This window comes from Micromonospora sp. NPDC051300 (assembly GCF_044455315.1).
Lineage (GTDB): Bacteria > Actinomycetota > Actinomycetes > Mycobacteriales > Micromonosporaceae > Micromonospora > Micromonospora robiginosa.
Genome location: NZ_JBITEP010000020.1, coordinates 33,785 through 129,139 on the forward strand (window position 1 = coordinate 33,785; position 95,355 = coordinate 129,139).

A 95,355-nucleotide genomic window follows, 5' to 3' on the forward strand; every position below is an offset into this window, starting at 1 on the left:
CTTGTGGGGGGGGGGGGGGGGGGGGGGGGGGGGGGGGGGGGGGGGGGGGGGGGGGGGGCGGGGGGGGGGGGGGGGGGCCGGGGGGGGCCCCGCCGGGGTTGGCCGCTGCGTGGGTCAGCAGCGGGTGGGGGAGAGGGTGAAGTCCTCCACGGTGGGCGTGGTGGAGCTGATCTTCGTCTGGCGGGTCTGGGGCTTCCAGCCGTCCTTCGCGACGATCAACGTGAGCGGGTTGTTGCGCCGGTCCATCCAGTAGGCGTACCTGCCGTCGGCGTCCGTGGTGAACGTGTAGGAGTTCGCCCAGGAGTCGACCTGGACCGTCGCGCCCGGCAGCGGCGCGGTGCCGCCCTGGCAGCTCCGACCGGTGACCGTGCCGGACAGCTTGCCCCAGGTGGTCGGCGGCTGCGCGATCATGGTGACCGCCACCGGCGCCACCGTGTACGGGGTGTTCTCCTTGATGACGACCGACGCCGAGTAGGTGCCCGGCTGGTCCACGTTCGCGGTCATGCCGACCGTGACGGTGACCTTCTCACCGGGTGCCAGCGTGACCTTCGACTTGTCGACGGTCAGCCAGCTCACGTCGGCCGAACCTTCGGCGCACTCGCCGAAGCCGGGCAGGACCTCGCTGTCCTTGGTGGCGGTGAAGCCGCCCGACGAGCCGCCGACCTTGTAGAACCCGCAGGCCGCGCCGCCCCGGTAGCGGGGCGCGTTGGCGTTGGGCAGGTTGGCCCAGGAGTCGGTCGCCGGGTCGTACGCGAAGCCGGCGTTGGTGATGGCACCGCCCTGCGACCCGCCGACGACCAGGAGCTTGCCGTTGGCCACCGCGTACGAGGAGGCCCAGTTGTCGGCCGGCGCGTCCGGGATGGCGGTCCAGGCGTTGGCGGCCGGGTCGAAGGCGTAGCCGGCCTTCTGGGAGTTGGTGCCGTCGTTGCCGCCGGTGCAGTAGACGACGCCGTCGATCCCGCCGCAGGACAGGAACGCCACCGACTTCGGGTAGGCCGGGAGGGTCTCCCACGAGTCGGCGCCCGGGTCGTACCGGACCACGGTGTTGGACATCGGCAGGCAGTTGGCGGTGGTGCAGCCGCCGATCGCGTACAGCTTGCCGCCCGCGACCGCCTGACCGGCCGCCGCCCGGGGCGCCGGGTTGGCCGCCTTCGGCGTCCAGGTGTTCGCCGCCGGGTCGTACGACCAGGTGCCGGCGTCCGGGCCGGAGGCGCCCCAGCCGCCGGTGACGACGATCTTGCCGTCGATCACGCCGGCCGTCACGGCGTTACGGGCGCCGGGCAGGTCGGCGATGCCGGACCAGGACTGCGCGACCGGGTCGTACCGGTAGTTCTTCGCGCTGGACGTGGTGCCGTCGCCGCCGGCGATGGAGTAGACCTTGCCGTCGACGGTGACGACCCGGTTGTCCATCACGTTCGCCGGGTAGCCCGGGATGGCGGTCCACGGGTCCGCGGCCGGCGCGGGAGCCGCCACCGAGGTGGACGACTTGCCGGACGAGCGGGCCGCGAGCGACGTCGCCGCGGTCAGTCGCTGCGCCGGTGCGCCGGTCGAGCCGAGCAGCGCCTGCTCGGAGAGTTGCGAGCCGTCCGCGCGTTGCAGCACGAACCCGCCGTCCCGCTCGGAGAACTCGACGTCGACCGGGGCCCCGCCGGTGTTGGTCACCGTGAACGTCTTGCTGACCTTGCCGCTGGGCATCCGGGCCGTGCCGGTCAGCGACGTCGGCTGCACCGACAGTCGGCCGGCGGCCAGTTGGAAGGTGGCAGTGGTGGCCCAGTCGGTCTGGACGTCCACCTGCTTGGTCTGGCTCACGTAGTTGCCGGCGCTTGCGGTGAACGGGTGCGTGCCGGTCAGCGACGAGAACATCCAGTAGAAGCCGTCGGGCAGCTCGGTGTCGTCCGGGGTGGCGACCGTGGTGGCCTTCTCCGCCGGCCGGTCCTTGCTGGTCACGGTGGCGCCGTTGACGTAGCCGTTGTCGTTCTTGTCACGCACGTGGCCGAGGACCAGGCCCCCGTCGACCGGCTTGCAGACCAGCTTGCTGCCGATCAGCACGTTGTCGACCTCCCACCACCACTCCCAGCTCGCCTCGTAGTAGTGGAAGCGCACCCGCACCTGCGACTGGTTCGCCGCCTGCGGGATCGGCACCTCGGTCACCTTGGCGCGCACGTCGGCGGCCTGCCGGAGCACGTTGCTCCAGGTGGTGCCGCCGTCGAGGCTCAGGTCGACGTCCGCGCGGTCGCTGTTCAGCCAGTTGTAGTCCTGGTTGAACCGGATCACCGGGGCGCTCACCCCGGTCAGGTCGACCACCGGGCTGACCAGCGACGTGTCCTGCCGGCCGCCGCTGCCGTAGTTGTCGCTGTCGATGATGGCGAAGTTGCCGCTGCCGCCGGTCAGGTTGCCGCGCTCGCCCTTGTCGTCGAACTCCCAGACCTGACCGGTGCCGGCGTTGTCCACCACGGACCAGCCGTCCGGCACGCCGGTGCCGTCGAACGTCTCGTAGACGCCGTCGGAGCTGGTGGTGTAGCCGGGCGCGGTGGTGCACGCCTCCGGGTTCGCCGGCACCGCGACGTTCGCGGTCAGGTTGCCGGCGCCGACCGTGACCTCCTTCGTGACGGTCAGGTAGCCGGCGTACTGCGGCTCGACCGTGAGCCGGTAGGTCGCCCCGGCCGGCAGCTTCAGGCTGTAGCGGCCGGTGGCGGGCGTGGTGTAGTCGGAGATCGGCGTGCCCTCGACGCTCACCTTCGCGTACAGCGGCCAGCCGTGGCCGGAGCCGTCGGTGACCTGGCCGCCGACCGTGACGCTCGGCACCGCGGTGAGCGTGACGTCGAGCGTGGTGGTGGTGTTCTTGGTGACGGTCGCGGTGAGCGTCCGGGTCGCGTACCCGAAGGCGGAGACGACGACCTGGTAGTCGCCGGCGGGCAGCAGCGAGGAGTAGGTGCCGTCGGCGCCGGTGGTCAGCGTGCGGTCCGCCGCGCCGGTCAGGGTGACGGTCGCGCCGGCGATCGGTGCCCCGGACGCGTCGGTGACCTTGCCGGCCAGCGTGCCGTTGTCGCCGATCGGGGCGGCGGCGACAAGCGCGAGCGCGTCGAGCCGGCCCTCGCCGTAGACGTTGTTGTCGTCGGCGGTGCCGCCACACTGCGTGTCGGCCTTGTCCACCGCCGTGTCGTTCAGCAGCGCGCGGGTCGCCGTGACGTCGCCGACCAGGGTGGGCGCCGCCGACCAGAGCAGCGCGATCGCGCCGGCCAGGTGCGGCGCCGCCATCGAGGTGCCACTGATGCTGGCGTACGAGTTGTTCGGCACGCTGGAGCGCACGTTCACACCGGGCGCCGAGATGTTCGGCTTGATCTCGCCGTTCTGCCCGGTGCCCCGGGACGAGAAGCTGGCGATGTTGTTGTTGATGTCGTACGCGCCGGCCGAGTAGTTGCTGGCCAGGCTGCCCGGTGAGCCGCTGGTCTGGCAGGACGGGCCGTTGTTGCCGTTGGACCAGACGCCGAAGATGCCGGACGCGGTCCAGGCGTTGGTGACGTCCTCCATGAACGGCTCGTTGGACGGCTGGGTGGTGCCCCACGAGTTGTTGATGATGTTCGGCCGCTTGCTGGCGTCCGGGTTCTGCCCGTTCAGGTCGGTGGGCTCCAGCATCCACTGCCCGGAGGAGATCAGCGCGGCGTCGGTCGGGCAGCACCCGTTCGCGGCGATCCACTTGACCTCGGGGGCGACACCGATCTGGTTGGCGCCGTCCGAGCCGGCCATGGTGCCCATGGTGTGGGTGCCGTGCCCGTCGGAGTCGCACGGCGCGGTGGCGCAGTCGCCTGCCGCGTCGAACCAGTTGTAGTTGTGGTCGAACGTGCCGTCGCCGTTGTTGCCCCGGTAGGAGTTCACCAGCGCCGGGTGGTCGTACTGCACGCCGCTGTCGATGCTGGCCACGGTGATGCCGGCGCCCTTGACGCCGTACTGGGACCAGACGTCGTCGGCGTTGATGTTGGCGATGCCCCACTCCAGGGCGTTCGTCGACTTCTCGTTGGTGCCCGGGACGGTCTTCGGCAGCTCGTAGGCGACAGGCGCGTAGATGCCGTCGACCTCGGTGTGGGCGGCGAAGTTCTGCGCCATGGTCAGCGAACCGCCGGTGACCTTGATGGCGTTGGTGGCCCAGAACGTCTGGTACGTCGTACCCGAGCGGTCCAGCTCGGCGCGGATCTTCGCCTGGCTGTCGGCGGCGGTCTTCTTCAGCGTCGCGGCGACCGCGGCGCCCCGCTCGTTCCAGTCCTTGACGGCGGTGGCCTTGCCCAGGTCGGCCCGGTCGGCGAAGTGGATCCAGAAGTCGCCCTCGCTCTTGCCCTGGAGCTGGCGGGTGACCTCGGGACGGATCTTGTCGCCGGCCGACGCGCCGGCGCCGGTGCCGGCCTGTGCCGGCGCGCCGGTGGCGGCCAGCGCGGTCGCGGCGAGCACCAGGGCGGCGCCCGCGCTCACCAGCCGCCCGGCCGGACCCCTTCGGTGTGGACGTCTCAGCATCGGTGCTGCCTCCTCGAGGACGACCCGCGGATGATCGAGCCAGGCAAGAAGGGCCAGGAGACTGCGCTCCCGACTTGTCACACCGGTTTGAAACGAACCCCCCAGGCCCCCTAGGCGCCGTGCGGGTCTACGCCGGCCACCTGTGTGGACACTATGATCGACACCAATGGGCGATCAATGACCGTACGTGAGCAAATTGTCACCAACAGGTTTGGCGATCAAGGGCCCGGTTGACAGTCATTGTCACGGTGGGGGCGCGGTGGCGGACGACGACACGAATACCGCCTCTGCCGGCGGCACCGACCCGGCGGAGCATCCGTTCTCGCTGGTCATCGGCGTGACACCGTCGCCGGCCGAGCGGCTGCGGCTGACCGAGCTGCTGGACGGCGTGGCGCCGCTGCTGCTGGTCGCCGACCTGGACGAGCTGCGCGAACTGATCGACCCCGGGGAAAAGGCCCCGCCGGCCCCGCCGTCCGACGGCGCGCTGATGATCGACGCGGCTCGGTCCACCGCCCGCTGGGGGGACCGGGAGGTCGCCCTCACCCGGCTGGAACGCGACCTGCTCACCTGCCTGACCACCGAGCCGGTGCGGGTGTGGAGCTACGCCGAGTTGCACCACGCGGTCTGGCACGACGCGCCGACCCGGCGCCGCGCCGACGTGCAGTCCCTGGTCAAGCGGCTGCGCCGCAAGCTCGGCGAGCTGGGCACCGGGGTCACCGTCGTCGCGGTACGCGGCGTCGGGCTGCGGCTGACCGACCACCGTCGACCGAGCGTGCGCGGCGGTTGACGCCCGCCTCGGCAATTCCGTCAGGGGGGCGGGGGAAGATGGCGGACATGGCTCGGTGGCGATGGCTCCTGGCGGACCAGTTGGGTCCCCACTTCCTCGACGGCGACGCGCAACGCGTCCTGCTGGTGGAGACCCGGTCGCTGTTCGCCCACCGTCCGCTGCACCGGCAGAAGGCGCACCTGATCCTGTCCGCCTTGCGGCACCGGGCCGCGGAGCTGGGCGACCGCGCGCGGCTGGTCCGCGCCGACACCTTCCGCGAGGCGCTCACCGGCCTGGGCGAGCCGGTCGAGGTGGTGCACCCGACGTCGCGGGCGGCGCTCGCGTTCGCCCGCACCGTCGACGGGCTGACCGTGCTGCCACCGCGCGGCTTCGTCACCGACCGCGCCGACTTCTCGGCCTGGGCCGACCGGCGGCGCGGCCAGCTCCGGATGGCCGACTTCTACCGCTGGGCGCGGCACCGGCACGGCGTGCTGCGGGACCTGCCACCGCCCGGGCGCCGGCCCCGTCACCGGACGACGGCCGAGGTGCCGGCGCCGCCGCCGGTCGTCGAGGACGACATCGACGCCCAGGTGCGCCGCGACCTGGACCGCTGGCAGGCCGAGGGAATCCGGTTCGTGGGCCGGGACGCGCCGCGCCGCTACCCGGCCACGCACGCCGAGGCGCGGGCCCGGCTGACCCACTTCCTCGACCACCGGCTGCCCGCCCACGCCGACACCGAGGGCGTGCTCGGCGACGACGATCCGCGGCTCGCGCACAGCGTGTTGTCGTCCTCGTTCAACCTCGGCCTGCTCGACCCGGAGCCGGCGATTCGCGCTGCCGAGCGCGCCGGCCGCGACGGGACCGCGCCCCCGGCGGCGGTGCACCGGTTCGTGCGCGGCGTGTTCGGCTGGCGCGAGTTCCTGTGGCAGCTCTACTGGTATTTCGAGCCGCGCTACCGGGGCGTCGGCTGGCTCGGCGCGACCGGGCCGCTGCCCGAGTGGTTCGACCGGCTCGACGCGGACGCGGTGGAGGCGCGCTGTCTCGCCGACGTGCTGGCCGGCGTGCGGGACACCGGGTGGGCGCACCAGACCGCGCGGCTGACCGTGCTCGGCAACTACGGCCTGCAACGCGGCTGGCGTCCCGCCGACCTGGCCGACTGGTTCCGGCGCAGCTTCGTCGACGGCGCCGAGTGGGTCATGAACGCCACGGTCATCGGCATGAGCCAGTACGCCGACCTGGCCCGCATCGACACCCACCCGTGGGCGTTCGACGGCGCGCACCTGGATCGGTCCGGCGCGCCCTGCGGCGGCTGCCGGTACGCGCCGAAGGAGGTGCTCGGCGACGACGCCTGCCCGTACACCGGCGGGTTCGAGGCGTTCCTGCACCGCAACCGGGAGCGGCTCGCGGCCGACCCGCGCCTCGCCGCCGAGCTGGCCGAGCGCACCGACCCGCAGCGCCGCGACGCGGTGCTGGCCCAGGAGGAGAAGCGCGGCGACGAGGCGCCCTGACGGTCAGGCCGGCGCGCCCTCCAGCGCCGCCAGGAAGTCGGCCACCAGGTCGTCGGTGTCCTCGATGCCTGTGGACACCCGCACCAGGCCCTCGCCGATCCCGGCCGCGGCGAGCTGCTCGGCGTCCACGATCCCCGCCCACATCGAGCGCGGGTGCACCACGAGCGTGCTGACGCTGCCCAGGCTGGCCGCCCGCTTGGCCAGGCGCAGCCCGCCCAGCAGCGCCGCCGCGCCGGCCCGGCCGGCGGCCAGCTCGACGCCGAGCACCCCGCCGAACCCGGTCATCTGCCGCCGGGCCAGCGCGTGCTGGGGGTGCGAGGGCAGGCCGGGATAGCGGATCCGGGCCACCGCCGGATGATCCTCCAGCGCCCGGGCCAGGGCCAGCGCGTTGGCGTTGTGCCGCGCCACCCGCAGCGCCAGCGTCCGCAGGCCGCGCAGCAGCAGCCAGGCGTCCACCGGGCCGAGCGTGGCGCCGGTGACGATCGACGTACGCCACACCCGCTCGACCAGCTCCGCGCCGCCGACCACCACTCCCGCGGAGACGTCGGAGTGCCCGCCGAGGAACTTCGTGCCGCTGTGCCAGACCAGGTCCGCCCCGGCGGCCAGCGGACGTTGGTTGACAGGCGTGGCGAACGTGTTGTCCACCACCACCAGCGCGCCGGCCGCGTGCGCCGACGCCACCACCGCGGCCAGGTCGGTCAGCTCCAGCAGCGGGTTGCTCGGCGTCTCCACCAGCACCAGCCGGGTCTCCGGCCGCAGTGCCCGGACGAACGCGTCGGCGTCGGTCTGGTCGACCTGGGTGCAGGCCACCCCGAAGCGCGCCAGCAGCCCGGTGGCCAGCGAGGTGGTGCCGCCGTACGTGCTGCGCTGCACCACCACGTGGTCGCCGGCGGCGAGCAGCGCCAGCGCCACCGTGCTGATCGCGCCCATCCCGGACGCGGTGACCAGCCCGGTCTCCGCCCCCTCCAGCTCGGCGACCACGGCGGCAACCTGCGCGTGGTTCGGGTTGCCGTAGCGGGTGTAGAACGCGCTCCCCCGCGCCTCGGTGGCGATCTCGGTGAACCGCTCGTCGGACTCGGCGCTGAACGTGGCGCTCTGCACGATCGGCGGCGCGACCGCCCCGCCAGGCACCAGCCCGTCGTCGCCGTGCACCGCGGCGGTGCCGAACCCGGTCATCCGCGCGCCACCCGGTCCACAAGCGCCCGGTAGCTGCCCAGCGCGGTGAACTCCGGCAGCGTCAGGTCGCTGCCGTGGCGCTGGCGGAGCACGGTGACCAGCCGCAACGCGCGCAGCGAGTCACCGCCGGCGGCGAGGAAGCCGGTCTCCGGGTCACGTGGCGCGGTGCCCAGCACGTCCTGCCAGGCCGCCGCCACCCGGTCCGCCCACTGCTGCCGCGCGTTCCCGCCGCCCGCCGGCGACGGGGCGGCCACCGACGGCAGCGGCGCCGCCGGATCGGCGGCCAGCAACCGGCGGAAGCCGTCGGCCAGCGCGTCCACCCGGTCGGCCGGGACGTGCCGGTGGTCGTACTGGATCATCAGCCCGAGCCGCCCGGCGTCCAGCTCGGCGTCGACGGCGAGGCTGAACGCCACGTCCACGGTGACGCCCCGGCTGTCCACGATGCGGCTGCCGTCGCCGGCCGGACGCGGCGGGAAGTGGGTCCAGTTGAAGAAGTGGTCGAAGCGCGGGCCCGCGCCGCCGGCCCGGACGATCTCGGCGAGCGGGAAGCGGTGGCGCCCCATCAACTCCCGCTCGGCCCGCCACGCCTCGGCGGCCAGCTCGGCCACCGACCGGGTGCCCAGCGCGAGGCGCACCGGCAGCGTGTTGAGGAAGAGCCCGAGCGTGGTGGCGCTGCCCTCGCCCTCCGGCCGGCCGCCGACCACCAGGCCGCTGACCACGTCGTCCCGGCCGGCCAGCTCACCGAGCAGCCGCAGGTGCGCGCCGAACAGCCAGGACTTGACCGGCACCCCGGCGTCGCGGGCCGCCTCGGTGACCCGTTCCGTGGTGCCGGCGCGCAGCGGCACCCGCTGGGTGGTGGTGGTCCTCGGCCGCACGCCGCCGACCAGCAGCGGTGGCGCGGCCCCGGCGCCGTCCAACCAGAACCGGCGGATCGCCGGGTCGGCCACTGCCGCCCGCTCGGCCGCCACGTACTCGCGGAACGGCAGCCCGGCGTCGGCGTGCGCGGGCGTGCCGGCCCGCTCCCGGTCGTACCCGGCGAGCAGGTCGGCCAGGAGCAGGTGCAGGCTCCAGCCGTCGAGCACGGCGTGGTGCTCGGCCACCAGCAGCGTGAACCCGTCACCCCCGCCGCGGACCGCGTGCAGCCGCAGCAGCGGCGGCCGGGTGAGGTCGAACGGGCGGCGACGCTCCTCGGCGACGAGCGCGTCGACCCGGGCCCGCCGGGCCGCCGGGTCGAGGCCGGTCAGGTCCGTCACCGGCAGGTCGACAGGCACCCGCGCGTGCACGAGCTGCAACGGCTCGGCGTACGTGCCGAGCGCGAAGCCGGTCCGCAGCACCGGGTGGGCGTCCAGCAGGGCGGCCAGCGCGCGCCGCAGCGCCGCCGCGTCCAGCGGCGCGGCCACCTCGTGCGCGGTGACGTTGTGGTAGACGGCCGGGTCGCCGGTCAGCTCGCCGTGGTAGACCATGCCGAGCTGGAGCGCGGTCATCGGGTACGCGTCGGCCAGCCCGTCCGGCAGCCGCTCCCGGTCGGCGGCGTCGACCAGGGCGAACCGCCCCTGGTCCACGGCCGGTTCGGGCGCGACGCCGTCCAGCGTGATCCGGCCGTGCGCCACCAGCTCCCGGATCGTCTGGTGCGTGAAGATGTCGTTGAGCTGGAACGACAATCCGCGCTTCTGCGCCGCGACCTGCATCTGGATGCTGCGGATGGAGTCGCCGCCGAGCGCGAAGAAGCTGTCCGTCACGCCGAACGTGGCCACGCCGAGCACCTCGCGCCACGCCTCGACCAGGATCTCCTCGGCCCGGTTCGTCGGCGTCACCGCCGGGTCGCCGGCCGGTCGCTCCGGTGCGGGCGCGGGCAGCGCCGCCCGGTCGAGCTTGCCGTTGCGGGTCAACGGCAGCTCGTCCAGGACCACCACCGCGGCCGGCACCAGGTGGGCCGGCAGCCGTTCGGCGAGCCACTCCCGGGGCGGCGCGACGGATCCGGTCGCGGGGGCGGTGTCCGTCACCGCGTCCGAGGCGTCGGCGTACTCCGGGCGGACCGCGTGCAGGGTGTGCCGGTCGGTGCCGGTCAGCAGGTCGTCCTGCCGGGTGAGCACGGTGAAGCCACGCGCCTGGAACAGCGCCACCAGCTCGGCCAGCCGGCCGGCGGTGGCGGTGCCCGGCGCGTCGTGCACCTCCATGGCGACCTGCGCGACGAGCGGCCAGTGCCGGTCCGCCAGCCCGGCCAGCACGTCCGCCTCGGCCCGCTGCACGTCGATCTTCAGCAGGTCGATCCGCGCCGGGGCCAGCTCGTCCAGCACGGCCGACAGCGGCCGCACCGGCACGGTCAGCTCCCGGCCGGCGAAGCGCTCGGCGAGCAACTCGTCGGCGCGGTCGAGCAGCACGTCCCGCTGGTCGACGCCGGCGTCCCGCTCGTTCGCCAGGTAGCGCTTGATCACGCCGATCTCGGCGTCGGGGTCGGCGTACGCGGCGTGGCCGGACATCATCGAGTAGCCGGGGTAGTAGGTGAACGAGACCTCGCCCCGCTCCCGCGACAGCCCGTGCGGGTGCACGGTCGCCGGCACGCCGAACTCGGCGACGTTGCGGCGCAGCGCCTCCACCACGGCCGGCACCGGCTCGAACGCGTGGATCGTCGCGTCCGGACAGACCTGGTGCACGAAGAGCGAGAACATGCCGATGTTCGCGCCCACGTCGAAGACCGTCGCGCCGGGGCGCAGCACGATCCCGTCGCGCAGGTAGACGCGCTGCGTGAAGATCTCGTCGTGGAGGTAGCGGGTCTCGTGCGGGTTGATCCCGGTGACCCGGGTCAGGTCCAGCGACGCCCCGGCGCGGGGCAGGACGTAGGCGACCAGGCGGTCGCCGTACCCGTCGTCGTCGCGGGCGACCACGGCGGCGTCGGCCACCTCCGGGTGCCCGCGCAGCACGGCGGCGACCTCGCCCGGCTCCACCCGGAAGCCGTGGATCTTCACCTGGTCGTCGAGCCGGCCCAGGTAGCGCAGCCGTCGCCGGGCGTCGAAGCGGACCCGGTCGCCGGTGCGGTAGACCCGCTCGACGCCGCCGTCGGGCAGCGGCAGCTCCACGAACCGGCGGGCGGTCGCCGCCTCGTCGCCCAGGTAGCCGTCGGCGAGCTGCGGGCCGGCCACGCACAGCTCCCCGGCCACGCCCGGCGGCACCGGGCGCAGCCGTTCGTCGAGCACCCGCACCGCGACGCCGGGCAGCGGCCGGCCGATCGTCGGCGGGTCCTCGGCCCGGATCTCCGCCACTGTGGTGTCCACCGTGCACTCGGTCGGGCCGTACAGGTTGACCGCGCGCACGCCCGGCAACGCCGCCACCTCGGCCCACAGGTCCTCGCCGACCGCCTCGCCGCCGAGCAGCAGCAGCCCGGGCAGCCGGGCGTCACCCGCGCCGGCGAGCAGGATGCGTAGCTGCGACGGGGTCAGGTCGAGCACGTCCACCCGGTGCTCCGCGAGCGTGGCGGCGAGCGCGGCGCCGTCGCGGCGCACGTCCTCCGGCACCAGGAACAGGCTCCGCCCGTGGGCGAGCTGCACGAGCTGCTTCACCGAGGCGTCGAACGTCAGCGGCGCGTTCACTGCCACCCGCAGGCCGGCCGGGCAGTCCGCGTACACGGTCGCCTCCAGCGCGCCGGCCAGGTGCGCGGCGGCGGCGTGCGACACCCGCACCGGCCGGGGCGTGCCGGTCGAGCCGGAGGTGAAGATGACGTACGCCGGGTCGGTGGCGGCCGGTGGGGCCGGCGGCGGCCCGCCGGCCGCGACCAGCTCGTCCACCGACACGGTCGCCGGCCCGCCCGCGCCGACCACGCACTCCGCGCCGACCGCGCGGAGCTGCGCGGCCAGCCGTGGCGCCGGGGCGTCCGGGTCCAGCGGCACGAACACCGCGCCGGCCCGCAGCACGCCGAGGAACGCCACCACGGTGTCCCGGGACCGGGCCGCGAGCACACCCACCGGCGCGCCGGCCAGGCCGCGCGCGGCAAGCGCCGCGGCCACCCGCGCGGCCCGCCGGTCCAGCTCCTCGACCGGGTACGCGCCGTCCGCCGCCACCACCGCCGGGTCCTGCGCCGCCATCCCGGCCAGGCCCGCGTCGAGCAGGTCGACGAGGGTACGCGCCGGCGCGGTGGCCGCCGATCCGCCGGCCTCGGCCAGCCAGCCCGCCTCGCCGGCGCCGAGCACGGCCAGCGGCGCGTCCCCGGCCAGCGCGGCCGGCAGGCTGCGCAGCACCGCCACCAGCGAGTCGAGCAGCCACTGCCCGCCGCCGACCCGGAGCGTGACCTCGCCCTCGTCGCCGCCCGTGCCTTTGCCGGTTCCGGTGCCGGGGTCCGTGTCGGCGCCCGTGCCCGGGCCGGTGCCGGTGACGGGGGCCGTGTCGGCGCCCGTGCCGGTGCCGGAACCGGTGCCGTCGTCGGTGCCGGTGAGCACGGTGAGCCGGGGGCCGGTCGGCGGCGGCGGGACGGGCGCCTCGGCGGTCGTCGCGCCCAAGGCGGCGAGGGTGTCCGGGGCGACCACCGGCTGCACCGCGAACCCGGCGACCGCGCCGGTGCTCTCGTCGACCGGGTCGACCAGGTGGAACGTCTCCTCGGCGGTCGCCTCGGCGGCGCGTACCGCGGCCAGCAGCTCGGCCGGCGCGGCCGGCAGCGGCAGAGCCAGCCGCAGCGGGCCGTAGCCGCCCAGCGGGCCGACCACGCCGGCGGTGCCCTCGGCCCGGCGGCCGTCGTGCCAGCGGGCCAGCACCAGGTCCGACTCCTCGGCCCCGTCCGGCGTCTCGGCCCGGCGGGCGACCGCGAGCGCCCAGGCGGCCAGCAGCACCGTCTCGACGGCGCAGCCGGCGGCCTCGGCGACGGCGGCCAGGTCGGCGGTGGGCAGCGTGGCGGTGACCACCGCGCCCGGGTCGTCGCCGTGCGGCTCGACCAGCCGTGCGGCCGGGGCGACCGGCGCGGGCGCCGGGGCGGCCTCCCGCTCCTCCACCTGCCATTCGGTGACGTCGAGGAACTGCAACGCCTCCTCGTCGGCGGGCGGCAGGTCACCCGCGTACGCCCGGGCCAGGTCGGCCAGGACCAGCCGCAGGCTGGCCGGGTCGGCGACCAGCGGGGTGGCAGCCAGCTCCAGCGCGTCGTCGGTGAGCGTCACCGACAGCTCGCCCTGCGCGCCGACGGTGACCGTCCGGTCGTCGTCCACGTCCTGCAACGGCACCCGCAGGCCGGGGTGGTGCACCAGGGTCAGCCGCAGCGCCTCGTGCCGGGCCACCACCGCGTCCACGGCGGCCTGCAACCGGGCCCGGTCCAGCGGCCGGTCCAGCCGCACCCGGGCCCGGACCAGGTCCTGCTTGCCGGCCCAGGCCAGCCGCTGGACCGGGGACAGACGGTATCCGTTCACCACACACTCCGGTTGACGTAGAGATCGGACATGGCGACCAGGATCTGCCGGTCGCCGGTGAAGGGTTCCCGGCCGTGGGTGGCCAGGAAGTTGTCCACCACCAGCACGTCGCCGCGCCGCCAGGGCACGGAGATCGCGTGCTGCCGGTACAGCTCGCGGATGCCGCCGACGACCTCGTCCTCGATCGGCTCGCCGTCGCCGTAGTGGGCGTTGCGGGGCAGCCCCTCCGGGCCGTACTCGCGCAGCAGCGCGGCGGCGACCTCGGGCGGCATGTTCGACACGTGGAACAGGTGGGCGTGGTTGAACCACACCGTCTCGCCGGTACGCGGGTGGACGGCCGTCGCCTGCCGCCGGGCCACGGTCCGCAGCCCGTCGTCGCCCAGCCAGGTGAACTCCGTCGCCGACGCGGCGCAGTACGCCTCCACCTCCGCCCGGTCCGTGGTCTGGAACGCCTCCTGCCAGGGCAGGTCCAGGTGCGGGCCGTAGTTGCGCACGTAGCGGACGCCGTCGCGGGCGAACCGCTCCCGTACCTCCGCCGGGATCAACGGGGTGATCACCCGCTCGGCGGCCAGCGGGGTCGCACCGCCGTCGCCGGTGGCCGGCTGCGCGCAGTGGAAGTAGAGGTGCGTCGGCCAGTTGTGCGAGTACGACATCTCGTGGTGCAGCGGGATCCACTGGGCGGCGTTGAACTCGGTGGAGGTGAACACCTTGTCGGCCACCTCGTGCCGGGGCGCGGCCCGCTCCAGGTAGCCGAGCAGGTCCGGGCCGACCGCGCGGGCCGCCCGGCCGAAGTCGTCGGCGCTGCGCACGTCGAAGCCGCGGAAGAAGACCGCGGCGTGCCGGTCCAGGTCGGCCAGCAGCTCGGCCCGCCGCCCGGCGAGCCAGCCGGCCAGGTCGAGGTCCGGCACGGCGGCCTCGACAAGCAGCACGAAGTCGTCCGGGCCGAGGGTGCGGCGGGTCACCGGCGCGGTGACCGTGCCACCGGCGGCGCGGCGGCGGGGTCCGGGGGCGCTCATGCGGCACCACCGGACAGCTCCGGGGCGGCGACCAGGTCGGACATCGCGGTGAGGATCCGCCGGGGCGGGGTGAACGGCTCCCGGGCGTGCGCGGCGAGCATGTTCTCCACCAGCAGCACGTCGCCCTCGTGCCAGTCGAACGAGCGGGTCTCCGCGGCGTACGCGGCGCGCAGCTCGGCAAGCACGTCGTCTCCGATGGGCGTGCCGTCGCCGTACGCGGTCTGGTAGGGCAGGTCCTCCTCGGCCAGCGCCGCCCGCAGCCCGGCGCTCACGTCCGCCGGCAGCGAGGTGACGTGGAAGAACAACGCGTGGTTGAACCAGGTGCGTTCCCCGGTGACCGGGTGCCGCCGCACCGCCGGGCGCACCTGCCGGGTGCGCAACTGCGTATCGCTCACCCACTCCACGTCGATCAGCGCCCGCGCGCAGTACGCCTCGACCTCGGCGCGGGAGTCGGTCTGGAACGCGGTCTGCCAGGACAGGCTGATGCCGGGCAGGTAGTTGCGCCGGTAGAGCACGCCCCGCCGCTCGAACCCGTCGACCGTCTCCGGGCGCAGCCGGGCCAGCACCCGGCGGCTGTCCGCCAGCGGCGTACGCCCACCGGCGGCCGGCGCGACCTCGCAGTGGAACACGATGCGCAGCGGCCAGGTGACCGTGTAGGACTGCTCGTTGTGCAACACGATCGGCTGGTCGGCGGGGTGCTCGGTGGAGGTGTAGACGCCCTCGGTGACCCGGCTGCGCGGCGAGGACCGTTCGCCGTAGGCCAGCACGTCACCGGAGAGCGCGCCCATCACGGTACGGAAGTCGTCCGCGCCGGCCACCGCGAAGCCGCGGAACAGCACCGCACCGGCGCGCCGGGCCAGCTCGTCCACCTCGTCGCGGTGCCCGGCCAGCCAGCCGGCCAGGTCCACGTCGGGCACGGTGGCCCGCACCAGCGCCGGCAGCGGGCCGCCGGGCCAGTCCGGTCGTACGTCCACCAGGTTCCGTTCCCGGCCGCGGCGGGGGACGGGCCGCGCGACCCGGATCTGATCGGTCATCTCTCACTCCCAGCGGTGTCGGCGCAGTCGGCCAGACTGCGCCGGGGGTCCTCGGCGGCGGTACGCAGCAGCGCGGTGAGGCGGCGGTGCCACGCCGCCACCGTGTCGTGGTCGAACAGGTCGGTGCGGTAGGTCCAGAGCGCCTCCAGCCCGGCCCGGCGGTCGTCCAGCCAGAGCGTCAGGTCGAGGCGGGCCGCGTCCGGGGTCAGCTCGACGCCGGTGAACTCGCCGCCGGCGACGCTGCGGTGCCGGGCCGGCGGGGCGTTCTGCACCCCGAACGCGACCTGCACCAGCGGGTTGCGGTCCGGGCGGCGGTCCGGGCGCAGCCGCTCGACAAGCCTGTCGAACGGGACGTCCTGGCGGGCGGCGGCGAACAGGGTGGCCCGTCGCGCCTCGGCGAGCAGGTCGGCGAAACTGCGGTCCGGGGCCGGGCGCAGGCGCAGCGGCAGCGTGTTGACGTGGCAGCCGATGCCGCGTTCGGCGGCCACGCTGGTGCGCCCGGCGAACGCGACGCCGACCAGCAGGTCGTCCCGGCCGGTTTCCGCGCCGAGCAGCGCGGCGAACGCGGCCAGCCCGACCATGTGCAGGCTGGCGCGGCGTGTCCGAGCCAGCTCCCGCACCGCCGCCGCGGTCCTCGCGTCGACAGTGGTCCGCAGCGCGGCGCCCCGCCGGGCCGGGTTGTTAACAGAAGGCCCCTGCTCTACCGCAGGCGTTAACAGGGGGCCCTTCCTTACCTCCAGGAGGGTGGGGGCGTCGCGCAGCTCGTCCAGCAGCTCGTCGGTGGCGCGGCGGCCGGCCGGGCCGGCGAGCCAGGCGTGCTGCGCGGCGGCGAGGACGGCCGGCCCGGGCACCGGCTCGGCCGGCGCGTCCGGGTCGTCGTAGGACTCCGCCAGGTCGCGCACCAGCACCCCGAACGACCAGTCGTCGGCGACCGCGTGGTGCACGACAAGCAGCAGCGCCTCCGCCCGGCCCGCGTGGTCGGGCAGCAGGTACGCGCGCAGCAGCGGCCCCACGGCCAGGTCCATCGGGACGCCGGTGGCCTCGGCGGCCAGCCGGTCCAGCCGGGCGTCCAGCCGGACGCCCGGGTCGGCCGGCGCGACGACGAGGTCCGGGCGGGCGTCCGGGCGGACCACCTGCGCGGGCCCGTCCGGCCCGGCGGGGAAGACGGTGCGCAGCGCGGGATGCCTGTCGACCACCCGGTGCAGCGCCCGGGTCAGGCGGGCGGTCTCCAGCGGCGCGGCGAAGCGGACCGCGAACGCCAGCAGGTAGGAGGTGTCGGCGGGGTCGAGCCGGTGCAGGAACCAGAACCGCCGCTGCGCCGCGGACAGCGCCGCCGGCCCGTCCCCGGCCGGGGATCCGGCCGCTGCCGATCCCGGCGCGGTCGTCGCCGCCGGCGGCTCGGGGTCGCGCCGGTCCGCCGGCTCGTCCCCGGCCGGGGCGAGCGCGTCGAGGTGGGCGGCGAGCGCGGCGACCGTCGGGTGGGCGAACAGGTCACCGGGATCGACCCGGCGGCCGGTCACGTCGGCCAGTCGGGTGGCGCACCGGACGGCCAGCAGCGAGTCGCCGCCGAGCGCGAGGAAGTCGTCGTCCGGGCCGCCGGCCGCGACCCCGAGCAGGTCCCGCCAGACCGCCGCCACCAGGGCGGCGGTGCCGTCGAACGCGCCGGGGGAGGCGGTGGAGCCGAGGTCCGGCGCGGGCAGGGCGGCGCGGTCCACCTTGCCGTTGGGCAGCGTGGGCAGGCGGTCCAGCCAGACCACGGCGGCCGGCACCAGCGGCGCCGGGAGCGCCTCGGCCAGCCGGGCCCGGACGTCGTCGCGACGCTCGCCGACCAGGTAGCCGACCAGCAGGGGGTCGCCGCTCGGACCGGGCCGGACGGCGGCGGTCGCCTCGCGTACGCCGGGCAGGGCGGCGAGCCGGGCGGCCACCTCGCCCAGCTCGATCCGGTAGCCGCGCAGCTTCACCTGGTCGTCGAGCCGGCCCAGGTAGGCCAGTTGCCCGTCCGGGCGCAGCCGGACCCGGTCACCGGTGCGGTACATCCGCTCGCCGGGGCGGAACGGGTCCGGCCGGAACCGGGCCTCGGTCTCCGCCGGCCGGTCCAGGTAGCCGCGGGCCAGCCCGGCGCCGGCCAGGTACAGCTCGCCCGCCTCGCCCGGCGGCACCGGCCGGCCGTCCGGGTCGAGCACGTACGCCCGGGTGCCCGGCAGCGGCCGGCCGATCGGCGGGTCACCGCCGTCCGGCGGCACCTCGGCCCAGGTCGAGTACGTGGTGTCCTCGGACGGCCCGTACAGGTTGCACAGCCGGCGCACCTGCGGACGGGCCCACACCCGGGCGGCCAGCGCGGCGGTCAGCGGCTCACCGGCCAGGCAGACCGTGCGGACGGTCGGCGGCAGCGCCCCGGCGGTGAGCAGCTCACCCATCGCGGCCGGCACGGTGTTGACGAGCGTGACCGGCAGCCGGTGCGCGCCGGGCGCGGCGAGCGCCAGCACGTCGTCAACGAGCAGCACCCGGCCGCCCCAGGCCAGCGGCCCGAAGATCTCGAAGACGGACAGGTCGAAGCAGACCGAGGTGGCCGCGAGCATCCCGCCCAGCTCGGTGTCGTCGAACGTCTGCCGGACCCAGTGCAGCAGCACCGCCGCCGAGCGGTGCTCGATCGCCACGCCCTTGGGGCGGCCGGTGGAACCGGAGGTGTAGATGACGTACGCCAGGTCGTCCGGGGTCACCGGGACCGCCGGATCGGTGCCGTCGCCGGTCGGGTCGAGCCGGTCGGTGAGCACGGTCGGGCCCGGGAACCGGCCGGCCAGGTCGGCGGTGGTCAGCACCAGCCGCGCCCCGGAGTCGGCGGTCATGAACGCCACCCGGGCCGCCGGGTACGCCGGGTCCAGCGGCACGTACGCGGCACCGGCCCGGAGCACGGCGAGCAGCGCGACCACCAGTTCCGGCGTACGCGGCAGGCAGACGCCGACCCGGTCGCCGCGCCCGACGCCGCGCGCCAGCAGCACCCGGGCCAGCCGGTTCGCCGCCCGGTCGAGGTCCCGGTAGGACAGCGCGGTGTCGCCGTGCCGGACCGCCTCCGCGTCCGGCGTGCGGGCGGCCTGCGCGACGACCATCAGGTGCAGGCAGTCCACGGTGGCCGGGCCGGTCCCGGCGCGGCGGGCGGCGGCCCGGCGGGTCGGGCCGGCCGGCCGGGCGGGCCCGCTCACCGGGAGCCCCCGCCGGTCACGGCGGCGAGGCGGCGGTCCGCCTCCTCCTGGATGCGGTCCTTGTCGGCGAGCACGATCCGGCCCGGGTCGTTGTCCGGCAGCTCGTCCTCCAGCCGCCGGATCCGCCGGTACGCGATGCCGCCGGCGGCCAGCGCCAGCGCGCAGAGCCCGGCCAGGATCGCGGCCAGCGCCATGCCCCGCCCCGGCCCGGTGCCGACCAGCCCGGCGAGCGGACCGCCGGGGCGGGCCAGCGGGGCGAGCACGTGCTCGGCGAGCGGGCCGGCGCTGAGGAAGCCGGCCGGCACCATCAGCCAGGACAGCATCTGCGCCATGGCGAGCACCCGGCCCTGGAGTTCCAGGCCCACCTTGGCCTGCACGATGGCCAGCCAGTGCGTGTTCACCAGCGCGGTGGCCAGGCCCATGCCGAACAGGCCGAGCGCCGGGAACAGCGGGTCCGGCCGGAGCCCGACGGTGAGCAGTGAGACGCCGAGCAGCACGACGCTGGCCAGGATGCCCGTGGTGCGCCGGGCGGTGCCGCCCCAGACGCCCATCAGCACCGACCCGACGACCATGCCGACGCCGCTGGCGGCCAGCACCCGGCCGAGCACCGCCGGGTCGCCGAAGGAGAGCGTCAGCGGGGTGACCAGCACCTCGACCATGGCGAAGAAGTAGTTCAGCGACGCGACGAGGACGACCAGGGCGACCAGCCCGTGCCGCCGGACGATGAACCGCCAGCCGCCGAGCACCTCGCGCCGGAACGGCTCCTCCCGGCGCACGAAGAGCGTGTCCGGGAAGCGCACCGACAGCGTCACGGTGACCGCCACCACGAACGTGACCAGGTCGATCACCACGATTCCGCGCAGCCCGACCGCGAGCACCAGCGCGCCGCCGACAAGCGGGGCCAGCACGGTGCTGGTGGCGGTGCCGAGCGAGACGATGCCGTTGGCCCGCCCGTAGTAGCGCTTCGGCACGAGCTGGGTGACCGCCGCCTGGTAGGCGGGTTGCTGGAACGCGGTGGCCACGGCCGTGACGGTGATCGCGGTGAGGATGTGCCAGAGGTGGAGCTGGCCGAGCCAGAGCAGCAGCGCCAGGCTGACCGTGCCGGTGGCGGCCAGGCAGTCGGCGAGCACCATGATTCTTCGTCGGTCCCACCGGTCGGCCAGCGCGCCGGCGATCGGCGAGAGCACCACGGCCGGCAGCAGCGCGAGCACGGTGGCGGTGGCGAACAGCGACACCGAGCCGGTCCGCTGGTAGACCCACAGGCCCATGCCGAACGCGGTCAGCCCGCTGCCGATCAGCGACACGAGTTGGCCGATCGCGACCAGATAGAACACCGCCAGGCTGGGCGCCACCGTCCGCCGGGGCGCGACGTCCGCCGGGGACGCCGCCGCCGGAGCGGTCCGGGCCGTCCCGTCCGGCTGCGCCGACGCGGGTACGGCGGCGCGCCGGTCCGCCTCCGCCGGCTCCGGTGCGGCGGTGGAACCGTCCGGCTCGGCAGGCGCGGCGGCGCAGTGCGCCAGGATGATCGCGGCCAGCTCGGCCGGCTGGTGCTTGGCGAAGTAGTGCCCGGCGCCGTCGATCACCTCCAGCGACACCCGGTCGGCGAAGAACTCCCACTCCAGGTAGCGCTCCTGGTAGAGCTCGGTGGCCCGGTCACCGCCGCCGACCACGCAGACCAGCGGCGCGGACAGCTTCGCCGGCAGGCCGGCGGCGTAGACGTCGGTGTAGTAGTCCTCGCCCCGGGCCGAGTCGGCCAGGACGACCCGCATCACGAAGTCCTTCTCGGCCGCGTCGAAGACCTCGGTGAAGAAGCCCATCGCGCGAAGCGACTCCAGTGTGCGCCGCTTCGACGCCCAGCGCTCCACCGGGAACCAGCGGCGCAGCCAGCCGAACACCCGGCCGGGCAGCCGGGGCGCGGGGAAGTGCGCGCCGATCACCACGCCTGTCACCTCGACGCCGGCCGCCTCCAACCGGCGGGCCAGCTCCACCGCCTCGGCGCCGCCCACGCAGTGCCCGTACACCGCGACCGGGCCGGTGATCTGCCCGACCACCTCGGCCACGCAGCGGTCCACCAGCTCGTCCAGGTCGAGCATCGGCTCGTCCGGACGGTTCAGGTCGTGCCCGGGGCGTTCCAGGGCGTAGAGCGACACCCCGGCCGGCAGGGCGTCCGCGAGCGGCTGGAAGGTGATCGCGGAGCCGCCGCCGAACGGTACGCAGAGCAGCGTCAGCGTGGTCGTGGTGCCCGGCCGGGCCGGGGTCAGCTCGTGCAGCAGCTTCCCGGCCGAGCCGCCGGTGGCGTCCAGGTGCTCGGTCAGCGCCCGGATGGTCGGGTGGCGGAACAGGTCGAGCACGCTGATCGCCGGGTCGCTGCCGGCCAGCGCCTTGATCGCCCGGAACGAGTCGCCGCCCAGGTCGAAGAAGTCGTCGTCGATGCCGACCCGGTCGTACCCGAGCACCTCCGCCCAGCGGCGGGCCAGCGCCGCCCGCAGCGGGGTGTCCGGCTCGCCCGCGCCGGCGGCGGCCCGGTCCCGGCGGGGCGCGGGCAGGGCGGCCCGGTCGACCTTGCCGTTGGCGTTGAGCGGCATCCGGTTCAGCGGCACGAACGCCGACGGCACCATGTAGTCCGGCAGCCAGGTGCGCACGAACGCCCGCCACGGTGCCGGGTCGGCGGCGAAGTCGGCGGTCACCTCGCTCCCGGTGTCGGGCTCGGGGCCGCCGGCCAGCGTCAGGTAGGCCACCACGGCCTTCTCGCCGGCGTCCTCGCGGACCACCACGGCGGCGTCGCGGACCGCGTCGTGCCGGCGCAGCACCGCCTCGATCTCGCCCAGCTCGATCCGGAACCCGCGCACCTTCACCTGCGAGTCGCCCCGCCCGAGGAACTCGATCCGGCCGTCCGCCAGCCGGCGGCCGAGGTCGCCGGTGCGGTAGAGCCGGCCGTCGCCGTCCGGGTCGGGCACGAAGCGCGCGGCGGTCAGCGCCGGGTCGTCGTGGTAGTCGCGGGCCAGCCCCGGCCCGCCCAGGTGGATCTCGCCGGGCACGCCCACCGGGACCGGGTGCGACGCCGCGTCGAGCAGGTGCACCCGCATGTTGCCGATCGGCCTGCCGATCGTGGGCCGGGGCTCGTCCGGGGTGATCCGGTCCATGGTGGCCCAGACCGCGGCCTCGGTCGGGCCGTAGAGGTTCCACAGCGCGTCCACCCGGCCGGCCAGTTGCCGAGCCAGCGGCGCGGGCACCGCCTCGCCGCCGCACACCGCGGTGAGCCCCGGCGTGCCGGTCCACCCCGACTCGATCAGCAGCCGCCAGGTGGTCGGCGTGCCCTGGGCCAGCGTGACCCGTTCGGCGGCGAGCAGCGCGGCCAGCCGGGACGCGTCGTAGGCGACGTCCCGGTCCACCAGCAGCATCCGGGCGCCGACCACCAGCGGCAGGAACAGCTCCGGCACGGACATGTCGAAGGCGAAGCTGGCCATCGCCAGCATGGTGCCGTCGCGGGTCAGGCCGGGCCGCTCGCGCATCGCGGCGAGCGTGTTGACCACCGCGCTGTGGGTGACCCGCACGCCCTTGGGGCGGCCGGTCGAGCCGGAGGTGTAGATCAGGTAGGCCAGGTGGTCCGGTCCGGCCGTCGGCGGGGGCGCGGTGTCCGGCTCCCCGGCCGCGTCCGGCGTCACCACCGTGCCGGCGAACCCGAACCGGTCGGCCAGGCCCGGCTCGGTGACCAGCACCGGGGCGCCGCTGTGCGCCAGCACGTAGCGCTGCCGCTCCACCGGGTACTCCGGGTCCACCGGCACGTACGCGCCGCCGGCCTTGAGCACGCCGAGCAGCGCGACCGGCAGGTCGGCGGAGCGGGGTAGGCAGACCGCGACCGGCACGTCCGGCCCGACGCCGGCGCGGCGCAGCCGGTGCGCGAGCCGGTTGGCCCGGGCGTCGAGCGTGGCGTAGTCGAGCGTGGTCGGACCGAACGTCACGGCCGGCCGCTCGGGACCGGTCGCCACCTGGTGCGCGACGAGGTCGACGAGCGTCGGCACCCGGCCGGGCGGGGTGTCCCAGCCGGCCGGCGCGGCGGTGTCGTTCCAGTCGGCGAACCGGGCGCGCTCGGCGGCGGTGAGCAGCGGCAGCTCCGCCAGCCGGGAGCCGGGGTCGGCGAGCGCGGCGGCGAGCAGCGTCTCCAGGTGACCGACCATCCGCTCGGCGGTCGACGCGTCGAACAGCGCGGTGTTGTACTCCAGCCGGAACCGCAGCCCCTCGGCCACCTCGTACGCGTAGAGCGCCAGGTCCTGCTGGGCGATGCCCGGCTCCACCGCGAACGGGGTCATCCGCACCCCGGCCGCGTCGGTGTCCCGCTGCTCGGGCACGTTGAGCAGGTTGAACATCACCTGGAACAGCGGGTTGCGGCTCAGGTCGCGGGGCGCGTCGACCAGGTCCACCAGCCGCTCGAACGGCACCTCCTGGTGCTCGTACGCGTCAAGCGCGGTGCGCCGGACCCGCCCGAGCAGCTCGGCGAACGTCCAGTCGCCGTCCAGCACGGTCCGCATCGGCAGCATGTTGACGAAGAAGCCGACCATCGGCTCCAGCTCGGCGCGGACCCGGCCGGCGACCGGGGTGCCGACGCAGACGTCGCGCTGCCCGGTCCAGCGCCAGAGCAGCGTCTGCCACGCGGCCAGCAGCGTCATCGCCAGCGTGACGCCGTGCTCGTGGCTGAACCGGCGTACCGCGTCGGCGGCCGGCCGGGGCAGGAGCAGCGTGCGGACCGCGCCGTCGAACGTCTGCACCGGGGGGCGCGGCCGGTCGGTGGGCAGTTCCAGCGCGGCCGGCACCCCGGCGAGCTGACCACGCCAGTACGCCAGGTCCGGCCTGTCCTTCTCGGCCAGTCGGCCGCGCTGCCAGCGCGCGTAGTCGCCGTACTGGACGGCCAGCTCGGGCAGCGGGTCGGCGGCGCCCTGCCGCGCGGCGGCGTAGAGCGTGGCCACCTCGCGGGCCACCACGCCCAGCGACCAACCGTCGGAGACGGCGTGGTGCATGGTCAGCGACAGCACGTGCCGGTCATCGGCGACGCGCAGCAGCACGGCCCGGAACAGCGGCCCGGCGGCCAGGTCGAACGGGCGTCGCACGTCGGCCGCGAGCGCGGCGTGCACCCAGCCGGGCACCGCCTCGGCCACCGCCGGCTCGACGATGCTCGCCGGCCCGGCGGGGTCCGGGCCCGCCGGGGCGGTCAGCACCGGCAGCTCCACCGGCCCGGCCGGCAGCACCCGCTGCACGGGGTCGCCGTCCGGGCCGAGCGGGAACACGGTGCGCAGCGCCTCGTGCCGGCGTACCAGCCCGGCCAGCGCGGTGCGCAGCGCCGCCACGTCGAGCGCGCCGTCGAGCAGCAGCGTGGTGCCGACGGTGTACGCGTTCTGCGCGTACGCCTGGTCGAGGAACCACAGCCGGTGCTGGCCGGAGGAGAGCGGCGCCGGGCCGGCGTCCGGCGCGGCGCGGGGGATGCGCTCCCCGGCCGGCGGCCCGTCCAGGTCGACCGCCGCGCCGCCGGTCGGTTCCGTTCTCGGCGTGCCGGCGCCGGGCGTGTCCGCCTCGGGGCCGGCGGCCGCCGGGGCGGACGGGCCGGCGGCCGGCGGTGCCGCGCGGTCGGCGTCGGGCAGCGCCGCCGCCAGGGCCGCGACGGTGGGCCGGGCGAAGACGGTCTCCAGCGGCACCGCGACGCCGAGGCGGGCGCGCAGCCGCACCACCACCTGGGTGGCGAGCAGCGAGTGCCCGCCCAGCTCGAAGAAGTCGTCGAGCGCGCCGATCGGCCGGATGCCGAGCAGGTCGGCCCAGACCTCGGCCACCGACTCCTGCGCCGGACCCGCCGGCGGCACGTACGCGGTGCTCAGCGCCGGCCGGTTGCCGGCGGGCTCCGGCGCGGCGCTCGCGTCCTCGGACGGCCCCGCCACCAGCGCGCCCGCCGGGACCGCGACCCGCACGAGCCCGGATCCCGACCCGACGGCGGCCGGTCGGGGCGCGGGCGCGACCCAGTACCGCTGCCGTTCGAACGGGTAGCCCGGCAGCGGGACCCGGCGGTCGCCGTCACCGTGGAACCGGTCCACGTCGACCGGGACGCCGGCCAGCCAGAGCCGGCCCACCGCGTCGAGCAGCGTCACCAGGTCGTCGGCATCGGCGCGGGGATGCCGCATCGCCGCCACCGCGTGGGCCGGCCGCACCCCGGCGAGTCGGGCCAGGCCGCCGAGCGCGTGCCCGGGACCCAGTTCCAGTACGGCCGCCTCCTGCTCGGCGCAGAGCGCGGCCGACTCGGCGAAGCGGACCGGCTCCCGCAGGTGCCGCACCCAGTAGGCCGGGTCGGTGACCAGGCCCGGGGTGACCGGCCCGCCGGTCAGGTTGCTCAGGTAGGGGCGCTCGGGTTCGGTGAACTCAACGGTGGCGGCGTGCGCGGCGAACTCGTCCAGGATCTCGTCGAGCAGCGCGGAGTGGTAGCCGCGGGCCACCCGCAGCGGGCGGCAGTCGACGCCGTCGGCGGCCAGCCGCTCCCGCAGCCGGTCCACCGCCGCCGGTTCGCCGGAGACCACGCCCAGCTCGGGCGCGTTCACCGCGGCCAGCGACAGCCCGTCGCCGAGCAGCCCGGTCACCGCCGCCTCGGGCAGCCCCACCGCGAGCATCGCGCCGGCCGGCGTCCGTTCCGCCAGCTCGCCGCGCACCCGCACCAGGCGCAGCGCGTCGGCGAGGGAGAAGACGCCGGCCAGGCACGCGGCCACGTACTCGCCGAGGCTGTGGCCGACCATCAGGTCCGGCGTCACGCCCCGGGCCAGCAGCGTCCGGGCCAACGCGTACCCGGTGACGAAGAGGGCGGGCTGCACCAGCGCGGGACGGTCCAGCAACCGCTCCGCCGCCGCGTGCCCGTCCGGCGCCGGGTCGAGCACGGCGAGTAGATCCCGCCCCAGGTCGGGGCCGAGCAGGCCGGCGCACTCGTCCACCACGGCCCGGTAGGTCGGCTCGGACCGGTGGAGGCCGGCACCCATCGCCACGTGCTGCGCGCCGTGCCCGGGGAAGGCGAACACCAGCGTCCGCCGGCCGCCCGGGTGCGCCCCGGTGAGCCGGCGCGCCGGGTCGTCCAGCGCGGACACCGCGTCGGCCGGGTCCGCCGCCACCACGTACCGCCGGTGGGTCATCGGCCGGCGGCGGCCCAACGCCGCCGCGACGTCCGCGAGCGCCACCTCCGGGTGGGCGGCGAGGTGGTCGCGGAGCTGCCCGGTGGCGCGCTCCAGCGCGGCCGGGGTACGCGCCGACACCACCAGCAGCCGGGGCCCGGGCGCGGCCGGCGCCGGCGCGGTGGCCGGTGCGGCGGGTGGCTCCTCCAGCACCACGTGCGCGTTCGTGCCGCCCATGCCGAACGAGCTGACCCCGGCCCGGCGCGGGCCGTCGGCAGGCCACGGCCCGGCGGCGGGGTCGAGCCGGAACGGGCCGGTCGTGACGTCGATCGCCGGGTGCGGCCGGTCCACGTTGATGGTCGGCGGCAGCGTCCGCGTCCACAGCGCCATCACGGTCTTGATCAGGCCCGCCACGCCGGCCGCCGCGTCGGTGTGGCCGATGTTGGCCTTGACCGAGCCGAGCCGGCAGAAGCCCCGCGCGTCGGTGTCGCGCCGGAACACCTCGGTCAGCGCGGCCACCTCGATCGGGTCGCCGAGGCTGGTGCCGGTGCCGTGCGCCTCCAGGTAGCCCACCGAGCGCGGGCTCACCCCGGCGGTGGCCAGCGCCCGGCTGATCACCTCGACCTGCCCGGCGACGCCCGGCGCGGTGTAGCCGGTGCGGCGCGCCCCGTCGTTGTTGACCGCCGAGCCGCGGATCACCGCGTAGACGGTGTCGCCGTCGGCGAGCGCGTCGGCGAGCCGCTTGAGCACGACCACGCCGACGCCGCTGGACTCGATGCTGCCGCGCGCGTCGGCGCTGAACGGCCGGCAGTGCCCGTCGGGGGAGTAGATGCCGCCGTCGTGCCAGAGGTAGCCGCGCCGCTGGGCGGGGAAGACGCTGACCCCGCCGGCCAGCACCACGTCGGACTCGCCGCTGAGCAGGCTCTGCCGGCCCAGGTGCACGGCCACCAGGGAGGTGGAGCAGGCGGTGGACACGGTGACCGCGGGACCGGTCAGGTCGAGCTGGTAGGCGACGCGGCTGAGCAGGAAGTCCTTGTCGTTGCCGAGCGAGATCTGGTGCTCGCTGAGCCCGGCGGTCAGCTCCGGGTGGCCGCTGAGGTGGTCGAGCAGGTAGGAGCTGCGGCCCGAGCCGGCGAACAGGCCGACCCGGCCGGCGTGCCGCGACGGGTCGTGCCCGGCGTGCTCCAGCGCGTGCCAGGCGCACTCCAGCAGCAGCCGGTGCTGCGGGTCCAGCGTCTGCGCCTCGCGCGGGGTGACGCCGAAGAAGGCCGCGTCGAACTCGTCGATGCCGGGCAGCACCGTGCCGGCGCGCACGTACGCCGGGTCGTCGATCCGGGCCGGGTCCGCGCCGTCGGCGAGCATCTCCTCGACGGTGAACTCGCCCACCGACTCCACCCCGTCGCGGATGTTCGCCCAGAACTCGTCCACCGTGCGGGCGCCGGGGAAGCGGCAGGCCATGCCGACCACGGCGACCGCACCGTCGGCCGGGCCGGCGGTCGCGGCCGGGCGCGCGACGGGCGGCGCCGCCGGCTCCGCGCCGCTCGTCGTGACACCGACCAGGTACGCCGCCAGCGACTCGGGCGTCGGGTGGCGGAACAGGTCGGTGGCGGTCAGCACGTCACCGAGCCGGGCGCGCAGCTTGTCGAGCACGGCGAGCAGCCGCATCGAGTGCCCGCCCAGGTCGAAGAAGCTGTCCCGGGGACCGACCTGGTCGACGCCGAGCACCTCCCGCCAGACCTGCGCGACAAGCCGCTCCAGGCGGATCCGGTCGGCGTCCCAGCGGGCCGGCGCGGCGGCGCCGGTCGATGCCGACCCGGCGGCCCCGGGTCCGGTCTGGCCGGTCGTCGCGGGCCCGGCCGGGCCGGCGGCGGCGGTTCCGGCCGGCCCTGTCCCGGCGGCCCCGGCCCACCGGGTCGTCCCGGCGCCGACCGGGCCGGTGGCGTGACCGGCGGCGTCGGGCGCGGGGAGCGCGTCCGGGTCGACCTTGCCGTTGCCGGTCAGCGGCAGCGCGTCGAGCCGCACGAACGCGGCCGGCACCAGCCAGGACGGCAGCTCGGCGGCGAGCGCGGCGGCCAGCCCGGCCGGGTCCGCCCCGTCGCCGGCCAGGTAGGCCACCAGGCGCGGGTCGGCCGGGTCGTCGCCTCGCAACTGGACGGTGACGTCGGCCCGCGGCCGGTGCCGCCGGATCGCCGCCTCGATCTCGCCGCACTCGATCCGGTAGCCGCGCACCTTGACCTGCCGGTCGGTGCGGCCCAGGTAGTCCAGCACCCCGTCCGGCCGGCGGCGCGCCAGGTCGCCGGTGCGGTAGAGGCGCGCGCCGGGCGCGCCGGAGAACGGGTCGGGCAGGAACCGCTCGGCGGTGCGGTCCGGCTGCCCCAGGTAGCCGCGTGCCACCCCGGCGCCGCCGACGTACAGCTCGCCGAACACGCCCACCGGCACCGGGTTGCCCCACCTGTCGAGCAGGTGGAGCGCGGTGTTGGCGATCGGCCGCCCGATCGGCACCGAACCGCCGTCGGGGGTGTCCGGCTCCACCTCGTACGCGGCGCAGCCGACCACGGTCTCGGTCGGGCCGTACTCGTTGACCAGCGCGGTCTCCGGCGCGTGCGTCCGCCACGGCGCGACCTGGTCGGCGCGCAGGTTCTCGCCGCCGATGACGAAGCATCGCGTGCGCCCTGCCAGCTCCTCCGGGCGGAGCTGGTGGGTGACCAGCTCCAACTGGGCCGGGGTGATCTTGACCAGGCCGAACGGGGTGGCGGTGTCGCGCAACGCCTCGCCCAGCGCGGCCGGGCCGAGGTGCTCGCCGATCATCCGCACCGTGGCCCCGGCGGCCAGCGGCACCAGCAGGCTGGTCACGGTCAGGTCGAACCCGACCGACGAGTGCAGCGGCACCACGTCCCCGACTCGCAACCGGTACGCCTGGGTGGCCCAGCGCACGTAGTTGGCGACCCCCCGATGGGTGACCATGACGCCCTTCGGGCGGCCGGTCGAGCCGGAGGTGTGGATGACGTACGCCAGGTCGTCCCCGGAGGGTGCCGGCCGGCGGCGTGGCCGGCGTCGCGGCCCGCCGCGTGCCGGCTCTGCCACCGTCACCGAGGCGTCCGGGCCCGGCACCGGCACCGCCGCGTCGCCGGGCACCAGGTGCGCCAGCTCGGCGCAGGTCAGCACGGTCCGGGCGGCGGTGTCGTCGATCAGGTGCCGCAGCCGGGCCGGCGGGTTCGCCGGGTCCATCGGCACGTACGCCGCGCCGGCCCGCAGCACCGCCAGCACCGCCACGGTGAAGTCGACGGTGCGGGGCAGCAGCACCCCGACCAGGCCGCCGACGCCGACGCCCCGGGCGCGCAGCGTCCCGGCCAGCGTCTCGGCCCGGGCGTGCAGCTCGGCGTAGGTCAGCGCGGCCACGTCGTCGGTCACCGCCACCGCGTCCGGGGTACGCCGGGCCTGCTCCTCGATCAGCGTGTGGACCAGCTCGTCCGGCTCGGCCGGCGTGGCGGTGCGGTTCAGCTCGCCGACCACCAGCCGGTGCTCGGCGGCGGTGAGCATCGCGGCCGAGCCGACCGGGGCGTCCGGTTCGGCGAGCAGCGACCCCAGCAGCGTCTGGTAGTGCCCGGCGAGCCGGACCACGGTGTCCGCGTCGAACAGCTCGGTGCGGTACTCCAGCACGGTCCGCAGCCCCCGGTCGTCCTCCCGGACGGCGACCGTGAGGTCGAACTTGGCGGTGTCGAGCGGCACCTCGACGGTGCTCACCTCGAGGCCGTCCAGGTCGGGCGGGGCGGCCTCCCGGCCGTACACGAACATCACCTGGAAGAGCGGGCTGAAGCCGGCCCGGCGCGCCGGGCGCAGCGTCTCCAGCACCGTCGAGAAGGGAAGCTCCTCCCGGCCGAGGGCGTCGAGCACCGCGCCGCGCACCCGGTCCAGCAGGGTGGCGAAGGACGGGTCGTCGTCCAGCCGGGCCCGGATCGCGACGGTGTTCAGCAGCAGGCCGACGAGCTGCCGGCTCTCCGGACCGCGTCGCCCGGCCACCGGCGTGCCCACCACCACGTCACCCTCGCCGGTCCATCGCGCTAGCAGCACGTGCAGCACCGCCAGCAGCACCATGTACGGCGACGCGCCGGCCCGCCGGCAGAACGCGGCAAGCGCCTCGGCCGGCACCTCCAGCGGCACCGCGAGCGTGGCGCCCGCGCCGGACGGCACCGCCGGACGCGGGCCCCGGGTGGGCAGGTCGAGCGCCGTGGGGGCGCCCGCGAGCTGGTCCCGCCAGTAGTCGAGCTGGGCCGCCGCCTCCGCCCCGGCGAGCCAGGCCCGTTGCCGGAGCGCGTGGTCGCGGCAGTCGGTGACCACCGGGTCGAGCGTGACCGGCCGCCCGGCGCGGTGGGCCCGGTAGAGCTGTTCCCACTCCTCGTGCAGGATGCCCAGCGACCACTCGTCGATCGCGACGTGGTGGATCGTCAGCAGGAGCACGTGCTCCTCCGGGGCGCACCGCACCAGGTCGGCCCGGAACACCGGCCCGCGCGTCAGGTCGAGCGGGTCGCGGGCGGCGGCCCGCAGCCGGGCCCGCACCTCCCGGTCGCGCTGCCAGCTCGGCAGGCCGCTGAGGTCGTGCACCCGCAGCAGTCCCGGGCGCGGCTCGTGGACCACCTGGACCGGGTCGTCGCCGTCCGGTCCGGGCGCGAGCGTGGTACGCAGCGCGGCGTGCCGGGCCACCAGGTCGTCGAGCGTCGCGGACAGCGCCGGCACGTCGAGCGGGCCGTGCAGCCGGTAGGCCAGCGGCACCAGGTAGCCGGCCGAGCCCGGGTCGAGCCGGTCGAGCTGCCACATCTGGCGCTGGGCGGCGGTTGCCGGCGCGGAGCGGCCGGGGTCGGGCCGCGCCGGTGGGGCCGGTCGCCGGGTCCGCAGGACGTCGGTCATCGCCTCTGCCTTCGTCATGTCCCGGCCGCCGGGCGGGCGCCGTCCGGGCGCACGGTTGCGCCCGGACCGGCCGGGTGATGGAAAAGATCAGGATTCCTCGATGGGGAGCCTCGCCCATCATGTCACCGGCGATCTTCGTCCGCCGATCCCCGGATCGTGCCGGTGGTTGACGCGTTCGGTGCCCGAGGCAACACGTTCGGCCAATTACCCGGCACCGGTAAGAAATGCGATTGCGGCGGCTCGACGTCGCTACTCGGTCCGCTCCGGCGGTGATGTCGCTCGTTTCGGTCATCGGCGGCTTCGGTGGCTCGCAGCACTGTGGAGGGATATGCCCGGATGCGCGCAGCGGTGCCGGTGATGCCGGTGGGGTGGCAGATATGCGCTGCTCAGAGCCGTGTCGGACGTCATCGTTGACAGCGTGATCTTCGATGGATTACGGTCACGACCAATCCCGAGTTCGGCCCCGCCGGTCGTGCCGTGGACCGGCATCCGTCGTCGATTCGACAATTGCGCCGAGGTCGTGGCGTACGGGTCGGAAAATGTACTCCCCGGTGACCCGGCCGCGTCCTGTCGACATTTCACCCCGGGACCGTCGCCTAAACGACGGTTCAGGCTGGTCGGAATGGTGATCCGGCCCCGTCCCGGCTCGACCGCGCGACCGGGCACGACGGCGTGGGGTGCCGGCACGAGCGGTGCGGGGACGGCACCGCCGGCAGGGGAGAGCCACCCGATCGGTGGACCGGACCCGCCGGTGTGGCCGGAATTGATGTCGAGCGGTCGATAACCGGTGCGTCGGCGTATCGCGAGAAGACCTTGCCTCCCTACGGTGACGTCCGATACGCGGACGCGAGGAGTCGGGAGCCACCCGAGGGCGCCGTCCGGGCGGACAGGAGAGTTGTCTCGATGCGAGTTTGGAGTCGCGCGGTGGCGGTGCTCGCCGCGGGCGCGGTAGTGGTGGCCGGGGTGCCGGCGCTCGCCGCCACCGTCACGGTCGCGGATGCCGGCGCCGCCGGGCGCACGGGCGCGCGGACCACGGGTGGCAGCGCCGCGCTCGGCGCCGCCCGCACGGTCGCCACCAAGGCGCTGGTGACCCCCGGGGACACCCGGCTGATGCCGTCCACGCCCCGCGCGGACACGCCGCGGATCACCAACGGCGAGATCACCGACATCGAGGTGATCGGGAACCGCGTCTTCGTCGCCGGCACCTTCACGTCGATCGCGAACGTCGGCGGCACGGCGATCGCGCAGCGGTCGCTGGCGGCGTACAACCTGGACACCGGGAAGGTGGACACCGGCTTCAAGCCCACCATCGACGGCGCGGTGGCGGCCGTCGAGGCCTCGCCGGACGGGTCGTCGCTCTACATCGCGGGCTCGTTCAACACCATCAACGGCGTCACCAAGCGCAAGATCGCCCGGCTCAACCCGACCACCGGCGCGCCGGTCGCCGCGTTCACCGCGACCGCGAGCGCGCGGGCGACCGCGCTGGCCGTCAGCCCCACCGCGGTCTACGTCGGCGGCCAGTTCGCCACCGTCAACGGCGTCGCCCGCAGCGGCCTGGCCGCGCTCAACCCCACCACCGGCGCGGTCGACACCGCGTTCAACCTGCCGCTCACCGGCGGCATCGGCGTCGGCGGCATGCTCACCGTGCAGCAGCTCAAGCTCACCCACGACCGCAGCAAGCTGCTGGTGGTGCACACCGGGCGCCAGATCGCCGGCCAGGACCGCTACGGCGTCGCGCTGATCGGCACCGCCACCAGGTCGCTGCTGCCCTGGCGGACCCGGCTGTGGGAGGACAACCTCTCCTTCGTCGGCGGCATCCAGCGCGTCTTCGCCGGCGACATCGCGCCGGACGACTCCTACTTCGTGGTCACCAGCGGCTCCGGCGGCGACCGCCCGCCGATCAACGACACCGCCATCGCCTACCCGCTGACCGGAAACGACCACGTCGAACCGCTCTGGGTCTCCCGGCACTTCGACAGCATCTACTCGGTCGCGATCACCGCCACCGCCGTCTACGTCGGCGGCCACTTCAGCTGGCAGGAGTCGCCCACCTCGAACGTGCCCTGGCCCGGCCTGGACAACGTCGGCTACGGCACCGGCCAGGGCCTCAGCGGCTACGGCCTCGGCGACCAGGTGGTCCGCCGTGACCACCTCGGCGCGCTCGACCCGGTCACCGGCACCGCGCTGGAGTGGAACCCCGGCTCCAACTCGTACGAGGGGGAGAAGGCGATGCTGGCCACCTCGCGCGGCCTGCTCGTCGGCGGCGACGGCAACGTCAAGGGCGGCAAGACCACCGGCCGGGTCGCGTTCTTCGACCTGTCCCAGGAGCCCGCGCCGTCGGCGCTGGACACCACGATCACCACCCCGATCGAGGGCGCGGTGAAGCAGGCCGGCGAGTCGTTCGACCTGGGCGGGCAGGCGCTCGCCCCGGCCGGCGTGTCGCGGGTCCAGGTGGAGATCATGGACCGCAACAGCGGTAAGTACCTCCAGGCCGACCTGACGACCTGGGGCGCGTTCAAGGGCATCAACGCGACGGTCGCCGCGCCGAACGCCACCTCGACCACCTGGAAACTGCCGGTGTCGCTGCCGGCCGGCGCCTACCAGATCCAGGCCAAGACGTTCGCCCGCGACGGCGCCGGCGACACCACCAAGGCGACCAAGAAGATCGAGACGTTCCGCTTCGACGACCTGCCGCCCTCGACCCGGATCGGCGCGCCGACCGCCGGCCTGCTGGCCACCAGGAGCTTCGTCGCGACCGGCACCGCCACCGACGACAAGGGCGTCAGCGCGATGATCTACTCGTTCCGCACACCGGACAACCGGTACCTGCAGGACGACGGCAGCGTCGCGGCGGTCTACAACACGTTCCGGGGCGAGCCGGACGTGATCGGCGCGACGTCCGCCACCTGGCAGTACGAGGTGACGCTGCCGACCGAGGGGCAGTGGCGGATGACCGCCACCGCGGTCGACACCATCGGCCAGAGCGACCTGCGCGGCGACACCCGGGACTGGACGATCTCGGCGACCGGCGTCCCGCCGACGGTGGCGATCACCGCGCCGGTGGCGATGACCCCGCCGGCCACCGCGCCGCCGCTGACCGTCGCCCCGGGCGCGCCGATCACGTTCGCGGGGACCGCGCGCGACGAGGACGCGCTGAAGTCGGTCGAGATCTACCTGCGCAACACCACCACCCGCGAGGCGTTGGCGGCGGACGGCACGTGGGGGGCCGACTCGGTGGCCGCGTACCACCGGATCTCCCCGACCAACCTCGACGCGGCGACGTTCGACTGGTCCTTCACCACGGTGCCGCTCACCTCCGGGGTCTACGACTTCCGGGTCCGCGCGACCGACAACCTCGGCCTGACCACGTCGAGCGCCAACCTGGGCCGGCTCACCGTCACGGCGCAGACGCCCGGCGACGCCTTCCCGAACGGTCTGCTCAGCTTCACCGGCACCGACCAGAACGTCGACCGGCTGCACCTCGACCTGGCCGGCACGGCCACCGACGACAAGGGCGTCCGGGCCGTCCGGGTCGCGCTGCGTGACCTGGACACCGGCCGGTACGTGCAGCCCGGCGGCACGATGGCCGCCGCGTTCGCCACCGTCGACGCGACGCTGGCGAGTCCCGACGGCACGAGCACCGCGTTCACGCTCTCGATCGACCTGCCCACGAAGGGCACGTACAGCGTCGAGGCGTGGGCCGTGGACACGGCCGGCCAGCAGGACGGGTCGACCGCCGGCGCCACCGCCAAGTACCTGGTCTATCCCGGTGACCTGGACCCGACGCTGGAGCCGAGCATCACCCCGGTCGAGGGCGAGGTCTACACCGGGGGACGGATCGTGGTGTCCGGCCGCGCCGTCGACGACGTCGGGATGCAGCGGGTGGAGGTGCAGATCACCAACAGCGCCGGGCAGGGGATGAACGCGGCCGGCACGTTCGGCCGGGCCGGCACGTGGATCGCGACGTTCCTCACCAGCCCGGGCTCGCCGGGGTCGAACTTCGCCTACACGTCACCGGCCGTCCCGGCCGGCGCCTACTCGGTGACGATCCGGGGGATGGACAACCACGGGCAGTACCAGCAGCCGCCCCGTACCGTCTCGGTGACCGTCACCGGCTGAGCCGGTCGGCCCGTCGTGGGCCGGTCCGCGTCGGTTCCCCCGGCGCGGGTCGGCCCACGGCCGTCAGGGGCGGACGAGCCGCATCCCGGCGGTCGCCGGTCGGTCCATCGTGGCCAGCGCCGCGGGGGCCTCGTCCAGCCCGACGACGCCGGTGACCAGCTCACCCGGGCGCAGCACCCCGGCGGTGACCAGGCGCAGCAGCTCGGGATAGGCGTGGGCCGGCATGCCGTGGCTGCCGCGCAGCTCCAGCTCGTACGCGATCACCAGCTCCATCGGCAGGGCGGGCCGGCCCCGCGCCGCGGGCAGCAGGCCCACCTGCACGTGCCGGCCGCGCCGGCGCAGGCCCTCGATCGAGGCGACGCAGGTGGCGTGACTGCCCAGCGCGTCGAGCGAGAGGTGGGCGCCGCCACCCGTGGCGTCCCGGACCGCGGCGGCCACCTCGCCGGGGCCGCCGAGCGCCCCGCCGTCCAGGCAGACCGCGGCCCCGCTGCGCCGGGCCAGGTCCAGCGCGGCGGGCGCGACGTCCACGGCCACCACCCGGGCGCCGCTCGCCGCCGCGATCATCACGGCGGACAGGCCCACCCCGCCGCAGCCGTGCACGGCGACCCACTCGCCGGCGGCCACCCGGCCCTGGGCGACCACGGCCCGGAACGCGGTGGCGAACCGGCAGCCGAGCGCGGCGGCGGTCGTGTCGTCCACCTCGTCCGGCAGCCGGACCAGGTTGACGTCGGCGTGCCGCACCGCGACGTACTCGGCGAAGGAGCCCCAGCCGGTGAAGCCGGGCTGCGTCTGCCGCTCGCAGACCTGCTGGTCGCCGGCGAGGCAGGCGGGGCACCTGCCGCAGGCGCAGACGAACGGCGCGGTGACCCGGTCGCCCGGCCGCCACCCGCGGACATCGACGCCGACCGACGCGACGACGCCGGCGAACTCGTGCCCGGGGACGTGCGGGAGCCGGATGTCCGGGTCGTCTCCCCGCCAGCCGTGCCAGTCGCTGCGGCACAGGCCGGTCGCGCCGACGCGGAGGACCACCCCGTCCGGCGCGGGCTCCGGGTCGGCCACCCGACGGACCTCGGGCCACCCACCGAACTCGTCGAACACCACCGCGCGCATCCCCGCATCGTCACACATCGTCCGGGGACGTGAAAAAGGCAAGGAGCAGGGCGCAAGTTGCGGAAAAGCGGCAGAAATATATTGATGCCGGCAAATCTTGACGCGTGTTCGTCCGGTAGCGCACGGTAAGGAAAGTGGTCGGTAGTGCAGGAGGCGGTCATGCGGTTGAATCCGTTCGCGGGAGCGTATCTCACCGACCCGGCCGGCGTCTGGGCCCGGCTCCTGGACGGCGACGGCGGCGTGCACCACGACGAGGAACTCGGGTTGTGGCTGATCAGCCGGCACGCCGACGTCCGGCGCGCGCTCGCCGACGCGCGGTCGTTCGGCAACGCCCTCACCCTCGCCCCGGTCTACGACGTCTGCCCGGAGGCGCTGGCGCTGGTCGCCCAGATCGACGCGCCGCCCACCACCGCCGCGGCCGACCCGCCGGTGCATCCGCGCACCCGCCGGGCGCTGCGGGTCACGTTCGCCAACACCCCGGAACGGGTCGAGCAACGCTACGGCCGGCTCGTCCGCCGCCGGGTGGACGAACTGGTGTCGCGGCTGGCCGCCCGCGGTGGCGAGGAGGTCGACCTGGTCACCGCGTTCACCGCCGAGCTGCCGCTGCTGGTCCTGCTGGACATCCTCGGCGTGCCGGCGCGTGACGTGCCGCGCATCCGATCCTGGGCGGACGGGCAGATCGCGCTGATCTGGGGTCGACCGGACCCGGCCGAGCAGGTGCGGCTGGCCGGCGGGCTGCTGGAGTTCTGGCGCTACTGCCAGGACCTCGTGCGGCGCCGGATCGACGGCGGCGGCGACGACTACGTCACCGAGCTGCTGGCGTACCGGCACGGCGACGACGAGGTGCTGACCGTCGCCGAGGTGTCCAGCATCGTGTTCAACCTGCTGGTCGCCGGCCACGAGACGACCGCCGGGCTGCTCGCCCACGCGCTGGAGCGGGCGCTCGCCGAACCGGACCGCTGGCGGTCGTTCGCCGAGCGGCCGGAGCGGGTGCCGGCGTTCCTCGCCGAGACGCTGCGCTTCGCGCCCGCCATCGACGGTTGGCTGCGGGTGACCAACCGGCCGGTCACCCTCGGCGGGGTCACCATCCCCGCCGGGGCCCGTTGCCTGCTGCTGATCGGCGCCGCCAACCGGGACCCGGCGGCGTTCCGCCACCCCAACCGGTTCGACCCGGAGCGCCCGGACGCGCACGACCACCTCTCGTTCGGGCACGGGCCGCACTTCTGCATCGGGGCGGCGCTGGCCCGGCTGGAGGCCGGCACCGCGCTCACCCGCCTCGCGGCGGCCCTGCCGGGCCTGCGGCCGGCGCCGGGACACCACCGCGCGTTCCGGCCCAACCTGGCGTTCCGCGCCCACCGGGCGCTGCCGGTCACCGTCGCCGCGCCGGTGCCGTCCGGCCGCCGCCCGGCGGTGTGACGCGTGCCGACGGGGCTCCCGGGCGGCCCGGGCGGGCGGACACGCAGCGCAGTCGCGTCTTCACACCCGCGCGCCGGTGGGTTAAGAATGACCCCCTGCGAACGCCCAGTCATCACCCGCCCTCGATCTGCTGCCGATGCCGGTCCGGCGTCGCGAAGGTGAACACATGGATCGCACGCCCGCGTCGAACGCCGATCCCTCCGCCGCCAGCCGTCAGTTCCGCGCCGAACTGCGCCGCTGGCGGACCCGGCGCGGGCTGACCCAGCGGGCGCTTGCCGATCGGGTGCGGTTCAGCCGGGAGACGGTCGCCGCGGTCGAGTCCGGCCGGCGGTTCGGCAGCCAGGAGTTCGCCGCCCGCTGCGACGAGGCGCTCGCCACCGGCGGTCGGCTGTGCGACCTGTGGCCGCGGGTCGCGGCGGAGCAACTGGCGGCGGACGGCCGGCGGGGGCCCCGGTTCGGCGAGGAGACCCGGCCGGACGCCGCGCCGGGCGGGCGGCGCGACCCGCGCGACCCGCAGGCCGTGGTGGCGGCGATCGACGAGCTTCGGGAGCTGATCGGTCAGGTGCTCGCGCAGCCGGAGCCCGAGGGGCCCCCGCCGCCGGCGGCCGACCGCCGCTGACCGGTCCGGCCCCGTCGGCCGGGGTCGGTCGCCGGTGTCGCCAACTCTGGGTACAGATGCTGGTACGGCCTGTTTGTACCACGGCCGGGTCTGGCCTCGACGCATGGCTTCCGGCGCAATGAGACGTGCAATCCGCAAATGCAGATAGAACTTTGCCGATCAGTGCGGGGAGTCAGCAGTGGCGTCGAGCACGAGGTCCCACGCGGCCCGACCCTACCCGACCCGCCGCCGTCGCTGGCGCATCGGCGGGCGGATGCGCCTCATCGTGGCGGCCCCGCTCGTCGCCGTGATGGGCTTCGCCGGCCTGGCGCTCACCGAGAGCGCCCGACAGACCGCCCGCGCCAGCGACCTCGGCCAACTCGCCCAGCTCGGGGCCGAGGCGGGCGGCCTGGCACACCGCCTCCAGCACGAGCGGATCGTCGCCGCCGACCTGCTGACCCGCGGCGGCGCCGAGCAGCAGGACGCCTTCGCCGACGCCACCACCGCCACCGACGCCGCGGTCGCCGGCTACCGCCGGCAGCGCGCCCAGGTGCCCTCCGGCGCCGCCGCCGAACGAGCCGTGCTGCCCCGGATCGACGCCGCGCTGGCCAGCCTCGCCCCGCTGCGCGCCCAGGTCCGCACCGCCGAACGCGCCTCCGTGTCGGCGATGACCTTCAGCTACCGCATCGTCATCGCCGACCTGCTCGGGCTGCGCGAGAGCGTCACCCTCGGCGTGGTCAAGCCGCGGATCGCCGACGGCATCCGGGCCTCCGCCGCGCTGTCCAAGGTGGCCGAGGCGGTCGGCCTGCAACAGGTGGCCGTGCTGCGCGCGGTCACCGCCGGCCAGGTGACGCCCGCCCTGCAGCAGGACATCACCGCCGCCCGCACCGGCATCACCGAGGCGACGCTTGCCTTCCTGGCCCTCGCGCGTCCCGCCTGGCAGGGCTGGTGGGAGCAGGCCGGCAGCGGGGAGAGCGCGCTGCGACTGCAACGCCTCCTCGACCAGGTGGCGCGTACCGCGGCGGGCGAACGCCTCCAACTCGACCTGGGCACCTGGCTCACCGCCACCCAGCAGTGGGCGGTCCGCCTGGCCGAGCTGCGACTGCGGGTCGACGGCGCGGTGCTCGACGACATCCGCGCCGCGCACGCCGAGCAACGCCGACGCGCCGTCGTCGAGGCGGCGGCCGCCCTGCTGGCGCTGCTGCTGACCGCGCTGGTCACCTGGGCGGTCGCCCGGCAGATCACCAGGCGGCTGCGCCGGCTGCGGGACGCGGCGAACGCGGTCGCCTTCGAACGGCTGCCCCAGGTGGTGGCCCGGCTGCAGGAGCCGGACAGCGCCTCGGTGGACCCGGACGAGCTGGCCCGCCGGCAGGCCGTCGACGCGCTGGAGGTCTCCGGCGACGACGAGATCGGCGAGGTCGGGCAGGCGTTCAGCGCGGTGCACCGGGCCGCCGTGCGCACCGCGGCCGAGCAGGCCGTCATGCGGGCCAACACCGCCGAGATCTTCATCCACCTGAGCCGGCGGGAGCAGCGGCTCGTCGACGCCGTCCTGGCCCAGGTCGACAAGGTCGAGCAGGACGAGACCGACCCGGACCGGCTGCACCAGCTCTACGCGTTGGACAACCTCGCCACCCGGATGGGCCGGATCAACGCCAGCCTGCTGGTGCTGGGCGGGGTGGGCGTCGGGCGGGTCCGCCACCACGACGTGCCGCTGCCCCAGGTGCTCCAGGCCGCGCAGAGCCAGATCGAGCACTACCCCCGCATCCGCCTCGGCCTGGTGGACGGCGACGTGGCGGTGGCCGCCGAGTCGGTCGACGAGGTGGTGCACCTGCTCGCCGAGCTGATGGAGAACGCCACCGGCTACTCGCCGCCGGCCACCGAGGCATGGGTGACCGGCCGTGGCCTCGGCGACCGGGTGATCGTGCAGATCAGCGACGAGGGCGTCGGGCTGCCCCCGCACCGGCGGCAACAGCTCAACGACCTGCTCGCCCAGCCGCCCGCCATCGACGTCGCCACCGTCCGGGCGATGGGCCTGGTCGTGGTGGGGCAGCTCGCCAACCGGCTGGGCGCCGCCGTCCAGCTCCGCTCCGGCCCGCGCCGGGGCACCATCGCCGAGGTGGCGCTCCCGGCCGCGCTGATCCGGCCGCTGCCGCCCGAGGAGTTCCTGCTCACCCCCGAGCGGCCGTCCCGGCGGGCGGGCCGCACCACCGTCGCCTCGCCGACCGGGCGGGCCACCGTCGTGCCGGCCGGGGCGCGCCCCGCCCCGCAACCGTGGGCCGGCGGCCCGGCCGCCGACCGGGCGCTCCCGGTCGCCCCGGTGTTCCAGCCGGCGGCATCCGGGACGGCTGACGCCCCCACCGAGGAGCTGGTCATCTTCCACCAGGTCAACCACTGGTTCCAGGCGGACCGGCCGGACGGCGACAGCGCGCCGTGGGCCGGTCCCGCCGACGACGCCTGGCGCACGGCGGCGCGCTCCGACGAGCCCCGGGTCGCCGGCACCACCACCTCCGGGCTGCCCAAGCGGCAGCCGCAGGAGCACCTGGTGCCCGGCGGCGTACCGGCGCCCCGGCAGCCCACCGAGCACCGCGACCCGGCCCGGGTGGCCACCGCGATGGCCGCCTACGCCCGCGGTGTCGCCGGCCGCCGGACCACCCTCATCACCCACTGACCCGACAAGGGAGCGCACGTGACCGACCACCAGGATCTCGGCTGGCTGTTGGACGCCTTCGCCGAGCGCGCCACCGAGGTCACCCACGCCATCGCCATCTCCAGCGACGGCCTGATGGTGGCCGCCACCCGCGGTCTCCCGCCGGACCGGGCCGACCAGTTGGCGGCCACCGGCAGCGGGCTGGTCAGTCTGCTGCGCGGCGCGGCGGCGTTCTTCGACGCCGGCGCGGTGATCTCCAACGTCACCCAGCTGGAGGGCGGCTTCATGTTCTCCATGGCCTTCAACGACGGCGCCTCACTGCTCGTGCTCGCCGATCCGCGGTGCGACGTCGGCAAGGTCTCCTACGAGATGACCGAGCTGGCGAACCGCATCGGCGACGCGCTCACCCCCGCGGCCCGGGCGGCCCTCAGCCGCAGCCGCTGACCGCCGGCAGCACGCCGGATCCTCACCCCCGAACCAGGAGAGACACCATGTCCCTGACCTCGTCCCGGCACCGCCGTGCCGGCACCGCGGGGCTGCTCGCCCTCGTCCTGCTCGCGGCGTCCGCCTGCGCCGACGACGGCCCGACCGCCGGCTCCGGCGGCACCGTCAAGATCGGTCTGCTCGCCTCGCTCTCCGGCACCTACCAGTCGGTGGGCAAGGACATCCGCGACGGCTTCCAGCTCTACCTGTCCGGCCACGACGGCAAGCTCGGCGGGCGCAAGGTCGAGCTGGTCGTCGCCGACGAGGGCAACGGCGCGGCGACCGCCGTGCCCGCCGCCACCAAGCTGCTCAAGCAGGACCGGGTGGTGGCGCTCACCGGCGTCGTCGGCGGCGGCTCGGTGGCCGCGGTCTACCCGCTGCTCAACGAGACGAAGGTGCCGTTCGTCGGGTCCAACGGGCGGCCGGAGCTGAAGGACGTGTCCCGGGTCTGGCACACCTCCTACCTCTCCGACGAGCCCGGCGAGGCGATCGCCGCGCACGTGCGCGACGACGTCAAGGGCAAGGTCTACGCGATCGGCCCGGACTACCAGGGCGGCTGGGACGAGCTGCGCGGCTTCACCGAGGCGTTCGCCGCGGCCGGCGGCAAGCTGGCCAACCCGGACGGCAAGACCACGTTCACGCCGTTCCCGGCGACCACCAACTTCACCCCGTACTTCGCCCGGATCAAGGCGTCCGGGGCGAACGCGGTCTACACGTTCTACGCCGGCGGCGCGGCCGTCGACTTCGTCAAGCAGTACGCCCAGTCCGAGATCAAGGACGTGCCGCTCTACGCCGCCGGCTTCCTGACCGAGGGCGGGGTGCTCGACGCGCAGGGCGACGCCGCGCGGGACATCTACTCGGTGCTGAACTACTCGCCCGACCTCGACAACGCCGAGAACCGCGAGTTCGTGGCGGCCTGGAAGGCCGAGCACGACGGCTCGCCGACGACGTACGCGATGGCCTCCTACGACGCGGCGGCGGTGCTGGACCGGGCGATCGCGGCGGCCGGCGACGACGCCACCCCGGAGAAGATCAACGCGGCGATCAGCCAGCTCGGCCAGATCGCCAGCCCGCGCGGCACCTGGCAGTTCTCGCCGACCACGCACGCCCCGGTGCAGAAGTGGTACCTCCGTCAGGTCCGCCAGGACGGTCGGGCGCTGTCCAACACCGTGGTGGGCGACCTCGCCACCGTGGGGGGATGACAGGCGTGCCGGTCGACCCCTACGTCGTCCCGGCCCTGGACGGGGTCGCCTACGGGCTGCTGGTGTTCGTCGCCGCGGCCGGGCTGGTGCTCTGCTTCGGCGTGGCCGGCATGCTCAACCTCGCGCACGGGCTGCTGTTCGCCATCGGCGGCTACACCGCCGCGGCGTTGCTGGACGGCGACTGGGCCAGCCTGGCGGTGGCGCTGGTGGTCGGCGTGGCCGCCGCCACCGCCGCCGGCGCGCTGGTCGCGGTGCTGCTCGCCCGGGTCGCGACCGCCGGGCACCTCACCCAGGCGCTGCTCACCTTCGGGGTCGCGCTGGCCGGTGGGAGCCTGCTGGTCGCCGCGTTCGGTCCGGACGACCCACCGGTACGGGTGCCGGCCGCGCTGGACGGGTCGGTGGCGGTCGCCGGGCACCGCTACGCCGCGTACCGCCTGGTCTTCATCGTGGTGGCCGCGGTGCTCGCGGTCCTGCTGCACCTGGTGGTGCGCCGGACCGGGGCGGGCATGCTGGTGCGGGCGGCGGTCGACGACGCGGAGATGGTCGCCACGCTCGGGGTGAGCCCGGCCGTGGTCCGGGTCGGCGTGCTGGCCGTGGCCGGGGCGCTGGCCGGCGTCGCGGGCGTGCTCGGCGCGCCGATCATCGGGCCCGGGCCGGACACCGCCGACGCGGTGCTGCTGCTCTCCCTGGTCGTGGTGGTCCTCGGCGGTCTCGGCTCGATGACCGGCACGCTGCTCGCCGCGCTGGCCGTGGGCCAGATCCAGACGCTCGGCGTCGCGCTCGCCCCGTCGGCCGCCCCGTTCCTGCTGTTCGCCGCCATGGCGGTGGTGCTCGCGGTCCGGGCCCGCGGCCTGGCCTCGGCGCGGGTGGCGACATGAGGGGCCGGGCCGTGCGGGTGCTGCGGGTGGCCGTCGGCGCGGCGGTGCTGGCCGGTCTGGTCGCCGTGCCCTGGGCGGTGGACGACTACACCGTGGCGCTGCTGGCCCGCACGCTGGCGCTGGGCCTGGTCGCGGTCGGCGTCGCGCTGCTGACCGGCGTGGCCGGGCTGCCCACGCTCGGTCAGACCGCGCCCTACGCGGCCGGCGCCTACGCCGGGGCGGTGGCCGGCGGCCGGCTCTCCGACGTCGGGCCGGTGCACCTGCTGGTCGCGGCCGCGGCGGGCGCGGCGCTGGCGGCGGTGACGCTGCCGCTGGTGCTGCGCGCCCGCGGGGTGGTGCTCCTGATGATCACGCTGGCGGTGGGCGAGTTGGCGGTGGTCCTCGCCGGCCGGTGGACCTCGGTGACCGGCGGCACCGACGGGCTCGCCGGCATCGCGCCGGCCCGGCCGCTGTGGGGGCTGCCGGTGCTGGCCACCGACCGGTCCCGCTACCTCTACACGCTCGTGGTGGTCGCGGTGCTCACCGGTCTGGTGCTGGTGGTGCTGCGGACCCGGGTCGGCCTGCTGCTGCGGGCCGGCCGCGACGACGAGGCGCGGCTGCGGGCCAGCGGGCACCGCGTGCCGGCGCACGTGGCGGGCGTCCACGTCGCCGCCGGCGCGATCGCCGGCGCGGCCGGCTCCCTGCTGGTCACCGCTCAGCAGTACGTCTCGCCTGCCGACTTCGGGTTCGACACCTCGGCGCTGCTGCTGCTCGGCGTGGTCGTCGGCGGCACCGCCTCGGTCGGCGGCGCGCTGGTCGGCGCCGTGCTCGTCGTCGCCGCCCGGGACTGGCTGTTCGGCGCGCTGCCCGGGCAGGGGCCGCTGGTGCTCGGGGTGGCCTTCGTCGTCGCCGCCTACCTGCTGCCCGCCGCTCGGTCCGCCCGGCCGGCGGCCCGGCGGTCCACCCCGGACACCCGGGCCGCCGACCCGCCCCGCCCGGCCGCGATGACCGGGGTACGCCCGTGACGCCGCTGCTCGCCGCCGAGGCGGTCACCGTGCGCTACGGGTCGTTGACCGCGCTCGACGCGGTGGACCTCCACGTCCCGCTCGGCCAGCGGCACGCGCTGATCGGGCCGAACGGCGCGGGCAAGACCACGCTGCTCGACGTGGTGGCCGGCGCCACCCGACCGGTCGGCGGCCGGATCCGGCTGGCCGGGCGGGACGTCACCCGGCTCGGTCCGGCCGCCCGCGCCCGGCGTGGTGTGGCCCGCATCCACCAGCGGCCCGCCGTCTGGGACTCGCTCACCGTGCGGGAGAACGTGCTTGTCGCCGCGCTGCCCCGGGCCGAGCGGGCCGGCCGGTGGCATCCCACCGCCCGGCGGCGGGCGGCCGGGCGCACCGCGGCGGTGCTGCTGGACCGGGTGGGCCTCACCGACCTCGCCGCGACCACGGCCGGGCAGCTCGCCCACGGTCAGCGGCGGCAACTGGAGATCGCCGTGGCGCTGGCCGGCCGGCCGCGCCTGCTGCTGCTGGACGAGCCGGCCGCCGGGCTCTCCGCCGTCGAGGTCGGCTGGCTCGCGGACTTCCTGCGCGGGTTGCCGCGCGCGGTCGCGGTGCTGCTCGTCGAGCACCGGCTGGACCTGGTCTACGCGCTCTGCGACACGGTGACCGTCCTGCGGGACGGCCGGACGCTCGCCACCGGGTCGCCCGCCGAGATCCGCGCGTCCGGCCCGGTCCGGGAGGCGTACGCGGAGGGGGTGGCGTGATGCTGCGCATCGAACGGCTGTGCGCCGGTTACGGCGGCGGCACCGTGCTGCACGAGGTGAGCCTCGACGTGCGGCCCGGCGCGGTGCAGGCGGTGGTGGGCCGCAACGGCGCCGGCAAGAGCACGCTCGTGCACTGCGTGGCCGGCCTGGTCCGGCCGCACGCCGGGCGGATCGAGATCGGCGGCGTGCCGGTCGCCGGCCGGCAGCCGCACCGGATCGCCCGTGCCGGGGTGGGGCTGGTGCCACAGGGCCGGCGGGTCTTCTCCCGGCTGACCGTGGCCGAGCACCTGGTCCTGGCCGCGGCGCCGTGGCGGGCGGCGACCCCGGGCGGGGAGGGCTGGACCGTCGCCCGGGTGCTGGAACTGCTGCCCCGGCTCGGGGCCCGGCTGCGGCACCGCGGCGACCAACTCTCCGGCGGCGAGCAGCAGATGCTCGCCATCGCCCGGGCGCTGCTCGGCCAGCCCCGGGTGCTGCTGCTCGACGAGCCGTGTGAGGGGCTCGCGCCCGACCTGGCCGCACGGATCCGCGAGCTGGTCGGGTCGCTGGCCCGCTCCGGCACGACGGTGCTCCTGGTCGAGCAGCAGATCCGGCACGCGGTCGAGGTCGCCGACCGGATCGCGGTGCTGGAGTACGGCCGGGTGGTCTACGACCGCCCCGCCGACGAGGCCCGGGCCGACCCGGGCGCGGTGGCGGCGCTGCTCAGCGTCGCCGCGGTCGCGGAGCCGCCGGCTTCCCGGCCCCGACCCGCGGTGCCCCACGCACCGGGTCCACGAACCGACCGACCGCGACAGGAATGAGGAGCGATGCCGACCGACGCCTCCGAGACCGACTACGCCTTCGACACCGGCGCCGCCGACGCGGTGCCCCAACTGCACGCGCTCGAAGCCTTCCTGGACCCGATCACCACCGGCCGGATCGCCGCGCCGCTGCTCGCCCCGGACGGCCCCCGGTGCTGGGAGGTCGGCGCCGGTGGCGGCTCGGTCGCCCGCGCCATGGCCACCGCGGTCGGCCCGGCCGGCCGGGTGGTCGCCACCGACCTCGACCTGACGCACCTGCACCCGGCGGTCAACCTCGACGTCCGCCGGCACGACGTGCGCCGGGAGCCGCCGCCGGGAGACGCGTTCGACCTGATCCACGCCCGGCTGGTGCTGCTGCACCTGCCGGAGCGGCGCCGGGTCCTGCGTACCCTGGCCGACGCGCTGGCCCCGGGCGGGTGGCTGGTGGTCGAGGAGTTCGACTGCACCGCGCCGCTGCGGGTGCTGACCGCGCCGAGCGACGACGCGGCGAAGCTCTTCGCCCAGGTGACGGACGCGATGCTGGGCATCCTGCAGAGCCACGGCGCGGACCTGGCCTGGGCACAGGACGTGCACGCCGAGCTGATCGGGGCGGGCCTGGTCGACGTGGACACCGTCACCCACGCGCAGAGCTGGCCGGGCGGCTCGCTCGGCATCTCGCTGTACGGCACCAACTCCCGCCAGTTGGAGCCGGAGCTGCTCGACGCCGGGCTGTCGACCGGCCAGTTGGAGGCGTTCCGCCGGCTGCTGCGCGACCCGGGGTTCGCGGCCATGTCCTACCAGTTCGTGTCGACCCGGGGCCGCCGACGGCGGTGAGGTCGGGGAGTCAGCGCAGCGGTCCGTCCCCGGGGCCGGACGGATCGTCGACGAGGTGCACCGCGGCCTCCTCGGCGCTGGCCGCCCCGCCGTCGACGCCGACGTCCCGGGCGACGGAGTCGGCCTGCTCGTCCTCGCCGAACCCCTGGTCGTCGGCGACCAGCCGGCCGGTGCGGGCCTCCCGCTCGTAACCCCGGCGGGTCAGCTCGTCCTCGTCGTCGGCCTCCTCGGCGTACGGGTCGACGTCCGGTTCCTCCTGGGCGAGCAGGTGCGCCAGCGAGTCACCGGCGCGCTCCTCGGCGGCCGTGGTGCCGAACCGGTTCGCCGCCGTCCAGTGGTCGGCGGCGGCGATGCCGGTGTCGAGCGGGTCGCCGACGGAGTCGTCGAGCGTGTCGGAGCCGTCCAGCACGCCGTCGTCCTCGGCCACGTTCCACTCGTCGGCGGTCTGCTCGGTGTCGCTCATCGTGACTCCCTCTCCGGTGGCTCTCCTGCTCCGCCATCCCAGCCCAGAAAGCCCGCCGAGGGAAGAGCGGGTGACCTGGGTAATGCCGGCGGGCGGTCGGGAGTGCTTGGATGGACGTCATGCCCAACCCCGCGATCCTCACCGTCGACGACGACCCGGCCGTCTCCCGGGCGGTCGCCCGTGACATCCGGCGCCGCTACGGCGACCGTTACCGGGTGGTGCGCGCCGACTCGGCCGAGACGGCCCTGGAGGCGCTGCGCGAGCTGAAGCTGCGCGGCGAGCAGGTGGCGGTGCTGATCGCCGACTACCGGATGCCGCAGATGAACGGCATCGAGTTCCTCGAGGCGGCGATGGACCTGTTCCCCGCCGCGCGTCGGGTCCTGCTCACCGCGTACGCCGACACCGACGCGGCGATCAACGCGATCAACGTGGTCGACCTCGACCACTACCTGCTCAAGCCGTGGCACCCGCCGGAGGAGAAGCTCTACCCGGTCCTCGACCAACTGCTGGAGGCGTGGACGGCCGGTGGGGCCACCGCCACGCCCGAGCTGCGGGTGGTGGGCCATCGCTGGTCGGCGCCGTCGTTCAAGGCGCGCGACTTCCTGGCCCGCAACCTGGTGCCGTTCCGCTGGGTGCTCGCCGACGAGGCGGAGGGCGCCGAGCTGCTGCGCGCGGCGGGCGTGACCGCGAACGACGTACCCCTGGTGGTGACCGCGGACGGCAAGTCGCTGGTGCAGCCGTCGCCGGCCGACCTGGCCGCGCAGGTCGGCCTGGCCACCACCCCGGCGGCCGACTTCTACGACCTGGTGGTGGTGGGCGCCGGGCCGGCGGGCCTCGGCGCGGCCGTCTACGGCGCCTCGGAGGGGCTGCGGACGGTGCTGATCGAACGGCGGGCCACCGGCGGGCAGGCCGGGCAGAGCAGCCGGATCGAGAACTACCTCGGCTTCCCGGACGGGGTGTCCGGCGCGCAGTTGACCGACCGGGCCCGACGGCAGGCGCTGCGGTTCGGCGCGGAACTGCTCAGCGCCCGCGAGGTGGTGTCGCTGGAGAACGCCGGCGGGGCGCGGGTGCTGCGGTTCAGCGACGGCAGCAGCGTCGCCGCGCACACCGTGGTGCTCGCCACCGGCGTCTCCTACCGGATGCTGCCCGCGCCGGGGCTGGCCGAGCTGACCGGTCGCGGCTGCTTCTACGGCTCGGTGGCGAGCGAGGCGCCGAGCTGTTCCGGCGAGGACGTCTACATCGTCGGCGGGGCCAACTCCGCCGGCCAGGCCGCGGTGCACTTCTCCCGGTACGCCCGCCGCGTGCACCTGCTGATCCGCGGTGACGACCTGGCCCGTTCGATGTCCAGCTATCTGATCGACCAGATCGCCCGGATCGACGCCATCGAGGTCCACCCGTGCACCGAGGTGGTCGGCGGCGCCGGGCAGGACCACCTGGAACGGGTCACCCTGCGGGACATGCGCACCGGGGAGACGCGCGAGGCCGACACCTCGTGGCTGTTCGTGTTCATCGGCGCCGAGCCGCACACCGACTGGCTCGACGGCGCGGTCGCCCGGGACCGCCGGGGCTTCGTGCTGACCGGGCCGGACCTGACCCGGGGCGGCCACCGGCCGGCCGGCTGGGCGCTGCCCCGCGACCCCTATCACCTGGAGTCCAGCATGCCTGGCGTGTTCGCCGCCGGCGACGTGCGGGCCGAGTCGGTGAAGCGGGTCGCCTCGGCGGTCGGCGAGGGCGCGATGGCCGTTTCCCTGGTGCACCGATACCTGGAGGCCCAGTGAGCGCGAGGAGTGAGCCGGTTTTGCGAGCCCCGCAGTCGCGAACCAGGGAGGTCCAGTGAGCGCGAGGAGTGAGCCGGTTTTGCGAGCCCCGCAGTCGCGAACCAGGGAGGCAGCATGACGTCCGATCGGCTGACCCCGGACGAGCTGCGGCAGCTCTTCCTGTTCGAGTCGCTCACCCCGGAGCAGCTCGCCCACCTGGCCGAGCACGGCCGGGTAGAGCACCGCGGCGCCGGCGAGGCGGTCTACGTGGAGGGCGAGCCGGCGAGCTGCTTCTTCGTGCTGCTGGACGGCACCGTGGCGATGCACCAGCGGGTGCAGGCCGACGAGGTGGAGGTCAGCCGCACCGACAAGCGCGGCGTCTACGGCGGCGCGATGCAGGCGTACATCGGTGACCCGGCGGAGCAGCGTTACCGCAACAGCCTGCGCGCGGTCACCGACTGCGCGGTGTTCGCCGTGCCGGCGGCGATCATCGCGGTCGCCATGCGCGCCTGGTTCCCGATGGCCACGCACCTGCTGGAGGGGCTGTTCGTCGGGATGCGCAACACCCAGACCATCGTCGGTGAGCGGGAGCGGCTGCTGGCGTTGGGCGCGCTCTCGGCCGGGCTCACCCACGAGCTGAACAATCCCGCGGCGGCGGCCGTGCGGGCCACCGCCGCGCTGCGCGGGCGGGTGGCGAAGATGCGGCACAAGCTGGCCATGATCGCCGACGGCCGGCTCGACGGGCGGCGCCTGCACGACCTCGTCTCGTTGCAGGAGGAGGCGGTGAAGCGGGCCGCCGCGGCGGCGCCGCTGTCGCCGCTGGCGGCCAGCGACGCCGAGGACGAGCTGGGCGACTGGCTCGACGAGCACGGCGTACGGGGGGCGTGGGAGCTGGCGCCGACGCTCGTCGCCGGCGGCATCGACAGCGGCTGGCTCGCCCAGGTCGACGCGGCGGTCGGCGGCGACGACCTGGAGTCGGCGGTGCACTGGATCACCTACACCATCGACACCGAGCTGCTGATGGGGGAGATCGACGACGCGGTCACCCGGGTCTCCGGGCTGGTCGGGGCCGCGAAGCAGTATTCCCAGCTCGACCGGGCGCCCTACCAGACGGTGGACGTGCACGACCTGCTCGACGCCACGCTCGTCATGCTCCACGCGAAGGTCCCGTCCGGCGTGCGCGTGGTCAAGGAGTACGACCGGAGCCTGCCGACCGTTCCGGCGTACGCGGCCGAACTCAACCAGGTGTGGACCAACCTCATCGACAACGCACTCGGCGCGATGGCCGGCGAGGGCACGCTGACGGTCCGCACCGGACGCACCGACGACAGCCTGACCGTCGAGATCCGCGACACCGGTCCGGGCATCGCGCCGGAGGTGCGCCCGCGCATCTTCGAGCCGTTCTTCACCACCAAGGCGGTGGGCGAGGGCACCGGTCTCGGCCTGGACATCTCGTACCGGATCGTGGTCAACAAGCACCACGGCGACATCCGGGTACGGTCGGAGCCCGGCGACACCCGGTTCCTGGTGCTGCTGCCGCTCACGCCGGCCTGACCCCGTGCGCCGGACCGGTGCCCGGGTCGCGGCGGGCCCGGTCAGAACAGCGTGGCCGGGCCGACAGGTGTCGGCTCGGGCAGTGGCGCGAGTTCGGGCAGGCGGGCGCGGACCTGCTCGTGGAACCGGCGGGCCAGGTCGGGCGCGTCCGCGTTGTCCGGCGTGTGCACGAACACGGTCGGCGAGCGGCCCTCGCGCAGCCACCCGGTGACCACGTCCAGCCACTGTTGCCAGCCCTCGACCGTCGCGGCCGGGTCGTCCCGGCCGAGGTAGCGCACCACCGGCCGGTCGGTCAGCGCCTCGGTGCGCAGCGGCAGGCGCGGTTTGCGCGTCCACGCCTCCCGTTCGGCGTCGCTCGTCGGCGGCGTGCGGAAGAACGCGGTGGTGTCGAACGGCACCCACTCCGCGCCGGTCCGGTCGAGCGTCGCCTCCAACGCGCGCACCGCGCCGGCGTCGGTGAAGAAGGCGGGGTGGCGGACCTCGACCGCGTACCGGTGGCCGGCGGGCAGGGCGCGCAGGAACCGGTCGAGGTCGGGCAGGTCACCGGGGCCGAACGAGCCGGGCAACTGCACCCACAGCGTGTCGGCGCGGGGCCCGAGTGGTTCCATCGCGTGCAGGAACGCCCGCAGTTCCGCCTCGCCGCCGGTGAGCCGCCGCTCGTGCGTGACCGCCTTCGGCAGCTTCGCCAGGAACCGGAAGTCCGGATCGGTCTGCTCCGCCCAGGACGCCACCGTCTCCCGGGCCGGCGTCGCGTAGAAGGTGGTGTTCCCTTCGACCGCGTCGCACCAGCCGGCGTACGCCCGCAGCCGCTCGTGCGCCGGCAGGACATGCCCCGGCCAGGCCCGGTGCGTCCACATGGCACACCCGACGTGCAGTCGCATCCGGTCTCCCTCCCTCGCGGGTCACCGTATCCGTCCGGCCGGTGATCAAGGAGTTCGCCCCACCCTCCCGCCCGCCGATCATGGAGTTGTGGCACGCCGGTACCTGGATGACCGGGACGTCCGCTGGCACCACCACGCCATGATCGGCGGGCGGTGGGTTGGGGCGTACCCGGTGGGGGCAGGAGGGGACCCGGAGGTGGTCACCGTGACCGACGGAGCGGGTCTGCGGCTGTGCCAGGTGGTGCTCGACGCCACCGACGCGCGGGCACTGGCCGAGTTCTACCGCGCGCTGCTGGGGCTGGCCTACCGAGCCGGCGACGAGCCGCCGGAGGACGACGGGGACGACGAGCGCGGCCGGGACTGGCTGGTGCTGCGGACGTCCGAGGGCGTCCCGCAACTGGCGTTCCAGCAGGTCGACCGGCTGCCGGCGGCCACCTGGCCGGCGGGTGGGGTGCCGCAGCAACTGCACCTGGACCTGACGGTGCCGTCGGTGGCGGAGCTCGACCGGCAGCACGAGCGGGTGCTCGGGCTCGGCGGCCGGTTGCTGCGCGATCGCGCCGACGACCCGGACGAGCCGCTGCGGGTGTACGCCGACCCCGCCGGGCACCCGTTCTGCGTGTTCGTCGCCTGACCCGGTCAGCCGCGACCGCCGCCGTCGGCGAGCAGCCGTCCGGCGGCCCGGCGACGCTGCTGCTTCACGCGGTAGAGCCGCTGGTCGGCGGCGTGCAGGAGCTGGTCGAGGGTGTCCCCGTCGTAGGGCGCGGTGGCCGCGCCGACGCTGACCGCGGTGAGTGGTCGTAGCGCCGCCTCCACCCTCGCCGCGGTGGACCGGGCGGTCTGCGCGTCGGCGTCGGCGAGCACCACCACGAACTCGTCGCCGCCGATCCGGGCGATGGCGTCGCCGCCGCGCAGCGTCTCGCGGGTCACGGTCACCACCCGGCGCAGCAGGTCGTCCCCGGAGGCGTGCCCGAGGCGGTCGTTGACCAGCTTGAAGTCGTCCAGGTCGAGGCAGAGCAGCGACGGGCCGGGCCGGCATCCGGTGCGGAACAGGAACCGGGCCAACTCGGCCAGCCCGCGCCGGTTCAGCGCGCCGGTCAGGGGGTCGAGCGAGGCCAGGGCGCGGAGCTGGGACCGCTGCCGGGCCAGGGCCCGGGTCTGGGTGGAGCAGACCGAGATGAGCACCAGCATGCCGGCGAGGTAGACGAACACGTGGCCGCGTGGCGCGGGTGGTCCGGCGAGGGCGACCACCAGATAGGTGCCGACGATGAGCACCTCGAAACCGACCATCAGGCGCAGTTGCGGGGTGTAGCTGGCGACGAAGACCGCGGTGGTGACGAAGCCCAGCGCGGCCGGCGAGGACACGCCACCGTCGCCGAGCGCGCCCACCGTGGCGGCCACCAGCGTGATCAGCAGCAGGGTGGAGGAGATCCGGTAGCTCCAGGTCTTCGACGCCACCCGGGTCGCGAGCCACGAGCCGGCGACGCCGGCGACCAGGCCGCAGCCGTACGCCCCGAGCATCAGCGGGCGGTGCGGCTGGGCGGGCGTCATCAGGCAGTAGACGACGGCGACCGCGTGGGACACGGCGTGCAGTGCCGCGCTGAGCAGCGTGCGGCGGCGGCGCTCGGTCATCGCCCGGCCCGCCGGGGTGGGCGCACGGCGGGTGCCCGGCGACGGACCCGGGGTCGGGTGACCGGCCCGCCCCCGCCGACGGCCGGTGTGCTCGCCACGCGCCACGGGCAGCTCGCCACGTCGAAATTCAATGACCGGGCCGCCGGACCGTCAATACCCGCGACATTCACCGGACGTTCATCCGGGCCAATTGCGACATCGCCGTGACGCGCCGCGACCGGGCGTGCTCAGAGCGCAGCGAGCGCCTCGGCGATGTTCCGCTCGGCGAGGTCGAGCATCCACCGCCGCTCCGGGAAGTCGCCCTCGGCAATCCGAAGTGGACCCGCGATCAGGGAGAGCACCTGCGCGTACCGGTGGAGAGCCAGCCGGTCGGCGTCGAGCGCGACCGGTCCCAGCGTCTGGTACGCAGCACCGAAGCGTAGCCGCAGCCAGGCATGCTCCCACTCGACGTCGAACCAGGTCAGGCCCTCGATGTCGATCATCACCGGTTCGCCGGCCGGGGTCACCAACACGTGATCCGGACCGAGTTCACCGTGTACCAGCGCGTACGTACGCCGTGGCCGCACCCGGGCGTGCAGCCCGAGCAGGTGGTCGACGATCCGGTTCCGCGCGGCGGCCGGTCGGGGGTCGCGGGCGGCCACCTCGGCGAGATGCCCGAGCGCGCGGTCCAGCACCACGTCCTCGGAGGGCCGGGCCGGTGAGGGGCTGTGGGCGGTGTCGGCGAGCCGCCCCCAACGTGGGCCGAACGTGGTGTGCATCCGTCGGAGCGCGTCCCCGAGCCGGGCCAGTGGTTCGCCCGCCCGGTCGGGGTGGCGTGCGAGCAACGCCTCCAGCGTCACACCGCCGGCATCTTCCACCAGCGCGACGTCGGCGTCCAGGTGGTGTCCGGCGGGATCGCGGGCGATCAGGTGTGGCACGCGTACGCCGGCGGCGGTGAGCGCGGCGTGGTTGACGGCGAACAGTTCCGGCCCGGACGCCTCGGTGAACGGGTCGTCCGGGACGGTCTCCGCCTCGGGCCAGTAGTTCTCCCGTGGCGACCAGACATACAGGATCACGGTCGAGAAGTCGTCGAGCCCGATCCGGTAGACGCCCTTGCGGGTGCCGCCGGTGAGCCGGTCGAGCGCGGTGACCCGGCGGTCCGCGCCGAGCCGGTCGCGCACGAGGTCACGGACGTCGTCCGGCCGCAGGAAGATGCGCGTCACGGCCGCTCCACCCGGACCGGGTCGCCGCGGACCAGCTCGTCGTGGATCCGCCGCCGGGCCGCCGTGCCCTCGCGCCGGGCCGCCTCGTCGTCCTCGGCGACCCGCCGGCGCAGCAGGTCGACGGCGATCCGGCGGTTGAGGTGCAGGTGCCGTTCGGTGTCCACCACCACGACGTGCCCGGACGGGCGGTGGGTGGCCCGTACGGCGGTGCTGGCCTTGTTGCGGTGCTGGCCGCCGGGCCCACCGGTGCGGCACGGCGCGAACGCGACGTCCGCCTCCCGGAACGGCGTGTCCACCACCTCGGCCCGGTGCGGTCGGGCGGTGACGTACCAGTTCTTCCGCCCGTGGCCGGGTCGGTAGGGGCTGGCCGCCTGCCAGCAGAGCGTGCCGGTCCAGCCGGCGGCGAACGTCTCCGCCCCGGCGCCGGTGATCCGCAGCAGCACCGAACGCCAGGTGCCGGGCCGCTCGCCGGGGACGGTCTCGACCCGGACGGCGGCGAGCCGGTGGCGGGCGGCGTCGACCTCCAGGCGATGCAGCAGCCGACCCAGCGCCCAGGCGCATTCCTGCGGTCCGCGCCCGGCGGAGAGGAACAGGTCGGTCACCGCCGCCCCCGGCGGCGCGTCGGTGCGACGTCAGGCGTCTTGTAGGTGACCAGCGGCACCGTGGTGGTGACCGGGGTGGCGAGGTCGTGTGCCACCAGGTCGCCGATCACCTGTTCGATGCGCTTGTAGGCGGTGGGCGCCTCCTCGAACAGCAGTTGGCGGTCGCCGCACACCACGATCGACCCGACCGGGGTGCGCCGCAGCTCCTCGACGGTGTGCTTGGCCCTGCCCCGGCGCAGCGCGTCGGCGCGGGACATCTTCCGGCCGGCGCCGTGCGCCACCGAGTGGTTGGCGTCCGCGCCCGCGTGCGCGGCCACCAGGTGCGACGGGGTGCCCCGGGTGCCGGCGACCAGCACGTCCCGCCCGTCGCCCGGGGCGGCGCCCTTGCGGTGCAGGTAGTGCCCGTCGCGGATCTCGACCAGGTTGTGGCACTGGTCGACGATCGGCTCGGTGGGCTCGGCCCCGAGCGCGTGGGCGACCCGGGCGGCCAGCAGCCGCCGGTTGAGCGAGCCCCACCGCACCGCGTCGTCGTGCCGGGACAGGTAGGCCGCCGGGTCGGGCGCCGGGCCCGCGCCGTACGCCTCGGTGTGCTCGCGCAGGATCTTCTCGCCCAGCCCGCGCGAGCCGGAGTGCACCACCAGCACGAGGTCGCCGGCGGCCAGCCCGAGCCGGTCGGCGTGCGCCGGCGCGTCGATCGCGCCGACGCGGGCCAGCTCGACGAAGTGGTTGCCGCGCCCGACCGTGCCGAGGCCGTCGAGGTGCCCGGCCGGCACGTCGCCGGTCAGCACCGACCAGGCCGGGTCGTCGGCGTCCCGGTCCGGGTCCAGGGCGCGGTCCAGGTCGGGGAAGCGGGCGGCGAGCCGCTCCGGCACGGCCCGGCGCAGCACGATCGGGAAGACCGCGATGCCGCAGCCGATGTCGGAGCCGACGAGGAACGGGTAGAGCACCGTCGACGCCATGGCCGCGCCGATCGGAGCGCCCTTGCCGGGGTGCAGGTCCGGCATGGCGGCGACGTGCGTCATGCCGTCGAGGGCGGCGACCTGGTGGCACTGGTCGACGGCGGCGGACTCGATCCAACTGCCGGGGGAGGAGAAGACGGAGACGGAGGCGGGCACGGACGCTCGTTTCGTTCGGAAGGGGTGTGGGGAGCGGCGGGGTGCGGTCCGTCAGTACGTCATGACCGACACCCTCCCGGACCCCGCCACGCCCGGCAACCGACTTTTCGTCGACATCGGGTCACCGGCTCCATAGACTCCGGTCGTTCTGGTACCACGAGTCCAGGGAGGACCCACGTGTCGAGCGAAACCCGACCGCACGTCGCCTTACCGCTGCTGGCCCGCCTCGCCGGGGTGACGGTGGCCGCCGCCGCGCTGGTCGCCGGCTCCGCCGTCGCCGCGACCGCGGCGCCGGCCGCCGACCCCGCGCCGACCAAGGGGCCGTGCGCGTACACGCCGACGCCGGACGAGCCGGCGGCCCGGCCGGTGCCGCTGCCGCCGGACCCGCGCCGCACGCCGGACCGGGGCACGGTACGGGTCACCCTGCACACCAACCAGGGGCCGATCGGGCTGACCCTCGACCGCGAGCAGGCGCCGTGCACGGTGCAGAGCTTCCTGCACCTGACCCGGCACCGGTTCTACGACCGGACGCCCTGCCACCGGCTCACCGCGTACCCGACGTTGACGGTGCTGCAGTGCGGTGACCCGTCCGGCACCGGCGAGGGCGGCCCGGGCTACCGCTACCGCGACGAGCTGCCCACCGACCTGCCGCCCGCGCCCACCGACCCGACAGGCGTCCGCCGTCTCTACGCCCGTGGCACGCTGGCCATGGCGAACGCCGGTCCGGACACCAACGGCAGCCAGTTCTTCCTGGTCCAGCGCGACTCGGCGCTGCGCCCCAACTACACCGTCTTCGGGCAGGTGGACGCGGCCGGGCTGGCCACGCTGGACCGGATCGCGGCCGGCGGGATCGCCGCCACGCCGGAGGACCCGGCGCCGGTCGACGGCGCGCCGGCCCAGCCGGTGGAGATCTGCCGGGCCAAGCGGGGTCGCTGACCGGACCACCCCGGCGGGGCGGCCTCGTCGGCCGTCCCGCCGGGGTGTCGCGGCTCGGTCAGGCGGGCAGCCGCCAGACCTGGTTGGCGCCGCCGAAACAGTCCCAGATCTGCAGCCGGGTGCCGTCGGCGGAGCTGTTGTCGGTGGCGTCCAGACACCGGTTGGACACCGGGTTGCGCAGCGTCCCGTTGCCCTGGGCCTGCCAGACCTGGGCGCCGGTGCCGTTGCAGTCCCAGAGCTGGATCTTCGTGCCGTTGGCGGTGCCGGCGCTCGTCACGTCCAGGCACTTGCCCAGCGCCCGCAGCGTGCCGTCGCCGGCCACGGTCCAGCTCTGCGCGGCGGTGCCGTTGCACCCGTAGAGCTGCACCGCGGTGCCGTTGGCGGTGCCGGCCGCGGCCACGTCGACGCACTTCCCGGCGATGCCGGTGATCGGCCCGGTGCGTCCGGACGGCGGCGGGGTGGTGCCACCGGTCACGGTGTCGTAGATCGCGGTGACCAGCGAGGTCGCGCCGGTGGTGTCCTGGGACAGTTCCCAGTTCATCATCCCGCCCGCGTTGGCCATCGCCCACTGAGTCTTGCGCTTGACCGTCGGGATGCCGTTGTAGCACTGCTGGGCGCCGCCGGCCGTGGTGCAGTCCCGGTTGGCGTTGGCCGGGTCCATGCCGACCAGCGCGGCGTACGTGTAGTAGCCGGGCCGGCTGTAGAAGGGCACGCCGAGCACCGCCTTGGCGGCGGGCAGGCCGCGCGCCTTCCACCCGTTGACGGCGGCGATCGACCAGTCGTAGTTGGCGTGCGGGCTGCCGCCGTCGTACGCCATGATGTTCAGCCAGTCGACCGCGCCGAAGACGGCCGTGCTCACCCCGGTGACGTAGTAGCCCTCGGCGACGACGGCGGCGGTGAGCAGCTTGCCCCGGCTGTGCAGGGCGTTGCCGAGCTGCTGCATCAGCAGCGTGTAGTTGCTTGCGGACGCGCCCGGGTCGGGATATTCCCAGTCGATGTCGACGCCGTCCAGGTTGTACTGGTTGACGAAGGCGACCACGTTGTTGACGAACGCGCCCCGGGCGCCGGAGTTGGCGGCGAGCGCCTCGAACGCGGAGTCGTCGCCGTCGTTCCAGCCGCCGATGGCGATGGAGACCTTGACGTTTGCGGCGTGCCCGAGGGACACCAGCGAGGAGAGCTTGCCGGGGTTCTCCACGGCGCGCAGGCTGCCGTCGCCGTTGGGCAGCACGAAGGCGTAGTTGACGTGGGTGAGCTTGCCGTACTGGATGCTGTTGACGCTGCCGCTCCACGACGGCATGTAGCCGACGCTCTTGAAGCCGTTGGGCAGCACCACCGCTTCGGCGGCGGAGGGGGTGAGGGCGAGCGTCGTGACGGCGGTGGCCAGCGCGAGCGCACCGGCGGCGAGGCGTCGCCGGAGGTGGGGTCTGTGCATCGAGGGCCTTCCCGGGGGACGGGGGCGGACAGGGGGTCTTCCTCGAGGTGGACCAAATATTAAAGAGTATTAACTAAGTCGTCAACGATGGACTTCGATGAGTCACGAGGCGTACGCGGACAGCGTCGCGAGCTGTCCGGCGGGCCAGCCGGTGTTGGCGGTGAACCGCACGCGCAGGTACCGGACTCCGGTGGCCGCGAACGTGAGCGTGGCCTGGTTGCCGGTGGCCGGGTCGAACCGGACGTCGGCCGGGCCGGTGAGCGTGCCGAACGTCGCCCCGTCGGTGCTGCCCTGCGCCGAGAGCGTCTGCGTGCGGGCCTCCCAACCGGCCGGCAGCGCGAGCACCAGGCGCGCCACCGGCCAGGTGGCCCCCAGGTCGACCTGCCACCACTGCGGGAACGCGCTGTTGGCCGACTCCCAGTAGCTGCCCCGGTCGCCGTCGACCGCGTTGCCGGGACCGTACGGTCCGCCCTGCTGGCTGCTCGCCGACGTCGGCCGCCCGGCCGCGAGGTCGCCGGTCGGCGGCTGGCCGCCCCCGACCACCGGCGGGGTGGGCCGCACCGATGTCAGCGCCAACTGCCCCTTGAGCATCCGGCCACCGTCGGCGGTGAGCCGCAGGTAGTAGTCCGACGAGCAGGCCGTGCCGTCCTCGTCGAGCGCCCGGATCCCGGTCCCGGCCGGGGTGGACGCCCCGGTCTCGCTGGTCTTCGCGATCTGGTTGCCCTCGTTGAACTCGTCGAACATCGACACGTAGAGCCCCTGCGAGCCGAGCCGGACCATGTTGTAGAGGTGCCGCCAGTAGAAGTCGCCGTGCCGGCGGTGGCCGGCGGAGAGGTCGCCGGGCATCACGCAGGGCTGGTAGTCGATGCCGTGGGCCGCGCAGTCGGCCAGGTCGGGGACGTTGACGTTGGCGTGGAACCAGTCCAGCCCGTCGAGCGTCCCGGTGCGCCCCACCATCCACGGCGAGAGCATGTCGAACGCCCGGTAGACCTCGCCGAAGCCGGGGCGGGAGTCGTTGATCCCCTGCCGCCAGTAGGTCGGCACCCCGCCGATCACGTAGCAGCCCTGGGCCTTGAGCCAGCGCACCACGTCCAGGCAGGCGTCGGGAGCGAACGGGCGGCCGTCGTCGGCGAAGCCGAAGCCCCAGACGCAGACCACCGGCCGCCCGTTCTGCCGGGCGTACGCCGGTGAGGCGGTGTGCGCCGACATCCTCGTCGTCCAGTCCTCCTTGAGCTGCGTCCGCATCGACGTCCAGCCGGTCACGTCGTACATGACGTAGAACTTGCGGTCGAAGCGCTCGGCCGCCGAGCGGACCTTCGCCGCCATGGCGTCGCGGGTCGGTCCCTCGTCGCCGAACGGGTTGAACCGTTGCAGTGCCGCGGTGTCGCAGCCGTACTCGCGCATCCAGCGGAAGTGGGTGTCCACGGTCTGCTGGTCGTAGGAGGAGAAGAGCGTCGCCGGCCGGCCGTCGCCGAGGTTCGGGTAGGCGGTGGGGTAGCCGCGGGTGTACTCCCGCATGTCCGGCCAGGACACGATCGTGGTGTTGGCCGGTGAGGGGGACTGGAACCGGTCCCGGCTCCAGTGCCACCAGCCGCCGATCGGGGCGCCGTCACCCGGGCAGCTGAACCAGCCCTGGTAGCCGACGGTGACCTTGCCGACCACGTCGCCGGGAGGACTGGCGGCGGACGCTGGGGTGGGGGAGATCGCGAGGTCACCGAGCGCGGTGAGCGCGGACCCGGCCACCAGGGACCGGATCAGGGTACGGCGGGTGGGCGCCATGGGGGACCGCTCCTTCGGGGGAGGAGTAAGAAATTGACGGTCATCATGGCAGTATGCGACGTGGAATTGCAATAGTTAGACAGGTCGATGCAAAAAGCAGCGGGGCGGTCCCGATCGGGACCGCCCCGCTGCCGCGGACTCAGGCGACCGAGGCGGGGAAACGCTCCCAGACCCGGTGCGCCGCCATCAGCCGCTGCAGCTCCTCGAGCACCTGCGCGCCGGAGTCACCGGCGAGCACGCCCGGCGAACCGGCCACCCCGGCCTCCCGCAGCACCTCGGCCCCGGCGCCCCACGCGCCGATCGCCTTGGCGTGCCGCCACGCCTCCTCGACCAGCAGCGTCACCCGCGGGTCGCCGGCACGGGACCCGGGCGCGCCGGCCTTGGCGTCCCGCGCCGGCAGGGCGTCCGGCGCCGGCGCCGGCGCGCCGGCCAGCAGGACCGCGTCGAACTCGACCGATCGGGCGGTGGCGAACGTCCGCTGCACCGGCAGGCCGCCCACCGTGCCGCCGTGCGCGGCGATCAGCAGCGGCACCATGCCGGCGGCGAACACCGCCCGCTGGACCGACGCCACGTCGTCCAGGTCGCCGTCCGCGTCGACCACGATGCCGACCGCCCGCCCGTCCGTCGGCCACTCCCCGCCGACCTGGGACAACGCGGGGCTCGGCTGCACCTCGGTCGGTGGCACGGTGGGCTGCGGCACGGGCAGGCCGAGACCGGTGGCGACCTGCTCGCAGAGCACCGGGTCGACGTTTGCCAGACACTGGAGCTGTCGCTCCTTGATCGCCTGGTGGTAGCACTTGCCCAGCTCGAACGTGTACGCCCGGACGATGTGCTCCTTCTCCACCGGCGACATGCTCGCCCAGAACAGCCGCACCTGGCTGTAGTGGTCGTCGAAGCTGGCCGGCGACGCCCGCACCTTCGGCGCCTCGGCCACCGTCACCGGCACGTCGACGAACGCGTGCTCCCGGTCACCGGCCGGGAACGGGTTGCCGCCGTCGAGCGAGTTCGGCCGGTACGGCGCCACCCCGGCGTGCACCGCGTGCTGGTGGAAGCCGTCGCGCAGCATGTCGTTGACGTCGGCGTGCGGCCGGTTGATCGGGATCTGGGTGAAGTTCGGCCCGCCCAGCCGGGTGAGCTGCGTGTCCACGTACGAGAACAGCCGGCCCTGCATCAGCGGGTCGTTGGTGACGTCGATGCCCGGCGGCAGGTGCCCGACGTGGAACGCCACCTGCTCGACCTCGGCGAAGTAGTTGGTGGGCGTCCGGTTGAGGGTGAGCGTGCCGATCGGCTGCACCGGCGCCAGCTCCTCCGGCACGATCTTCGTCGGGTCGAGCAGGTCGACCCCGGCGAACGTCTCCTCCGGGGTGTCCGGGAAGACCTGGATGCCCAACTCCCACTGCGGGAACGCGCCGGCCTCGATGGCGTCGTAGAGGTCGCGGCGGTGGAAGTCCGGGTCCATGCCGCTGAGTAGCTGGGCCTCCTCCCAGTCCAGCGAGTGCACCCCGAGCTTCGGCTTCCAGTGGAACTTCACCAGCACCGTCGCCCCGGCCTCGTCGACCATCCGGAAGGTGTGTACGCCGAAGCCCTCCATGGTCCGGTAGGACCGCGGGATGCCCCGGTCGGACATGTTCCAGATGGTGTGGTGTTGCGCCTCGGTGTGCAGGGAGACGAAGTCCCAGAACGTGTCGTGCGCGCTCTGCGCCTGCGGGATCTCCCGGTCCGGGTGCGGCTTGCCGGCGTGGATCACGTCCGGGAACTTGATCGCGTCCTGGATGAAGAAGACCGGGATGTTGTTGCCGACCAGGTCGAACGTGCCCTCGTCGGTGTAGAACTTGGTGGCGAAGCCCCGGGTGTCGCGGACCGTGTCCGCCGACCCGCGCGAACCCAGCACGGTGGAGAAGCGGACGAAGACCGGCGTCTCGCGGCCCTTCTTGAGGAAACCGGCCCGGGTGACCTGCTCCGCCGCGCCGTTGGCGACGAAGACGCCGTGCGCGCCGGCGCCCCGGGCGTGCACCACCCGCTCCGGGATGCGCTCGTGGTCGAAGTGCGTGATCTTCTCGCGGAGGTGGTGGTCCTGCAGCAGCACCGGGCCGCGCGGGCCGGCCTTGAGCGAGTGGGCGGTGTCGCGCAGCCGGGCGCCGTTGGCGGTGGTGAGGTACGCCCCCTGCTGCCCCTTGGCGATCTTCGGGACGCCGGTCTCCGCCCCGGTGGGGGTACGCGTGTCCGGCGCGCCCTGCTCGTCCTTGGGCGGCAGCGGAGCGTGCGGTGCGGTGGGCTCGTCGAGCGACGGCGGCGCGCTACCCGGCGCGCCCGGCACGTCGGGGGTCAGTGCCTCGCCGACCTTCTCCACGGCGGCCTCGACGGCGTCCTTGACGACCTGCGCGGGCTTGCTGGATTCCATCAGGACCTGTCCTCCGTTGCGGTGAAATGACCAGGCCCTTCAGCCCCTACCCCGGGTCGGGCCGGGCAAACAAGGACGAATCGCTGGGCACCGCGACGGCGGTCACCACCAGACCGTCGGCCACCAGCCAGCGGCCGTGGAACGCGCGCAACGGCGGCCCGCCGTCGGTCCGGGCGCCGTCGACAAGCAGCCGGGCGGTGAACCGGCCGGCCGGGTCGAGCGTCACCTCCGCCTCCTCGAAACCGAGCCACCGGCCGGTCAACGGATACCACGCCTTGTAGACGGACTCCTTGGCGCTGAACAGCAGCCGGTCCCAGTGCACGCCCGCGTCGCCCGCGCGCAGCCCGGCCAGCCGCTCCGGCTCGCCGGCCGTGGTGACGACGCCGAGCACCTCCGCGGGCAGCGCCTCGTGCGGCTCGGCGTCGACGCCCAGCGACGCCAGCGCGGCGGCCGGGGCCACCGCCGCCGCCCGGTAGCCGTCGCAGTGGGTGATGCTGCCGACCACGCCGGCCGGCCAGCGCGGCTCCCGCCGGGGGCCGGGGCGGATCGGCGCCGGCGGGTACCCGAGCCGGGCCAGCGCCTCGCGGGCGCAGCGGCGCGCGGTGACGAACTCGCGGCGGCGGCCCGGCGCCGCGCGCGCGACCAGATCCTCCTCCCCGGGGTACGGCGGCTCGTCGGGCCGGTCGGCGAACGCCTCGACGACCACCGCCGCCGCCGGCAACAGCGCCTCGATCACCCGGCGTCGCCGAGGATCCGACGCATCGGCCGGGGGTCGCCGCCCCGGCGGCCCCACTCGCGCGGGTAGCCCAGCGACACCTCCTCGAACCGCACCCCGTCGTAGTGGGTGGTGCGCGGGATGTGCAGGTGCCCGTAGACCGCGACGGCGGCCCGGTGCCGCACGTGCCAGTCGGCGGTGCGGTCGGTCCCGCACCACTGCGCGAACTCCGGATACCAGAGCACCTCGGTGGGCTGGCGGACCAGCGGCCAGTGGTTGACCAGCACGGTCGGCAGCGCCGGGTCGGTGGCGTCCAACCGCCGCGCGGTCGCGGCCAGCCGCGCCCGGCACCACGACTCCCGATCCGGGTACGGGTCGGGGTGCAGCAGCATCTCGTCGGTGCACACCACCCCGGACGCGTACGCCGCGCGCAGCGACTCCTCCTTCGTGGTGGTGCCGGGGGCGCGGAACGAGTAGTCGTAGAGCAGGAACAGCGGCGCCACGGTGACCGGCCCGCCCGCGCCGTGCCACACCGGGTAGTCGTCCTCCGGGGTGTCCACGCCCAGCTCGCGGCACATCGCGACGAGCGCCTCGTAGCGCGCCACCCCGCGCAGCGTCACCGGGTCGGTGGGGTGCGTCCACAGCTCGTGGTTGCCCGGCACCCAGACCACCCGGGCGAAGCGGTCGCGCAGCAGCCGCAGCGTACGTTCGACGTCGGCGAACACCTCGCCGACGTCACCGGCCACGATCAGCCAGTCGTCCGCGCTCTCCGGCCGCAGGCCGTCCACCACCGCGCGGTTCTGCGCGTACGACACGTGGAGGTCACTGACCGCGTACAACGCACCCGTCACCCGGCCGATCTTGCCAGTGGCGCTCCCGGAAGGCCAGGGCGCGGGTGGCCTCAGCCGATCCGGTCGGCGACCCGGTCGACGGCGCGCAGCAACTCCCGGGCGATGGCCGGCTCGGCCGCCGAGTGGCCGGCGTCCGGCACGATCCGCAGCTCCGCCTCCGGCCACCGGCGGGCCAGGTCGTACGCGGACGCCGGTGGACAGCACAGGTCGTATCGGCCGTTGACGATCACGGCGGGCAGGTGGCGGATCCGGTCCACCCCGTCGAGCAACTGCCCCTCGGCGAGGAAGCCGCCGTGCACCGCGTAGTGCGACAGGATCCGGGCGATCGGCAGCGCCCGCGCGTCGTCGGTGAAGTGGTCGAGTGTCTCCGGGTCGGGGCGCAGCGACGAGTTCACCGCCTCCCACCGGCCCCAGGCCCGCGCGCAGGCCCGGGCCACGTCGGCGTCCGGGCCGTGCAGGCGGCGGTGGTACGCGGCCAGCACGTCGTCACGCTCGGCCGGCGGGACGGGGGCGACGAACCGGTCCCACTCCTCGGGTTGGAGGTGGCGCAGGCCGCCCTGGTAGAACCAGTCCCGCTCGGCGCGGCGCAGCAGCAGCACGCCGCGCAGCACCAGCCCGGTGACCCGGTCCGGGTGGGCCTGCGCGTAGGCCAGGCCGAGCGTGACGCCCCACGACCCGCCGAACACCAGCCACGACTCGACGCCCAGCCGCCGCCGGATCGTCTCCAGGTCGGCGACCAGGTGCCCGGTGGTGTTGGCGCGGACCTCGCCGAACGGGGTGCTGCGGCCGGCGCCGCGCTGGTCGAACAGGACCGCGCGGTAGCGGCCGGGGTCGAAGAACCGCCGCGCCGCCGGCACCAGGCCGCCGCCCGGCCCGCCGTGCAGGAAGACCACGGGTACGCCGTCCGGCCGCCCCACCTCCTCCACGTGCAGGACGTGGCCGTCACCGACCGGGATCCGGTGGGTGGCGTACGGCTCGACGGGCGGGTGGAGGGGGACGTCGGTCATGCCCGCCGATTGTGCCCGCCGGACGGGCGTCGCGCGGCCCGGTCAGCAGGCGACGTTGCCGCCGAGGTTGTCGAGCAGGGCGTCGGCGACCCAGCCGGAGACACCGGTCGTGGTGTCCCGCAGGTAGGTCCAGGTGTAGGTGGTGTGCCCGTTCGCGCTGACCCGGTCGCCGCTGGCGAAGCAGTGGAAGTCGACGTTGTGGGAGAGCTGGCCGTAGCCCAGCGAGCCGCAGGTGGTGTGCGGGCCGCTGCGGATGTTCACGTTCGTGGCGTTGAAGAGCTGGCCGAACTTGTTGTCGATGTTGGAGTGGGGGTGGGAGCAGCTCGCGCTGGCCGGTGCGGCCCCGCCCACCACCGCGACACCCGCCGCGGCGACGGCCAGCACGAGCGCCGCACCGATCGAGGAAGCTCTGCGCATGCCCATCAACCCCCGGGGAGCCGTGCCTGCAAATTGATCCACATATTTGCATATGGCAAACGACCGTGGCAAGGGAGCGCCACCCCGTCTGGCGGCCGCGAGGCCGTTCAGGCCGGGGTGCGGACGGGGGTCTCCGGGTCGGTGTTCTCCGCCTCGGGCACCGGGCGAGGCGCCGGCGTGCGTACCGCGAACGCGTCGAAGCTCGGCCCGTCCAGCCGCTCGATGAACGGCTCGGCGCTGGGCCGCTCCGCCTCGGACCGTTCGGTCCCCGACTCCGTGTCGGACCGTTCGGCCCTGGCCTGCTCCGCGTCGGACCGTTCGGTCCTGGACGGCTCATTCGGGGACCGGCCGTGCTCGGACCACCCGTCCTCGGGCCGGCCGTTCTCGGACCGCCCGCCGACCAGCGGCTCGGCTGCCGCCGACCCGAGCAGGCGCGCCGCCACCTGCGGATACTCGGCCGTCTCGCCGCCACCCGCGGCGGCCGCCATCACCGCCGCCGCGGCCAGGTCGGCCACCCGCTTCGCCTCCCGCTGCACCCGGGCCCGGGTCTCCTTGGCGTGCTGCTCGGCCAGCTCCGCCGCGCGCCGGGCCTCGTCCAGCCGCTTGGTCTCCGCGGCCAGGTCCCGGCGTACGCCGACCAGCCGCTCCTCCAGCTCGGCGCCGTCGCGTTCGATCGTGGCGATCTCCCCGCGGGTCTGCTCCAGCTCCTGACCGACGGTCTCCAGCTCGGCCTTGAGCTGGGTCAGCGCCTCCTGCCGCTGCTGGATGTCGCGCTGCACGGTGGCGAGCTGCTCCTGGTGCGCCGCGTTCTCCTGGTCGGCCCGCTCGCGCACCTCGGTGGCGTACTGCTGGGCCTCGGCGACCAGCGCGGCGATGTCCCGCTCGGCCGCCACCGCCCGGTCGGCCAACTCCTGCTCGGCCGCGGCCCGCCGCTCGTCCAGCTCCCGGGCCATGGTGGCCTGCCACTGGGCCAGCTCCTGCTGGGCCTTGCTGCGGTTGGCCTGCACCTCCTGCTGGATCTGGGTGCGCGCGGCCTTCACCAGCGCCTCGGACGCGGACCGGGCCTGCTCGACCTGCTGCGTGGTCTGCTCGGTGATCCGCTTCGCCTCCTGCTGGGCCCGGTCGTGCACGGCCTGCCCCTCGGCGCGCAGCCGCTCCGCCAGCTCCCGCACGGCGGTCAGCTCCGCCTGCGCGGTGACCCGCCGCTCCTCGTCCACCCGCTCCTGCTCGGCCCGGCGGGAGGACAGCTCCTCCTCCAGCTCGCGCCGGTCCCGGGCGGCCTGCTCCTGCGCCGCGACCAGCACCTTCTCCGCCTGGGCCTGGAAGTCGTCGGCGCGCTTGGTGGCCATCTCGGTGATCTGGCCGGCCTGCTTCTCGGCCAGGTCGAGGATCTGGTCGACCATCGGACCGAGGTCGCGGAAGGACGCCCGGTCCACCGCCGTCGGACGGTCACGCAGCTCGACCGCCTCGGCCTGCACCCGCTGCATCTGCGCGGTCAGCTCGCGGACCTGGGCGTACGCCCGGTCGCGCGCGACGGTCAGCGAGCCGACCTCGCCGTCCATCTGCTCGACGTAGCGGTCCACCTGACGTTTGTCGTAGCCGCGCAGCGCCGGGTCGAACCGCGGGCGCGCGGACACGTCGTCGTGGGGTGCGAACGGTTCCTCACCGTTGGACATGCGCCATCCTCCGTCGGTTCGCCAGCGCCAGGCCGCGGGGCACGATGAGGCGCAACGGTACCGTGTCCGCGCGCGCCGTCGAGCCCGCCCCGCCCCCGGCCCGCCGGTCGGGCGGACGGTCAGACCGGGAAGTGCGCATTCCCCGCCGTCAGTCGGATGGTGAAACCGTCGGCGTCCCGGTGGTGGGTCACGTGGTCGCAACTCTGGTGGCTGATCCACAGCCCCAGGCCACCCTCGGTCCCGTCGCCCGCCGGCAGCAGCCCGGCGTACGGGTCCTTGGGGCCGGGACCCCGGTCGTGCACGGCCACCACCATCCGGTCCGGCCCGCGCCACAGTTGCAGGCGCACCGGCGCCGTCCCGTGGCGCAGCGCGTTGCACACCACCTCGCTGACAGCCATCACCAGGTCGTCGACGTCGTCCGGCGGGAGCAGGCCGGCGTCGGCGGCGCGGACCGCCTCCCGGGCCCCGGCCGGCGTCGGGTCCGCCAGCTCGACCACCGGAGTGGTGTGCTGCAACGGGTCCGGTGGGGCCGGGCGGCACTCGGCCAGATAGCTGGCCGGCTCGGTGTAGACCCCGGTCGGCTCGTGGACGTCGCCCGGCCCGGTGAGCCGGGGGTGGGTCCGGGTCACGTCGGTCAGCACGTGCGGCGGCGTGACCCGCCGGTCGTAGGCGCAGATGCCCCAGAGCGGGAAGTCGTCGTAGACCTGGTTGATCGCCGACTCGTAGCGGGCCCAGGCGTCCCACGTCGCGCCGAGCAGCAGCGGGGGCAGCTCGCCGGCCATCCGGATCTGCGTCGTGCCGCCCGCCATGAACGACCCGAGGCACTCCCGGTAGGCGCGGATCGCGGCAGCGGGCCGGGCGTAGACGTCCCCGCCGGGCAGGAAGGTGACGTCCGCGCCGGCGGGCAACGCCCGGCGGAGGAGCGCGGCGTTGCGCTCACCGAAACTCACCGCCGTACGCTCACCGGCCTCGATCCCGCCGAGCAGGAACGGCACCACCACGGCCAGCAGTTCGTCGTCGGAGTCGTAGAGGAGCGCCTCGTGGAAGTAGCCCTCGTGCCCGGCCGCCGCCCCGGTCCTCATCGGACCACCTCCACCCGTACCTCGGCCAGGTCCAGCAGCGCGACCAGTCGGGCCGTGGCCCGGCGGCGGGTGCGCAGCACCGCGACCGCGTCGTGGCGGCGGGCGTGCTCGCCGAGACGCAACAGGGCGCGGTGGTCGACGAAGCGCAGGTCGGTCGCGTCGAGGACGAGCCGTCCGGCCACCGGCCGCGGGTCGGCCCGCTCCAGCGCGGTGGCGAAGAGGTGCTCGTCGGTCGGGTCCAGCTCGCCGGTGAGCGCGGCCACCGCGTCGCCGTCGGCGGCGTGCAGCCGGAACGGCACGTCGGCGTTGGTCACCGGGTGCAGGCAGGCCAGTTCGGCGATCGCCGCGTCGCCGAGCACCCGCCGGTCGTAGGCGCAGACCGCCGCCATCGGCCGGTGCCGGATCCAGTGGTCGACGCGGTGCTCGTAGCGGGCGAACGCGTCCCGCTGCGCCGGGGTGCGGACCAGGTCGGTCGCCTCGGCCAGCACCCGCAGGCCGGTGTGCCCGGCGCCCAGCGCCTCCTCGGTGGCCCGCACGTACGCCCGGACCTGCGCCTCCGGGTCGACGACCTCGTCCCGCCGGTAGGTCTCGTCGACCCGGTGGAGCCGCACCGCGCCGGACCGGTGCGCGGCGGTGAACCCCGGCACCGACGCCAACCGGCGGGCCACCGCGGCCGGCTCCTCCGGGCCGACCAGCCAGACCTGCTCGCCCGCCGCCAGGCCGATGCCGAGCTGCTCGACCGCCCGGGCGTGCAGCGTGGCCGGGTCGTCGTAGACCAGACAGACGTGGCCGTGGCCCCGTTCCGTCGTGTTCCCGCCGGTCACCGGCTCCGCCTCATCGGGCCATTCTAGGCTGCGGGAAGCTGGAGACCCCGCCAGGCCGTCGCCTCGAGCGGCGGATCGCCCAGCTCGAACTCCGCCCAGTTGTTCCAGTACGCGATCGCGTCCACGTCGCTCTGCTGACGCAGCCACGTCACGTGGTCCCGGACCGCCTGGGCCCGGCCCGCGCCGGTGGGATCGGTCGTGGTCCGGCTCAGCCCGTACTCCGGCACCAGCAGCCTGATCCCCGGATAGGCGGCGCGGACCTTGCCGAGGGCCACCCCGAACATCCGGGAGGCTGGCCAGTACGTCGCGGTGTCCCGCGAGTAGCAGTCCACCCCGTAGTGCGTCATGCCCGGATAGCCCCAGTCGGTCGGATTGCCGCCGCCCTCGTCCAACCAGTAGCGGGTGACGATCGGGCCGTGCCCGAGCACCCACCGCCGGTTGCGGTGCCCGGCCACGATCTGGGTCACCCGGCCGGCGGTCGCCCGGTACGTCGCCGGGGCTACGTCACCCATCGGCTCGTGGTACCAGGTCAGGTATACGGGCCGGCTCACGCCGTCGAGCCAGCCGGTCAACTGCTCGACGTCGTCCTTCCAGGAGACGTGCATGACGGCCGCCGGCGCGTCGACGAACTTGCCGGCGTTCAGCGCGGGCAGCTCCGGCAGCGCGTCGGCGTCCGGGCCGTCGGTGCCGAAGTCGCGCATGTAGCGGATGCCCGGATAGTCGGCGACGATCCGTTGGGTCCGCGCGCCCTTCTCGGCGCTCATACCCACCAGCAGCGGCACCGTCAGCGTGGTGCTGCCCGTGCCGGTGCGCCCGGCGCCGTCGCGCGCGGTCGCGGTAAGCGTCACCGTGCCCCGGCCGGCCAGCACGGTGACGGTGAAGCGGGTCGGGTCGGACCCGCCGGCCGTGACGGTGACGCCGGGCGAGGCGCTGGTGAGCTGGATCGTCAACGGGACGCTGAGGTCCACCCGGACCGGGCCGTCCCAGGCCGCCCCGGTGGGGTCGCTGACCCGGCCGGAGAAGGTCAGCAGCCGCGAGTCGGGATGGTAGGCATCGACCCGCACGGTGGTCGACTGCCCGGGGAACAGGACGGGGTCGTCGGCGGTGACGGAACGGACGACGGGTGCGGCCATGGCGTGCTCCTTCGGACGTGTTCCTGGCGCTCCGGCCGCACGTCCTCGGGTGGCCAGAATGGCTCTGACCTGCGCTTTCACCAGCTTGCCTCGCTTCGGAGCGGATCGCCACGGGCCGCCGCAGATGGTGCGAAACCCGGCGGGTGGGTTTGCCGGGCACGCTGGGCGGTACTGCCCGGGGGACGACACGAGACGGTGGGGGAGTGAGGCGCACGTGGACGTGAACGATCTGCTGACCGAGGCGTACGGGCGGTTGCCGGACCTCGTCGCCGGGGCGCTCGACGGGCTCGACCCGGAGCAGTTGCGCCAGGCGCCGGCCGACGGGGCGAACCCGGTGGGCTGGCTGGTCTGGCACCTGACCCGGATCCAGGACCACCACGTCGCCGACCTGCTCGGCGAGGAGCAGATCTGGGTCACCGGCGACTGGACGCGGCGGTGCGGCCTGCGCCCCGATCCCGACGACACCGGATACGGCCACGGCCCCGAGCAGATCGCCGCCGTGCGGCCGTCCGACGGCGGCGTGCTGCTCGACTACCACCGGGCGGTGGTCGAGCGGAGCCTCGCCTACCTGCGCGGTCTCGGGCCGGACGACCTGGACCGGGTCGTCGACGACAGGTGGGACCCACCTGTCACCCTCGGCGTGCGGCTGGTCAGCGTGCTCGACGACGACCTGCAGCACGCCGGGCAGGCCGCGTACGTGCGCGGGCTCATCCGGCGGGACTGACCGCCGCCCGGGCCCGCCGCAGCGCGGCCTGCCCGAGCAGGTGGCAGGCCTGCGCCTCGGGGGAGGTGCCCGGGCCGGCGAAGTCCGGCGCCCCGCTGACGCCGGTGACCCGCCCGAGCCGGTCCACCCGCCGGCCGGCGGCCGCCAGCAGCTCCGCCCCGGTGTCGAGTCACGCCGGCGGCAGCCAGCCGTCGGCCACCCCGGTCAGCGCCGCGTACCCGAGCAGTTGGGCGGTGTTGGCCTCGGTGAACGTGCCCGGGTCGTCGAGCACGTCGGGGAAGAGCCCGTCCTCGGTGCGGTGGCGCAGGCAGGCGGTCAGCACCTCCTCGGCGTGCCCGGCCAGCTCGGCGCGTACCCCCGCCGGCCAGCCCGGCGCCAGGCGCAGCGCCCGGGCGATCCCGGCCACCACCCAGCCGTTGCCGGTGCCCCACGGCTGCGGCCGGTCCAGCTCGCCCCGGTCGCTGTCCCAGCGGGCCGCGTAGAGGCCGGACGCCGGGTCGTGCAGCCGGCGCCGGTGCCCGGCGACCTGGGCGGCGGCCAGCTCGGTCCGACCGGTGAGCGCGAGCAGCGGCACCACCATGTAGACCGTGTCGGCCCACACCTGGCGGCTGTCGAGCAGGTGGAACAGGGTGCCGTCGGCGTCCCGGGGCGCCCGGCGGGTCAGCCAGTCGAGCTGCGCGGCCAGCGCGTCGGCGTACCTCCGCTCCCCGGTCGCGGTCGCCGCGTGCCGGACCACCTCCCCGCAGGCGGCGCCGTTCACCGCGCCGACCGAGCCGGCGAACTCGCCGAGCCGGCCGTCGGGGCGCTGCCGGGTCACCGCGGCGTCCGCGACAAGCAACGCCGCCTCCGGCCGGCCGAGGTCGAGCAGCGCCTGCCCGGTGAGGCCCTGCTCCCAGGACTCCCGTTGCATCGCCAGCAGCGCCGTCAGCACCCGCTCGGTGCTGGCGTCCCCGGTGGTCGACATGACCGTCGAGTACCCGTTTCGCCGGCCCGTCTCACCCGGACCGGGTGAGTTGGACTCACCCGGCCGGCGGGAACGCTGCGGCACGGGCGATGCCGCGTACACGGTCCGCCGCCACCAGAGGACGAGGGAGGCACCGATGAGCACGTCGGCGGCGGAGCACCTGGCCCGGGCGGCGGCCGGCCGGCACCCGGAACTGCCCGAGACGACGTCCGGCACGGTCCGGCTGGACATGCGGGAGGGCGGCCGGACCGAGCACTGGTATCTGACCATCGACCGTCAGGACGTCCGGGTCGAGCGCTCGGCCGAGGAGGCGGAACTGGTGGTGCGTGCCGACCGCGAGGTGTTCGACCAGATCGCGGCCGGGCGGTTGCACCTGGCCGCCGCGCTGCTGCGCAACGACCTGGCCGGGCAGGGCAACCTGCGGCTGCTGATGACGCTGCGCCGGCTCTTCCCGGGCCCGCCGGGCGCGCGGCACCCCCGCGACGTGGCGGGCGTCCCCTACCGGCCGGTGCCCCGATGAAGCAGGAACTGGTGTCGGTCCTGGCCGGCAACGCCTTCGCCATGGGCGACGCGCAGGGCGACATGGAAGCCCACCCGTGCGCGCCGATCGGCCTGTTCTCCTTCGACACCCGGTTCCTGTCCCGGTGGGTGCTCACCGTCGACGGCGAGCGGTTGCAGGCGCTCTCCCGCGACGACCTGACCTACTTCGAGACCCGTTTCGTGCTGGTGCCCGGCGCGGCCAGCCACTACGTCGACGCCGACGTCTCGGTGATCCGGCACCGCTGCCTCGACGAGGGATTCCACGAGCAGCTCACGGTGCTGAACCACGCCGCCGAACCCGCCGAGTTCACCGTCCGGATGGAGATCGGCAGCGACTTCGCCGACACCGCCGAGATCCGCCACCCCGGCCCGCGCCGGCCGACCGCCACCACCGATCCGCAGCGTCGCGAGCTGCGGATCCGCCACCGGCGCGGGCGGTTCACCCGGGAGACGTGCGTCGCCAGCACCGCCCCGGCCGACGTCGACCAGCGGGGGATGACCTTCCGGATCCGGGTCGAGCCGAACGGCGCCTGGCGCACCGACCTGCACGTCAGCATGGTCATCCAGGGCGCCGGGGAACGGGACCTGCGGTCCGACATCGACTCCCACCGGGAACAGGTCCGGCGGTCCATGCGCGACGACCTGGCCCGTTGGTTCGAGCAGGCGCCGGAGCTGGTCGCCGACCGCAAACCGCTGGCGGCCGCGTACCGGCAGGCCCTGACCGACCTGGCCGCGTTGCGCTACACCCCGCTGGCGTACGCCGAGCGGGTGCCGGTCGGCGGCCTGCCCTGGGCGATGACGCTGTACGGCCGCGACGCGCTGGTGACCTGCCTGGCGACGCTGCCGTTCACGCCGGAGCTGACCCCGGCGACGCTGCGGATGCTGGCGCTGTCGCAGGGCGGCCAGCTCGACGACTACCACGACGAGGAGCCCGGCAAGATCCTCGGCGAGCTGCGGTACGGCGAGGCGGCGGCGTTCGGCGACGAGCCCACCGCGCTCTACTACGGCGCGGCCGACACCACCCCGCTCTTCGTCGTCCTGCTCGACGAGTACGAGCGCTGGACCGGCGACGCCGACCTGGTGCGGCAGTTGCGCCACCCGGCGCGGATGGCGCTGGACTGGCTGACCGAGTACGGCGACCCGTACGGCGACGGCTACCTGCGCTACCAGCCGCGCAACACCACGAACGGGGTGGCCAACCAGACCTGGCGCAACTCGCCGGAGGCGATCGTCGACAGGCACGGCGTCGAGCCGCCCTACCCGCGGGCCACCGCCGAGTTGCAGGGGTACGCGTACGACGCGCGCATCCGGGGCGCCCGGCTGGCCCGCGAGTTCTGGGACGACGAGGAGTACGCCGAGCGGCTGGAGGCCGACGCGGCCCGCCTGCGGGAACGGTTCAACCGGGACTTCTGGCTGCCGCAGCGGGGCTACTACGCGCTGGCGATCACCCCGGACGGGCAGCCCGTCGACGCGCTCACCTCCGGCCTCGGGCACCTGCTGTGGAGCGGGATCGTGGCACCCGAACGGGCCGACTCGCTGGCCGCCCACCTGTGCGGGCCGGACCTCTTCTCCGGCTGGGGCGTGCGCACGTACGCGGACGGGCAGCGGCCGTACAACCCGGTCGGCGCGCACCTCGGCGCGGTCTGGCCGTCGGACAACGCGCTCGTCGCCGCCGGCCTGCGCCGTTACGGCTTCGACGCCGAGGCCGCGCAGGTCGCCGCCGGGGTGCTCGCCGCCGCGGAGACGCTCGGCGGGTCGGTCCCGGAGGTGATCGCCGGCTATCCGCGCCGGCTCACCAAGTATCCGGTGCAGCTACCGGCGGCGGGACGGCCGCAGTCGTGGGCCTCCGGCGGCCTGCTGATGCTGCTCGCGACCATGCTGGGGCTGCGGCCGTGCGCGGACAACCTGCTGGTGGACCCCGCGATCCCCGCCGGGTACGGCCGGATCGAGCTGCTCGACGTGCCCGGCCGCTGGGGCCGCACCGACGCGTACGGCCGGGAACGTGCCGGTGGCCGGCGCCTGCGCGCGGCCTGAGCCCGACCGCGCCGCCCGTCAGGAGGGGGCGCCGGCCCGGTCGGGGGCGTCGACCGGGGGTGCCTCCGGACGGGCGGGGCGGCGGGCGAGCAGCCGGTCGACGCCGACGAAGAGCAGGCCGAGCAGCCAGAACACGGCGGCGAACCCGAGCGCGCTGACCCCGACCCCGTCGTAGCCGAGCTGCCCGGCGTCGAGGAACGGGTACGGGTAGCGGTGCACCACGAGCCCGCGCACGAGCGCGAACCCGAGGTAGCCCAGCGGGAAGACCAACCACCAGGCCGCGTACCGGAGGCGCAGCCGGCCGCGCCCGTCGAACAGCGCCCAGTCGGCGATCGCCAGCAGCGGCACCACCGTGTGCAGGAGCTGGTTGCCCCACCACTCGCCCGGGTCCCGGTGCGGCTGGGCCATCGCGAACGGGCTGGCGGGGTTGGCCAGCACCAGGTGGTAGACCGTGCCGGTGATGGTGATGTAGAGGGTCACCGCGCCCTTCAACACGCTGGGCGGCTCCGGCCGGCCGCTCGCCGCGCACCAGGCGGCGTAGCCGGCGAGGACGCCGACCGCCACGTTGCTCTGGATGGTGAAGTAGGGCAGCAGGCCGGTCACCGTGGCGGGGCCGAGCGCGGTGAGCACGACGCCGGCCACCACGCCCAGCACCACGGCCAGGCGGAGGAGGATCGCCGCTCGGCGACGCCCGGGGGTCATCGGCGCAAGTTACCAGCCGGTCGTCAGTCGGCGCGCGGGCCGGTCGGCTCGTCCGACTCGGGCACGGAGTGGCCCGGCCGTCTCGGGGAGCCGGACAGCCGGCCGGCCGGCGACCGGGCCGTGTCGCCCTCGGGGTCGCCCGGCGTGCGGGCGGCGCCGGACTCCGGGGCGGGGGTGCCGGACGGTGGTCCGCCGGTGCCCGGGTCGGGTCCGCCCCGGGTCGGTGGCGCGGTGGGCGGGCCGTTCGGGAGGACGGTGGGACCCGTCGGCGACGGGGTCACCGGCGAGCCGGAGGCGTCGAGCAGCGCGGCGCAGTAGCCGGGCACCCGGGCCGGACCGCCGGCGGCCGCCACCAGGTCGGCGAAGGCCGGCGCGTCGAGGGCGCGCCCCCGTTCCGCCTCGGTGACGGCCCGGTAGGCGACGCAGAGCCCGGCCGGCGTCGACAGGTCGGGCGCCCCGGCGGTCGGACCGGTGCCCGGGCGGGTGGGGCGGGCCGAGCGGACCGGGCCGCCCGTGGGCGGGGCGGCGGTGGTGCTGGTGGTGCCGGTGGTGCGGTCGGGTGGCGGCGTCTCGTCCCGGGGGGTGCCGGGCAGGGACCCGGTCGCGGCGGCCAGCGCGACGCCGCCGGTGAGCGTCGCGATCAGGGCGGCGCCGGCGAGCTTGACGCTGAGCAGGGTGGCGAGACGTCGAGTGGGGCGGCCGTCCGCGCCGACCTCGCCGGGCCGCCGGCGGGCGGAGCCGCCCGCCACCCGCCCGACGCCGACGTGCGCCGCCCGGGCGGCGCGGAAGTGTGTGACGGCGGCCGCCTCGCCGTCGAGTTCACCCGAGCGGGGCCCGGCCCGGACGGCGTCGAGGCACTGGACGAGCGCCAGGGGAGCGGCGGGCACGCCCGGGTGCGAACCGTCGAGCAGCCGCTCGACGGTTTCCTGGTCCAGGCCGGATGCATCCATCTCGTGACCCTCAGCGCCACGACCTGCCCGAGCGTCACACGTCGCGCGCCTCGCGGCGGGTGAGGCCGGTCACCCGGCGCCGCCGGGCCGGTCAGCCCATTGTCTTCGCGCCGTCGATCGACTCGCGGATGACGTCGGCGTGACCGGCGTGCTGGGAGATCTCGGCGATCAGGTGCAGCAGCACCCGACGCACCGTCCAGGAGGCGCCCGGGGCGAACCACGGCTCGTCCGGCAGCGGGTGCGCGGTGTCCAGGTCGAGCGTGGCGACCAGCGCGTCCGTCTCGGCGGCCACCCGGTCGAACTCGGCGAGCAACCCGGCAAGCGTGTCGCCCTCGACCATCCGGAACTGGCCGGCCCAGTCGACCGGCTCGCTGCGCATCGCCTCGGCGCCGCCCGCCGCGAAGCGCGCCCAGCTCCGCTCGGTGATCGCCACGTGTTTGACGATCCCGCCGAGGCACAGCTCGCTGGCCGTGCTGCGGCGCGCCGCCTGCTCGTCGTCGAGCCCGGTCACGGTCTGGCGCAGGAAGCCGCGGTGCCGGCGCAGCGAGTCGAGCAGGTCGGCCCGCTCGCCGGTGGGAGCCTGGTCGGTGACGTCCATGTCGCCCGTTCCTTCCGATCGGAGATCCGGGGTCACCGTACGACGTCGTACCGACACTTCCGGCGTTCCACACCGGAGCCTCCGGTTGCCTGTCGCACGGGTTCGCGGTGAACTGAATGACATGGGTGTCATCAAGGTGGGCACGTCCTCGTGGGCCGACGCGATGCTGGTCCGCTCCGGCTGGTACCCGCGCGCGGCGAACACCCCGGCCGGCCGGCTGGGCTGGTACGCCGAGCACTTCGGACTGGTCGAGGTGGACACCTCGTACTACGCCGTGCCGGCGGTGGAGACCACGACGACGTGGGCGGACGCCACCCCGCCCGGCTTCACCTTCGACGTCAAGGCGTTCCGGCTGTTCACCGGCCACCACACGCCTGTCGACGCGCTGCCCAAGGACCTGCGCCCGGCCGGCGGGCCGAGCCGGATCCGCTGGCGCGACCTGCCCGCCGGGGCGTACGACGAGTTGTGGGCCCGGTTCCACGCGGCGCTGGCCCCGCTCGCGGCGGCCGACCGGCTCGGCGCCGTGCTGTTGCAGTTCCCGCCCTGGCTGGCCCGCGGCGACGCGGCCCGGCGGCGGATCCTGGCCGCCGCGCAGCGGTGCCGGCCCCACCCGGTCACCGTCGAGCTGCGGCACTCCTCCTGGTTCGCCGACGACGCCGTGGTCGACACGGTGACGTTCCTGCGCGAGAACGGGCTCGGCTACGGCTGCGTGGACATGCCGCAGGGGCACGTCTCCTCGGTGCCGCCGATCCTGGTCGCCACCACCGACCTGGCCGTGGTCCGGTTCCACGGCCACAGCGAGGCGTGGGAGAGCGGCGACAAGAAGGAGCGGTTCCGCTACGCCTACGGCGACCGGGAGCTGCGGCACTGGTCGGTGCTGCTGCGCGAGCTGGCGGACGGGTGCGCCGAGCTGCACGTGCTGATGAACAACTGCTGCGGGGACCAGGCGCAGCGGGACGCCCTGCGCCTGGCCGACCTGCTCGGCGTGGTGCCCGCCCCCGCACGGGCCTGAAGGTTTTCCCGCCGACCTCGCGGGTACCGGCCGGGAACGACAGCGAGGGGGGACACGTGGAGGAGCGGCGGGACGAGACGACCCCGGACGACCGGGATCCCCGGGCGACCCGGGACGCCGAGGAGGCGCACGGCGGCAGCATGGCCCCGGGCGTGGTGGACGACACCGGGCACCCGGTGGCCGGTTCGCCGGTGCCGGCGAACGAGCAGGCCGCGCCGGGCCGCCCGGGCGAGGACGGCACCGGCTCCTGAGGCGGGCCCGGAGAGCACGAGCACCGCGCGGCCGGTGGCCCACCCCGATGTGGGTCGCCGGCCGCGCGGTGGTCTCAGCGGCCGGAGGCGACCAGGTGCCGGCCGGCCGCGCCCATGGCGGCCATCTTGCCGAGGTTCTTCGGCGCGGACATCAGCCCGCCGGCCCGGTCCAGCATCCCGCGCAACACCTGGGTCGGCTTCTGCTGCTCGCTCATGTACGCGGTCATCACGACCAGCGCCCCGGTCATCGCCGGCACCGCCCACTGCAGCAGCTTCATCTGCCGTTGGCTGGCGGCGACGTTCGCCGGGGTGTGGTGGTTCGGTTCGGTGGTGCCCTCGACCGGAGGGCCGCCCGCCTTCTCCAGCCGCATGCCGACCAGCCGGCTGTAGCCGGTCACCGCAAGCGCGCCGACGGTCAGTGCGGTCTTCACCGCGCTCGCCTTGCCCACGCCGGACTGCCGGGCCATCCGCGGGCTCTCGGTGACCAGCTCGCCGACCGCCCCGGCCAGGTGGGCGCCGATCGCCGCCGCGTTCACCGGGGTCCACCGCGCCCAGCCGGCCGAGGCCACCGGCAGCCGTTGAGTCGTGTCGTCGATTCGTGCCGCCGCGCCGTTGACGCCGAGCGCCCCCATCAGTGAGCCGCCGAACCAGGCCGCCAGGCCCAGGTCGTGCATCGAGCGCAACGCGGTATGCCGTTCGGACATCTGATCCCCCTCCGCCGTGTTCGGGCGGTGCGGCATACCCGTCCTCGGCGCGGTCACGCCCCCGAGTCGCGGGCGGGCAGCGAGCGGGCGAACGCGGCCACCCGGGCGGCCAGCGGCGCGGCGGCGCGTACCCAGGTGAAGTGGTCAAGCGCGGCGCCCGCCTCGGCGACCGTGTAGCGGTGCCGGGTCACCGGCGCGGCGGCCAGCTTGTCGCACAGGTGGTCCAGCGTCTCGTGCGGCGTGTACTGGTCGTCGTCGACGCTGACCGCGAGCACCGGCGTCCGGACGTGCCGCACCGCGGCCTCGGTGTCCACCCCGTCGAGCGCCGGGAACCGCCCGGTGCGGGCGGTGTGCGCCCAGTCCCGGATCACCCCGCGCGCCTGCCGGCCGCCGAACCCCCAGCCCGGCCAGATGCCGAGCAGCCGGGCCGCCGCCGCGATGCCCTGGGTGTACGGCAGCACGCCCCAGCCGCGCCGCCCCGGATACCGCCGCCACCAGGGCAGGCCCACCGCCACCAGGGCCAGCCCGTCCACCCGGCCGGCGTCGTGCAGCGCCTGGTGCAGCACCGCGACCTGCCCGCCGAGTGAGTGCCCGAGCAGCACCCGGACACGCCCGTCCAGCCGGGGCTTGAGCGCGTCCAGCACCGCGCCGACGTCGGTGGCCAGCTCGGCGTAGCCGTACCGGCAGGCACGGGACGGGGCGGGGGTGCTCTCCCCGGTGCCGCGCAGGTCCGCCACGATCACCGCGAGCCCGGCGTCGCGCAGCGCGGCGGCGAACGGCCGGTAGTAGCGGGCCCGCACGCCCATGGCGGGCCAGATCAGCACCACCGGGGCGCCGGGCGGTCCGTCCGGTTCCGGGTGGATCTGCACGCCGATCCGCGCGCCCTCGACGTCCACGTACTCCTGGATGTACTCGCCACTCACCGGCCCAGCGTAGCTACCGGTGAGTAGCAAAGGGGAGCGGACCCGCGTCCACGCCACCGACGCGCCCGACCAGTACGGCGCGCCGGTCGCCGGCGGACTCCTGTGCCGCCGTCGGACGCGGCGGCGAATCGACCCGTGTCGCGATCGGCGTCGACTGGCTAGGGTTCTAAGCGTGAGGCTCAACCGGTCGACCGACATGGCGCTGCGCATCGCCATGCTGACCGCCGCGTCCCCGGTCCGTGCCACGGTGGACGAGCTGGCCACCCGGCTCGCGCTGCCCCGCAGCCACGTCGCCAAGGTGGTCCAGCGGCTGCAACGGCTCGGTGTCCTGGTGACCATCCGGGGCCGCTCCGGCGGGGTGGCCTTCGCCGAGCACGCCGGTGAGCTGACCGTCGGGCAGGTGGTCCGCGCGTTCGAGGGCGACGACGAGGTGGTCAACTGCTTCGAGCCGGCCTGCCCGCTGGTCGGCGGCTGCCGGCTGCGCGGTGAGCTGCGACGCGCCCAGGCCGCGTTCCTCGCCGTGCTCGACGGGGTGCCCCTCGGCGACCTGGTCGACGGGCCGGCCGGCCCGCTCCTGCTCAGCCTCGGCGCGCTCCCCGCGGCCCGCTGATGGGCGTCTCCCACCCGATCTTCGCCCGGGTCTTCGCCCGCGCCAGCGTCGCCATGGACGACGCCGGCGCCGCCGCGCACCGCCGCCGGCTGGTGGCCGGGCTGCGCGGCCGGGTGGTCGAGGTCGGCGCCGGCAACGGGCGCAACCTGGCGCACTACCCGCCGGCCGTCGACCACGTGCTCGCCGTGGAGCCCGAGCCCCGGCTGCGGGCCCTCGCCGGCGCCGCCGCCCTCGCCGCCCGGGTGCCGGTGACCGTGGCGGCCGGCCTGGCCGAGGCGCTGCCGGTCGCCGACGGCGTCGCCGACGCGGTGGTCCTCTCGCTGGTGCTCTGTTCGGTGCCGGACCAGGCGGTCGCGCTGGGCGAGGCGCGCCGCGTCCTGCGACCCGGCGGCGAGCTGCGCTTCTACGAGCACGTGGTGGCGGAGACACCGGGCCTGCGCCGGGCCCAACGGATCGCCGACGCGACGCTCTGGCCGCTGTTCTGCGCCGGCTGCCACACCGCCCGCGACACCGTGGCCGCGATCCGGGCGGCCGGCTTCACGGTGACCGACGTCGACCGGTTCCACTTCCCCCCGTCCGGCGTCCCGGCCCCCGCCTCGCCGCACGTGCTCGGCGCCGCGACCCGACCCTGACCGGTCCCGGCACGGGCCGGCGCCCCCGGTGCGGGGACGCCGACCCTGCCGTCAGCCGACCGCGATCGTGCCGTCCGGGGCGCGTACGCAGGAGACCGTGCGGGCGGCGGTGACCGCGGCGCCGCTCAGGCAGCGGCCGAGCACCTGGTGACCGGCCGCGCTGGGGTGCCACGACTCCTGGCAGGTCTGGAAGTAGGTGCCGCAGGCGTTCGCGATCCGCTGGATGTCGAGCTTGTCGTAGCCGGAGAGGCTGGTGACGAAGACGCCGCTCGGGCCGTCCATCAGCCGGATCGGCGTGGCCAGCGCGTTGGCCGGGCTGCCCGCCGACTCGCACAGCCGCGCGCCGTCGAACGCCCGCTGCACGTTCAGGTAGACCAGGTCGTCGTTCGGGAACTCGGCCGCCAAGGTGCTCCGCACCGAGCCGACCAGGGTGCCGAGCCCCTGGGAGAAGCGCTGCCCGGGCGCCAGGCTGGCCCGGTGGATCGGGCAGCCGGCCGCGTACCGCTCGGCGCCCAGGGCGCGGAACTTGTCCCGGGTGTCGTCGCGGCTGTCCTCACTCCAGTAGCTCTGCTCCAGCTCGTACGGCAGCGGGTTGGTGTAGTCCTGGAACACCACCCGGTGCTGACCGTCCGCGTCGACCTCGTCGAGCGTGGCGAGCAACTGCCGCAGCGCCGCCGTGGTCTCCGCGGTGGCCGAGGCGAACTGCGCCGCGGTGCCCAGGTCGGCGTCGGTGCACGGCTTCTGCTCCACCGGCCCGCCCAGGTAGGCCCAGAACTCCCACCAGCCGGTCCAGGCGTCGGCGATGAACCGGTTGGCGCACTTCTCCGCCACGCTGCCGAACGTGAACGAGCTGTTGTTCGAGCCGAGCCCCACCAGCACCAGGTCGATGTCGTGGGTGCGGGCCACCGACCGGAGCTGGTCGAGCTGGGCGGCCACCTGCCGTCCCTTGGCCCGGTTGGCCGAGGCGTTGGCGATGTCGTACGGCTGCCCGCCCGAGCAGGCCAGGTTGAACCGCGCGGCGATGCCCGGCAGGTCGGCCCGGAACAGCGAGGCGTTCGGCGACCGGTGGCAGAAGTAGGCGTTGGCGTTCGCCGCCGACCAGCCGGGGAAGCCCTGCGCGACGCCGTTGACGTCGACCACCGGGGTGTACCCGCCGGCGCCCTCGCCGCTGATGAAACTGTCACCCAAGGCCACCGCGGCGGTGGGCAGCGCCGCGGCGGCGGGCCCGGCGGGCGCCACGGCGGCCGGCAGCGCCACCGTGGCGAGCGCCAGCGCCGCCGCGACCACGGAACGACGGAACACGGACATGCCCCACCTCACCCTCACCCATCGAAACATGAAAGATTCTTCAAGGGGGCGATCAGATCACGGGCGTGTGACGGGCGTCAATGGCCGGACATCGGGCTCAGCCCCGGCGGAACTCCGCGCGCCAGCGCAGTCCGCCGTCCGGGGCGGTGATCTCCTCGATCCGCGTCGCCGCCAGCCCGCCCACGCCGAACGACTCGACCTCGGCCCGGGTCAGCGGCCACGGCGGGCCCTCCACCGCCTCGTCCGGCCGCCGGCCCGCCGCGATCACCAGCAGCAGCCCGCCCGGTGCGACCAGCCGCCCCACCGCCGCCGTGGCCGCCGCGCGTAGGTCGACCGGCAACGCCTGCACGTTCATGCTCTCCAGCACCAGGTCGAACCCGTCCGACCAGGCGGCCGGCGGCGCGAACAGGTCCGCCACCTCGTACCGGACCGTCGAGCCCGCGTGTCGGCGCCGCGCCTCCCGCACCGCGCTCGGTGCCACGTCGAAGGCGACGGTGTCGAAGCCCAGCCCGGCCAGGTGCTCCGCGTCCCGGCCGAAACCGCACCCGACCACCACGGCGCGGCGGCCGGAGCCGTCCGGCCGGACCCGCGCGGTCCACTCCGCGACCAGCGAGTGCGGCGCCGCCAGGTCCCAGGGCACCTCCGCCGCGCCGCGCCCGGCCTCCGCGTAGAGCCGCTCGAACCGGCCGACCGGGTCGTCCCCGGCCGCCGGCCGGGAAGACGACAGGCTGGTCACGTCGTTGTCACCCACGGACACCTCCCGCTGCGGGCGCCGCCACGACTGCGGCGGCACGAACCCGGCCCGCAGGGTAACCGGACAACGCACCGCACCCGGTGACACGGAGCTGTCGGAGCGCCGGGCTAGGCTCGCTGCGGCGCGCCGCGCCCGGCGATCGCCGTGGGGGCATCACACGGTGAACGGCACCACACCGCCGAGACCTGGGAGTACGACCAGTTGACCGCACAGCCTGAGACGCTCTACGGGGCCGACGACCTGACCCACCTGGAGGGCCTCGACGCCGTCCGCAAGCGCCCCGGCATGTACATCGGCTCGACCGACAGCCGTGGCGTGGGTCACCTCGTCAACGAGATCCTCGACAACTCCACCGACGAGGGTGTCGCGGGTCACGCCACCACCGTCGACGTGCTCCTGCACGCCGACGGCTCGGTGCAGGTCGACGACGACGGCCGCGGCATCCCCACCGACGTGCACGCCAAGTCCGGCATCTCCGGTGTCGAGCTGGTGCTCACCCGCCTGCACGCGGGCGGCAAGTTCGGCGGCTCCGGCTACAAGACCTCCGGCGGCCTGCACGGTGTGGGCGCCTCCGCGGTCAACGCGCTGTCCCGCCGCTTCGACGTCACCGTCCGCCGCGGCGGCAAGGTCCACGCCATGTCGTTCCGCCACGGCGTACCCGGCATCTTCGACGGCGACGGCCCGGACGCGCCGTTCACCCCCGGCCCCGGCCTGCAGATCGTCGGCGCGATGAAGCGCGGCCAGCGCACCGGCACCTCGATCCGCTGGTGGCACGACCCCCGATACTTCGAGACCGGCGCCGCGCTCGACACCGAGGCGGTCCGGCTCAAGCTGCGCAACACCGCCTTCCTCGTCCCCGGCGTGGCCTACCGGCTGCGCGACGCGACCGGCGAGGAGGTCGTCGAGGAGCGGTTCCACTTTCCCGACGGCCTGACCGACATGGTGGAGTTCCTGGCCCCGGCCGGCGACCGGCCGGTCTCCGGCACGCTGCTGGTCACCGGCGAGGGCACCTACCGGGAGAACGCCGCCGACGCCAACGGCGTGATGCAGTCGAACGTGCAGCGCCGCGCCGAGGTCGAGATCGCGTTCCGCTGGGGCACCGGCTACGACCGCAGGGTCGAGTGCTTCACCAACACCATCCGCAACGCCCACGGCGGCACCCACCGCAAGGGCTTCGAGCGGGCCCTGACCCGCACCCTCGCCGAGGCCGCCCGGGCCGCCCGCGGCCTGCTCAAGCCCAAGGAGGACGCGCCCACCCTGGACGACGTCCTGGAGGGCATGACCGCGGTCGTGCACGTGCGCATCCCGGAGCCGCAGTTCACCTCGCAGACCAAGGACGAGCTGTCCACCGCCGGCATCACCAAGGTGCTCCAGGGGCTGGTCGAGGCGCACCTCAAGAGCTGGCTGGACGACCGCCGCACCAAGGCCGAGGCCCGCACGGTGCTCCAGAAGATCGTCGACGCGGCCCGGGTCCGGCTCACCCAGAAGCAGCAGAAGGACGCCGCCCGCCGCAAGACCGCGCTGGAGGGCGCGGCCATGCCGGCCAAGCTTGTCGACTGTCGCGCCACCGGGGTCGAGCGCAGCGAGCTGTTCATCGTGGAGGGCGACAGCGCGTTGGGCACCAGCCGCATGGCCCGGTCCTCCGAATACCAGGCCCTGCTGCCGATCCGGGGCAAGATCCTCAACGTGCAGAAGGCCAACCTCCAACAGGTGCTGGACAACGCCGAGTGCGCCGCGATCGTGCAGGTGCTGGGCGCCGGCTCCGGGCGCACGTTCGACCTGTCCACCCTGCGCTACGGCCGGGTGCTGATCATGGCCGACGCGGACGTCGACGGCGCGCACATCCGGACGCTGCTGATCACGCTCTTCGCCCGCTACATGCGGCCGCTGATCGAGGCCGGCCGGCTCTACGCCGCGATGCCGCCCCTGCACAAGATCACCACGAAGGGTCGCAACCCGCAGACCGTCTACACCTACACCCAGGCCGAGATGGAGGCGACGGTCCGCAAGCTGGAGAAGGCCGGCAAGCAGATTGTCACCCCGATCCCGCGCTTCAAGGGCCTCGGTGAGATGGACGCCGACGAGCTGTGGGAGACCACCATGAACCCGGCCACCCGGGCGGTCCGCCGGATCACGCTCGACGACGTCGAGGCCGCCGAGCGGATCCTCGAACTGCTCATGGGCGAGAAGGTGGAGCCCCGCCGCAACTGGCTGATCGACTCCGCCGACCGCGTCGACCGCGACGCCATCGACGCCTGACCACCGCGTTCGTTTCGGAAGGAAGCTGCACCATGGCACGCCGCAAGGACGATCGCGCGAAGGCGGACCTCTCCGCCTTCGACCAGGCCGGCGCCCGGGTCTTCGACAACCCGCTGGTCACCGAGGTCTCCGACTCCTACCTGGAGTACGCGTTCTCCGTCATCCACTCCCGCGCCCTGCCGGACGCCCGGGACGGGCTCAAGCCGGTGCACCGGCGCATCCTCTGGTCGATGTACGAGCAGGGTCACCGCCCGGACCGCGGGCACGTGAAGAGCGCCCGAATTGTCGGTGATGTGATGGGCAAGTACCATCCGCACGGCGACACGGCGATCTACGACGCGATGGTGCGGCTGGCCCAGGACTTCTCGCTCAACGCCCCACTCATCGACGGGCATGGAAACTTCGGCAGCCCGGACGACGGCCCGGCCGCGGCGCGCTACACGGAAGCCCGGATGTCCCGCGAGGCGATGCTGCTCGTCGGCGAGTTGGGTGAGGACACCGTCGACGTCGAGCCCAACTACGACGGCTCGCTGACCCAGCCCACGGTGCTGCCGGCCGCCTTCCCCAACCTGCTGGTCAACGGCGCGTCCGGGATCGCGGTCGGGATGGCGACCAACATGATCCCGCACAACCTCGGCGAGGTGGTGCAGGCCGCCCGCTGGCTGATCAACCACCCGGACGCCACGCTCGACCGGCTGATGGAGTTCGTGCCCGGCCCCGACCTGCCCACCGGCGGTCTGCTGCTCGGCCTGGACGAGGTGCGCCGGGCCTACGAGACCGGGCGCGGTGTGGTGCGGATGCGCGGCCGGGTGCAGATCGGCCCGCTGGAGGGCAGCCGCGGCCGGCAGGCCATCACGGTCACCGAGCTGCCCTACGGCGTCGGCGCCGAGAAGGTGATCGCGGCGATCACCAACGAGGTCAACAAGACCAAGCGGCTGACCGGCATCGCCGACGTCAAGGACCTCACCGACCGGGAGAACGGCACCCGCCTGGTCGTCGAGTGCAAGGTCGGGGTCAACCCGCAGGCGTTGCTCGCCGACCTCTACCGGCTCACCCCGCTGGAGCAGTCGTTCGGCGTGAACAACCTGGTGCTGGTGGACGGCCAGCCGCGCACGCTCGGGCTCAAGGAGCTGCTCGAGGTGTTCCTGTCGCACCGCTACGAGGTGGTGACCCGGCGCAGCGCCTACCGCAAGCGCAAGCGGGAGGAGCGGCTGCACCTGGTCGACGGCCTGTTGGTCGCGCTGCTCGACATCGACCGGGTGGTCAAGCTGATCCGGGCCAGCGAGGACGCCCAGGCGGCCAAGGACGGCCTGATGCAGAAGTTCCGGCTCTCCGAGATCCAGGCGACCTACATCCTGGACACTCCGTTGCGCCGGCTGACGAAGTACGACCGGCTGGAGCTGGAGGCCGAACAGGAGAAGCTGCGCGGCGAGATCGCCGAGCTGTCGACGATCCTGGACGACCCGAAGGTGCTGCGGAAGCTGGTCTCCGACGAGCTGGCCGCGGTGGTGCGGCAGTTCCCCACCGAGCGGCGCACCACGCTCGTCGACGGCGACCTGAAGGAGGTCCTGGCGGCGTCGGTGCCGGCCGGCCCGCTGGAGGTCGCCGACGACCCGTGCCAGGTGATCCTCTCGGCGACCGGCCTGGTGGCGCGGACCGCCGCCGAGTCGGAGGAGGCGGCCGAGGCGCGGCGGCGCAGCGGCCGGGTCAAGCACGACGCGGTACGCGCGGTGGTGCACTCCACCGCACGCGGGCGGGTGCTGCTGGTGACCAGCGCCGGCCGGGCCTTCAAGATCGACGTCTTGCCGCTGCCGGTGCTGCCGGAGCAGTCCGGCACGGTCTCGCTGCGCGGCGGCATGTCGGCCGCCGAGCTGGCGCCGTTGGCGCCGGGGGAGACAGTCGTCGGGCTGGCCCCGCTGGGCCCGTCCGCCGCCGGCTCGCCCGGCCTGGCGCTGGGCACCCGGCAGGGCGTGGTCAAGGTGTGCGCGCCGGACTGGCCGGTCCGCTCGGACGAGTTCGAGGTGATCTCGCTGCGCGAGGGCGACGAGGTGATCGGCGCGTCCTGGCTCACCGACGGCGCCGAGACGCTGGCGTTCGTCTCCTCGGAGGCGTCGCTGCTGCGCTTCGCGGCGTCGCTGGTGCGGCCGCAGGGCGTCAAGGGCGGCGGGATGGCCGGCATCAACCTGACCGCCGGCGCGCGGGCGGTGTTCTTCGGCGCGGTCCGCACCGACGACGCGCAGCACGGTGAGCCGATGGTGGTCACCTCGACCGGCGCCACGGTCAAGGTGACGCCGTTCAAGGCGTACCCGGCCAAGGGGCGGGCGACCGGCGGGGTGCGCGCCCAGCGGCTCCTCAAGGGCGAGACGGACCTGTCCGTGGCATGGATCGGGCCGCGTCCGGTGGGCGCGACGGCGACCGGCGACCCGGTGGACCTGCCCCCGGCCGACCCCCGCCGCGACGGTTCCGGCTTCGCCGTCATGCTCGGCCCCACCGTCGTCGGCCACCACATCGACCGCGACTGACCCCGGGTCAGGCGCAGCTCACGCCGCCCCCGCCCCCGCCCCCGCCGCCCCGCGTTGATCTTGCACTTTCGGCCCGGATTTTTCGGACGAAGACGGCAAATCCCGGGCCGAAAGTGCAAGATCGCCGGAGCGGGGAGCGGGGAGCGGGGAGCGGGGAGCGGGGAGCGGGGAGCGGGGAGCGGGGAGCGGGTCAGAGTTCGGGGTCGGGGGAGGGGCGGGACGCGGGGGTGGTGCCGCGGAGGCGGGCGATCAGGCGCATGCCGTGGTAGATCACCAGCGCGGCGGCGGTGCCCAGGGCGATGCCGTTGAAGGACAGGTCGCCGGCGGTCAGCGTGTAGTTGGCGGCGCCGACGACGACCGCGACCGCCGCGGTGAACAGGTTGACCGGGTCGTGGAAGTCGACCCGGTTCTCGATCCAGATCCGGGCGCCCAGCACGGCGATCAGGCCGTACAGCGCGGTGGTGGCGCCGCCGAGCACCCCGGCCGGCACGGTGAGGATCAGCGCGCCGAACTTCGGGCAGAGCCCGAGCAGGATCGCCGCGCCGCCGGCCACCCAGTACGCGGCAGTGGAATAGACCCGGGTCGCCGCCATGACGCCGATGTTCTCCGCGTAGGTGGTGGTGCCGGAGCCGCCGCCGGAGCCGGCCAGCACGGTGGCGAGGCCGTCGCCGAGGAACGCCCGACCCATGTGCCGGTCGAGGTTCCGCCCGGTCATCGCCGCGACGGCCTTGACGTGCCCGGCGTTCTCCGCGATCAGCACCAGGATCACCGGGATGACCAGCACCACGGCACGCAGGCTGAAGCTGGGCGTGTGGAACTCGGGCAGCCCGACCCACGCCGCCTGCCGCAGGCCGGTGACCGCCTGCTGGTCGAGCTGGCCGGTCACCGCGGCGAGCAGCCAGCCGACCACCACGCCGAGCAGGATCGACAACCGGGCCAGGAAGCCGCGGAATGCCACGGTGGTGACCAGGATCGCCAGCAGCGTGACCACGGCGATCAGCGGCTGGGCCTTGACGCCGGTGCCCGCGCCGCCGCCGTCCCAGGCGACCGGCGCGAGGTTGAGCCCGATCAGCGCGACGATCGCGCCGGTCACCACCGGGGGCATCAGGGCGTCGATCCAGCGCGCGCCGGCCACGTGCACCACCACGCCGACCAGCGCCAGCGCCACGCCGGCGACCACGATGCCACCGAGCGCCGCGCCGATGCCGCCGTCGGTCTTGGCGGCGATCACCGGGGCGATGAACGCGAACGACGACCCGAGGTACGACGGCAGCCGGTTGCCGGTGACCAGCAGGAACAGCAACGTGCCCAGGCCGGAGAAGAAGAGCGTGGTGGCCGGCGGGAAGCCGGTGATCAGCGGGACGGTGAAGGTGGCGCCGAACATGGCGACCACGTGCTGCACGCCGACGCCGGCGGTGCGCGGCCAAGAGAGCCGTTCGTCGGGGTGGACCACGTCGCCGGGGCGTACCGAGCGGCCGTCGCCGTGCACGGCCCACCGGGGGAACTGGGTCATCGCCTCACCCTTCACCTCTGCGTGACGGGGTGTGATCGACCCTGGGAGTTGTTTCTAGCACGGTGCGGGGTCAGGCCACCCCGGCGGGGCGGAACTGGACGCTGACCCGGGGGCCGACCGGTCGGGCGGTCTTCGGCACCGCGTGTTCCCAGGTGCGCTGGCAGGAGCCGCCCATCACCACGAGGTCGCCGTGGCCGAGCGGGAAGCGCAGGCTGGCCCCGCCGCCGCGCGGGCGCAGCAGCAGCGATCGGGGGGAGCCGAACGAGACGATCGCGACAATGGTGTCGGTGTGCGCGGAGCGGCCCCGGGTGTCGCCGTGCCAGGCGACGCTGTCCCGGCCGTCGCGGTAGAGGCACAGGCCGGCGGTGACGAACGGCTCGCCCAGCTCGGGCGCGTAGTGCCGGGTGAGCGCGTCGCGGGCGGCGGTGAGCACCGGGTGCGGCAGCGGTCGGCCGGCCGCGTACCAGCAGAGCAGGCGGGGCACGTCGACAGCGGTGTCGTACATGGTGCGGCGCTCGGCCCGCCACGGCACGTCGTGGCGCAGCGTGTCGAGCACCGCGTCGGAACCCCGGACCCAGCCCGGCAGGTGGTCGACCCAGGCGCCCCGGCTCAACTCGTGCCGGCGCACGTCGAGCGGGCCCAGGGTGGGGCCGTGCTCGGCCAGGTCGAGGATCGAGGGCTGGTAGGCGTCACCGGACACGCCCCGATCGTACAGGTGTGCGATCCCTCAGCGCCGCAGCAGCCGACGTACCGGGTCCGGGACGGCCTGCTTGATCCGCTCGCGCAGCCCCTGCGCCCGCAGGTTGCGGACCTTGTCGGCGAGCGCGCGGTTCTCGTCGCGGAGCCGCTGGATGCGGACCAGCAGCTCGTCCGGCGGGGTCGCGGCGGCCGGGCGGACGGCCGGCGGGAACACGGTCTCCGCGACCCGCCTGTCGAACGCGGCGGCGCTGTCGCCGTCGGCGAACGAGGTGCCGAGGTCGTGCTTGGCCAGGAACGCGGTGATGGTGTCGAAGCGGGCCTTGTGGCCCTCGGTCAGCGCGGTGTAGTCGGCCTCGGCGTAGAGGTCGGCGGCGTCGACGTCGGCCGGCACGTCCCGCATGATCCGGTGCGGGATGCCGAAGTAGCGGGCCAGCTCCAGGGTGCGCGAGTCGTGCGCGAACAGGTAGCCGGGCGTGCCGGCGATCAGCGCCGTGATGGTGCCGTGGATGCGGGTGCCGAAGTTGAAGTCGAAGCCGGACAGGTGCGCCATCCAGGTCCACGGGTCGACGAACATCCGCACCTTGTCCTCGACGAAGAGCGGGTGCGAGGTGTGCAGCGGCATCTCGCTGTGCTTGCCCCGGTGCTCGGGCGCGTCGCCGTAGAGCAGCGTGCCGAGCGTGCGCAGGTCCTGCGGCACGTAGCACAGGTTCGGGTAGCGCTCCTGGTGGTGGCGGACGACCGGGGCCATCGACGAGACGTACGGGGAGATGGTCAGCGCGATCCGGTCGTCGGTGGTCAGCTCCGGCCGGGTCTTCTCCAGCGTGAACGTGTCGCCGTGCAGGAACATCGACGGGCAGCCGATCTGCTCCACCGCGGAGAAGCCGAGGGTACGCAGGTAGCTCTCGGTGATCTCGCCGCGTACCCCGATGCTGTGCGAGCGGTCGAGCACCGCCCGGCAGAACGCGCTCACCGGCTCGTCGATCTGGCGCAGGTACTCCCGGTCGCCGTCGACGTTCGTCTGCACGCCGACGCCGAGGACCACCACCGGGATCCGGAGCCGCTCGATCAGTCGGGTCATCGGTTCGAGGCGGTTGACGAAGCTGCGGCGGAACGCGTTGGCCAGCGGGACGACGAAGACGTCGTACCGTTCGTTGATCTCGTCCGCGTCGCGCGGGTCGGCGAGCTTGCGGGTCGAGGTGATCTCCGCCGTGGAGGTGGCGAGCAGCTTGTTCGCGGCGTGGCTGAAGACCAGGTTGCCGGTGTTGTCGCTGATCCAGTTGCCGGCGAAGGTCTCCTCGGGCGTCAGGACGTCGAACGGGCCCTTGCGGGCGCGGAGGAGGATCCGCTGGTGCATCCGGTCGCTCACCTTCCGATTCGGCCCGGCGGGCGCCGGGGGGCCCGCTCGTGCGGGAACGGAAATCCTATCCGCCTCCGGACGGGGACCCTCGCGACGCCGCCGGACCGGAGCCGGTCGACCACCACCCGGTAGGGTGCCCGGGATGACCAGTGCCCCGACCACCGTGCGCGCGCCGCGGCTGCCGTCGCTCACCGGGCTGAGGTGGGTCGCGGCCCTGCTGGTCTTCGGCTTCCACGCGGGCACCATGCGGATCATCGCCGAGCCCGGGTGGAAGGGGGTGATGGACAAGACCTTCAGCCTCGGCCTCTCCGGCGTCGAGTTCTTCTTCATCCTCAGTGGATTCGTGCTGGTCTGGTCGTACCGTGACGGCGAGCGCGGGTGGACGTTCCTGCGCCGCCGGTTCGCCAAGATCTACCCGAACCACGTGGTGACGTTCCTGGCGGCGCTGGCCGTGGCGGCCTGGTTCGCCGACCCGGTCCTGCCGTGGGCGGCGATCGGCAACCTCTTCCTGGTCCAGGCGTGGATTCCGCTCAACGGCTACTTCTACAGCGTCAACAACGTGAGCTGGTCGCTCTCCTGCGAGCTGGCCTTCTACCTGTGCCTGCCGCTCGTGGTGCCGTGGCTGCGGCGGGCGCGTACCGGTGTGCTCCGGGTGGCGCTTGTCGCCGCGCCGCTGCTCATCCTGGCGCTCTGGCCCGGTCAGCACCTGGTCCCCGAGGACCAGCGCTGGTGGTTCACCCAGATCTTCCCGGTCACCCGGTCCTTCGAGTTCTGGATGGGCGCGGCCGCCGCCGAGCTGATGCGCCGCCACCGCTGGCGGGGCCCCGACCTCACCGTGGCGAGCCTGCTGTTCGTCGTCACCTGGGTGGTCGCCGCGCTGTGGATCCCCGCCGAGTTCTGGGCGGCGCTGCTCGCCGTGGCGTACCTGCTGGTCATCGCCGCCGCGGCGGACGCCGACGTGCGGGGCCGGCGGACCCCGTGGCGGTCCCGCCCGATGGTCTGGCTCGGCGAGGTCTCGTTCGCGTTCTACCTGGTCCACGTGCTGGTCATGGTGACGGTCCTGCGGCTCACCGGCGACTGGGGCACCGGGCTGACCGGCTGGCGGGGCCCGGTCGCGGTGCTCGGCTTCCTGCTGCTCACCCTGGCGCTCGCCGCCGCCCTGCACCGCTGGGTGGAGGTGCCGATGATGCGTCGCCTCGGCCCGTCCCGCCGGGCCCGCCGTGAGCCGGCCCCCGCCGCGCCGGGCGTGCCGGCCCCGCGACCGGCCGCCGACGACACCGTCCGCTCGATCGAGTACGCCGGGCCGCGCCGACCGGACTGAGCGGCCCGCTCGGCGGCGGCGCGACACGCCGGACGACGGTGCGGTGCGGCGGCATCGGCGGTAATTTGTACCCGTGCTTCCGATCGCGCTCACCTGTCCCGTGTGGTGGGTGGCGCGCTGGGTCGCACGGATGCTGGCCAGCCTGGCCGTGGTGGTCGCCTTCTCGCTCGGCGCCGCCGCGCTGCCGGCCGGCGTCTCCGCGTCGGCGTCGACCGGCCCGGCCGCCGGCCTGACCGCCGGCACTCCGGTCACCGGCGTGACGATCCGCGCCGTTGGCGCCCCGGCCGTCCCGCGACCGGAGCGCGACGTCTTCGCCGGACGGCAGCGTGACGCCGGTGCCGAGCGGCACGACGGCCGCGCCGCCGCGCCGCAGCGTGACCTCGCCGCCGCGCGGCCGGACGCCCCCACCGGCGTGCCGGAGCCGCAGCCGGCGGGTGCCGCCGTGCCGCCGCCCGCCCGGCTCCCGGTCCCGGGCGGCCAGCCCTCGGCGCCGGCCGGCCCGCGGGCCCCGCCCGCCCGCTGACCCGCCGCGGGTCCGGCCCGCGTCCCCCTCCACCCGAACCTCACCCCGCACCCGCCCCTCGGCTCTCCGGCGGTGCCCGCACCCGGCCGCGCCCCGTCCCGACCGGTCCGTGCGGATCTTCCCGCCATCGTCTCCCGTGAGGTGCCGACCATGTCGCAGACCGTTCTCCTCAACTTCCTCACCGCGGTTCCCGAGGCCGCCGCCATCTGGTCGGCGCTGACCGTGCTCGCCCTCGTCCTGCTCGCCGTGCTGGTCGCCCGACCGGACCGGGACGGCGCGGCCGAGGTCGACGTCGACCCGGTCGACGCGGACGCCCTCCACCGCGCCGACCTGGCCCGATACGCCGACGAGGTGGCGGTGGCCGCCGCCGGCGCCGCCCAGTCCGCGCGTCGCCGCCGGGAGCGCTGGCTGGCCGCGCAGACCGAGGCGGAGCGGGCCTGGACGGCCTACGACGAGGCGGACACCGCCGCCCGCCGCCTCGCCGGCGCCGGCGCGTTGCCCGCCCCGCACACGCCACACACCCCGACCGAGTACGCGGCCCGGGAGCGCTGGCTGCACCGCGCGGCGATGGCGGCGCACTGGCGGGGCGACCTGACCGCCCGCCAACTCGCCGACGTGCTGGCCCACCGCAACGGGTGGGACGCGCGTCGCCACCCGGCCGAGCAGGAGATCGTGCTGGCCCGCACGGCCCGCGACGGGCGCCGGGCCGGCTGGGAGGCGGCCGCCGAACGGGAGCGCCTGGCGTGGCGGGACGCCGAACTGGCCGCCGAGTCGGCCCGCACGCTCGCCGCCGAGGCGCACGCGGCCGCGGTCGCGCTGCGGCCCGTCCCCGCCCTCCGGGCCCCGGCCGCGACCCGCGTCCGGACCACGGCTGCCGTGCGCAGCGCCCGCTGGCGTCCGGCACGGGTGGGCTGAGCGGACGACCTCGGCCGAATCGTTACCGAGTGTGGTGAGCCCGGTCACGGGCACCATCCGACCGTCGACGACCGGAGTCGATGACCGCTGCTGCGCACGATGCCCGTTTCTCCGCCCGCCGGATGTCCCCCTTTTTGCCGGACAGCTACCGGCGGAGCCGCTCGTCCCATTGAGTGACGTCGGTGACCGGTTGCGCCGTATCCGTAATCGCCCGGCGCGTTTACGCAGGCAGCGGCGCTTGGCAGGGCTTTTAGCCGCCGGTAGTGTCGGCGCGTCCGGTGCGGTTCACGGTCGCAGATGGCGACGCCGTGCCGACCCGCCTAATCGTGCACACACGAACCGGGGACCCAGAGCAACACCGGGGTGAATCCGCGCGCCACGGCCGCGGTAGGGCGTACTTCCCGCCCGAATCCGTCAGCTAACCCGGTCGGCGGCCACGGAAGGAGTTCCGCCTCGTGCCCAGCACCCCCCGATCGTCCCCCCGCCTCCACGGCCACCGGGTGCCGACGCTCGCCTGACCGGCGACACGTACCCGACCCCTGATCGCCCGGTAGCCCGGGCGTCGCTTCCGCGGCCCTGCCGCCCGCCAGCACGTGTGAGTTCCTCCGCGTGCCGGGCCGGCCTGTGCCGCTCACCCCCGTGGAGGACCATCGTGAAGCACCACCTGAAGCGCCAGCTGCGGCGCCTCGCGACCGAACGCCCGTACCAGATCATCGCCGGCTCGGCGGCGGCCCTCGTCCTGGCCGGCGGCACCGGCGTCGCCCTCGCCGCCACCGACGACGCCCCGGTCCGTCAGGAGAACACCGCCTCGGTGGCCGACCTCGGCGCCCGGCTCGGCGACACCGCCAGCCGCAGCGAGGCCCGGATCGCCGTCCCGGCCCCGAGCGCGTCGCCCAGCGCCACGCCGAGCGCGTCGCCCCGGGCCAGCGCCTCCGCCTCGGCGAAGGCCGCCGACCCGGACACCACCCGCAAGGCCAAGCCGAAGCCGCCGTCGAGCCGGACGCTCGACTACGACTACCAGGCGCAGACCACCTACTACTACTGCGGTCCGGCCGCGGTGCGCAACGCGCTCAGCGCCGCCGGGATCGAGCGCAGCCAGGACACCCTGGCCGTCGCCCTCGGCACCACCGAGATGGGCACCAACTCCGCCGAGGACACCACCCGCGTGCTCAACCAGCAGGTCAAGGGTGACCCGTACCGGACGCGCATGATCCCCGGCTCGGCCACCCGGGCGCAGATCGACCAGCTCCAGGCCGACGTCGTGCGGGCGGTCAGCAACGGCCGGGCCGTCGTCTCGAACATCGTCGGCGACGCCACCGACACCAACGGTGGTTGGCACTCGTTCCCGGGCGGCCACTACATCGCCGTGGTCGGCTACCAGAACGACGGCCGGACCGTGCGGATCGCCGACTCGGCCGACCCGTCGCTGCCGTCGTACTGGATCAGCACGATCGACCTGGCGAATTGGATGGCCACGCGCGGTTACTCCGCCTGACCCCTTTCTCCGGTACGCGTGAAGGCCGGCACCCGTTCTCGGGTGCCGGCCTTCTTCGCTCTTACTTGGTCCAGTGCTGGGTGACGAGGTCGGTGGCCTGCTTCTCCCACTGGGCGTAGGCGTCCGGGTAGGCGGACACCTGGACGGTCTGGGC

At 74.9% G+C, this 95,355-nt stretch carries 67 protein-coding genes and 1 riboswitch; of the genes, 30 read left to right on the top strand and 37 right to left on the bottom strand.

Annotation, left to right across the window (positions count from 1 at the left end; all coding sequences use genetic code 11):
• Positions 1-114 precede the first annotated feature (114 nt).
• Positions 115-4,506 (bottom strand): S8 family serine peptidase, encoded by a 4,392-nt coding sequence (locus tag ACIA5A_RS21475; RefSeq protein ID WP_396765018.1) that lies wholly within the window; start codon positions 4,504-4,506, stop codon positions 115-117.
• A gap of 259 nt (positions 4,507-4,765) precedes the next feature.
• Between ACIA5A_RS21475 and ACIA5A_RS21480 the strand changes: the two genes are divergently transcribed.
• Complete coding sequence (locus ACIA5A_RS21480; RefSeq protein ID WP_396765021.1) at positions 4,766-5,293, top strand: winged helix-turn-helix domain-containing protein; 528 nt, start codon at positions 4,766-4,768, stop codon at positions 5,291-5,293.
• 47 nt (positions 5,294-5,340) lie between these two features.
• The gene (locus ACIA5A_RS21485) at positions 5,341-6,780 is read left to right on the top strand and encodes a cryptochrome/photolyase family protein (protein WP_396765024.1); all 1,440 of its coding nucleotides are present in this window, start codon (positions 5,341-5,343) and stop codon (positions 6,778-6,780) included.
• 3 nt (positions 6,781-6,783) lie between these two features.
• On the opposite strand, the gene ACIA5A_RS21490 is transcribed toward ACIA5A_RS21485, so the two are convergent.
• The 6 genes from ACIA5A_RS21490 to ACIA5A_RS21515 are packed head-to-tail and all read right to left on the bottom strand — an operon-like array spanning position 6,784 to position 30,628.
• A complete protein-coding gene (locus tag ACIA5A_RS21490) occupies positions 6,784-7,956 on the bottom strand; it encodes a trans-sulfuration enzyme family protein (protein WP_396765027.1) in 1,173 nt (390 codons plus the stop codon).
• Entirely contained in the window at positions 7,953-13,340 is a 5,388-nt protein-coding gene (locus ACIA5A_RS21495; RefSeq protein WP_396765030.1) for an amino acid adenylation domain-containing protein, read from the bottom strand. The genes ACIA5A_RS21490 and ACIA5A_RS21495 overlap by 4 nt, the downstream gene beginning before the upstream one ends.
• On the bottom strand, positions 13,337-14,356 hold the full coding sequence (locus ACIA5A_RS21500; protein ID WP_396765033.1) for a TauD/TfdA family dioxygenase: 1,020 nt from the start codon (positions 14,354-14,356) through the stop codon (positions 13,337-13,339). Before ACIA5A_RS21500 ends, ACIA5A_RS21495 begins: the two co-directional genes overlap by 4 nt.
• A complete protein-coding gene (locus tag ACIA5A_RS21505; protein WP_396765036.1) occupies positions 14,353-15,390 on the bottom strand; it encodes a TauD/TfdA family dioxygenase in 1,038 nt (345 codons plus the stop codon). Before ACIA5A_RS21505 ends, ACIA5A_RS21500 begins: the two co-directional genes overlap by 4 nt.
• Entirely contained in the window at positions 15,387-18,590 is a 3,204-nt protein-coding gene (locus tag ACIA5A_RS21510; RefSeq protein WP_396765039.1) for an amino acid adenylation domain-containing protein, read from the bottom strand. Before ACIA5A_RS21510 ends, ACIA5A_RS21505 begins: the two co-directional genes overlap by 4 nt.
• Positions 18,587-30,628 (bottom strand): amino acid adenylation domain-containing protein, encoded by a 12,042-nt coding sequence (locus tag ACIA5A_RS21515; RefSeq protein WP_396765042.1) that lies wholly within the window; start codon positions 30,626-30,628, stop codon positions 18,587-18,589. The genes ACIA5A_RS21510 and ACIA5A_RS21515 overlap by 4 nt, the downstream gene beginning before the upstream one ends.
• 903 nt (positions 30,629-31,531) lie before the next feature.
• Here ACIA5A_RS21515 and ACIA5A_RS21520 point away from each other — a divergent pair.
• On the top strand, positions 31,532-34,747 hold the full coding sequence (locus ACIA5A_RS21520; protein WP_396765045.1) for a hypothetical protein: 3,216 nt from the start codon (positions 31,532-31,534) through the stop codon (positions 34,745-34,747).
• 63 nt (positions 34,748-34,810) lie between these two features.
• On the opposite strand, the gene ACIA5A_RS21525 is transcribed toward ACIA5A_RS21520, so the two are convergent.
• Positions 34,811-35,857 carry a zinc-dependent alcohol dehydrogenase family protein gene (locus ACIA5A_RS21525; RefSeq protein ID WP_396765047.1) on the bottom strand — a complete coding sequence of 349 codons (1,047 nt, stop codon included), beginning with the start codon at positions 35,855-35,857 and terminating at the stop codon, positions 34,811-34,813.
• A 159-nt stretch (positions 35,858-36,016) separates the two neighbouring features.
• Between ACIA5A_RS21525 and ACIA5A_RS21530 the strand changes: the two genes are divergently transcribed.
• The 10 genes from ACIA5A_RS21530 (at position 36,017) to ACIA5A_RS21575 (ending at position 46,435) form a co-directional block, all read left to right on the top strand.
• On the top strand, positions 36,017-37,273 hold the full coding sequence (locus ACIA5A_RS21530) for a cytochrome P450 (RefSeq protein WP_396765050.1): 1,257 nt from the start codon (positions 36,017-36,019) through the stop codon (positions 37,271-37,273).
• A 166-nt stretch (positions 37,274-37,439) separates the two neighbouring features.
• Positions 37,440-37,892, top strand: a complete 453-nt coding sequence (locus ACIA5A_RS21535) for a helix-turn-helix transcriptional regulator (protein ID WP_396765052.1) — start codon at positions 37,440-37,442, stop codon at positions 37,890-37,892.
• A 178-nt stretch (positions 37,893-38,070) separates the two neighbouring features.
• Positions 38,071-40,539 carry a nitrate- and nitrite sensing domain-containing protein gene (locus ACIA5A_RS21540; protein WP_396765055.1) on the top strand — a complete coding sequence of 823 codons (2,469 nt, stop codon included), beginning with the start codon at positions 38,071-38,073 and terminating at the stop codon, positions 40,537-40,539.
• Between the two features lie 18 nt (positions 40,540-40,557).
• On the top strand, positions 40,558-40,962 hold the full coding sequence (locus tag ACIA5A_RS21545; protein ID WP_181567524.1) for a roadblock/LC7 domain-containing protein: 405 nt from the start codon (positions 40,558-40,560) through the stop codon (positions 40,960-40,962).
• 47 nt (positions 40,963-41,009) lie between these two features.
• The gene (locus tag ACIA5A_RS21550) at positions 41,010-42,203 is read left to right on the top strand and encodes an ABC transporter substrate-binding protein (RefSeq protein ID WP_396765058.1); all 1,194 of its coding nucleotides are present in this window, start codon (positions 41,010-41,012) and stop codon (positions 42,201-42,203) included.
• Positions 42,200-43,081, top strand: a complete 882-nt coding sequence (locus ACIA5A_RS21555) for a branched-chain amino acid ABC transporter permease (RefSeq protein ID WP_396765061.1) — start codon at positions 42,200-42,202, stop codon at positions 43,079-43,081. Before ACIA5A_RS21550 ends, ACIA5A_RS21555 begins: the two co-directional genes overlap by 4 nt.
• Positions 43,078-44,085, top strand: coding sequence for a branched-chain amino acid ABC transporter permease (locus ACIA5A_RS21560; protein ID WP_396765064.1), 1,008 nt, complete (start codon positions 43,078-43,080; stop codon positions 44,083-44,085). Before ACIA5A_RS21555 ends, ACIA5A_RS21560 begins: the two co-directional genes overlap by 4 nt.
• Entirely contained in the window at positions 44,082-44,825 is a 744-nt protein-coding gene (locus ACIA5A_RS21565) for an ABC transporter ATP-binding protein (protein WP_396765067.1), read from the top strand. The genes ACIA5A_RS21560 and ACIA5A_RS21565 overlap by 4 nt, the downstream gene beginning before the upstream one ends.
• Positions 44,825-45,622 carry an ABC transporter ATP-binding protein gene (locus ACIA5A_RS21570; RefSeq protein ID WP_396765069.1) on the top strand — a complete coding sequence of 266 codons (798 nt, stop codon included), beginning with the start codon at positions 44,825-44,827 and terminating at the stop codon, positions 45,620-45,622. The genes ACIA5A_RS21565 and ACIA5A_RS21570 overlap by 1 nt, the downstream gene beginning before the upstream one ends.
• Before the next feature lie 6 nt (positions 45,623-45,628).
• The gene (locus ACIA5A_RS21575) at positions 45,629-46,435 is read left to right on the top strand and encodes a class I SAM-dependent methyltransferase (protein WP_396765072.1); all 807 of its coding nucleotides are present in this window, start codon (positions 45,629-45,631) and stop codon (positions 46,433-46,435) included.
• Positions 46,436-46,445: 10 nt separating this feature from the next.
• Here the strand turns inward: ACIA5A_RS21575 and ACIA5A_RS21580 are convergent, their stop codons facing one another.
• Positions 46,446-46,898, bottom strand: a complete 453-nt coding sequence (locus ACIA5A_RS21580; RefSeq protein WP_396765075.1) for a DUF5709 domain-containing protein — start codon at positions 46,896-46,898, stop codon at positions 46,446-46,448.
• A gap of 110 nt (positions 46,899-47,008) precedes the next feature.
• Here ACIA5A_RS21580 and ACIA5A_RS21585 point away from each other — a divergent pair, with 110 nt between their 5' ends.
• Positions 47,009-48,676, top strand: coding sequence for an FAD-dependent oxidoreductase (locus ACIA5A_RS21585; protein WP_396765078.1), 1,668 nt, complete (start codon positions 47,009-47,011; stop codon positions 48,674-48,676).
• Between the two features lie 114 nt (positions 48,677-48,790).
• Positions 48,791-50,209 (top strand): ATP-binding protein, encoded by a 1,419-nt coding sequence (locus tag ACIA5A_RS21590; RefSeq protein ID WP_396765081.1) that lies wholly within the window; start codon positions 48,791-48,793, stop codon positions 50,207-50,209.
• 41 nt (positions 50,210-50,250) lie between these two features.
• Here ACIA5A_RS21590 and ACIA5A_RS21595 read toward each other — a convergent pair whose 3' ends face one another.
• Positions 50,251-51,066 (bottom strand): DUF72 domain-containing protein, encoded by an 816-nt coding sequence (locus tag ACIA5A_RS21595; protein WP_396765202.1) that lies wholly within the window; start codon positions 51,064-51,066, stop codon positions 50,251-50,253.
• Positions 51,067-51,295: 229 nt separating this feature from the next.
• Between ACIA5A_RS21595 and ACIA5A_RS21600 the strand changes: the two genes are divergently transcribed.
• A complete protein-coding gene (locus ACIA5A_RS21600; RefSeq protein ID WP_396765084.1) occupies positions 51,296-51,721 on the top strand; it encodes a VOC family protein in 426 nt (141 codons plus the stop codon).
• A 5-nt stretch (positions 51,722-51,726) separates the two neighbouring features.
• Here ACIA5A_RS21600 and ACIA5A_RS21605 read toward each other — a convergent pair whose 3' ends face one another.
• From ACIA5A_RS21605 to ACIA5A_RS21620, 4 genes are all read right to left on the bottom strand, one after another.
• Positions 51,727-52,719, bottom strand: a complete 993-nt coding sequence (locus ACIA5A_RS21605) for a GGDEF domain-containing protein (protein WP_396765087.1) — start codon at positions 52,717-52,719, stop codon at positions 51,727-51,729.
• A gap of 227 nt (positions 52,720-52,946) precedes the next feature.
• Positions 52,947-53,921 carry a phosphotransferase family protein gene (locus ACIA5A_RS21610; protein WP_396765090.1) on the bottom strand — a complete coding sequence of 325 codons (975 nt, stop codon included), beginning with the start codon at positions 53,919-53,921 and terminating at the stop codon, positions 52,947-52,949.
• A complete protein-coding gene (gene prfH / locus ACIA5A_RS21615; RefSeq protein WP_396765093.1) occupies positions 53,918-54,523 on the bottom strand; it encodes a peptide chain release factor H in 606 nt (201 codons plus the stop codon). The genes ACIA5A_RS21610 and prfH overlap by 4 nt, the downstream gene beginning before the upstream one ends.
• The gene (locus ACIA5A_RS21620; protein ID WP_396765095.1) at positions 54,520-55,638 is read right to left on the bottom strand and encodes an RNA ligase RtcB family protein; all 1,119 of its coding nucleotides are present in this window, start codon (positions 55,636-55,638) and stop codon (positions 54,520-54,522) included. The genes prfH and ACIA5A_RS21620 overlap by 4 nt, the downstream gene beginning before the upstream one ends.
• A 177-nt stretch (positions 55,639-55,815) precedes the next feature.
• On the opposite strand from ACIA5A_RS21620, the gene ACIA5A_RS21625 reads away from it, so the two are divergent.
• Positions 55,816-56,574, top strand: a complete 759-nt coding sequence (locus tag ACIA5A_RS21625) for a peptidylprolyl isomerase (RefSeq protein WP_396765098.1) — start codon at positions 55,816-55,818, stop codon at positions 56,572-56,574.
• Between the two features lie 58 nt (positions 56,575-56,632).
• Here the strand turns inward: ACIA5A_RS21625 and ACIA5A_RS21630 are convergent, their stop codons facing one another.
• From ACIA5A_RS21630 to ACIA5A_RS21680, 11 genes are all read right to left on the bottom strand, one after another.
• Positions 56,633-58,006: a glycosyl hydrolase family 18 protein gene (locus ACIA5A_RS21630; protein WP_396765101.1), complete on the bottom strand. Its 1,374-nt coding sequence runs from the start codon at positions 58,004-58,006 to the stop codon at positions 56,633-56,635.
• Positions 58,007-58,108: 102 nt separating this feature from the next.
• On the bottom strand, positions 58,109-59,785 hold the full coding sequence (locus ACIA5A_RS21635; protein WP_396765103.1) for a discoidin domain-containing protein: 1,677 nt from the start codon (positions 59,783-59,785) through the stop codon (positions 58,109-58,111).
• A gap of 139 nt (positions 59,786-59,924) precedes the next feature.
• On the bottom strand, positions 59,925-62,186 hold the full coding sequence (locus ACIA5A_RS21640; protein WP_396765105.1) for a catalase: 2,262 nt from the start codon (positions 62,184-62,186) through the stop codon (positions 59,925-59,927).
• 46 nt (positions 62,187-62,232) lie between these two features.
• Positions 62,233-62,922, bottom strand: coding sequence for a 4'-phosphopantetheinyl transferase (locus ACIA5A_RS21645; protein ID WP_396765108.1), 690 nt, complete (start codon positions 62,920-62,922; stop codon positions 62,233-62,235).
• Complete coding sequence (locus ACIA5A_RS21650; protein ID WP_396765111.1) at positions 62,919-63,752, bottom strand: metallophosphoesterase family protein; 834 nt, start codon at positions 63,750-63,752, stop codon at positions 62,919-62,921. Before ACIA5A_RS21650 ends, ACIA5A_RS21645 begins: the two co-directional genes overlap by 4 nt.
• Before the next feature lie 50 nt (positions 63,753-63,802).
• Positions 63,803-64,759, bottom strand: a complete 957-nt coding sequence (gene pip, locus ACIA5A_RS21655; protein ID WP_396765114.1) for a prolyl aminopeptidase — start codon at positions 64,757-64,759, stop codon at positions 63,803-63,805.
• Between the two features lie 42 nt (positions 64,760-64,801).
• Positions 64,802-65,176: a hypothetical protein gene (locus tag ACIA5A_RS21660; protein WP_396765117.1), complete on the bottom strand. Its 375-nt coding sequence runs from the start codon at positions 65,174-65,176 to the stop codon at positions 64,802-64,804.
• A 107-nt stretch (positions 65,177-65,283) separates the two neighbouring features.
• Positions 65,284-66,852 (bottom strand): hypothetical protein, encoded by a 1,569-nt coding sequence (locus ACIA5A_RS21665; RefSeq protein ID WP_396765120.1) that lies wholly within the window; start codon positions 66,850-66,852, stop codon positions 65,284-65,286.
• A gap of 119 nt (positions 66,853-66,971) precedes the next feature.
• Entirely contained in the window at positions 66,972-67,934 is a 963-nt protein-coding gene (locus ACIA5A_RS21670; RefSeq protein WP_396765123.1) for an anti-sigma factor RsbA family regulatory protein, read from the bottom strand.
• Positions 67,931-68,758 (bottom strand): MEDS domain-containing protein, encoded by an 828-nt coding sequence (locus tag ACIA5A_RS21675; protein ID WP_396765125.1) that lies wholly within the window; start codon positions 68,756-68,758, stop codon positions 67,931-67,933. The genes ACIA5A_RS21670 and ACIA5A_RS21675 overlap by 4 nt, the downstream gene beginning before the upstream one ends.
• A 23-nt stretch (positions 68,759-68,781) precedes the next feature.
• A complete protein-coding gene (locus ACIA5A_RS21680; RefSeq protein ID WP_396765128.1) occupies positions 68,782-69,891 on the bottom strand; it encodes a hypothetical protein in 1,110 nt (369 codons plus the stop codon).
• Between the two features lie 214 nt (positions 69,892-70,105).
• Here ACIA5A_RS21680 and ACIA5A_RS21685 point away from each other — a divergent pair, with 214 nt between their 5' ends.
• The gene (locus ACIA5A_RS21685) at positions 70,106-70,615 is read left to right on the top strand and encodes a DinB family protein (protein ID WP_396765131.1); all 510 of its coding nucleotides are present in this window, start codon (positions 70,106-70,108) and stop codon (positions 70,613-70,615) included.
• On the opposite strand, the gene ACIA5A_RS21690 is transcribed toward ACIA5A_RS21685, so the two are convergent.
• Together ACIA5A_RS21690 and ACIA5A_RS21695 are read right to left on the bottom strand one after the other, a co-directional pair.
• Positions 70,599-70,742 (bottom strand): hypothetical protein, encoded by a 144-nt coding sequence (locus tag ACIA5A_RS21690; protein WP_396765134.1) that lies wholly within the window; start codon positions 70,740-70,742, stop codon positions 70,599-70,601. The genes ACIA5A_RS21685 and ACIA5A_RS21690 overlap by 17 nt on opposite strands.
• Before the next feature lie 42 nt (positions 70,743-70,784).
• Positions 70,785-71,579: a glycoside hydrolase family 88 protein gene (locus ACIA5A_RS21695; RefSeq protein WP_396765136.1), complete on the bottom strand. Its 795-nt coding sequence runs from the start codon at positions 71,577-71,579 to the stop codon at positions 70,785-70,787.
• Between the two features lie 136 nt (positions 71,580-71,715).
• Here ACIA5A_RS21695 and ACIA5A_RS21700 point away from each other — a divergent pair, with 136 nt between their 5' ends.
• Together ACIA5A_RS21700 and ACIA5A_RS21705 are read left to right on the top strand one after the other, a co-directional pair.
• Positions 71,716-72,099 (top strand): SCP2 sterol-binding domain-containing protein, encoded by a 384-nt coding sequence (locus ACIA5A_RS21700; RefSeq protein ID WP_396765139.1) that lies wholly within the window; start codon positions 71,716-71,718, stop codon positions 72,097-72,099.
• Positions 72,096-74,153, top strand: a complete 2,058-nt coding sequence (locus tag ACIA5A_RS21705; RefSeq protein ID WP_396765142.1) for a glycogen debranching N-terminal domain-containing protein — start codon at positions 72,096-72,098, stop codon at positions 74,151-74,153. The genes ACIA5A_RS21700 and ACIA5A_RS21705 overlap by 4 nt, the downstream gene beginning before the upstream one ends.
• An 18-nt stretch (positions 74,154-74,171) precedes the next feature.
• On the opposite strand, the gene ACIA5A_RS21710 is transcribed toward ACIA5A_RS21705, so the two are convergent.
• From ACIA5A_RS21710 to ACIA5A_RS21720, 3 genes are all read right to left on the bottom strand, one after another.
• On the bottom strand, positions 74,172-74,855 hold the full coding sequence (locus ACIA5A_RS21710) for a Pr6Pr family membrane protein (protein WP_396765144.1): 684 nt from the start codon (positions 74,853-74,855) through the stop codon (positions 74,172-74,174).
• A gap of 23 nt (positions 74,856-74,878) precedes the next feature.
• Positions 74,879-75,805: a hypothetical protein gene (locus tag ACIA5A_RS21715; RefSeq protein WP_396765147.1), complete on the bottom strand. Its 927-nt coding sequence runs from the start codon at positions 75,803-75,805 to the stop codon at positions 74,879-74,881.
• 91 nt (positions 75,806-75,896) lie between these two features.
• A complete protein-coding gene (locus ACIA5A_RS21720; protein ID WP_396765150.1) occupies positions 75,897-76,403 on the bottom strand; it encodes a DinB family protein in 507 nt (168 codons plus the stop codon).
• A 121-nt stretch (positions 76,404-76,524) separates the two neighbouring features.
• On the opposite strand from ACIA5A_RS21720, the gene ACIA5A_RS21725 reads away from it, so the two are divergent.
• Positions 76,525-77,415, top strand: a complete 891-nt coding sequence (locus tag ACIA5A_RS21725; RefSeq protein WP_396765153.1) for a DUF72 domain-containing protein — start codon at positions 76,525-76,527, stop codon at positions 77,413-77,415.
• 56 nt (positions 77,416-77,471) lie between these two features.
• The gene (locus ACIA5A_RS21730; protein ID WP_396765156.1) at positions 77,472-77,666 is read left to right on the top strand and encodes a GTPase activator; all 195 of its coding nucleotides are present in this window, start codon (positions 77,472-77,474) and stop codon (positions 77,664-77,666) included.
• A gap of 74 nt (positions 77,667-77,740) precedes the next feature.
• Here ACIA5A_RS21730 and ACIA5A_RS21735 read toward each other — a convergent pair whose 3' ends face one another.
• The gene (locus ACIA5A_RS21735; RefSeq protein ID WP_396765159.1) at positions 77,741-78,370 is read right to left on the bottom strand and encodes a hypothetical protein; all 630 of its coding nucleotides are present in this window, start codon (positions 78,368-78,370) and stop codon (positions 77,741-77,743) included.
• A 53-nt stretch (positions 78,371-78,423) separates the two neighbouring features.
• Positions 78,424-79,293: an alpha/beta fold hydrolase gene (locus tag ACIA5A_RS21740; RefSeq protein ID WP_396765162.1), complete on the bottom strand. Its 870-nt coding sequence runs from the start codon at positions 79,291-79,293 to the stop codon at positions 78,424-78,426.
• A 172-nt stretch (positions 79,294-79,465) separates the two neighbouring features.
• Here ACIA5A_RS21740 and ACIA5A_RS21745 point away from each other — a divergent pair, with 172 nt between their 5' ends.
• Both ACIA5A_RS21745 and ACIA5A_RS21750 read left to right on the top strand, forming a co-directional pair.
• Entirely contained in the window at positions 79,466-79,903 is a 438-nt protein-coding gene (locus tag ACIA5A_RS21745; RefSeq protein WP_396765165.1) for an RrF2 family transcriptional regulator, read from the top strand.
• Positions 79,903-80,535 carry a class I SAM-dependent methyltransferase gene (locus ACIA5A_RS21750; RefSeq protein ID WP_396765168.1) on the top strand — a complete coding sequence of 211 codons (633 nt, stop codon included), beginning with the start codon at positions 79,903-79,905 and terminating at the stop codon, positions 80,533-80,535. The genes ACIA5A_RS21745 and ACIA5A_RS21750 overlap by 1 nt, the downstream gene beginning before the upstream one ends.
• A gap of 51 nt (positions 80,536-80,586) precedes the next feature.
• On the opposite strand, the gene ACIA5A_RS21755 is transcribed toward ACIA5A_RS21750, so the two are convergent.
• Together ACIA5A_RS21755 and ACIA5A_RS21760 are read right to left on the bottom strand one after the other, a co-directional pair.
• Positions 80,587-81,843, bottom strand: coding sequence for a hypothetical protein (locus ACIA5A_RS21755; RefSeq protein ID WP_396765171.1), 1,257 nt, complete (start codon positions 81,841-81,843; stop codon positions 80,587-80,589).
• A gap of 97 nt (positions 81,844-81,940) precedes the next feature.
• Positions 81,941-82,594, bottom strand: a complete 654-nt coding sequence (locus ACIA5A_RS21760) for a class I SAM-dependent methyltransferase (RefSeq protein WP_396765174.1) — start codon at positions 82,592-82,594, stop codon at positions 81,941-81,943.
• Between the two features lie 147 nt (positions 82,595-82,741).
• Here ACIA5A_RS21760 and ACIA5A_RS21765 point away from each other — a divergent pair, with 147 nt between their 5' ends.
• Positions 82,742-84,856, top strand: coding sequence for a type IIA DNA topoisomerase subunit B (locus ACIA5A_RS21765; RefSeq protein ID WP_396765177.1), 2,115 nt, complete (start codon positions 82,742-82,744; stop codon positions 84,854-84,856).
• Between the two features lie 32 nt (positions 84,857-84,888).
• Positions 84,889-87,378 (top strand): DNA topoisomerase (ATP-hydrolyzing) subunit A, encoded by a 2,490-nt coding sequence (locus ACIA5A_RS21770; RefSeq protein ID WP_396765180.1) that lies wholly within the window; start codon positions 84,889-84,891, stop codon positions 87,376-87,378.
• Positions 87,379-87,568: 190 nt separating this feature from the next.
• Here ACIA5A_RS21770 and ACIA5A_RS21775 read toward each other — a convergent pair whose 3' ends face one another.
• From ACIA5A_RS21775 to ACIA5A_RS21785, 3 genes are all read right to left on the bottom strand, one after another.
• A complete protein-coding gene (locus tag ACIA5A_RS21775; protein ID WP_396765183.1) occupies positions 87,569-88,891 on the bottom strand; it encodes a uracil-xanthine permease family protein in 1,323 nt (440 codons plus the stop codon).
• A 70-nt stretch (positions 88,892-88,961) separates the two neighbouring features.
• The gene (locus ACIA5A_RS21780; protein WP_396765185.1) at positions 88,962-89,591 is read right to left on the bottom strand and encodes an alpha-ketoglutarate-dependent dioxygenase AlkB; all 630 of its coding nucleotides are present in this window, start codon (positions 89,589-89,591) and stop codon (positions 88,962-88,964) included.
• A gap of 27 nt (positions 89,592-89,618) precedes the next feature.
• On the bottom strand, positions 89,619-90,944 hold the full coding sequence (locus tag ACIA5A_RS21785; protein ID WP_396765205.1) for a polysaccharide pyruvyl transferase family protein: 1,326 nt from the start codon (positions 90,942-90,944) through the stop codon (positions 89,619-89,621).
• Between the two features lie 145 nt (positions 90,945-91,089).
• On the opposite strand from ACIA5A_RS21785, the gene ACIA5A_RS21790 reads away from it, so the two are divergent.
• The 4 genes from ACIA5A_RS21790 to ACIA5A_RS21805 all read left to right on the top strand — a co-directional run bounded on the left by ACIA5A_RS21790 (position 91,090) and on the right by ACIA5A_RS21805 (position 95,201).
• The gene (locus ACIA5A_RS21790; protein ID WP_396765188.1) at positions 91,090-92,268 is read left to right on the top strand and encodes an acyltransferase family protein; all 1,179 of its coding nucleotides are present in this window, start codon (positions 91,090-91,092) and stop codon (positions 92,266-92,268) included.
• A 109-nt stretch (positions 92,269-92,377) separates the two neighbouring features.
• Positions 92,378-92,791: a hypothetical protein gene (locus ACIA5A_RS21795; RefSeq protein ID WP_396765191.1), complete on the top strand. Its 414-nt coding sequence runs from the start codon at positions 92,378-92,380 to the stop codon at positions 92,789-92,791.
• Positions 92,792-92,941: 150 nt separating this feature from the next.
• Positions 92,942-93,706, top strand: coding sequence for a hypothetical protein (locus ACIA5A_RS21800; protein WP_396765194.1), 765 nt, complete (start codon positions 92,942-92,944; stop codon positions 93,704-93,706).
• 307 nt (positions 93,707-94,013) lie between these two features.
• A riboswitch (cyclic di-AMP (ydaO/yuaA leader) is annotated at positions 94,014-94,154 on the top strand.
• Positions 94,155-94,358: 204 nt separating this feature from the next.
• Positions 94,359-95,201 carry a C39 family peptidase gene (locus tag ACIA5A_RS21805; RefSeq protein WP_396765196.1) on the top strand — a complete coding sequence of 281 codons (843 nt, stop codon included), beginning with the start codon at positions 94,359-94,361 and terminating at the stop codon, positions 95,199-95,201.
• The last annotated feature ends 154 nt before the right edge of the window (positions 95,202-95,355 follow it).

What these genes read in the sequence shown, in the direction of transcription:
- ACIA5A_RS21720 (WP_396765150.1), bottom strand. Translation starts at nt 76,403, where the DNA reads ATGGACGTCACCGACCAGGCTCCCACCGGCGAGCGGGCCGACCTGCTC.
- ACIA5A_RS21735 (WP_396765159.1), bottom strand. Translation starts at nt 78,370, where the DNA reads ATGTCCGAACGGCATACCGCGTTGCGCTCGATGCACGACCTGGGCCTG.
- ACIA5A_RS21665 (WP_396765120.1), bottom strand. Translation starts at nt 66,852, where the DNA reads ATGTCCAACGGTGAGGAACCGTTCGCACCCCACGACGACGTGTCCGCG.
- ACIA5A_RS21560 (WP_396765064.1), top strand. Translation starts at nt 43,078, where the DNA reads ATGAGGGGCCGGGCCGTGCGGGTGCTGCGGGTGGCCGTCGGCGCGGCG.
- ACIA5A_RS21555 (WP_396765061.1), top strand. Translation starts at nt 42,200, where the DNA reads ATGACAGGCGTGCCGGTCGACCCCTACGTCGTCCCGGCCCTGGACGGG.
- ACIA5A_RS21570 (WP_396765069.1), top strand. Translation starts at nt 44,825, where the DNA reads ATGCTGCGCATCGAACGGCTGTGCGCCGGTTACGGCGGCGGCACCGTG.
- ACIA5A_RS21715 (WP_396765147.1), bottom strand. Translation starts at nt 75,805, where the DNA reads ATGGATGCATCCGGCCTGGACCAGGAAACCGTCGAGCGGCTGCTCGAC.
- ACIA5A_RS21535 (WP_396765052.1), top strand. Translation starts at nt 37,440, where the DNA reads ATGGATCGCACGCCCGCGTCGAACGCCGATCCCTCCGCCGCCAGCCGT.
- ACIA5A_RS21525 (WP_396765047.1), bottom strand. Translation starts at nt 35,857, where the DNA reads ATGCGCGCGGTGGTGTTCGACGAGTTCGGTGGGTGGCCCGAGGTCCGT.
- ACIA5A_RS21490 (WP_396765027.1), bottom strand. Translation starts at nt 7,956, where the DNA reads ATGACCGGGTTCGGCACCGCCGCGGTGCACGGCGACGACGGGCTGGTG.
- ACIA5A_RS21770 (WP_396765180.1), top strand. Translation starts at nt 84,889, where the DNA reads ATGGCACGCCGCAAGGACGATCGCGCGAAGGCGGACCTCTCCGCCTTC.
- ACIA5A_RS21550 (WP_396765058.1), top strand. Translation starts at nt 41,010, where the DNA reads ATGTCCCTGACCTCGTCCCGGCACCGCCGTGCCGGCACCGCGGGGCTG.
- ACIA5A_RS21695 (WP_396765136.1), bottom strand. Translation starts at nt 71,579, where the DNA reads ATGTCGACCACCGGGGACGCCAGCACCGAGCGGGTGCTGACGGCGCTG.
- ACIA5A_RS21485 (WP_396765024.1), top strand. Translation starts at nt 5,341, where the DNA reads ATGGCTCGGTGGCGATGGCTCCTGGCGGACCAGTTGGGTCCCCACTTC.
- ACIA5A_RS21800 (WP_396765194.1), top strand. Translation starts at nt 92,942, where the DNA reads ATGTCGCAGACCGTTCTCCTCAACTTCCTCACCGCGGTTCCCGAGGCC.
- ACIA5A_RS21515 (WP_396765042.1), bottom strand. Translation starts at nt 30,628, where the DNA reads ATGACCGACGTCCTGCGGACCCGGCGACCGGCCCCACCGGCGCGGCCC.
- ACIA5A_RS21500 (WP_396765033.1), bottom strand. Translation starts at nt 14,356, where the DNA reads ATGAGCGCCCCCGGACCCCGCCGCCGCGCCGCCGGTGGCACGGTCACC.
- ACIA5A_RS21705 (WP_396765142.1), top strand. Translation starts at nt 72,096, where the DNA reads ATGAAGCAGGAACTGGTGTCGGTCCTGGCCGGCAACGCCTTCGCCATG.
- ACIA5A_RS21505 (WP_396765036.1), bottom strand. Translation starts at nt 15,390, where the DNA reads ATGACCGATCAGATCCGGGTCGCGCGGCCCGTCCCCCGCCGCGGCCGG.
- ACIA5A_RS21660 (WP_396765117.1), bottom strand. Translation starts at nt 65,176, where the DNA reads ATGCGCAGAGCTTCCTCGATCGGTGCGGCGCTCGTGCTGGCCGTCGCC.
- ACIA5A_RS21520 (WP_396765045.1), top strand. Translation starts at nt 31,532, where the DNA reads ATGCGAGTTTGGAGTCGCGCGGTGGCGGTGCTCGCCGCGGGCGCGGTA.
- ACIA5A_RS21475 (WP_396765018.1), bottom strand. Translation starts at nt 4,506, where the DNA reads ATGCTGAGACGTCCACACCGAAGGGGTCCGGCCGGGCGGCTGGTGAGC.
- ACIA5A_RS21575 (WP_396765072.1), top strand. Translation starts at nt 45,629, where the DNA reads ATGCCGACCGACGCCTCCGAGACCGACTACGCCTTCGACACCGGCGCC.
- ACIA5A_RS21635 (WP_396765103.1), bottom strand. Translation starts at nt 59,785, where the DNA reads ATGGCGCCCACCCGCCGTACCCTGATCCGGTCCCTGGTGGCCGGGTCC.
- ACIA5A_RS21755 (WP_396765171.1), bottom strand. Translation starts at nt 81,843, where the DNA reads ATGTCCGTGTTCCGTCGTTCCGTGGTCGCGGCGGCGCTGGCGCTCGCC.
- ACIA5A_RS21775 (WP_396765183.1), bottom strand. Translation starts at nt 88,891, where the DNA reads ATGACCCAGTTCCCCCGGTGGGCCGTGCACGGCGACGGCCGCTCGGTA.
- ACIA5A_RS21670 (WP_396765123.1), bottom strand. Translation starts at nt 67,934, where the DNA reads ATGAGGACCGGGGCGGCGGCCGGGCACGAGGGCTACTTCCACGAGGCG.
- ACIA5A_RS21725 (WP_396765153.1), top strand. Translation starts at nt 76,525, where the DNA reads ATGGGTGTCATCAAGGTGGGCACGTCCTCGTGGGCCGACGCGATGCTG.
- ACIA5A_RS21700 (WP_396765139.1), top strand. Translation starts at nt 71,716, where the DNA reads ATGAGCACGTCGGCGGCGGAGCACCTGGCCCGGGCGGCGGCCGGCCGG.
- ACIA5A_RS21580 (WP_396765075.1), bottom strand. Translation starts at nt 46,898, where the DNA reads ATGAGCGACACCGAGCAGACCGCCGACGAGTGGAACGTGGCCGAGGAC.
- ACIA5A_RS21530 (WP_396765050.1), top strand. Translation starts at nt 36,017, where the DNA reads ATGCGGTTGAATCCGTTCGCGGGAGCGTATCTCACCGACCCGGCCGGC.
- ACIA5A_RS21790 (WP_396765188.1), top strand. Translation starts at nt 91,090, where the DNA reads ATGACCAGTGCCCCGACCACCGTGCGCGCGCCGCGGCTGCCGTCGCTC.
- ACIA5A_RS21785 (WP_396765205.1), bottom strand. Translation starts at nt 90,944, where the DNA reads ATGCACCAGCGGATCCTCCTCCGCGCCCGCAAGGGCCCGTTCGACGTC.
- pip (WP_396765114.1), bottom strand. Translation starts at nt 64,759, where the DNA reads ATGACCGACGTCCCCCTCCACCCGCCCGTCGAGCCGTACGCCACCCAC.
- ACIA5A_RS21710 (WP_396765144.1), bottom strand. Translation starts at nt 74,855, where the DNA reads ATGACCCCCGGGCGTCGCCGAGCGGCGATCCTCCTCCGCCTGGCCGTG.
- ACIA5A_RS21605 (WP_396765087.1), bottom strand. Translation starts at nt 52,719, where the DNA reads ATGACCGAGCGCCGCCGCCGCACGCTGCTCAGCGCGGCACTGCACGCC.
- ACIA5A_RS21750 (WP_396765168.1), top strand. Translation starts at nt 79,903, where the DNA reads ATGGGCGTCTCCCACCCGATCTTCGCCCGGGTCTTCGCCCGCGCCAGC.
- ACIA5A_RS21585 (WP_396765078.1), top strand. Translation starts at nt 47,009, where the DNA reads ATGGACGTCATGCCCAACCCCGCGATCCTCACCGTCGACGACGACCCG.
- ACIA5A_RS21630 (WP_396765101.1), bottom strand. Translation starts at nt 58,006, where the DNA reads ATGCACAGACCCCACCTCCGGCGACGCCTCGCCGCCGGTGCGCTCGCG.
- ACIA5A_RS21590 (WP_396765081.1), top strand. Translation starts at nt 48,791, where the DNA reads ATGACGTCCGATCGGCTGACCCCGGACGAGCTGCGGCAGCTCTTCCTG.
- ACIA5A_RS21595 (WP_396765202.1), bottom strand. Translation starts at nt 51,066, where the DNA reads ATGTGGACGCACCGGGCCTGGCCGGGGCATGTCCTGCCGGCGCACGAG.
- ACIA5A_RS21680 (WP_396765128.1), bottom strand. Translation starts at nt 69,891, where the DNA reads ATGGCCGCACCCGTCGTCCGTTCCGTCACCGCCGACGACCCCGTCCTG.
- ACIA5A_RS21640 (WP_396765105.1), bottom strand. Translation starts at nt 62,186, where the DNA reads ATGGAATCCAGCAAGCCCGCGCAGGTCGTCAAGGACGCCGTCGAGGCC.